The sequence below is a fragment of the Frigoribacterium endophyticum genome (assembly GCF_011759585.1).
Taxonomy (GTDB): Bacteria; Actinomycetota; Actinomycetes; order Actinomycetales; family Microbacteriaceae; genus Frigoribacterium; species Frigoribacterium endophyticum.
The window spans coordinates 797,406-910,628 of the sequence record NZ_JAAOYV010000001.1; the positions used below are offsets into that span (position 1 = coordinate 797,406).

Annotated in this window: 109 protein-coding genes and 1 tRNA gene (2 of these 110 running past the window's edge); 68 read left to right on the forward strand and 42 right to left on the reverse strand. The window is 73.1% G+C overall.

Features of this window, described 5'->3' with window-relative positions:
* Both FHR77_RS03720 and FHR77_RS03725 read left to right on the forward strand, forming a co-directional pair.
* Positions 1-100, forward strand: partial view of a glycosyltransferase family 4 protein gene (locus FHR77_RS03720; RefSeq protein ID WP_167258878.1) — the 3' portion only. 863 nt of this gene lie to the left of the window's left edge; only the last 100 of its 963 coding nucleotides appear in the window; its start codon lies off the left edge, out of view; the stop codon is at positions 98-100.
* Positions 97-1,362: an O-antigen polymerase gene (locus tag FHR77_RS03725; protein ID WP_167258879.1), complete on the forward strand. Its 1,266-nt coding sequence runs from the start codon at positions 97-99 to the stop codon at positions 1,360-1,362. The genes FHR77_RS03720 and FHR77_RS03725 overlap by 4 nt, the downstream gene beginning before the upstream one ends.
* A gap of 90 nt (positions 1,363-1,452) precedes the next feature.
* Here the strand turns inward: FHR77_RS03725 and FHR77_RS16735 are convergent, their stop codons facing one another.
* The gene (locus tag FHR77_RS16735; protein WP_424955526.1) at positions 1,453-2,292 is read right to left on the reverse strand and encodes an acyltransferase; all 840 of its coding nucleotides are present in this window, start codon (positions 2,290-2,292) and stop codon (positions 1,453-1,455) included.
* Between FHR77_RS16735 and FHR77_RS03735 the strand changes: the two genes are divergently transcribed.
* The 4 genes from FHR77_RS03735 (at position 2,228) to FHR77_RS03750 (ending at position 7,511) form a co-directional block, all read left to right on the forward strand.
* Positions 2,228-3,466: a glycosyltransferase family protein gene (locus FHR77_RS03735; RefSeq protein ID WP_167258881.1), complete on the forward strand. Its 1,239-nt coding sequence runs from the start codon at positions 2,228-2,230 to the stop codon at positions 3,464-3,466. The genes FHR77_RS16735 and FHR77_RS03735 overlap by 65 nt on opposite strands.
* A 344-nt stretch (positions 3,467-3,810) precedes the next feature.
* A complete protein-coding gene (locus tag FHR77_RS03740) occupies positions 3,811-4,749 on the forward strand; it encodes a polysaccharide biosynthesis protein (RefSeq protein ID WP_167258882.1) in 939 nt (312 codons plus the stop codon).
* Between the two features lie 367 nt (positions 4,750-5,116).
* Entirely contained in the window at positions 5,117-6,919 is a 1,803-nt protein-coding gene (locus tag FHR77_RS03745; RefSeq protein ID WP_167258883.1) for a DUF4012 domain-containing protein, read from the forward strand.
* Positions 6,920-6,977: 58 nt separating this feature from the next.
* Complete coding sequence (locus FHR77_RS03750; protein ID WP_167258884.1) at positions 6,978-7,511, forward strand: hypothetical protein; 534 nt, start codon at positions 6,978-6,980, stop codon at positions 7,509-7,511.
* A gap of 211 nt (positions 7,512-7,722) precedes the next feature.
* Here the strand turns inward: FHR77_RS03750 and FHR77_RS03755 are convergent, their stop codons facing one another.
* Positions 7,723-8,604 (reverse strand): VanZ family protein, encoded by an 882-nt coding sequence (locus FHR77_RS03755; protein WP_167258885.1) that lies wholly within the window; start codon positions 8,602-8,604, stop codon positions 7,723-7,725.
* A 100-nt stretch (positions 8,605-8,704) separates the two neighbouring features.
* Between FHR77_RS03755 and FHR77_RS03760 the strand changes: the two genes are divergently transcribed.
* Complete coding sequence (locus tag FHR77_RS03760; protein WP_167258886.1) at positions 8,705-10,225, forward strand: MFS transporter; 1,521 nt, start codon at positions 8,705-8,707, stop codon at positions 10,223-10,225.
* An 81-nt stretch (positions 10,226-10,306) separates the two neighbouring features.
* Here FHR77_RS03760 and FHR77_RS03765 read toward each other — a convergent pair whose 3' ends face one another.
* The 4 genes from FHR77_RS03765 to aroA all read right to left on the reverse strand — a co-directional run bounded on the left by FHR77_RS03765 (position 10,307) and on the right by aroA (position 14,339).
* On the reverse strand, positions 10,307-10,459 hold the full coding sequence (locus tag FHR77_RS03765; RefSeq protein ID WP_167258887.1) for a hypothetical protein: 153 nt from the start codon (positions 10,457-10,459) through the stop codon (positions 10,307-10,309).
* A 261-nt stretch (positions 10,460-10,720) separates the two neighbouring features.
* Positions 10,721-11,545 carry an inositol monophosphatase family protein gene (locus FHR77_RS03770; protein WP_167258888.1) on the reverse strand — a complete coding sequence of 275 codons (825 nt, stop codon included), beginning with the start codon at positions 11,543-11,545 and terminating at the stop codon, positions 10,721-10,723.
* Between the two features lie 243 nt (positions 11,546-11,788).
* The gene (rsgA, locus tag FHR77_RS03775) at positions 11,789-12,916 is read right to left on the reverse strand and encodes a ribosome small subunit-dependent GTPase A (RefSeq protein ID WP_167258889.1); all 1,128 of its coding nucleotides are present in this window, start codon (positions 12,914-12,916) and stop codon (positions 11,789-11,791) included.
* 7 nt (positions 12,917-12,923) lie between these two features.
* Positions 12,924-14,339 (reverse strand): 3-phosphoshikimate 1-carboxyvinyltransferase, encoded by a 1,416-nt coding sequence (aroA, locus tag FHR77_RS03780; protein ID WP_167258890.1) that lies wholly within the window; start codon positions 14,337-14,339, stop codon positions 12,924-12,926.
* Positions 14,340-14,447: 108 nt separating this feature from the next.
* Between aroA and FHR77_RS03785 the strand changes: the two genes are divergently transcribed.
* The 3 genes from FHR77_RS03785 to FHR77_RS03795 all read left to right on the forward strand — a co-directional run bounded on the left by FHR77_RS03785 (position 14,448) and on the right by FHR77_RS03795 (position 15,979).
* Positions 14,448-15,206, forward strand: a complete 759-nt coding sequence (locus FHR77_RS03785; protein WP_167258891.1) for a sigma-70 family RNA polymerase sigma factor — start codon at positions 14,448-14,450, stop codon at positions 15,204-15,206.
* A complete protein-coding gene (locus tag FHR77_RS03790; protein WP_056053738.1) occupies positions 15,203-15,445 on the forward strand; it encodes a zf-HC2 domain-containing protein in 243 nt (80 codons plus the stop codon). Before FHR77_RS03785 ends, FHR77_RS03790 begins: the two co-directional genes overlap by 4 nt.
* A gap of 93 nt (positions 15,446-15,538) precedes the next feature.
* Entirely contained in the window at positions 15,539-15,979 is a 441-nt protein-coding gene (locus FHR77_RS03795; protein ID WP_167258892.1) for a GNAT family N-acetyltransferase, read from the forward strand.
* Between the two features lie 139 nt (positions 15,980-16,118).
* Here FHR77_RS03795 and FHR77_RS16565 read toward each other — a convergent pair whose 3' ends face one another.
* From FHR77_RS16565 to FHR77_RS03815, 4 genes are all read right to left on the reverse strand, one after another.
* A complete protein-coding gene (locus FHR77_RS16565; RefSeq protein WP_167258893.1) occupies positions 16,119-17,504 on the reverse strand; it encodes a LamG-like jellyroll fold domain-containing protein in 1,386 nt (461 codons plus the stop codon).
* Positions 17,505-17,609: 105 nt separating this feature from the next.
* On the reverse strand, positions 17,610-18,188 hold the full coding sequence (locus FHR77_RS03805; protein ID WP_167258894.1) for a hypothetical protein: 579 nt from the start codon (positions 18,186-18,188) through the stop codon (positions 17,610-17,612).
* Between the two features lie 97 nt (positions 18,189-18,285).
* The gene (locus tag FHR77_RS03810; RefSeq protein WP_167258895.1) at positions 18,286-19,356 is read right to left on the reverse strand and encodes an acyltransferase family protein; all 1,071 of its coding nucleotides are present in this window, start codon (positions 19,354-19,356) and stop codon (positions 18,286-18,288) included.
* Between the two features lie 125 nt (positions 19,357-19,481).
* Positions 19,482-23,315, reverse strand: a complete 3,834-nt coding sequence (locus FHR77_RS03815; protein WP_341777209.1) for a multifunctional oxoglutarate decarboxylase/oxoglutarate dehydrogenase thiamine pyrophosphate-binding subunit/dihydrolipoyllysine-residue succinyltransferase subunit — start codon at positions 23,313-23,315, stop codon at positions 19,482-19,484.
* A gap of 174 nt (positions 23,316-23,489) precedes the next feature.
* Between FHR77_RS03815 and guaB1 the strand changes: the two genes are divergently transcribed.
* The 3 genes from guaB1 (at position 23,490) to FHR77_RS03830 (ending at position 27,635) form a co-directional block, all read left to right on the forward strand.
* Positions 23,490-24,929: a GMP reductase gene (guaB1, locus tag FHR77_RS03820; protein WP_167258896.1), complete on the forward strand. Its 1,440-nt coding sequence runs from the start codon at positions 23,490-23,492 to the stop codon at positions 24,927-24,929.
* A gap of 139 nt (positions 24,930-25,068) precedes the next feature.
* Positions 25,069-26,601, forward strand: a complete 1,533-nt coding sequence (locus tag FHR77_RS03825; RefSeq protein WP_341777210.1) for a hemolysin family protein — start codon at positions 25,069-25,071, stop codon at positions 26,599-26,601.
* Positions 26,598-27,635 (forward strand): hemolysin family protein, encoded by a 1,038-nt coding sequence (locus tag FHR77_RS03830; RefSeq protein ID WP_167258897.1) that lies wholly within the window; start codon positions 26,598-26,600, stop codon positions 27,633-27,635. Before FHR77_RS03825 ends, FHR77_RS03830 begins: the two co-directional genes overlap by 4 nt.
* A gap of 119 nt (positions 27,636-27,754) precedes the next feature.
* Here FHR77_RS03830 and FHR77_RS03835 read toward each other — a convergent pair whose 3' ends face one another.
* On the reverse strand, positions 27,755-28,828 hold the full coding sequence (locus FHR77_RS03835) for an NADH:flavin oxidoreductase/NADH oxidase (protein ID WP_208380577.1): 1,074 nt from the start codon (positions 28,826-28,828) through the stop codon (positions 27,755-27,757).
* A 201-nt stretch (positions 28,829-29,029) separates the two neighbouring features.
* Here FHR77_RS03835 and FHR77_RS03840 point away from each other — a divergent pair, with 201 nt between their 5' ends.
* A complete protein-coding gene (locus tag FHR77_RS03840) occupies positions 29,030-29,881 on the forward strand; it encodes an NAD(P)H-hydrate dehydratase (RefSeq protein WP_167258898.1) in 852 nt (283 codons plus the stop codon).
* Here the strand turns inward: FHR77_RS03840 and FHR77_RS03845 are convergent.
* The 4 genes from FHR77_RS03845 to FHR77_RS03860 form a co-directional block, all read right to left on the reverse strand.
* Complete coding sequence (locus tag FHR77_RS03845; RefSeq protein WP_167258899.1) at positions 29,878-30,570, reverse strand: YceI family protein; 693 nt, start codon at positions 30,568-30,570, stop codon at positions 29,878-29,880. The two genes, FHR77_RS03840 and FHR77_RS03845, sit on opposite strands and share 4 nt — an antisense overlap.
* Before the next feature lie 98 nt (positions 30,571-30,668).
* On the reverse strand, positions 30,669-31,451 hold the full coding sequence (locus FHR77_RS03850) for an amino acid ABC transporter ATP-binding protein (protein ID WP_341777211.1): 783 nt from the start codon (positions 31,449-31,451) through the stop codon (positions 30,669-30,671).
* The gene (locus tag FHR77_RS03855) at positions 31,448-32,380 is read right to left on the reverse strand and encodes an ABC transporter permease subunit (RefSeq protein ID WP_167258900.1); all 933 of its coding nucleotides are present in this window, start codon (positions 32,378-32,380) and stop codon (positions 31,448-31,450) included. The genes FHR77_RS03850 and FHR77_RS03855 overlap by 4 nt, the downstream gene beginning before the upstream one ends.
* Positions 32,344-33,180, reverse strand: a complete 837-nt coding sequence (locus tag FHR77_RS03860) for an ABC transporter substrate-binding protein (RefSeq protein WP_167258901.1) — start codon at positions 33,178-33,180, stop codon at positions 32,344-32,346. Before FHR77_RS03860 ends, FHR77_RS03855 begins: the two co-directional genes overlap by 37 nt.
* 191 nt (positions 33,181-33,371) lie before the next feature.
* Here FHR77_RS03860 and FHR77_RS03865 point away from each other — a divergent pair, with 191 nt between their 5' ends.
* From FHR77_RS03865 to FHR77_RS03900, 8 genes are all read left to right on the forward strand, one after another.
* Positions 33,372-34,607, forward strand: a complete 1,236-nt coding sequence (locus FHR77_RS03865) for a glycosyltransferase 87 family protein (protein ID WP_167258902.1) — start codon at positions 33,372-33,374, stop codon at positions 34,605-34,607.
* Positions 34,604-34,936, forward strand: a complete 333-nt coding sequence (locus FHR77_RS03870) for a thiamine-binding protein (RefSeq protein WP_167258903.1) — start codon at positions 34,604-34,606, stop codon at positions 34,934-34,936. Before FHR77_RS03865 ends, FHR77_RS03870 begins: the two co-directional genes overlap by 4 nt.
* 5 nt (positions 34,937-34,941) lie before the next feature.
* Positions 34,942-35,256 carry a hypothetical protein gene (locus tag FHR77_RS03875; protein ID WP_167258904.1) on the forward strand — a complete coding sequence of 105 codons (315 nt, stop codon included), beginning with the start codon at positions 34,942-34,944 and terminating at the stop codon, positions 35,254-35,256.
* Between the two features lie 111 nt (positions 35,257-35,367).
* Positions 35,368-35,673, forward strand: coding sequence for a DUF6507 family protein (locus FHR77_RS03880; RefSeq protein ID WP_167258905.1), 306 nt, complete (start codon positions 35,368-35,370; stop codon positions 35,671-35,673).
* Complete coding sequence (locus FHR77_RS03885; RefSeq protein ID WP_167258906.1) at positions 35,670-36,857, forward strand: hypothetical protein; 1,188 nt, start codon at positions 35,670-35,672, stop codon at positions 36,855-36,857. The genes FHR77_RS03880 and FHR77_RS03885 overlap by 4 nt, the downstream gene beginning before the upstream one ends.
* A 100-nt stretch (positions 36,858-36,957) precedes the next feature.
* Positions 36,958-37,410 carry a hypothetical protein gene (locus FHR77_RS03890; protein WP_167258907.1) on the forward strand — a complete coding sequence of 151 codons (453 nt, stop codon included), beginning with the start codon at positions 36,958-36,960 and terminating at the stop codon, positions 37,408-37,410.
* Entirely contained in the window at positions 37,407-38,228 is an 822-nt protein-coding gene (locus FHR77_RS03895; protein WP_167258908.1) for a hypothetical protein, read from the forward strand. Before FHR77_RS03890 ends, FHR77_RS03895 begins: the two co-directional genes overlap by 4 nt.
* A 233-nt stretch (positions 38,229-38,461) precedes the next feature.
* Positions 38,462-39,748 (forward strand): MFS transporter, encoded by a 1,287-nt coding sequence (locus tag FHR77_RS03900; protein ID WP_167258909.1) that lies wholly within the window; start codon positions 38,462-38,464, stop codon positions 39,746-39,748.
* 73 nt (positions 39,749-39,821) lie between these two features.
* Here the strand turns inward: FHR77_RS03900 and FHR77_RS03905 are convergent, their stop codons facing one another.
* The 5 genes from FHR77_RS03905 to FHR77_RS03925 form a co-directional block, all read right to left on the reverse strand.
* Complete coding sequence (locus FHR77_RS03905) at positions 39,822-40,493, reverse strand: response regulator transcription factor (RefSeq protein ID WP_056053789.1); 672 nt, start codon at positions 40,491-40,493, stop codon at positions 39,822-39,824.
* A gap of 58 nt (positions 40,494-40,551) precedes the next feature.
* Positions 40,552-41,811, reverse strand: a complete 1,260-nt coding sequence (locus FHR77_RS03910; RefSeq protein WP_167258910.1) for a hypothetical protein — start codon at positions 41,809-41,811, stop codon at positions 40,552-40,554.
* Positions 41,808-42,971, reverse strand: a complete 1,164-nt coding sequence (locus FHR77_RS03915) for a sensor histidine kinase (RefSeq protein ID WP_167258911.1) — start codon at positions 42,969-42,971, stop codon at positions 41,808-41,810. The genes FHR77_RS03910 and FHR77_RS03915 overlap by 4 nt, the downstream gene beginning before the upstream one ends.
* A gap of 127 nt (positions 42,972-43,098) precedes the next feature.
* Entirely contained in the window at positions 43,099-44,307 is a 1,209-nt protein-coding gene (gene metX / locus FHR77_RS03920; RefSeq protein WP_167258912.1) for a homoserine O-acetyltransferase MetX, read from the reverse strand.
* Between the two features lie 40 nt (positions 44,308-44,347).
* Positions 44,348-45,676, reverse strand: a complete 1,329-nt coding sequence (locus tag FHR77_RS03925; protein ID WP_167258913.1) for a bifunctional o-acetylhomoserine/o-acetylserine sulfhydrylase — start codon at positions 45,674-45,676, stop codon at positions 44,348-44,350.
* Between the two features lie 190 nt (positions 45,677-45,866).
* Here FHR77_RS03925 and FHR77_RS03930 point away from each other — a divergent pair, with 190 nt between their 5' ends.
* The 6 genes from FHR77_RS03930 (at position 45,867) to FHR77_RS03950 (ending at position 53,136) form a co-directional block, all read left to right on the forward strand.
* Complete coding sequence (locus FHR77_RS03930; RefSeq protein ID WP_167258914.1) at positions 45,867-46,643, forward strand: SDR family NAD(P)-dependent oxidoreductase; 777 nt, start codon at positions 45,867-45,869, stop codon at positions 46,641-46,643.
* An 896-nt stretch (positions 46,644-47,539) separates the two neighbouring features.
* Positions 47,540-48,394, forward strand: coding sequence for a glycosyltransferase family 2 protein (locus FHR77_RS15545; RefSeq protein WP_341777212.1), 855 nt, complete (start codon positions 47,540-47,542; stop codon positions 48,392-48,394).
* Positions 48,391-49,404 (forward strand): glycosyltransferase, encoded by a 1,014-nt coding sequence (locus FHR77_RS15550; protein ID WP_208380397.1) that lies wholly within the window; start codon positions 48,391-48,393, stop codon positions 49,402-49,404. Before FHR77_RS15545 ends, FHR77_RS15550 begins: the two co-directional genes overlap by 4 nt.
* Positions 49,401-50,837, forward strand: coding sequence for a glycosyltransferase (locus FHR77_RS03940; RefSeq protein ID WP_208380398.1), 1,437 nt, complete (start codon positions 49,401-49,403; stop codon positions 50,835-50,837). The genes FHR77_RS15550 and FHR77_RS03940 overlap by 4 nt, the downstream gene beginning before the upstream one ends.
* Complete coding sequence (locus FHR77_RS03945) at positions 50,834-52,141, forward strand: hypothetical protein (protein WP_167258915.1); 1,308 nt, start codon at positions 50,834-50,836, stop codon at positions 52,139-52,141. Before FHR77_RS03940 ends, FHR77_RS03945 begins: the two co-directional genes overlap by 4 nt.
* Positions 52,142-52,212: 71 nt before the next feature.
* Positions 52,213-53,136 (forward strand): PhzF family phenazine biosynthesis protein, encoded by a 924-nt coding sequence (locus tag FHR77_RS03950; protein ID WP_341777213.1) that lies wholly within the window; start codon positions 52,213-52,215, stop codon positions 53,134-53,136.
* On the opposite strand, the gene FHR77_RS03955 is transcribed toward FHR77_RS03950, so the two are convergent.
* Positions 53,133-53,765 carry a hypothetical protein gene (locus FHR77_RS03955; RefSeq protein WP_167258916.1) on the reverse strand — a complete coding sequence of 211 codons (633 nt, stop codon included), beginning with the start codon at positions 53,763-53,765 and terminating at the stop codon, positions 53,133-53,135. The genes FHR77_RS03950 and FHR77_RS03955 overlap by 4 nt on opposite strands.
* A gap of 145 nt (positions 53,766-53,910) precedes the next feature.
* On the opposite strand from FHR77_RS03955, the gene FHR77_RS03960 reads away from it, so the two are divergent.
* The 5 genes from FHR77_RS03960 (at position 53,911) to FHR77_RS03980 (ending at position 57,419) form a co-directional block, all read left to right on the forward strand.
* Positions 53,911-54,663, forward strand: coding sequence for a YqjF family protein (locus tag FHR77_RS03960; RefSeq protein ID WP_167258917.1), 753 nt, complete (start codon positions 53,911-53,913; stop codon positions 54,661-54,663).
* Positions 54,664-54,732: 69 nt separating this feature from the next.
* Complete coding sequence (locus FHR77_RS03965) at positions 54,733-55,341, forward strand: phosphoribosyltransferase (RefSeq protein WP_167258918.1); 609 nt, start codon at positions 54,733-54,735, stop codon at positions 55,339-55,341.
* Positions 55,338-56,081, forward strand: coding sequence for a Type 1 glutamine amidotransferase-like domain-containing protein (locus tag FHR77_RS03970; RefSeq protein ID WP_082514310.1), 744 nt, complete (start codon positions 55,338-55,340; stop codon positions 56,079-56,081). Before FHR77_RS03965 ends, FHR77_RS03970 begins: the two co-directional genes overlap by 4 nt.
* Positions 56,078-56,776, forward strand: coding sequence for a uracil-DNA glycosylase (locus FHR77_RS03975; protein WP_167258919.1), 699 nt, complete (start codon positions 56,078-56,080; stop codon positions 56,774-56,776). The genes FHR77_RS03970 and FHR77_RS03975 overlap by 4 nt, the downstream gene beginning before the upstream one ends.
* 46 nt (positions 56,777-56,822) lie before the next feature.
* A complete protein-coding gene (locus FHR77_RS03980; RefSeq protein WP_167258920.1) occupies positions 56,823-57,419 on the forward strand; it encodes a GNAT family N-acetyltransferase in 597 nt (198 codons plus the stop codon).
* A gap of 235 nt (positions 57,420-57,654) precedes the next feature.
* Here the strand turns inward: FHR77_RS03980 and FHR77_RS16570 are convergent, their stop codons facing one another.
* The 4 genes from FHR77_RS16570 to FHR77_RS16340 all read right to left on the reverse strand — a co-directional run bounded on the left by FHR77_RS16570 (position 57,655) and on the right by FHR77_RS16340 (position 62,115).
* Positions 57,655-58,260: a TetR/AcrR family transcriptional regulator gene (locus tag FHR77_RS16570; RefSeq protein ID WP_167258921.1), complete on the reverse strand. Its 606-nt coding sequence runs from the start codon at positions 58,258-58,260 to the stop codon at positions 57,655-57,657.
* Positions 58,257-58,595 carry a DMT family transporter gene (locus FHR77_RS03990; protein WP_167258922.1) on the reverse strand — a complete coding sequence of 113 codons (339 nt, stop codon included), beginning with the start codon at positions 58,593-58,595 and terminating at the stop codon, positions 58,257-58,259. Before FHR77_RS03990 ends, FHR77_RS16570 begins: the two co-directional genes overlap by 4 nt.
* Before the next feature lie 175 nt (positions 58,596-58,770).
* A complete protein-coding gene (locus tag FHR77_RS15890; protein WP_243861363.1) occupies positions 58,771-60,849 on the reverse strand; it encodes a hypothetical protein in 2,079 nt (692 codons plus the stop codon).
* Positions 60,850-61,002: 153 nt separating this feature from the next.
* The gene (locus FHR77_RS16340; protein WP_167258923.1) at positions 61,003-62,115 is read right to left on the reverse strand and encodes a hypothetical protein; all 1,113 of its coding nucleotides are present in this window, start codon (positions 62,113-62,115) and stop codon (positions 61,003-61,005) included.
* Positions 62,116-62,283: 168 nt separating this feature from the next.
* Here FHR77_RS16340 and FHR77_RS04005 point away from each other — a divergent pair, with 168 nt between their 5' ends.
* Positions 62,284-63,720 (forward strand): amidase, encoded by a 1,437-nt coding sequence (locus tag FHR77_RS04005; protein WP_167258924.1) that lies wholly within the window; start codon positions 62,284-62,286, stop codon positions 63,718-63,720.
* A gap of 85 nt (positions 63,721-63,805) precedes the next feature.
* Here the strand turns inward: FHR77_RS04005 and FHR77_RS04010 are convergent, their stop codons facing one another.
* From FHR77_RS04010 to FHR77_RS04030, 5 genes are all read right to left on the reverse strand, one after another.
* Positions 63,806-64,543: an ABC transporter ATP-binding protein gene (locus tag FHR77_RS04010; RefSeq protein ID WP_167259447.1), complete on the reverse strand. Its 738-nt coding sequence runs from the start codon at positions 64,541-64,543 to the stop codon at positions 63,806-63,808.
* Positions 64,544-64,692: 149 nt separating this feature from the next.
* A complete protein-coding gene (locus FHR77_RS04015) occupies positions 64,693-65,472 on the reverse strand; it encodes an ATP-binding cassette domain-containing protein (RefSeq protein ID WP_167258925.1) in 780 nt (259 codons plus the stop codon).
* On the reverse strand, positions 65,469-66,437 hold the full coding sequence (locus tag FHR77_RS04020; RefSeq protein WP_167258926.1) for an ABC transporter permease subunit: 969 nt from the start codon (positions 66,435-66,437) through the stop codon (positions 65,469-65,471). The genes FHR77_RS04015 and FHR77_RS04020 overlap by 4 nt, the downstream gene beginning before the upstream one ends.
* Positions 66,434-67,387, reverse strand: coding sequence for an ABC transporter permease subunit (locus FHR77_RS04025; RefSeq protein WP_167258927.1), 954 nt, complete (start codon positions 67,385-67,387; stop codon positions 66,434-66,436). The genes FHR77_RS04020 and FHR77_RS04025 overlap by 4 nt, the downstream gene beginning before the upstream one ends.
* The gene (locus FHR77_RS04030; protein WP_167258928.1) at positions 67,384-68,907 is read right to left on the reverse strand and encodes an ABC transporter substrate-binding protein; all 1,524 of its coding nucleotides are present in this window, start codon (positions 68,905-68,907) and stop codon (positions 67,384-67,386) included. The genes FHR77_RS04025 and FHR77_RS04030 overlap by 4 nt, the downstream gene beginning before the upstream one ends.
* Before the next feature lie 267 nt (positions 68,908-69,174).
* Between FHR77_RS04030 and FHR77_RS04035 the strand changes: the two genes are divergently transcribed.
* Together FHR77_RS04035 and FHR77_RS04040 are read left to right on the forward strand one after the other, a co-directional pair.
* Positions 69,175-69,609, forward strand: a complete 435-nt coding sequence (locus FHR77_RS04035) for a siderophore-interacting protein (protein WP_056053871.1) — start codon at positions 69,175-69,177, stop codon at positions 69,607-69,609.
* Position 69,610: 1 nt separating this feature from the next.
* Positions 69,611-70,567: an SIP domain-containing protein gene (locus tag FHR77_RS04040; protein WP_167258929.1), complete on the forward strand. Its 957-nt coding sequence runs from the start codon at positions 69,611-69,613 to the stop codon at positions 70,565-70,567.
* Between the two features lie 64 nt (positions 70,568-70,631).
* Here FHR77_RS04040 and FHR77_RS04045 read toward each other — a convergent pair whose 3' ends face one another.
* Genes FHR77_RS04045 through FHR77_RS04055 form a run of 3 tightly spaced genes read right to left on the reverse strand, consistent with a single transcriptional unit; the run spans position 70,632 to position 73,203 of the window.
* The gene (locus tag FHR77_RS04045; protein ID WP_167258930.1) at positions 70,632-71,453 is read right to left on the reverse strand and encodes an SDR family NAD(P)-dependent oxidoreductase; all 822 of its coding nucleotides are present in this window, start codon (positions 71,451-71,453) and stop codon (positions 70,632-70,634) included.
* Positions 71,450-71,806 carry a Fe-S oxidoreductase gene (locus FHR77_RS04050; protein ID WP_341777214.1) on the reverse strand — a complete coding sequence of 119 codons (357 nt, stop codon included), beginning with the start codon at positions 71,804-71,806 and terminating at the stop codon, positions 71,450-71,452. Before FHR77_RS04050 ends, FHR77_RS04045 begins: the two co-directional genes overlap by 4 nt.
* Positions 71,803-73,203 carry a dihydrolipoyl dehydrogenase family protein gene (locus FHR77_RS04055; protein ID WP_167258931.1) on the reverse strand — a complete coding sequence of 467 codons (1,401 nt, stop codon included), beginning with the start codon at positions 73,201-73,203 and terminating at the stop codon, positions 71,803-71,805. The genes FHR77_RS04050 and FHR77_RS04055 overlap by 4 nt, the downstream gene beginning before the upstream one ends.
* 170 nt (positions 73,204-73,373) lie before the next feature.
* Here FHR77_RS04055 and FHR77_RS04060 point away from each other — a divergent pair, with 170 nt between their 5' ends.
* Positions 73,374-73,544, forward strand: coding sequence for a CsbD family protein (locus tag FHR77_RS04060; protein ID WP_167258932.1), 171 nt, complete (start codon positions 73,374-73,376; stop codon positions 73,542-73,544).
* Positions 73,545-73,669: 125 nt separating this feature from the next.
* Here the strand turns inward: FHR77_RS04060 and FHR77_RS04065 are convergent, their stop codons facing one another.
* The 6 genes from FHR77_RS04065 to FHR77_RS04090 form a co-directional block, all read right to left on the reverse strand.
* Entirely contained in the window at positions 73,670-74,467 is a 798-nt protein-coding gene (locus tag FHR77_RS04065) for a crotonase/enoyl-CoA hydratase family protein (RefSeq protein ID WP_167258933.1), read from the reverse strand.
* The gene (locus FHR77_RS04070; protein WP_341777215.1) at positions 74,464-75,288 is read right to left on the reverse strand and encodes an arginase family protein; all 825 of its coding nucleotides are present in this window, start codon (positions 75,286-75,288) and stop codon (positions 74,464-74,466) included. Before FHR77_RS04070 ends, FHR77_RS04065 begins: the two co-directional genes overlap by 4 nt.
* A 5-nt stretch (positions 75,289-75,293) precedes the next feature.
* Positions 75,294-76,427, reverse strand: coding sequence for a DUF418 domain-containing protein (locus FHR77_RS04075; protein ID WP_167258934.1), 1,134 nt, complete (start codon positions 76,425-76,427; stop codon positions 75,294-75,296).
* Positions 76,428-76,437: 10 nt separating this feature from the next.
* Entirely contained in the window at positions 76,438-77,160 is a 723-nt protein-coding gene (locus tag FHR77_RS04080; protein WP_167258935.1) for a PspA/IM30 family protein, read from the reverse strand.
* A gap of 100 nt (positions 77,161-77,260) precedes the next feature.
* The gene (locus FHR77_RS04085; RefSeq protein WP_167258936.1) at positions 77,261-79,204 is read right to left on the reverse strand and encodes a TPM domain-containing protein; all 1,944 of its coding nucleotides are present in this window, start codon (positions 79,202-79,204) and stop codon (positions 77,261-77,263) included.
* A 135-nt stretch (positions 79,205-79,339) separates the two neighbouring features.
* On the reverse strand, positions 79,340-79,747 hold the full coding sequence (locus tag FHR77_RS04090; protein ID WP_167258937.1) for a hypothetical protein: 408 nt from the start codon (positions 79,745-79,747) through the stop codon (positions 79,340-79,342).
* An 89-nt stretch (positions 79,748-79,836) separates the two neighbouring features.
* Between FHR77_RS04090 and FHR77_RS04095 the strand changes: the two genes are divergently transcribed.
* The 4 genes from FHR77_RS04095 (at position 79,837) to FHR77_RS04110 (ending at position 82,250) form a co-directional block, all read left to right on the forward strand.
* The gene (locus FHR77_RS04095; protein ID WP_341777216.1) at positions 79,837-80,724 is read left to right on the forward strand and encodes an EamA family transporter; all 888 of its coding nucleotides are present in this window, start codon (positions 79,837-79,839) and stop codon (positions 80,722-80,724) included.
* A 219-nt stretch (positions 80,725-80,943) separates the two neighbouring features.
* Positions 80,944-81,123: a hypothetical protein gene (locus tag FHR77_RS04100; protein ID WP_056053897.1), complete on the forward strand. Its 180-nt coding sequence runs from the start codon at positions 80,944-80,946 to the stop codon at positions 81,121-81,123.
* A 33-nt stretch (positions 81,124-81,156) separates the two neighbouring features.
* Complete coding sequence (locus FHR77_RS04105) at positions 81,157-81,756, forward strand: recombinase family protein (RefSeq protein WP_167258938.1); 600 nt, start codon at positions 81,157-81,159, stop codon at positions 81,754-81,756.
* Between the two features lie 77 nt (positions 81,757-81,833).
* Positions 81,834-82,250, forward strand: a complete 417-nt coding sequence (locus FHR77_RS04110; RefSeq protein WP_167258939.1) for a VOC family protein — start codon at positions 81,834-81,836, stop codon at positions 82,248-82,250.
* Between the two features lie 100 nt (positions 82,251-82,350).
* Here the strand turns inward: FHR77_RS04110 and FHR77_RS04115 are convergent.
* Positions 82,351-82,422 (reverse strand) — tRNA-Arg (locus FHR77_RS04115).
* 98 nt (positions 82,423-82,520) lie between these two features.
* Between FHR77_RS04115 and FHR77_RS04120 the strand changes: the two genes are divergently transcribed.
* Positions 82,521-83,258, forward strand: coding sequence for a pyridoxal 5'-phosphate synthase (locus tag FHR77_RS04120; RefSeq protein ID WP_167258940.1), 738 nt, complete (start codon positions 82,521-82,523; stop codon positions 83,256-83,258).
* 65 nt (positions 83,259-83,323) lie between these two features.
* Entirely contained in the window at positions 83,324-84,097 is a 774-nt protein-coding gene (locus FHR77_RS04125; protein ID WP_167258941.1) for a gamma-glutamyl-gamma-aminobutyrate hydrolase family protein, read from the forward strand.
* Between the two features lie 10 nt (positions 84,098-84,107).
* On the opposite strand, the gene FHR77_RS04130 is transcribed toward FHR77_RS04125, so the two are convergent.
* Positions 84,108-84,758 carry a hypothetical protein gene (locus FHR77_RS04130; RefSeq protein WP_167258942.1) on the reverse strand — a complete coding sequence of 217 codons (651 nt, stop codon included), beginning with the start codon at positions 84,756-84,758 and terminating at the stop codon, positions 84,108-84,110.
* Positions 84,759-84,862: 104 nt separating this feature from the next.
* On the opposite strand from FHR77_RS04130, the gene argS reads away from it, so the two are divergent.
* From argS to FHR77_RS04235, 21 genes are all read left to right on the forward strand, one after another.
* Positions 84,863-86,527, forward strand: a complete 1,665-nt coding sequence (argS, locus tag FHR77_RS04135) for an arginine--tRNA ligase (protein WP_167258943.1) — start codon at positions 84,863-84,865, stop codon at positions 86,525-86,527.
* A 52-nt stretch (positions 86,528-86,579) separates the two neighbouring features.
* Positions 86,580-87,353 (forward strand): LmeA family phospholipid-binding protein, encoded by a 774-nt coding sequence (locus FHR77_RS04140; protein ID WP_167258944.1) that lies wholly within the window; start codon positions 86,580-86,582, stop codon positions 87,351-87,353.
* Between the two features lie 126 nt (positions 87,354-87,479).
* Positions 87,480-88,970, forward strand: a complete 1,491-nt coding sequence (locus FHR77_RS04145; protein WP_167258945.1) for an alanine racemase — start codon at positions 87,480-87,482, stop codon at positions 88,968-88,970.
* Between the two features lie 68 nt (positions 88,971-89,038).
* The gene (locus tag FHR77_RS04150; RefSeq protein WP_167258946.1) at positions 89,039-90,373 is read left to right on the forward strand and encodes a homoserine dehydrogenase; all 1,335 of its coding nucleotides are present in this window, start codon (positions 89,039-89,041) and stop codon (positions 90,371-90,373) included.
* Positions 90,373-91,455, forward strand: coding sequence for a threonine synthase (thrC, locus tag FHR77_RS04155; RefSeq protein WP_056053927.1), 1,083 nt, complete (start codon positions 90,373-90,375; stop codon positions 91,453-91,455). Before FHR77_RS04150 ends, thrC begins: the two co-directional genes overlap by 1 nt.
* Positions 91,452-92,387 (forward strand): homoserine kinase, encoded by a 936-nt coding sequence (gene thrB / locus FHR77_RS04160; RefSeq protein WP_167258947.1) that lies wholly within the window; start codon positions 91,452-91,454, stop codon positions 92,385-92,387. Before thrC ends, thrB begins: the two co-directional genes overlap by 4 nt.
* Before the next feature lie 291 nt (positions 92,388-92,678).
* Positions 92,679-94,961 (forward strand): transcription termination factor Rho, encoded by a 2,283-nt coding sequence (gene rho / locus FHR77_RS04165; protein WP_167258948.1) that lies wholly within the window; start codon positions 92,679-92,681, stop codon positions 94,959-94,961.
* A gap of 2 nt (positions 94,962-94,963) precedes the next feature.
* Complete coding sequence (gene prfA / locus FHR77_RS15900) at positions 94,964-96,046, forward strand: peptide chain release factor 1 (RefSeq protein WP_056053933.1); 1,083 nt, start codon at positions 94,964-94,966, stop codon at positions 96,044-96,046.
* Positions 96,047-96,051: 5 nt separating this feature from the next.
* Positions 96,052-96,930 (forward strand): peptide chain release factor N(5)-glutamine methyltransferase, encoded by an 879-nt coding sequence (gene prmC / locus FHR77_RS15905; protein WP_167259451.1) that lies wholly within the window; start codon positions 96,052-96,054, stop codon positions 96,928-96,930.
* 38 nt (positions 96,931-96,968) lie between these two features.
* Positions 96,969-97,646 (forward strand): L-threonylcarbamoyladenylate synthase, encoded by a 678-nt coding sequence (locus tag FHR77_RS04180; protein WP_167258949.1) that lies wholly within the window; start codon positions 96,969-96,971, stop codon positions 97,644-97,646.
* Positions 97,643-98,914, forward strand: a complete 1,272-nt coding sequence (locus FHR77_RS04185; protein ID WP_167258950.1) for an MraY family glycosyltransferase — start codon at positions 97,643-97,645, stop codon at positions 98,912-98,914. The genes FHR77_RS04180 and FHR77_RS04185 overlap by 4 nt, the downstream gene beginning before the upstream one ends.
* Positions 98,914-99,342, forward strand: coding sequence for a Cg1360 family ATP-synthase-associated protein (locus FHR77_RS04190; RefSeq protein WP_056053945.1), 429 nt, complete (start codon positions 98,914-98,916; stop codon positions 99,340-99,342). Before FHR77_RS04185 ends, FHR77_RS04190 begins: the two co-directional genes overlap by 1 nt.
* Before the next feature lie 232 nt (positions 99,343-99,574).
* Positions 99,575-100,381, forward strand: coding sequence for a F0F1 ATP synthase subunit A (atpB, locus tag FHR77_RS04195; RefSeq protein WP_167258951.1), 807 nt, complete (start codon positions 99,575-99,577; stop codon positions 100,379-100,381).
* Between the two features lie 54 nt (positions 100,382-100,435).
* Entirely contained in the window at positions 100,436-100,669 is a 234-nt protein-coding gene (gene atpE, locus FHR77_RS04200; protein WP_043594505.1) for an ATP synthase F0 subunit C, read from the forward strand.
* Positions 100,670-100,689: 20 nt separating this feature from the next.
* Positions 100,690-101,247 (forward strand): F0F1 ATP synthase subunit B, encoded by a 558-nt coding sequence (locus tag FHR77_RS04205; protein ID WP_056053950.1) that lies wholly within the window; start codon positions 100,690-100,692, stop codon positions 101,245-101,247.
* Positions 101,248-101,249: 2 nt separating this feature from the next.
* Entirely contained in the window at positions 101,250-102,044 is a 795-nt protein-coding gene (locus FHR77_RS04210) for a F0F1 ATP synthase subunit delta (RefSeq protein WP_167258952.1), read from the forward strand.
* Positions 102,045-102,103: 59 nt separating this feature from the next.
* Positions 102,104-103,741, forward strand: a complete 1,638-nt coding sequence (gene atpA / locus FHR77_RS04215; protein WP_167258953.1) for a F0F1 ATP synthase subunit alpha — start codon at positions 102,104-102,106, stop codon at positions 103,739-103,741.
* 44 nt (positions 103,742-103,785) lie between these two features.
* Positions 103,786-104,685 (forward strand): F0F1 ATP synthase subunit gamma, encoded by a 900-nt coding sequence (locus FHR77_RS04220; RefSeq protein WP_167258954.1) that lies wholly within the window; start codon positions 103,786-103,788, stop codon positions 104,683-104,685.
* A gap of 39 nt (positions 104,686-104,724) precedes the next feature.
* The gene (gene atpD / locus FHR77_RS04225) at positions 104,725-106,185 is read left to right on the forward strand and encodes a F0F1 ATP synthase subunit beta (RefSeq protein ID WP_167258955.1); all 1,461 of its coding nucleotides are present in this window, start codon (positions 104,725-104,727) and stop codon (positions 106,183-106,185) included.
* A 2-nt stretch (positions 106,186-106,187) separates the two neighbouring features.
* Positions 106,188-106,448 (forward strand): F0F1 ATP synthase subunit epsilon, encoded by a 261-nt coding sequence (locus tag FHR77_RS04230; RefSeq protein ID WP_167258956.1) that lies wholly within the window; start codon positions 106,188-106,190, stop codon positions 106,446-106,448.
* A 25-nt stretch (positions 106,449-106,473) separates the two neighbouring features.
* The gene (locus FHR77_RS04235; RefSeq protein ID WP_167258957.1) at positions 106,474-107,235 is read left to right on the forward strand and encodes a peroxide stress protein YaaA; all 762 of its coding nucleotides are present in this window, start codon (positions 106,474-106,476) and stop codon (positions 107,233-107,235) included.
* Positions 107,236-107,302: 67 nt separating this feature from the next.
* Here the strand turns inward: FHR77_RS04235 and FHR77_RS04240 are convergent, their stop codons facing one another.
* Positions 107,303-107,869 carry a methylated-DNA--[protein]-cysteine S-methyltransferase gene (locus FHR77_RS04240; RefSeq protein WP_167258958.1) on the reverse strand — a complete coding sequence of 189 codons (567 nt, stop codon included), beginning with the start codon at positions 107,867-107,869 and terminating at the stop codon, positions 107,303-107,305.
* 275 nt (positions 107,870-108,144) lie between these two features.
* Between FHR77_RS04240 and FHR77_RS04245 the strand changes: the two genes are divergently transcribed.
* The 4 genes from FHR77_RS04245 to FHR77_RS04260 all read left to right on the forward strand — a co-directional run.
* Positions 108,145-108,642: an FHA domain-containing protein gene (locus FHR77_RS04245; RefSeq protein ID WP_341777217.1), complete on the forward strand. Its 498-nt coding sequence runs from the start codon at positions 108,145-108,147 to the stop codon at positions 108,640-108,642.
* Entirely contained in the window at positions 108,639-109,457 is an 819-nt protein-coding gene (locus FHR77_RS04250; RefSeq protein WP_167258960.1) for a protein phosphatase 2C domain-containing protein, read from the forward strand. The genes FHR77_RS04245 and FHR77_RS04250 overlap by 4 nt, the downstream gene beginning before the upstream one ends.
* Before the next feature lie 166 nt (positions 109,458-109,623).
* Complete coding sequence (locus FHR77_RS04255) at positions 109,624-111,087, forward strand: protein kinase domain-containing protein (RefSeq protein ID WP_167258961.1); 1,464 nt, start codon at positions 109,624-109,626, stop codon at positions 111,085-111,087.
* Positions 111,084-113,223, forward strand: partial view of an Ig-like domain-containing protein gene (locus tag FHR77_RS04260; RefSeq protein WP_167258962.1) — the 5' portion only. 3,692 nt of this gene lie beyond the right edge of the window; the window shows 2,140 of its 5,832 coding nt (coding positions 1-2,140); the start codon lies at positions 111,084-111,086; its stop codon lies off the right edge, out of view. Before FHR77_RS04255 ends, FHR77_RS04260 begins: the two co-directional genes overlap by 4 nt.

The window sequence follows — 113,223 nt, forward strand, 5'->3', positions numbered from 1 at the left end:
GAGCGATCAATTCCACGTCCGTCAGCCCTCTGATGCTCACCGGTGGCCCGACGTTGCGTTGAAGGTTCAGGACGTACTCACATCTAGGGGAATTGCGTGAAGTTAGTACGATTGTTTACGCCGGCTAAGCTTCTGGCGATTCCAGTACTGGCAAGCTTCGTCATCTGGCTAATCCCGGGCACTGGAATGTACCTCCGGGGATTCGACGAGCGCAGCCCGCTTGAAGCCGGAGGTGTCCTTCTTCTCGGGGGTTGGTACGTTATTTGTCTGCTTGTCGTCATTTTTGCGGGTGCAGCAGGCCGGGCAGTGCCTCCTACTGCTGGCATGAAAGCTGCTGAAACGGATCCTCGATTTGAGGTTCGTTTCTATATGGTCCTGACAGTGATCGCAGCTGCGGGGGTCCTGGGGGCCTATTACACGATCAGTCGAGTTGTTGCGATCATCCCAGCCATTCAGACGGGCCAGGCTAACAACCTTTCTGCTGTTCTCCTAGAAGGTTCCAGTATAGGAACACTCCGTTATGCGGTTATTGTTGCAGCACCTTTGGGTGCATTTCTGGCAATGCAGAAGAAATCATCTTGGATTATGGCGGGTCTAAACATCGTCCTGCTGATGGCCGTTGTGCTTCTGAGCTCACGACTGTCACTGATCATGGCTACGGCAATTTTTATCTATCTATATGTCCACAATAAGCCCGAGACGCGTCTTCGCCTCGTTCCCACGATAACGGTCGCAGGGGTTATGTTTGTCCTGCTCGGGATAGCTAACTACACGCGGAATGCCGGGTTCTATCGCCTATTTGGGGTTGAAAACCCCGCAATGATGAATGTATATCAGATAGCTGCTTACGTGGGGTCACCTACCCAGGTTGCAGTGGGCGTCGCAAGGGCCATATTTAACGGAAGACTAGATGTACCGGTTGACCTTGGAGCAGGTGCGCAGGCTATTGTCCCGACATTCCTGCAGACTACAAAAGGAAATCGGGCCGCCGTCACCGACAAGGGGCTCTACGGGCAACAGGTCGACATCGCGCCGAACCTGAACTCCAACTCGTCCTTTGCGGACACGTACGCTCGCTATGGATGGTGGGGGATGATCCTCACCCTGCTTGTTCTGGCCCTGGCCGCTTTCCTCTTCAGCCACTTTGCGCAGTACACCTCAGTCTTAGTAGTCGGAGCTGGGGCATTGGGATATGGATTCCTTGAATATTGGCGAGCGTTCCTGTTCAATACAGGAAACCTCGTCTTCATTATGATTGCCATACTGGTAGCTGCGGCAATAGCCAGAGCTACGACGACGCCGTCGATGCATCGTCAACTCAGTAGCCGTGGCTCGCAAGCTATGAAGAAGCGGCTGTCCTAGGAACAGGTTGAGAGTGCCATTGCGTTGTTGCTGTTGATGATTTCCACATAAAGTGCCGGTTTCAGTTTGAGCGGCTGTGAACTGTGCTCGTTAGAAGGGGCCGGCCACCCAACCCGTTGCGGCGGTGTGCCTCTTCACTACCTTGGCCGGACTGCCGGCAGCAATGCTTCTCGGCGGAATACTCTTGTTAACAACTGAATTTGCGGCTACGACGACACCATCCCCTATCTCCACGCCGCCGAGGATTACGACGTTGTCACCAATCCAACAGTTCGCCCCGACCTTAATGCCACCCTTGGCTACAAGGGGACGTGTAGCGGGGCTCGATGACGGCAGCGAACCTCTGGGGCCGTAGTCTCCGTGAGCATTGTCACTGATCAGCACGTTCGAGCCCAGGAGGCAATCGTCGCCGATAGTGACGTTCGAGATTGCTGAGATATGCAAATTCGGAGAGCTACGGACGTTCTTGCCTAGGCTGATCCTCGGAGAGAATCGTTGTCCCTCATAGTTCGTGACTGCTTCTACCCAGATCCGGCCCGAAGCAAAAAACCCGCTCTCTACATGAATAAAGCGTGTTCCGACAATCTTGCTGCCCCACGGGACGCTCGACTCCGACCATCGAAGTAAGCGACCGTTGAGTCGTGCGAACGTGCGACTTAGTACCGTGTTTACGAGGCGTACTAGCGCATGTGCAGCATTCTCTTCACGGAAAATCGAGGAGATGGTTCCCATAGGTTCCTGCTTCCTTTTTGATCCCACCTGGCAGTGCGTGGGAGCGGCGCGTATGGCTGGCTCTGAACTACCGGCATACTGAACGCAGATCAGTTCACCCTCAACGGGTTGTACTGCGGCCAGTAAGCAAGAAGTGAGGGGCATCGTGGGCGAGCTTGAAAACGCAGTGATTGATTCGGGTCGAGGGCTCAAGGGCATCTACTGCACGATCGTTGCACAAAACTACTTGGGTCAGGCCTTGGCGCTCTACTCGAGTGTGCGAGAACAAGAGCCTGATCGAGACCTTGTAATCCTCGTTGTCGATGCTGATCGCGGCGAGCTGGCACACTCGCGCTCCCATCTCCGCATCCTGGGTCTTGAAGACTTGGGTCTCGACGCCCAAGAGATAGACCGCTTGGCGATGATTTATGACGTGGTCGAGTTGTCGACGGCGGTCAAGCCTTTGCTGCTCAAGTTGCTCCTGGACACTTATGAGCAGGCTGTCTACCTTGACCCCGACATGTTCGTCATCGGAGCTCTCACTGAGCTCGAGGGCGCGATCGATGAGTACGGCGTCGTGCTCACCCCACACTTCCTCTCTCCGATCCCCGCTGAAGTCACCCACATCACGGAAGTGCACAGCCTGACGGTGGGTGTTCACAACCTGGGCTTCTGCGCTGTCGGACGTGCGGGTATTCCGTTCCTCGATTGGTGGTGGGGACACCTGAAGCGCGAATGTCTGATCTACCCTCTCCTTGGCCTTTTCGTGGACCAGAAATGGACCGATGTGGGGGCCAATCTTTTCGGGGCACATTCACTTCGCCACCATGGGTACAACGTCGGACCTTGGAACCTGCACGAGCGCCTCTTCGAGATGCGGGGCTCGGATCTGGTGATTCCCGCGTCGGGTGAGCCCCTGCGGCTCATGCACTTCAGCGGTTTTGACCCTCGTGACCCCGGAGCCATTAGTGAACGCCTAAATATGGACATGCGGAACCTCGCGCTGGACACCCCAGCCTTGAGGGACATCAGTGAGATCTACGCCCAGCGTGTGCTCGACGCCGAGAAGATTCTTGGCCCTAAGCCTCAGTACGGTTACGTCAAGGACAGCTCTGGAAGAGTCATCAGCAAGAGGATGCGTCGGGCGTATCGAAAGGCCCTGATTGACGGTGATACGAATCTTCCATCTCCCTTCCGCGCTGCAGATGCCTCGGAGTTCCGCAGCTGGAAACTGAGCGCATCGAAGAAGATGATCGGCATTAGTGCGGGCGACAGCGCCCTTGCGTTTAAATACGCACTTCCGGACGAGTTTGGAAGGTTGAAGTCGACGCTTCCGAAGCAGTTCCGGTGGCTGCGAACGCGTCTTCTTTCTGCCACGAAGGTTCGGCGCTAGTGGCCGCGCAGGCCATCGCCCCTACGAACCTGAGATAGCGTCCGGTGAACATGCGCCATGGGACGTCTGTTGCCGTCTACGGGCTGTCGATCGGGCTTTCGGCTATCGTCACTTTGTCCGTAATACCCGTGGTTATTGATCACTCAGGCCCGCGAGCTTGGGCAAGTTTGGCCGTCGGGCAAGCGGTGGGGACCGGGGCTGCGATCCTCACAGGATTTGGCTGGGGAACGACGGGCCCTACGGACGTTGCGAGAGCAGATGCGTCGGGTCGGCCTCAGATCTACGTAGAATCCCTCCGAGCTCGGGCGCTCCTTTATGCCCCCCTGCTCGCAGTCGCGGTCCTAGTGACTTTCGCCGTTGTCGATCAGGACCGGGCTGCTGCGGCACTCAACGCAGGAGCTTTTGCCAGCACTGGACTTCTTGCAGGCTGGTTCTTTTCCGGTGCCGCCCGTCCGGTTTCTTTTCTTCTTTTTGACGCATGTCCGCGTGTTGTCGGGAACGTTGTAGGCGCAGTTGCTCTTTCATTCGGCCTTCCCTTGGAAGCGTTCCCGGCGGCGATCTTGATCGGTGTTCTGCTAGGTGTGGCGGCTACGTCAAGGGCGGCGGCGCCAGGTGTCTCCGTGCTGCGTGGCGCAGATCTGCGTGAATCGATCCAGCGACTGCGAGCTCAAACGGCGGGCCTGTCCATCTCAGTCGTAGCCGCTGCATACGCGTCAATACCGCTCGTCATCGTCTCGACCGTTGCCCCAGCTGCGTTGTCCTTCTACGCATTGGCCGACAAGCTCCTCCGCTTCGCCACGACTGCGTACGCGCCTCTCATCCAATTCCTGCAGGGCTGGGTGCCGGCGGGCGAACTTGCTGGCACTACGCGAAAAGTGCGAATTGCGTGGCCAGCTGGGGCAGTTCTAGCTCTTCTGGGCGGAGTCTGCTTCGTGCTGTTGGCTCCGTGGCTGGCCGATCTTCTCAGCCATGGGCAGGTGCAGATAGGGGCTGCTCTTCTGGTCCCGTTCGCCCTTGCGCTCACTGCCATGGTGTTGGCACAAGTGACGGGCCTCGTCTGCCTCCTCGCACTTGGCGGAGCCCAGATGCTGGCAAGAGTGTCGTTGATGAGCGCCGTACTGGGCCTGCCAGGCATTTTCATAGGTGCCTTAGTGGCAGGAGTGTCGGGAGCAGCGTGGATGCTCGCTGCTGCGGAATGCCTCTCGATGCTTCTGCAGGTAGGGCTACTAGTAAGTGCGATGCGTAAGAGGCCGGAAAATCCTTCTCGGACCGAACTCTCGTAGTTGCGGGTGGCGATTGCCAAGCCCTGGCATTACGAGTCGAGGACAGAGCATCGCTGTAGTGCTGTGTGCGAAAATCGTGGTTCAAGGTCGGGTGGTAAGCGGCGAAAGACAAAACCAGGTACGTCGGTTATGGCGTAATGCGGCAGAATGCTTTGGGAGTCGCCCAGCACTTTTCCCGCCTCTTTTGCTCACGTGTGCTCGGGTGCGTTCATGCCCTTCTTGGTCTTTCCGTCAGGGCCCACGTGGCCGCCGTTCGTGCCAGGTACTTGACGCAAAATCTAGGGTTCAGTTGCCTACTGCCTTTTTCGACCAGGGTCTGAAGTAGTCCCAAAGCTGGGACGCTGTGGTGTCGTGTTTGAATGTGGTCATGTCAGCAGCTCACGTCGAGGAGTCATCGCCGAGATCGACGTGGCGAGTGGCGAGGTGGGTCGTAGTCACAGGTCTCGTCGTCGTACTCGGGGCCGTGGCGTGGGTGGGCGTCAGGGGTGTTCTGGCTTCACAGCACCTCAGAGCGGCAGTGACGTCGGCTGATCGCGTTCAGTCGGACCTTGCCGGCAGCGACCCTGCCGCTGCGCTCGTATCGGCTCGGGAACTTGAGGTCGACGTAGACGCTGCGCGTGACCTCACGAGCGACTTAGTGTGGCGGGCGGCGGAACGGCTCCCGCTCGTGGGGGACGATCTGCGCGCGGTCAGGGAAGTCTCAGAGGTCCTCTCGAATGTAGCGAGTGACGCGATCGTTCCTGTGGCAGGCATAGCCGACGATGTCGGCGTCGACGCCTTCAAACCCCAGAACGGTGCGATCGATCTACAGCCGTTGATCAAGGTCGCACCCGCGGTGGGTGGAGCCGATGAGACCCTCAAGGCCGAGCTTGGCAACGCAAGGAACATCGACGCCTCCGCCACGGTCGAGCCGATAAAAGACGCGGTGGCCCAACTCGTTGATGTCCTGAGCAAGGCCACCACTCAGATCGACGTCGTGGCGCGAGCCGTGGATCTCGCGCCGGCCATGATGGGGGCGAACGGCCCGCGGGATTACCTGATTCTCTTCCAGAACAACGCCGAGGTCCGGGCTACCGGGGGCATACCTGGCGCTGTCGCTCTCTTGCACGTCGAGGATGGGAGACTCAGCCTCGTTCAGCAGGCGTCATCGAGCGATTTCCCTCGAGCTGACGCTCCTGTACTGCCGTTGCCTCCAGAGACGGAGGGACTGTACGGCGCCATCACCGGTCAGTACATCCAGGACGTAAACCTCACTCCTCAGTTCCCCCTGAGCGCGCAACTCGCGAGCGAGATGTGGAAGCGGCAGTTCGGCACGACCGTAGACGGGGTCCTCTCCATGGATCCCGTCGCCCTCAGCTACCTCATGGCCGCGACCGGGCCCATCACCTTGCCGACCGGCGACGTCCTCACCTCGGACAACGTCGTCCCGCTGCTGCTCAGCGAGGCGTACTCCCGCTACGAGGAACCGGCCCAGCAGGACCTCTTCTTCGCCGGAACCGCGTCGGGCGTGTTCTCCGCCGTGGCGTCGGGCTCACTCGACCCCAAAACGCTTGTGTCGGCGCTCACCCGGGCTGGCGACGAACGCCGCATCTACCTATGGAGCGCGGACCCTGACGAGCAGGCCCGCATCGCGGAGACCACGCTCGCGGGCCAGCTTCCGACGAGCACGCCGTCGCAGCCCCGCTTTGGCATGTACCTCAACGACGGCACCGGGGCGAAGATGGACTATTACCTCGGCGCGGACTTCGGAGTCGGGCAGGAGGTCTGCCGGCAGGACGGGCGCTCCACCTACGTCGTTGAGGTCACCCTCCGGAACGACGCACCTGCCGACGCCGCGGCGTCGCTGCCGCCGTACGTCACGGGAGACGGGAACTTTGGCATTCCCCCGGGCCAGATCAGCACCAACCTCGCCGTCTATGCCCCCAGTGAGGGGGTGTTCATGGAGGCGGCAGTCGATGGTCAACCTGCCGGTGTACAGACCGCGACAGACTCCGGCCATGCGGTCGTCCAGCTGCAGACCACCCTCTCACCAGGACAAAGCACGACGATCAAGATGTCGTTCCTCGGCGGGCCGACTACGACTGGCGCGGCGCAGCTCGAGACGACCCCGATCGTTAACCTTCCGGAAACACAACAGGTAAGCGTTACCTGTGAATCTCCGCTAACCTGAGCCTGCGTCTCATTCCGCAGGGGAAGTCACTGGGGCGCCTATCCACTTAGGGGAACCCATGAAGAAGATCATCGCCGCAGCTCTGCTCGTGGTCGCCGGCGTTTTCGCTGGTCCGGCCGCTGCCCAGGCTTACGTCCCGTCGACCAACGTCACGGTGCAGGGCACCGTCGCCGCTGGTGGCACCATCAACGTCACCATCGTCAACGGTTCGTTCATTGCCGGTGAGAACGTCAGCTTCGCCGTCACCGGTGAGGGTCGCGTCACGCTGGCCGCCATCGAGACCACGACGCTCGTCAAGACCGCCGACGCCAACGGTGCCGCTCGCGTCGCCGTCACGCTGCCCACCTCGGCGCGTGGCACCTACTCGCTGACCGCGACCGGCCTCACCTCCGGCAACGTGGCGCCCGCCGCGCTGACCGTGGTCGCCGCTGACGGCACCCCCGCCGCTGGCTCCAACAACGCCGGTGGCCTCGCCTTCACGGGTTCGACCGTCCCGACGCTCGTCATCTGGGCCGCCGCCGGCGCCCTTATGCTCGGCATCGCGCTGATGGTCGTCGTCACGCTGCAGCGCCGCGCGCGCAACAACGCGTAACTCCAGATCACCCCGAAGGGCCCCGGCTTCTGCCGGGGCCCTTCGTCGTTCCCGAGACAGAGGCGGTCACTTGCGTCAGCGCGGCCGAGTGCCCCTCGGGTGGCACTGGGGGAGTCGTGTGGCCAGGCAGCAGACCGTCCTTTTCGCCCTGAACAGTGTTGGCGTCAGCTGTTCGTCTGCCCTCTGCCGTTCTCTCGGCGGACGGACCCCGTCACGATCGCCGAGCGAGCCGCCCTAGCAACACGACCCCCACGAGGGCTCCGAGCAGTGCCCCCGTCGAGTTCGCGAGCAGGTCGTCGAGCGAGGCGAACCGGTCGGGGAGGAAGAGCAGCTGGCCGAGCTCGACGCTGCCGCTGATCACGAACCCTGCCACGGCGCCCCACCACCAGCGGCGCAGGCCGACCAGCAGCACCACGATCAGCCCGACCGGCACGAAGAAGACGGTGTTCGCCGTGAACTCCACGGCGCTGTAGCTCATCCACGCGGGGAATCCGACGGTGTGCAGCCGGTCGAGCGCCCGCACGAGCAGGGGAGTCACCCCGCTGTCGACCGGCCTCGACGTGAAGGCGACGAGCGCCACGAACGCGCCGTAGCCGAGCGCTGATCGGACCGCGAGGCGCCGCGTCGCGGGGCCGGGCGTTCCGGCAGGGTGAGCGCCCAGCAGGGGGCGGAGCGCCGCGCTGATCAGGGCACCGAGCGCGAGCCCGACCGCGACGGCCACCGTCAGGGAGGTGAGGCGGGCGCGGACCGGCACCGCGCCTCCCGCTGTCGCCGCCGTCAGCACCACGATCGCCACGACGCCCAGCACGGCGGCGAGGCGCAGCAGCGCCCGTCGCCGACGGAGGCTCGTGGCGACGTCGGCCAGGGGGAGGAGCGGTGCGAGCGCCAGCGCGATCGCGGCCACCTGCGTGTAGCCGTCCGACATGGTGAGCAGGCCGATCGGCCGCGTCGAGGCGAGCACGTCGGCCCAGGTCGACCGCGCCACCTCGGCGACGGCCGGGACGAGGGCGACGGACGACCCGACGAGGGCGAGCACGACGAGCCAGGCCGCGAGCAGACGGGCCGCGGTCGTCCGCAGCCGTCGCGTCGTCATCCGGCCCACGGTAGCGGTGTCCGCCTGCGACCGCGCCGGGGAGCGCCGCGCCTCGACGGCGGGGCAGCGGCGACCGACAGGTGTAAGACAGGAGCATCCCATGACGAACGCATCCGACTCCTCCTCTGCCCGCGACTCCGACGGAGCGCCCGCGGCCTCCGACCCCACGGGGCAGATCACCGACCGCCAGAAGTGGCAGGCGTTCGGCGTCTGCGTCGGCGTCGCCGCCCTCACCATCCTCGACCTGTCGAAGGTCAACGTCGGCCTGCCGAGCATCGAGGCCTCGCTCGGCGCCGGGCCGACCGCCCTGCAGCTGATCGTCGCGGGCTACGCCCTCGCCTTCGGCCTCTCGCTCGTGCCCTCCGGCCGCCTCGGCGACCTCAAGTCGCGCCGCCTCATGTTCGTCATCGGGCTGAGCGCGTTCACGATCGCGAGCATCCTCTGCGCCCTCGCCCCGAGCATCGAGCTGCTCGTCGTCGCGCGCATCCTCCAGGGGGTCGCGGCCGGCATCCAGATGCCCCAGGTGCTGGGGCTCGTACAGCAGCTCTTCCAGGGCAAGGAGCGCGGTCGCGCCTTCGGGCTCTTCGGCGCCGTCATCGGCATCTCGACCGCCTTCGGCCCGACCCTCGGCGGCCTGCTCATAGCGATCGGCGGCGACCAGGACGGCTGGCGCCTTCTTTTCTGGATGAACGTGCCCCTCGGCATCGTCGCCATCGTCTTCGCCCTCAAGTTGCTGCCCCGGGCGACGACCGCCCCGAGCGGCCACAACGAGCTCGACCTCGTCGGCATCGTGCTGCTCGGCCTCACCATCCTCACGCTGATGCTGCCGTTCGTGCTGACCACCGGCCAGGGCGACGAGCCCCTCCGCTGGCTCTTCCTCATCGGGTTCGTCGGCTTCGGCGCCGCCTTCGTCGCCTGGGAGCAGCGCTACAAGGCCCGCGGCAAGTCACCCGTCGTGCACTTCTCGCTGTTCTCGCTCGCGTCGTACCGCAACGGCACCCTCATCGCGACGGTGTACTTCTGCGCGCTGCCCGCGACCTTCCTCCTCACCACGCTCTACCTGCAGCAGGGGCTCGGGCTCGAGCCCGTCTACGCCGGCATGGTGACGATCCCGTTCGCCCTCACCTCGGCCGTCGCCGCGTTCTACGGCGGCCGCATCGTCGACAAGTACGGCCGCAGCCTCGTGGTGCTCGGCCTCGCCCTCGTCGCCAGCGGCTTCGTGCTGCTGCTGCTCGCCGCGGTGCTCACCCCGCAGGAGATCACGCCCTACGCCATGGGCGTCGGCATGCTCGTCGCGGGAGCGGGCGGAGGCTTCGTCATCTCGCCCAACCAGACCCTGACCCTGGCGGAGGTGCCGGTCGAGATGGGCGGCGTCGCCGGCTCCATGGGCCAGGTCGGCCAGCGTGCCGGCACCGCCATCGGCACGGCGGCCGCGGTCTCGACCTTCTACTCGGTCATCGCCGGCGCTGGCTCTGACGCGTCGCTCGACGTCTACCACGCGGCCTACCGCAGCGGGTTCTTCGTCACCATCGCCCTCGTGGCGGTCGCGCTCGTGCTGGCGCTGCTCGACCTTCGTGCCCGCAAGCAGGGGCGCGTGGGGGAGGCAGCCAGCGCCTCCTGAGGTCAGCTGCGCCGGGTGCGGTGGGTGGGCCCGTGATCACGCCTCGGTGTCAGGCGTCGAGGGGCGCTGCTGGACCAGGCGTCAGGCGGTCGCAGGCGAGGACGCCGCCGCGGCCACGAGCCACGCGGTGATGTCGACGTCGAGCGTGGCCGGAAGGTCGACGGCGGCCGGGTCGACGGCGCTGATCGTGCTGGTCGAGGCGGAGACGACGGAGGCGGCGGTGACGACGGGCATGGGGGCTCCTTCACGAGGCGGTGACGTCGCCGTGGGCGGCGCCCCCGGCGTTGACGGAGCCCCCGCGGCCCGCCCTCAGGGCAGGCGAGCCGCGGGGCCCCTGGTGCGCCGGCCCGTCCGTGGACAGGACCCCTCCGGGGTGCGGCGTCGACCTGCGGCCAGTCAAGCGGTCGCCTCGACGCACGGCATCACCCCGGGGGATGGGACTGCCGAGGCGCGAGCTAGTCCGGAGGGATGAGGCCGGGCGCCGGGTGGCGACCGTCAGCCCGCGACGACTCCGAGCACCCCGTCGTGCAGCAGGCCGTTGGTCGCGAGGGCGCTGCCGTGCCACGGGCCCGGCCTGCCGTCGGCGCTCGAGAACCGGCCCCCCGCCTCCTCGACGATCGGGATGACCGCCGCCATGTCGTACGGCTCGAGCCCGAACTCGCCCGCCACGTCGACGCTGCCCTCGGCGACGAGCATGTACGACCAGAACTCTCCGTACGCCCGCGTTCGCCAGACCCGGCCGGTGAGGTCGAGCAGCTGGTCGAGCCGGCCGGCGTCACGCCAGTACTCGAGGCCGTTGTAGCTCAGCGACGCATCGGCGAGGTCGCTCACCCCTGACACCCGCAGGGGAGCGGCACCGTGCTCGGACGAGAACGCCCCGCCGCCCCGCGTCGCCCACCAGCGCCGCCCGAGGATCGGCGCGCTCACGACCCCGAGCACCGGCACCCCGTCGACGACGAGCGAGATCAGCGTGGCCCACACCGGCACCCCGCGCAGGAAGTTCGCCGTGCCGTCGATCGGGTCGACGATCCACTGGCGGTGCGAGGCGCCGTCGTCGCCGTACTCCTCGCCGAAGAAGGTGTCGTCGGGGCGCTCGGCCTCGATGCCGGCCCGGATCGCCCGCTCGACGGCCTGGTCGGCGTCGGTCACGGGCGTGCGGTCGGGCTTCAGCGACACGTGCAGGTCGGCCGAGCGGTAGCGCTCGGTGCTGATCGCGTCGGCCGCGTCGGCGAGCTGCAGCGCCAGCCGCAGGTCGTCGGCCCACTCGGCCGAGCCGCTCGGGTCGGCAGCGGACGAGGAGTCGCGGGTCGGGTCGGTCACCTCGCCAGCGTACCGAGCGCGGCCGGCCTGCACCGCGCCTCCGACTGGCCCGTCCCGCCCGGCCCGCACCGCGCCTCCTCGACCCCCTCTTCGCAGCAAATGCCGACAGAACGAGAACGATGAGCCTCAAAACAGGTGCTTTTCCGGGTCTCAGACCCGCATCGGTCGGCATTTGCAGCCAGCAGCCCCCGGACGGGTCGGTCCGCACGTGCTCGGTGGGCCGCACCCCAGGGCGCGGACGGGCTACGGCTGCTCGTCGCCGCGGGCGTCGTCGTCGCGCGCGGCCTGGTCGCGGCCGCTGACTCCGCCCTTCGAGGCGAGCAGCGTCTGCAGCGACCGCAGCCGCTCGCGCCCGGTCTCGCCGAGCTCGCCGGCCTCGACGCGGTCGACGATCTCCCAGTCGTGGGCCTCGGCGAGGGGGATCCCGTCGGGCGCGGGCCCGTCGGCGGGCAGCGCGTGCGCCGCGAACGCCTTGAGGATGTTCTCGGGGTCGACGTGGCCGAGGCCGAACGACCGCACACCGGGGGTGTCGACGATCCAGCCGCCGCTCGGCACCTTGAACGACACGGTCGACGACGACGTGTGCCGCCCGCGGCCGGTCACCGCGTTCACCACGCCGACCTCGCGCTGCGAACCGGTCAGCGCATTGACGAGCGTCGACTTGCCGACGCCCGAGTGCCCCACTGTCACCGTCACGTGGCCGTCGAGCAGCTCTCGCAGCTCGTCGAGCACGGGCGACGGCGAGCCGTCGGGCAGCGGGTCGAACGACGTGGAGGTGGTCGTCACGATCCGCAGGTCGAGGCACGCGAAGTGCGCGGCGAACGGCGCCGGGTCGGCGAGGTCGGTCTTCGTGATGCAGAGGATGGGCTCGACGCCCGCGTCGAACGCCGCGACCATGTAGCGGTCGACGAGGCGGGGGCGCGGCTCGGGGTCGGCCGCGGCCACGACGATCAGCATCTGGTCGGCGTTCGCCACGATCACGCGCTCGACGGCGTCGCTGTCGTCGGCGCTCCGGCGCAGCAGCGTCGTGCGCTCCTGCACCTTGACGATGCGGGCGAGCGAGCCCTCGGCCCCGCTCGTGTCGCCGACGACGCCGACGCGGTCGCCCGTCACGACGCTCTTCTTGCCGAGCTCGCGGGCCCTGGCGGTCGTGATCTCGCGCTCGTCGGGGGTGCCGGCGTCCATCAGCACGCCGTAGCGGCCGCGGTCGACGGTCCAGACGACGCCCTCCTCGGCCTGGTCGTACGCCGGCCGCTGCTTCGTGCGCGGTCGGTTGGCCTTCGGGTTCGGGCGCACGCGCACCGAGCTCTCGTCGTACTCGCCGTAGGCCTCGTCGTCCGCGTCGCCCTCGACGTCGCTCCACCAGCTCATGCCGGGCCTACAGGAAGCCGAGCAGGTCGATGTCGGCGGGTCGCTCGCTGACCCGGCGACCGAGCAGCTCGCTCCACAGCTCCGTGAACTGCGGCAGCGTCTTCGCCGTCACGCGCACGTCGTCGACCTCGACGCCGTCGACCGCGAGGCCGATGATCGCGGCGGCCGTCGCCATGCGGTGGTCCTCGAACGAGCGCCACTGGCCGGCGTGCAGGGGGGAGGGCTCGAGGTGCAGCCCGTCGTCGAGCTCGGTCACCCGGCCGCCGAGGGCGTTGATCTCGCTCGCGAGGGCCGCGAGACGGTCGGTCTCGTGGCCGCGGAGGTGGCCGATGCCCGTGATCGTGCTCGGCCCGGAGGCCAGGGCCGCGAGGGCGACCAGCGCCGGGGCGAGCTCGCCGCCGCGCGACAGGTCGACGTCGACCCCGGGCAGCGAGCCGCCGCCGATCAGGCCGTCGCCGCCGTCGACCGTGAGCACGTCGCCCTCGAGCGTGACGGTCGCGCCCCAGAGGGGCAGCAGCTCGATCAGGTCGGCGCCGACCTGCGTCGTCTCGGCGGGCCAGTGGGCGATCGAGACCGTGCCTCCCGCGACGAGCGCCGCGACCAGGAAGGGCGCCGCGTTCGAGAGGTCGGGCTCGATGACGAGGTCGCGACCCGCGATCGGGCCGGCGGGCACCTCCCAGACGCCCGCCGACGGCGAGGCGACCTCGACGCCGCGCTGCGCGAGGGCGTCGATCGTCATCTCGATGTGGGGCATGCTCGGCAGGCTCTCGCCGGTGTGGGTGAGGGTCAGGCCCTGCGAGAAGCTCGGGGCCGAGAGCAGCAGCCCCGACACGAACTGGCTGGAGGCGGACGCGTCGATCTCGACCGCGCCTCCCTCGACCTCGCCGGTGCCGTGGACGCTGAAGGGCAGCGAGCCGCGGCCGTCGTCGGCCACCTCGACGCCGAGCGCCCGCAGCGACGCGACCGTGGTCGCCATCGGGCGGCGGCGGGCCGACTCGTCGCCGTCGAACGTGACGGGGCCGAGGGCCAGCGCGGCGACCGGGGGCAGGAACCGCATGACGGTGCCGGCCAGGCCGCAGTCGACGGTGACGCCGCCCTGCAGCTCGCCGGGGGTGATCTCGAGGTCGGGGCCGAACGGCTCGCCCGACTCGACCTCGTCGATCGTCGTGTCGAGCGACCGCAGGGCCTGGATCATCAGCGCGGTGTCGCGCGAGTGCAGCGGCGCCCGCAGGCGGGAGGGGCCGGCGGCGAGCGCAGACAGCACGAGTTCGCGGTTCGTCAGCGACTTCGACCCGGGCAGCGAGAGGGAGGCGCGGAGCGGCCCGGCCGCCCGCGGCGCGACCCAGCGCCCCGGGTCCGCCTCGGGCACGCGGCCGTCGTCGTAGGGGGAGAACTCGGGCGCGGAATACCTGTACACCTGCATCGGTTCACCAGGGTAATGCAGCGACGACCTGGAGGACGTGTGCCCACAGCACTTGCACCGATGACGCTTCCGGGGCGCATCACCGTGGCCGAACTAGAATCGGCCCTGATGATCACCCCCGAGGGCGACGAGCCCACCCCCGCGACCAGCGCGACCGCCGCTGCGCCCGTTCCCGAGCGAGCCGTCGTCGCCCCCGCGACCGACGGGGCCACGGGCGAGGCCGGCGCCGACGAGGCCGGCCCCGCCGAGGCCGAGGCGACGCCTCCGGGCGAGGCCGAGCTCCGCTCCCTCTTCGAGGAGCAGGCGCTGCCGTTCATGGACCAGCTCTACGCCGCCGCGATGCGCATGACGCGCAACCCGGCCGACGCCTCCGACCTCGTGCAGGAGACGTTCGTCAAGGCGTTCGCCGCCTTCCGGCAGTTCCAGCAGGGCACCAACCTGAAGGCCTGGCTGTACCGCATCCAGACCAACACGTTCATCAACACGTACCGCAAGAAGCAGCGCGACCCCTACCAGGGCACCATCGACGAGCTCGAGGACTGGCAGATGGGCGGCGCCGAGTCGGCGACGCGCACCTCCGGCTCCACGCGCTCGGCCGAGGCCGAGGCGATCGACCACCTCCCCGACAGCGCCGTGAAGGACGCCCTGCAGAAGGTCCCGGAGGACTTCCGCATGGCCGTCTACTTCGCCGACGTCGAGGGCTTCTCCTACCAGGAGATCGCCGACATCATGAAGACCCCCGTGGGCACGGTCATGAGCCGCCTCCACCGTGGTCGCCGCCTCCTCCGAGGCCTCCTCGCCGACTACGCACGCGACCGCGGCATCGCGGTGCCGGCCGGCACGACGACGAAGGGCAGCAAGCGATGACCGACTGCGGGTGCGACAAGACCAAGGCCGAGCTCGAGGAGTACCTCCACGGCGAGCTGTGCCGTGAAGACGCGGCCGACATCCGCGAGCACATCGCGAACTGCGCCGACTGCGCGGGCGAGCGCAAGGTGGGCGAGGTGCTCACCGAGGCCGTGCAGCGCGCGTGCCGCGAGACGGCCCCGGAAGACCTCCGCTCGACGGTGCTCGCGCGGCTGCGGGCCCTCCAGGCCCAGCACTGACCGACCTCGGGGAGTCGCGGGCCGGCTCCCCGGCACCGCAGCCCCCCGGCGCACCGTCGTCACGCACCGCGGCACTGCGCTAGCGTCGGCGTCATGACCGCCACGGTGGAGGTGCTCGGCACCCCGACGCCCGACGACCTCGACGACCTCGTCTCGCTGATCAGCTCGCTGGGCTACGCCCTCGACGCCGACGTGCTGTCGGCCCGCCTGGCCCGCCTCACGGCGGAGGCCGGCCACGAGACGTGGGTCGTCCGTGACGCGGCCGGGCGCGTCTCGGCGGTGGCCGGCGCGCACGTCACGTGGGCGTACAACGCCGACGCCCCGACCGCCCAGCTGCTGCTGCTCGTGGTCGCCGACGCCGCCCGCGGCGACGGCCTCGGGTCGTATTTGCTCGGCCACTTCGAGGGGTGGGCCCGCGGGCACGGCGCCCGGACGCTCGACGCGGTGTCGGCCGCGGCCACCGACTCGGCGCACCGGTTCTACCGCAAGCGCGGGTACCACGAGGCGGGCGTGCGGTACTCGAAGCTCGTCTGAGGGCTGGGCACCGTCCTCGCGGGCGCGGCGCCGAGAGGGTGCGGCGCCGAGAGGGTGCGGCGGGTCCTGGTCCTCCCCGGCGGGTCGGCGCTGACCCGCCGCGGAGGACGGGGACCCGCCCACCCTGCCAGCGCCGCGCTCAGCGCCCCGCGGCGTGGTGGGCGGCCACCGCGGCCGCGTCGAGCGCGGTGTCGTACACCCGCACCGTGTCGACGTCGCCCCGGAGGGTGTAGTCGGCCGGCTCGCCGGCCCACGAGGCGAGCGACTCGCGGCCGACCCGCCACGACCCGTCGTAGACCTTGAGGGCGCGGGCGTCTGCTCGGCTGCCCTGCAGCTCGCCGTCGAGCCAGAGCTCCGTGCTGCCGGGCCGGGACGTGCCGACGGCGTGGTGCCACTCGCCGTCGGTCACCACGCTCCGCCCGCCGAGCGCGAAGCGGAAGTCGTTCGACCCCTGCACGCCGAAGTGCAGGGTGCCGTCGGCCCCGATGTAGAGGTGGCGGTCCTTGTAGGGCGACGCGGCGGAGGTGCTCGAGCTGTAGCCGACGATCCTCCCGCCGGCGCTCTCGGTGCGGAACCACGCCTCGACCGAGAAGGTCGAGGGCGCGGGGCCGACCACGGTGCTCTGCACGCGGGCGTCCGGGGCGTCGAGGCTCATCGACGGGTCGCCGTCGCAGGGAGCGTCGTTCCGCACCGGGCCGGAGGCCGACCGGCCGAGGTGCCCGTGACCGCTCTCGTCGCGGACGTCGCCGCCCCGCGGCTCCGAGAAGCCCCAGGCCAGCACGGGGTCGTCGAGCAGCGGGCCGCCGAAGCACGGGAAGGTCTCGGTCGAGGCCGTGACCGCCGACCCTGTGGTCGCCGAGAAGGCGGCGTCGCTCGTCGTGCCTGCGGCGGCGACCGCCACGACGACCAGCGCACCCGCGGCGAGGCGCACCGGGCCGGAGGCGCGGGCCGGCTCCCCGACGGAGGGCGCGTCGGTCTCCCACCGCGGAGCGCCGCAGCGGCGGCAGGGCAGCCCCTGCCGGACGTCGCGGTCGGCGCGCGCGAGCACCGAGATCACCGACGCCGCCGCGACGAGCAGCAGGAGCGGCGCGACGGCGCCCTGTCGCAGCCAGACGCCGGGCAGGCCCACGGCCGGCACGCGCAGCACGCCCGCGCCGTGGACGGCGGCCGGGGAGACCGGGCTGCTGTCGTCGGCGGCGTTCGCGTCGCCCCGGAGGCGCAGCCCCTCGTCGCCGGTGCGGACGAGCCGGTGCAGTCGCAGGCGGTCGGCGTGGTCGGGGTCGTCGACGAGGAGCACCTGTCCCGGCACCGCGTCGGCGCCGTCGATCGGCACGGCCGCGACGACGTCGCCGGTGCGGAGGCGCGGTGCCATCGAGTCGCTCGCGACCGTCGTCACCGCCCACCCGGCGGCGGGGAGCACGCGCCACAGGGCGAGCAGGGCGACCGTCCAGAGCGCGGTGCGGGCCGCCGTCGCGAGGGCGACCACGGGCAGGTCTCCCGGGCAGGAGCGGACGGGGTGGGGCACGGGGATCCCTCGGGTGTCGGGCGGGCGCGGGTCGGGAGGACGGCGGTCGGGGCGGCGGCGGGCGCGTGCCGGCGGGGCACTCGGCCGCCGCCGGCGCGCCGTGGCTCAGTCGTTCTGCGCCTCCCAGACGAAGGTCGTCGTCGCCTCCGCCTCCTGCGCGGCGTTCGTCGCGCCGTCGGCGAGGTGGTACGTGACCCGCCACAGGGAGTCGGTCGTGCCCGCGGGCACGCTCCAGTCGCCCACGCCGTCGGCGAAGGAGGTGGAGGCGGCAAGTTCGGCCAGGGTGCCGCCGAAGAGGGGCTCGGAATCCGAGATGAACCCCTCGCAGGTCGCTCCCTCGTCACCGCGCTCGACGACGACGACGAGCGACGACCCGAGCTCGTCGAGGTCGGTGGTGTCGGCCGTGTAGAGCTGCACCGTGCTCGGAGCGCTCGTGTCGGCCGTGACGGTGAGGCAGTTCGACCCGGTGTCGCCGGGCAGCAGGCCGGCGACCTCGAAGAGCGCCTGGCCCTCGTCGTCGTCGCTGATCGCGACCTTGCCGGTCGCCCAGCTGTTGCCGGCGTTCTCGGTGGTGTCGGAGAAAGCGGCGTACGAGCTGGTGCCGACGACGACGCCGCTGATGACGACGGCGAGGGGGAGGGCGGCGAACGCCGCGAGGCGGGTGGAGCGGGCGGAGAGGTGCATGGGAGTCCTTCGTCAGCGGCGGGGGCCGGTCGTGGTGAGGGGATGTCGCATCTGACATGCTACGTGACATTCCATATCCTGACAACCGCTCAGCGCATCACCGCCCGGGAGCCGTCCGGCGCGGCCACCGGAAGAGCACGTCCGCCCGCGGCCACCGCGTGACCACGAGGTGGAGGACGGCGCCGATCGAGAGGGCGCCGAGCAGGCAGAGGGCGACCTCCACGAGCGGAGGCGCTCCGAGCGCCACGCTGAGGTCGTGCCCCGCCTTGACCCCGATGGTGTGCGGCAGGTACCAGGTGATGCTCCGTCCGCCCACGAGCGCGGGGAAGCGGCCGACCCGTCGACGACCGAGCCAGGTCGCACCCGCGACGAGCGCGACGAACGACCCGGCGACCGGCAGCGCTGCCCACGGCTGGAAGGCGGGCGAGTCGCCCCCCAGCGCGACCGCCACGGCCGCCGTCGCGGCGACCAGGACCGCGCTCACCAGCACGGCGCCCCGTGATCCGCAGGCCCGACGGAGGGCGTCGGGTCGACGGCCCGACCAGACGCCCAGGAAGAAGAAGACGGCCATGGCCCAGAACCGGCCGGGCAGGTCGCCGGGGAGCTCGGGCACGGTCAGCGACGCGAGCGCCGCGCCCGCGGCCAGGAGACCGGGGTGGAGTCGTCGGGCCAGGAGGGCCACCACCCCGAAGATGAGCAGGTAGGCCAGGAACCAGGTGCCCCACGGCAGGTGCGACGTGGTGTCCGCGACGGCCTCGTCCAGCCGGCCCAGGGCGATGCCCCGGGCGACGTCGACGGCGACGATGACCGCGCCCCACACGACGAGGGGCCACAGGACGCTCCGGGCGCGAGCGACCAGGAACGACCGGGCCCCACGACCGACGGTCGCGGGCACCAGGGCCCCCGAGAGGAACATCAGGAGCGGCATCCGGAACGGCGCGAGGGCGATAGTCACGTCGCGCAGCCACTCCGGCACGTCGGCCGGGTAGAGGATCGCGTGGTGCAGCGCGACGAGCAGCACGCAGAGGCCCCGGGCGACGTCCACGCCGACCTGCCGGGGCGGCCGGCTCGCTCCGGAGCGTGGCGCCGAGGGTCGGGGAGCGGCAGGAGGTGCGTCGTCGAGCGGGGCGAGGCGGGTGGGGGAGGCGGGGTCTCGGGGAGCGGGCATGCGCATCAGGGTCGCCCCGCGCCTCCTCGGCACCCGGCGCCCGGCACGACGGAGGGCGACGTCGGCTCGGCCGACGTCACCCTCCGTCTCGTCCGCCGTGGTCGGCGGGCTTCACCCCGACGGCGCTACAGCGTGAGCGCCGCCGCGATCAGCTCGGCCTGCTGCGCCGCGCTGGCCTTCGTCGAGCCGGCCGCCGGCGACGCCGAGGCGGGGCGCGACGCGACCCGGATCGGGCGGTCGAGGTGCTTCTGCAGCTCGAGCACGACGAACGGCCAGGCGCCCTGGTTCTCGGGCTCCTCCTGGGCCCAGACCAGCTCGGCCTGCGGGTAGCGCGACAGCACCTCGCGGATCCGCTCCAGCGGCAGCGGGTAGAGCTGCTCGAGGCGCACGAGGGCGACGTCGTCGCCGACGCCGCGCTTGTCGAGCTCGGCCGTAAGGTCGTAGTGGATCTTGCCCGAGTGCAGCACGATGCGCTTCGTCGCCGACGGGTCGGAGACCCGCGTGCAGTCGAGCACCGGCTCGAAGCGGCCCGAGGTGAACGCGTCGACGCCGCTCGTCGCGCCGCGCAGCCGCAGCATCGCCTTCGGGGTGAAGACGACGAGCGGGCGCCGCGGCCGGGCGTAGGCCTGGCGGCGCAGCAGGTGGAAGTAGGAGGCGGGGGTCGAGGGGCGCGCGACGGTCATGTTGTCCTCCGCGCAGAGCTGCAGGAAGCGCTCCATGCGCGCCGACGAGTGGTCGGGGCCCTGGCCCTCGTAGCCGTGCGGCAGCAGCAGCACGACGCTGGAGCGCTGGCCCCACTTCTGCTCGGCGCTCGAGATGAACTCGTCGATGACGGTCTGCGCGCCGTTGCTGAAGTCGCCGAACTGCGCCTCCCACATCACCAGCGCGTCGGCCCGCTCGACCGAGTAGCCGTACTCGAAGGCCATCGCCGCGTACTCGCTGAGCAGCGAGTCGTAGATCCAGAGCTTCGCCTGGTCGTCGGTGATGTTCTGCAGCGGCAGCCACTCCTGGCCGTTCTCGCGGTCGTGCAGCACGGAGTGGCGCTGCACGAAGGTGCCGCGACGGCTGTCCTGGCCGGCGAGCCGGACGGGCGTGCCCTCGGTGAGCACCGAGCCCATCGCGAGCAGCTCGGCGAAGGCCCAGTCGATGCCGCCGGCGCGGCTCATGTCGACGCGCTTGCGCAGCAGCTGCGACAGCTTCGGGTGCACGGAGAAGCCCTCGGGCGGGTTGTCGTGCGCGTCGCCGATCGCGTGGATGAGGTCGAGCGACACCCCGGTCGTCTCGGGCTCGCCGGTGCAGTCGTCGCGCTGCGACACCGGTCGCTCGAGGTCGTCGACGTCGCCCGCGTCGTCGGTGACCACCGGCATCGACCCGGTCTGGGCCGCGTGCGTCTCGGCGAAGGCCCGCTCGAGGCGGTCCTGGAAGTCGCGGTGGGCGCCGTCGTACTCCTCTTGTGTGATGTCGCCGCGGCCGACGAGCGCCTCGGTGTACAGGGTGCGGACGCTGCGCTTGGCCTCGATCAGGTTGTACATCAGCGGCTGCGTCATCGACGGGTCGTCGCCCTCGTTGTGGCCGCGGCGGCGGTAGCAGACCAGGTCGACGACGACGTCGCGCTTGAACTGCTGGCGGTACGAGAACGCGAGCTCGGCGACGCGCGCCACGGCCTCGGGGTCGTCGCCGTTGACGTGGAAGACCGGCGCCTGGATCGTCTTCGCGACGTCGGTCGAGTAGACCGAGGTGCGCGACTCCGACGGCGGGGTGGTGAAGCCGACCTGGTTGTTGATCACGACGTGGATGGTGCCGCCCACGCGGTAGCCGCGCAGCTGCGACATCTGCAGCGTTTCGACCACGACGCCCTGGCCGGCCATGGCCGCGTCGCCGTGCACCAGCACGGGCAGCGTGGCGAAGACGCCCTTCGGCCCTCTGTCTTGCTTCGCGCGGACGATGCCCTCGAGCACGCCGTCGCCGGCCTCGAGGTGCGAGGGGTTAGCCGCGAGGTAGACGGGGATGGTCTCGCCGGTCGCGCTCGTGAACTCGCCCTCGGTGCCGAGGTGGTACTTCACGTCGCCGGAACCCTGGACCGTCTTCGGGTCCTGCGTGCCCTCGAACTCGCGGAAGATCTGGCCGTACGTCTTGCCGGCGATGTTCGTCAGCACGTTGAGGCGGCCGCGGTGGGCCATGCCGATCGCGACCTCCTCGAGGCCCTCCCGGGCGGCCTGCTGGATGACCGTGTCGAGCAGGGCGATCGCCGACTCGCCGCCCTCGAGGCTGAAGCGCTTCTGGCCGACGTACTTCGTCTGCAGGAAGGTCTCGAAGGCCTCGGCCTCGTTGAGCTTGGCGAGGATGCGCATCTGCTCGTCGTGCGACGGCTTCACGTAGGGCACCTCGACGTGCTGCTGCACCCAGGCCCGCTGCGCAGGGTCCTGGATGTGCATGTACTCGACGCCGATCGTGCGGCAGTAGGAGTCGCGGAGGATGCCGAGGATGTCGCGCAGCAGGGCGGAGGTGCGGCCCCCGAGGCCCCCCGTGACGAACTCGCGGTCGAGGTCCCAGAAGGTCAGCCCGTGGCTCTCGATGGCGAGGTCGGGGTGGGTCCGCTGGCGGTACTCGAGCGGGTCGATGTCGGCCATCAGGTGGCCGCGCACGCGGTAGCTGTTGATGAGCTCCTGCACGCGCGCCGTCTTGCCCACGCGCTCGGCGAGGTTGACGTTGATGTCCGCGTTCCAGTGGATGGGCTCGTACGGGATGCGGAGGGCCGCGAAGATCTCCTCGTAGAAGCCGCGCTGCCCGATCAGCAGCTCGTTGACCTTCTTGAGGAACTCGCCGGAGCCCGCGCCCTGGATGACGCGGTGGTCGTAGGTGCTCGTCAGCGTCACGGTCTTGCCGATGCCGAGCTCGACGAGGGTCTTCGACGACGTGCCCTGGAACTCGGCCGGGTAGTCGAGAGCGCCGGCGCCGATGATCGAGCCGGCCCCCTTCATGAGGCGCGGGACGCTGTGGACGGTGCCGATGCCTCCCGGGTTGGTCAGCGAGATCGTGTTGCCCTGGAAGTCCGCCGCCGTGAGCTTGTTGTCGCGGGCCCGGCGGACGACGTCCTCGTAGGCCGACAGGAAGTCGGCGAAGGTCATCTCGTCGGCCTTCTTGATGCCGGGCACCAGGAGGGCACGGGTGCCGTCCGGCTTCGGGATGTCGATCGCGAGGCCGAGGTTGATGTGCGGGGGAGTGACGACCGAGGGCTTGCCGTCGACCTCGTCGTAGAAGACGTTCTGGCTCGGGAACTCCTTGAGCGCCTGCACCAGGGCCCAGCCGATGAGGTGCGTGAACGACACCTTGCCGCCGCGGGCGCGCTTCAGGTGGTTGTTGATGACGATGCGGTTGTCGATCATCAGCTTGGCCGCGACGGTGCGGACGCTGGTCGCGGTGGGCACCGTGAGGCTGGCGTCCATGTTGGTCGCGAGCGACTTCGCCATGCCGCGGAGGGGGGTGACCACGGCCTCGGGCTCCGGCGTGGGCTCGGCGGCCGGGCGCTTCGGCTCCGGCGCCTTGGCGGGCGAGTCGGCGGGGATGGGCTTCGCGGAGGGCTCCACCGACGTGGTCTTCGCCGCCTTCTTGCCGGCGGGCGCGGCCGGGGCGGGGGCCGGGGCCGCGGGCTCGTCCTGGCCGGGGGCGCCGGCGACCTCGTCGGGGACCTGGGCCTGGCCGCCCTCGGTCGAGGCGGGCTCCGGCGCGGCGGGCGTGCTGGTCGCTGCGCCGGCGGACTGCGGGGCGGAGGCGGCGTCGGCGGCGCCTCCGGCCGGGGTGCCTCCGCCGTCGGCGGGGGTGTACGCCTCGAGGACGGGCCACCACGACTCGTCGACCGCGTTCTTGTCGACCAGCCACTGCTCGTAGAGCTCGTCGACCAACCACTCGTTGGCGCCGAAGGCACCCTCGTCGGTCGTTCCCGTCACGTGGCTCGTCACAGCCGATCGCCCACTCTCCGTTGATTGTTGATCAGTGCGTGGGCAGCGCCGCCCACGGTGCCCCAGCTTAAGCGCATCCGACCGAGCGCGGGCAGGGCGACCCGCAGGAGGCGCCCCACCGGCGGGCCCGGATCCCACGGAGTCAGCGCGGTCGAGGAGAGCTACCGTGGAGCCATGAGGTTCTACGAGACGACGCCGACCCACGACCTGACGTACTCCGACGTGTTCCTCGTGCCCAGCAGGTCGTCGGTCACGAGCCGCCTCGACGTGAGCCTCGCCCCGGGCGACGGCACCGGCGCCACGCTGCCGATCGTCTCGGCGAACATGAACTCGGTCACCGGGCCCCGCCTCGCGGCGACCCTCGCCCGACGCGGCGGGCTCGGCGTCCTGCCGCAGGACATGCCGCTGCAGCAGCTCGACGCGGCCATCCGGTGGGTGAAGGCCCAGCCGGTCGACTACGACACCCCCTACTCGCTCGACGCGGGCGAGACCGTCGAGACGGCCCTCCGCAGCGTCCCGGCCGTCGAGGGCCACGGCATCGTGCTGCACGACGGCACCGGCGCGTACCTCGGCTGCATCGCCGCCTCCCGCCTCGGCACCGCGCCCCGCGACGCCGTGCTCGGCGACCTGCTGCACGGCGCCCTCACCTCCCTCGACGCCGACGACGTCGACGGGCCGCGCGCCGCCTTCGACCGCATGGTCGCGGCCGAGATTGACTTCGCGCCGGTGCTCCGCCACGGCCGCGTCATCGGCACGGTCAGCCGCAAGAGCGCGCTCCGCAGCACGCTGTACCGGCCGGCCCTCGACGCCGGGGGTCGCCTCCGCGTGGCCGCCGCCGTCGGCATCACGGGCGACGTCGCCGAGAAGGCGCGGGCGCTCGCCGCCGCCGGCGTCGACGTGCTCGTGATCGACACCGCGCACGGCGACCAGGACGGCATGATCCGGGCCATCAAGTCGGTCGCGGGCCTCGGGCTCGGCCTGCCGATCGCCGCCGGCAACGTCGTCACCGAGGAGGCGGTGCGCCACCTCGTCGCCGCCGGGGCCTCCATCGTGAAGGTCGGCGTCGGCCCGGGCGCCATGTGCACCACCCGCATGATGACCGCGGTCGGCCGCCCCCAGTTCTCGGCCGTGCTCGAGACGGCCGCGGCGGCCCGCGCGCTGGGCGCCCACGTCTGGGCCGACGGCGGGGTGCGGTACCCCCGCGACGTGGCCCTCGCGCTCGCCGCGGGCGCCGCCTCCGTCATGATCGGCTCGTGGTTCGCGGGCACGATCGAGGCCCCCGGCGAGCTCGCGGCCGACGATGAGGGCCGGCTCTACAAGGACAGCTGGGGCATGGCCTCGACGAAGGCCGTGCAGGGCCGCTTCGAGCGGCTCGACCCCTACGAGCTCGCCCGCAAGACGCTCTTCGCCGAGGGCATCTCGTCGTCGCGCATCTACCTCGACCCGCTCCGCCCCAGCGTCGAGGACCTGCTCGACATGATCACCTCCGGCGTCCGCAGCTCGTTCACCTACGCCGGCGCGACGACCCTGCCCGAGTTCGCCGAGCGGGCCCTCGTCGGCGTCCAGTCGGCGGCGGGGTACGAGGAGGGCAAGGCGCTGCCGGTCAGCTGGTAGCGGACGCGGCCCGCGTCCGCTCGACAGGTGGGGGCGCGAGCGCCCGCGCGCGGTAGGATCGCACGCCTATGGATGACCCTCCGTCCCAGACGACCGCACCCTCCCACCATCTCCCCGCCGAGCGGGGTGACCGCTCCTCGTGAACGAGTGGATCCTCCTCGGCATCGGCCTGCTGCTCACCGTCGGCACCGGCCTGTTCGTGGCCAGCGAGTTCAGCCTCGTCAACCTCGACCGGTCCGACCTCGAGGCCCGTGAGCAGAAGGGCGAGAAGGGCCTGGGCCCGACCATCGGCGCCCTCCGCATCACCTCGACCCACCTCTCCAGCGCCCAGCTCGGCATCACGCTGACGACGCTGCTGACCGGCTACACGATGGAGCCCGCGATCTCGCGGCTGCTCGAGCCGCCGCTCAACGCGGTGGGCGTGCCCGAGCCGGTCGTCGACGTCGGCGCGCCGATCGTCTCGATCGTCGTCGCGACCCTCCTGTCGATGATCATCGGCGAGCTCGTGCCCAAGAACTTCGCCCTCGCCCTGCCGCTGCGCACGGCGAAGCTGGTCATCCCCTTCCAGGTCGGCTTCACCACGGTGTTCAAGCCCGCCGTGCGGCTGCTCAACGAGACGGCCAACGCCATCCTCCGGTCGATCGGCATCGAGCCGAAGGAGGAGCTCTCGGGCGCCCGCACCGCCGAGGAGCTCTCGTCGCTCGTCCGCCGCTCGGCGTTCGAGGGCAGCCTCGACACCGACACCGCGACCCTGCTGGCGCGCACCCTGGCCTTCAGTGACCACACCGCCTCCGACGTGATGACGCCCCGCCCCCGCCTGTCGACGGTCACGCGGACGGACTCCGCCGAGACGGTGCTCGAGCTCGCACGCCGCACGGGCCTGTCGCGCTTCCCGGTCACCGACGACGGCATCGACGACGTGGTCGGCCTGGTGCACGTCAAGCAGGCCGTCTCCGTGCCGCGCGAGAAGCGGGCCGACGTGCCCGTGTCGGCGCTGCAGACCGACGCCGTCCGCGTGCCCGAGACGATGACCCTCGACAACCTCCTCGCCGAGGTGCGCGGCCGCGGCTACCAGATGGCCGTCGTCGTCGACGAGTACGGCGGCACCGCCGGGGTCGTCACCCTCGAGGACCTCATCGAGGAGCTCGTCGGCGAGGTCTCCGACGAGCACGACCGCAGCCGCGTCGACGTGGTGCGCTCGCGCAACTGGCTGACCTTCCCGGGCCTGCTCCGCCCCGACGAGCTGCTCGAGCGGGCGTCGGTCAAGGTGCCGGAGGAGGGCCCCTACGAGACCGTCGGCGGCTGGCTGATGAGCGAGCTCGGCCGCCTGCCCGTCGTCGGCGACGTCGTGGAGAGCGACTCGGGCACGTTCCGGGTCGAGCGCCTCGACGGTCGCCGGATCGACCGCATCCGCTTCACCCCCACCCCGGACGACGAGGCGGGCGAGGCCGGTGACGCTGACCGCGCCTCCGGGACCGGGGCCGGCTCGTCGCAGATCGCCGACGCGCGCCAGGGAGCGCACGACGACGCCCGCGGGCCGGGCGGGCCCGCCACCCGCACCGATCGGGCGACCCGGGCCGCCACGGCGGCGGCCGCCGCCCGGGCCGCGGGGCGCGGCGCCGGCACCGGCACCGGCACGACCACGACGACGACGAAGGAGGACGCCCGATGAGCGACTGGCTCGGCATCGTCTGGCTCGTGCTGCTGCTGATGGGCAACGCCTTCTTCGTGGCGGCGGAGTTCGCCGTCATCAGCGCCCGTCGCTCCCAGATCGAGCCGAAGGCGGAGGCGGGCAGCCGCGCCGCCAAGACGACGCTCTGGGCGATGGAGCACGCGACGATGATGCTCGCGACGACGCAGCTCGGCATCACGATCTGCTCGCTGCTCATCCTCAACGTGTCGGAGCCCTCGATCCACCACCTGCTCGAGGGCCCGCTCGGCCTCACCGGCCTCAGCGAGGAGCTCGTGAGCGTGGTCGGCTTCGTCATCACGCTGGTGCTCGTGTCGTTCCTGCACGTGGTGCTCGGCGAGATGGTGCCGAAGAACATCTCGTTCTCGCTGCCCGACCGGGCCGCGCTGCTGCTCGCCCCGCCGCTCGTCGCGATCGCCCGCGTCTTCCACGTCGTGGTCGTCGCCCTCAACTGGTCGGCGAACGCCGTGCTGCGGGCCTTCAAGGTGGAGCCGAAGGACGAGGCGGCCAGCGCGTTCACGGTCGACGAGGTCGCGACGATCGTCGCGCAGTCACAGCGCGAGGGCACGCTCACCGACGCGAGCGGCACCGTGCAGGCCGCGTTCGAGTTCACCGAGAAGACCGTCGACGACGTCGCGGTGCGGATGTCGGGCCTCGTCACGCTGCCGGAGGACGCGACGCCGTCCGACGTCGAGCGCGCCGTCGCCCAGAACGGCTTCTCGCGCTACGTGCTCGTCGACGACGGCGGCGACCCGACGGGCTACCTGCACCTCAAGGACGTCATCGACCTCGACGTCGACGAGTTCCACGACCCGGTGCCGCCGAAGCGGATCCGTCAGCTGATCTCGATCTACCGCGGCACCGAGCTGGAGGACGCCCTCGCGACCATGCGCCGCAGCGGCGTGCACGTCGCCCGCTCGTTCGACGAGCACGGGGCGACGCAGGGCGTGCTGTTCCTCGAGGACATCCTCGAGGAGCTCATCGGCGAGGTCCAGGACGCGACCCGGCGTTCGTAGCGGGCGCTCCGGCGGTCGTGCCCCCGCCTCCTGCACGGTGCACGACGACGGCCGCCCCGATCCAGAGATCGAGGCGGCCGTCGTCGTCCGGTGCCGGAGGCGCGGAGCGGCTGCCGGGGTCAGCTCACCCGGAACGGCGCGCGCTGGTACTGCGCCGGCACGTAGTCGAGCTCGACGCCCAGCTCGGCGGCGGCTCGGAGGGGGAAGTGCGGGTCGCGGAGGAACTCGCGGGCCATGAGCACGACGTCGGCCTGGCCCGAGGAGATGACCTCGTCGGCCTGGCGGGCGGAGACGATGAGGCCCACGGCGCCGGTCTCGACGTCGGCCTGGCGACGGACGTGCTCGGCGAAGCGCACCTGGTAGCCGAGGCCCACGGGGATGCTCACGCCGGCGACGAGGCCGCCCGTCGAGATGTCGAAGAAGTCGGCGCCGGCCTCGCGCGACCACGCGGCGACGGTCGCGGTGTCGTCCTCGTCCCAGCCGCCCTCGGCCCAGTCGGTGGCGCTGAAGCGCACGAGCAGCGGGTAGCCGTCGCCGACCTCGGCCCGCACGGCGCGGACCACGTCGAGCAGGAGGCGCGCGCGGTTCTCGAGCGAGCCGCCGAACTCGTCGGTGCGCTGGTTGCTGAGCGGCGAGAGGAACTGGTGCAGCAGGTAGCCGTGCGCCGCGTGCAGCTCGATCAGCTCGAAGCCGGCCTCGACCGAGCGACGGGCGGCGGCGCGGAACGCCTCGACGAGGCCGACGACCTCGTCGTGCGTCAGCTCGCGCGGCTCGTCGTAGCCCTCGAAGGCGACGGCCGAGGGCGCGACCGTCGGCCAGCCGCCCTCGTTCGCGGGCACGGTGCCCTGCACGTCGCTCCAGGGGCGGAAGGTCGACGCCTTGCGGCCCGCGTGGGCGAGCTGGACCCCGGGCACGGAGCCCTGGCCCTTGACGAACGCCGTCACGGGCTTCCAGGCCTCGACCTGCTCGTCGTTCCAGAGGCCGGTGTCCTGGGGCGAGATGCGGCCCTCGGGCACGACCGCGGTGGCCTCGCTGATGACCGCGCCGGCGCCTCCCCGGGCGAGCGCGCCGAGGTGCACGAGGTGCCAGTCGGTGGGCACGCCGTCCTCACGGTCGACGCTGTACTGGCACATCGGCGCCACCCAGAGCCGGTTGCGGAAGGTGGTGCCGCGCAGGGTGATCGGGTCGAACAGGCCGGGGGCGCCGTCGGCCGGGGCCGTGCGGGGGGAGTCGGTGGTCACGCTGGTGTCGGACGTCACGGGGATGTCATCGCCTTTCGAGTCGGAGGGGGACGACCTCGATCGTCCCTCGGTCGCCAACGCGGCGCCGGCGCGCCGTGTTCCCCCGGCCGCCCGCCCGGGCGTGGCGGGGGAGAGCCGGTCTAGCGTCGAGGGGTGACCGACTCCACCGACTCCACCGACTCCCAGGACTTCACCGACTGGACCCCCTCCGACGCCGCGGGCGAGATCGCGGTGCCCCGCCCCGACGACGACAAGTACAGCCGCGGCGTGCTCGGCGTCGTGACCGGGTCGTCGTCGTACCCGGGGGCCGCCGTGCTCGGCGTCGAGGCCGCGCTGCACACGGGGGTGGGGATGCTCCGCTACGTGGGGCCCCGCCGCGCCGCCGACTTCGTGCTGCACCGGCGGCCCGAGGCCGTGACGGGCATCGGCCGCGTGCAGGCGTGGCTGCTCGGGTCGGGGGTGGACGGCGACCACCTCGACGACGAGACGGCGGAGGGCTTCCGCACCGCCGCCTCCTCGGGGCTGCCGCTCGTGCTCGACGCGGGCGCGCTGTCGCTGCGGGAGCGGGCCACGGGGCCCGTCGTCCTCACCCCGCACTTCCGTGAGCTGGCGGCGGCGTCGGGGCAGGAGCTCGACGACGTAGAGGCCGACCCCGCCGGCGCCGCCGCGCGGGCGGCGGAGACCTGGGGCTGCACGGTGCTCGTCAAGGGGCACCTCACGTACGTCGCCTCGCCGGGCGGGACGCGCCTGGTCGCGGCCAGCGCCCCGTCGTGGCTCGCGACGGCGGGGGCCGGTGACGCGCTCGGCGGCGTGCTGGGGGCCCTCGTCGCCACCCACGCCGACGAGGTCGCCGACGACGCGGAGGCGCTGGCCCGGCTGGCGGCGACGGCGGCGGTCGTGCACGGCCTCGCCGCGTCGCGGGCGAGTGCGGGCGGGCCGCTCACCGTGCTGGGGCTGGTGCACGCCCTGCCGGCGACCATCGCCGAGCTGGTCGCGGGGCGCTAGCCCGCGGGGGTCGCCGCGACCAGGAACTCCACCGACCCGGCGTCCTCCACCTGGACGAAGCCGAAGCTCGGGGCGTCGACGCCGTAGTCGGAGAAGGTCACGGGGATCGACCCGCTGACCTGGACCCCGTCGCCCGAGAGGGCCGCCTGGAGGTCGACGGTGACGCTCTGCGTCACGCCGTGCATCGTCAGGTCGCCGGTGGCCTCGACGCTGGCGACCTCGCCGTCGGCGGGCACCGCGGCGTCGATCGGCTGCGTGAGGGTGAAGGTGGCCGTCGGGTACGTGCCGGCCTCCATCGCGTCGTCGCGGAAGTACCCGTCGCGGTTCGCGCTGTCGGTGGCGATGCTCGCGACGTCGACCGTGACCGTCGCCGCCGTGATCGTCGTGCCGTCGACCGTCACGGTGCCGGTCACCTCGTCGGTGGAGCCGACGACTGTCACGTCGGTGCCGTTGAGCACCTCGTCGACGCGGTAGCCCGCGCTGCTGCCGTCGCCGATCGACCAGTCGCCGGAGGCCTGGCTCACGTCGACGGTGGTGGCGCCGGGGGTCACGCTGACGGTGGGCGCGGCGTCCGGGTCGCCGACGACGACGTCGCGGTAGAACGCGGGGCCGGCCACGGCGGCGGTGACGCCGAGTCCCACCACGACGACGGCGGTGACGGCGAGGGCGATCTTCGTGGTCTTCTTCACGGCGGGGTCTCCTGGGGTCGGCTCGGTGCGGGTCGGCTCGCGGGGGCTCACGGGGCTCCGACGATGATGTCGGGCCGCCCTCGGGGGCACCTGGGAGGTCAGGCCGTGAAGCGGGCGAGGAAGTCGCGGGCGCGCTCGGTGCGGGGCGCCGTGAAGAGCTGGGCGGGCGGCCCCTGCTCGGCGACGCGGCCCGCGTCGAGGAAGACGACGCGGTCGGCGACGTCGCGGGCGAACGCCATCTCGTGGGTCGCCATCAGGATGGTCGTGCCGACCTCCTTCAGCGTGCGGACGAGGTCGAGCACCTCGCCCACCAGCTCGGGGTCGAGGGCGCTCGTGATCTCGTCGAGCAGCAGCACGGCGGGGCGCGGGGCCAGGGCCCGGGCGATCGCGACGCGCTGCTGCTGCCCGCCGGAGAGCCGGTCGGGGTACGACCGCGCCTTGTCGCCGAGGCCGACGCGCTCGAGCAGCTCGAGGGCGCGCTGCTCGGCCTCGCGGCGGGGCTGGTGCAGCACGTGCCGGCTCGCCAGCGAGACGTTCTCGAGCACGGTCATGTGCGGGAAGAGGTTGAAGTGCTGGAAGACGACGCCGATGCGGGCCCGGACGGCGTCGACGCGCACGCGCGGGTCGCTGATGTCGGTGCCGTCGAGGGTGATGCGGCCGTCGTCGATCGTCTCGAGCAGGTTGACCGTGCGCAGCAGCGTCGACTTGCCCGAGCCGCTGGCGCCGATCAGGGCCACGACCTCGTCACGGGCCACGTCGAGGTCGATGCCGTCGAGCACCGTCGTGTCGCCGAACGCCTTGCGGACCCCCTCGAGGCGCAGGACGGGGGCGGCCTCGGCAGCCGGCACCGCGCCTCCGGCGGGCGTGACGGGGGCGCTCACACGACGCTCCCGGCCTGCTCGCGGCGGCGGAGGCGCGCCGACAGCCAGTCGGTGAGCCAGAGGGTCGGCAGCGCCAGCGCGACGAACAGCAGGCCGGCCAGCACGTAGGGCGTGAAGTTGGCGGCGGTCGCCGTCTCGATCTGCGCGGCGCGGACGGCGTCGACGGCGCCGAGCACGGAGATGAGCCCGACGTCTTTCTGCATCGAGACGAGGTCGTTCATCAGGGCCGGGGTGACCTTGCGGAGCGCCTGGGGGAAGACGACGAGGCGCAGGGTCTTCGCGTGGCTGAGGCCGAGCGACCGGGCGGCGAGCCGCTGCGACGGGTGGACGGCGTCGATGCCGGCCCGCACGACCTCGGAGACGTAGGCCGAGTAGGTGAGGACCAACGCGATGGTGCCCCAGAACTCGGCGGGGAGGCGGGGGATGCCGAGACCGAGGCCGGGCACGCCGAAGCCGACGAGGTAGAGCACGATGATGAGCGGCAGCCCGCGGAACAGGTCGGTGTAGCCGCGCACGAGCGCCCGGACGGGGAAGAAGACGGGGCCGCGCAGGGTGCGGAGGGCCGACAGCACGGTGCTCAGCACCGCGACGCCTAGGGCCGCCACGACCAGCACCCGGACGTTGAGCCAGAGGCCCTCGAGCACCCGGGGCCAGGCGGCGACGAGCGACTCGCCGTCGAAGAAGCTGAAGCGCACGCGCTCCCAGCCGGGCGTGCTCGTCACCGCCCACCAGGCGAGGGCCGCGAAGACCACGGTGCTGATGGCCGCGACCACGACCGAGCGGGTCGACTGCCGGCGGCGGTACTCGCGCCGCCCGAGCTCGAGGTCGCTGACCGGGGCGGGGGCCGGGCCGCCGGCCGCGGGGCCCGTGCCGGCGGCGACCGGTGCCGGCGCTACGAGAGCTCCGGCACGTCGTAGTCGGCGAGCCACTGCTGCTGCAGCTCGTCGAGGGTGCCGTCGGCCCGCAGCGCGTCGACGGCCGCGGTGACGTCGGAGGTCAGGTCGCTGCCGAGCGGCAGGACGATGCCGAGCTCGTCGCTCGCGCCCTCGGCGGCGGGCAGCTGGCCGAGGACGACGCCGCCCTCGACGAAGTACGTGGCGGTGGGCACGTCGAGCACGATGGCGTCGACCTGGCCCGACTCGAGCGCCGCCTTGGCGTCGTCGTTGGAGTTGTACGCCTGCACGCCGCCGTCGGGGTGGATGGCGGTCTCGGCGGCCGTGAAGCTCGTGGTCGCGCTCTGGGCGCCGATCGCGAGGCCCTTCAGGTCGGCGACGTTCGTCGCGTCGGCCGCGACCGGGCCGGGCAGCGTGACGACGGCCTGGCGGGTCTCGTAGTAGGGCGACGAGAAGTCGACGGCCTTCTTCCGCTGGTCGGTGATCGAGAACTGCTGCAGGTTGAGGTCGTACGTCTTCGGGCCGGGCGCGATGGCCTCGTCGAAGGTGGTGCGCACCCACACCACGTCGGAGTCGTCGTAGCCGAGCTGCTCGGCGACGGCGTAGGCCACGGCCGACTCGTAGCCCTCGCCCGTCGTCGGGTCGTCGCCCTCGACCCAGGGGCTGTACGCGGGCTCGCCGGTCGCGACCGTGAGCTTGCCCTCGGTCACGAGGCCGACGCCCCCGCCGGAGGCGTCGCCCGACCCGTCGGAGGCGCCCGAGCAGGCGGTGAGGAGGCCGACGGCCACGAGGGCGGTCGCGACGGCGGAGGCTCGACGGAGTCGGGTGAGGCGCATGGGACGAGAGTACCGGCGGCGACCGACGGGCGACGCCTCGGAGACGCCCCGTGACGGGCGGCTAGCCTGTGCGCATGACCCGCGCCGCGCCTCCCTCGTCCGGACGCGCCGACACGGGGAGCGTGCCCCTCCCGACCGGGTCGGCGGTGTCCGCGGCCCCGACTGCCCTCGCGGCCTCAGACCGGGGTGCCATGAGCACCGCGCGCCGGGTCACCGCCTCGCCCGTGCTGCTCGGCGTCGCCGTCGTGCTCGTGCACCTCTGGCTCGGGCACGCGGCGCTGACCGGCCCGAACCAGCCGATGGGCGACGTGCTCAGCGTCTACTCGACGTGGATGCAGCGCGGCGTCGGCGCGGGGGACTGGGTCGGCATCGACCGGCCGTGGGTGTACCCGCTGCTGGCCGCCGTGCCCATGCTGCTGGCCCGCGTGGCCGGCCCTGAGCACTACGGAACGGCATGGCTCACGATCGTCCTGCTGCTCGACGCGGCCGCGCTCGCCGTCCTGACCCGCGGCGGCCGCCGCGAGCTCGCCGCGGCGTGGTGGTGGCTGGCCTTCCTCGTCGTGCTGGGGCCCATCGCCGTGGGGCGCATCGACGCCGTCACGGTCGCCCTCGCCCTGGTCGGCCTCCTGCTGCTCACCGCGCGCCCCACGCTGGCCGCCGCCCTGCTCACGGTCGCCGCCTGGGTCAAGGTCTGGCCGGCGGCCCTCGTCGTCGCCGCGCTGATCGCGGTGCGTCGGCGCCGCGACGTGCTCACCGCGGCGGTGACGACGAGCGTCGTCGTCGTCGCGATCTCGCTCGTGCTCGGCAGCGGCGCGACCGTGCTCGGCTTCGTCGGGCAGCAGGCGGGCAGGGGCCTCCAGGTCGAGTCGCTCACCGCGGTGCCGTGGCTCTGGCGGGCGGCCTCCGGAGCCGCCGACACGAGCGTCTACTACGACCGCGAGATCCTGACCTTCCAGGTCTCCGGCCCCGGCGTCGCGCTCGCCGCCCAGGCGACGACCGTCGTCATGGCGCTGGTCGTGCTCGCCGTGGTGCTGCTGGGGCTGCGGGCCGTGCGCTCCGGGGCGTCGGCCGTGCGCCTCCTCGCGCCCCTCTCGCTCGGGCTGGTCACGGCCCTGATCGTCACCAACAAGGTGGGCTCGCCGCAGTTCGTCTCGTGGCTGGCCGTGCCCGTCGTGGTCGGCCTCGTGCTGCAGCGCCGGGGCGGGCCCTCGTTCGTCGTGCCCGCGGCGCTGAGCCTCGTCGTCGCGGGCCTGACCCAGGTCATCTACCCGTGGTGCTACGACTCCCTCCTCGCCGCCGAGCCCTGGATGGTGCTCCTGGCCACGGTGCGCGGGCTCGGCGAGGTGGCCCTGCTCGCGCTCGCCGGGGCCCAGCTGTGGCGGCTCGGCAGGACGGCGACGGCAGGGCGGGGCAGGATGGGCGCATGATCGTCGCCTTCTCCGTCTCGCCCAGCGGCGGTGCCCCCGCCGGCCACCTCGACCCGGAGGCGCACGGCGACTCCGTCCACGACGCCGTCGCCGCGGCCGTGGCGGTCGTCCGGGCGTCGGGCCTGCCGAACCGCACCTCCTCGATGTTCACCGAGATCGAGGGCGACTGGGACGAGGTCATGGCCGTCGTCAAGGAGGCCACGGAGGCGGTGGGCCGCTTCGGCACCCGCGTCTCGCTCGTGCTCAAGGCCGACATCCGCCCCGGCCGCACCGGCGAGCTGACCGGCAAGGTCGAGCGCCTCGAGGCCGCCCTCGGCGAGCAGGGCTGACCGTCGTGCTGTTGACCGTCGTCGGGGCCCTGTTGCTCGTGCCCGGCCTCTTGGCCTACACCGGGGCCTGGCGGCGATGGTCGGACCCCACCGTGCTGCACTGGCCGTTCGGGCTGGCGTGGGCCGGGGTCGGCCTCGCGCTGGTGGACGCAGGCGCCCTCCTCTGGTCGACGTCGGCGCCCGTCGCCGACGTCGTGCAGCAGGTCGGCCTGGCCGTCTGCGTGCTCGGCATCGTCTTCGCCTTCTGGCTGCCGCAGTTCCTCCTGCCGCGCTGGTACCGCGACGCGAAGTCCGGCGGCGGCCGCCGCGCCACGCGCTAGGCGACCCGGGCTCGCGGCGACGGCGCCGTCGGCTATCGTGGGGCAGACAGGACGTTCCTGCCCCGGCCCCGGTGGGGGCGCCGGGGCGTGACGACGACGAGGGGGCTCGACGTGGACGGATGGAAGATCGACATGCCCGCGGCGCGCGACGCCGTGTCGCAGGCCGGGGCGCAGCTCGACGGCTTCGACGACGTGGCCAGCGCGATCTCGACGGCGATCGACGACGCCCAGGGGGCGACGCTGGGCAAGACCGCCGCCGCCGTCGCCGACATGGCGCACAACCCCTTCCTCATGCAGCTCACGCTGGCCCGCTCGATGGCTGCGTCGAGCATCCAGAAGACCGGCGCGGCACTCGACGCGTACGAGGCGGGCGACCAGGAGATGGCGCTCGAGAACTCGCGGGGAGCAGGACGATGAGCGGCGAGGAGCTCGCGGTGCTGCCGAACGCCGCCGCGGTCGAGGCCGCGGCGGGGGCCTTCGCCGACATCGGCCCGGCCGCCGACTCCGCGATGGCCGGCCTCACGTCCGCCTGGTCGCGCCTCGCCGCGCCCGGCGTCTACCAGTCGCCCGAGTCGGCCCCGGTGCTCGCGGCCATGGACGAGCCGAGCACCGTCGCGGGCACGCTCGGCGACGACGCCGCCGCGGCGAAGACGGCTCTCGAGACCTACGCGACGACGCTCGCCGGCCTCGAGGCGCGCCGTCGGCAGCTCGTCGACGACCTGGCCGACCGCGACGCGGCCCTGGCCGCGCAGGCCGCCGACCCCACCTCGCCCCCCGACCCCTCCACGAGCGGCCAGGCGGCCCTGGGGCTCGCCACGCGCATCACCCAGTTCAACCGCGACGCCGAGCAGGCCGACCAGGACTGCGCCGACGCCCTCGTGCGGCTCGTGCGGTACTCGTCGAAGCAGGTCGCCGACTTCGTCGACGCCGCGAACGACGTCGTGGGCCATCCGGTGCTCGGGCTCGGCGTGAGCATCGCCGACCAGTGGGACGAGGTCAAGGACGTCTTCCAGGGAGAGGCGCAGCGCTGGGGGTTCTTCACCACCGACGGCGACCATCGCGGTCCCTTCGCCGCGACGAACGAGCACGGCCAGGTCGTCCGGCCCGTTCCCCCCGTCGACGACGCGCGGCCACCGGGTGCGAGGGCGACCGGCGGCGGCGCCGGGGCCGGTGCCGCCGCGACCGGGGCGACGGACGACGTGGGCCGAGGCCGCGTCGCCGGCCCCTCCGCGGTGTCCGAGGCGGGCCGGCTGGGCGGGCGGGCGCTCGGCGTGGCCGGGGCCGCGCTGACGATCGGCACGTCGTTCACCGACCAGTACCGTCGCGACCAGGCGGCCCACCCCGAGTGGGACGAAGGGCAGCGTCGCAAGAGCGCCGCGACGACCGCGGCGTTCCAGGGCGGCGGCTCGGCCGCCGGGGCCTGGGCCGGCGCGGCCGTCGGCGCCCAGTGGGGCGCGACGATCGGCACGATGATCTTCCCCGGCGCGGGCACCATCATCGGCGGCCTGGCGGGCGGCATCATCGGAGGCGTGATCGGCGGCGGCATCGGGCAGAAGATGGGCGAGGGCCTGCAGGACCTCGTCGGCGACCTGTTCGGATGACCGGCCCCCAGACCACGGGCCTGCGAGGCGGAGGTTCGCCGCCGCCGCCGTCCGCCCCGAGACGACGACCAGGGCCACCACGACACGAGACGAGAGCACTGTGAGCAACGGCTGGCGCACGAGACGGGACGGCCCCGTGCAGATCCAGGTGCCCGAGGAGTGGGCGGACCTCGACGAGGGCACCGGGCCCCTGGTCATGGCCGAGCCCGAGCGGCTCGACGGCGGGTTCCGCGCCAACGTCGTGGTGCTGCACCGGGCGAGCGAGCAGCCCGTCCACGAGGCGGGCGCCCTCGCCGTCGCGGAGGTCTTCGCGTTGCCCGCCCCGAGCCACGTCCTCTCGAACGACGTCTGGGACCTGCCGGACGGCCCGGGTCGCATGCTCGACTTCCTCTGGTGGCAGGGCGACGTGTGCGTGTCGGTGATGCGCTGGACGATCGCGACCGGTCGTCGCGTGGTCGAGGTGACCGCCAGCGTCGGCGTGCTCGACCGCACGGGGTACGAAGAACTCCTGGTCGCGATCGCGGCCCGGCTGGCTGTGGAGGACGACCGATGACCGAGATCCGACTCGACGAGGACGCCACCGAGAAGGGCGGCGCCCCCGCCGAGCTGCTGACCCGCATCGCGAGCCGCCAGCCGTACCCCGCCGGGGACGCGCTGGTCTCCGTCGCCGCGTTCGACTTCCTCTTCGCGTCCCGGGGGCGGGGCCTGCAGTCCCGTCGCCGACGGGGCACCCCGGAGGCGGGCGAGCTCGTCGAGCTCGGCTGGCTCGACGCCTTCGGAGGCCCGTCGCCGGTCGGCCAGGAGATCGTCGACCTCCGGTCCCGGGCGCCGATGTCGTTCCGCGCGACCGCGAGGGGGGCAGGCGTGACCACCACGTGGACGGCGTGGGTCGACGGTGCCCGCGCGCTCGTGCTCGCCGAGCCCCAGAACCTCGACCGGTCGGCTCCGCGCGTCGAGGAGCGGGCCACGCTGCACGTCACGTCGAACGGCTCGGCGCTGGGGCTCCTGCTCTCGTGGATGGGCGTCGGCCCGGCCTGGACGTTCCAGCACGAGCCGGGCAAGGACCAGATCTCCCGTCGGGCCCTCGACGCGCGCGTCGACGCCCCCGTCGGGCAGGTGCCCCCGGTCGAGCCCGACCCGAGCTGGACGACGGCCCGGGCGTGGTCGGCCGGCCAGTGGACCTGGTTCGAGGTGGGCTCCGGGGTGAGCCGGTTCGGCACGACGGCCGTCCGCACGGGCGACGTGGGGTGGCTCGTGCCGCGCGACGTCGACCGGTCGACGGTGCGGCTCGACCCGACCCTCCCCGGTGACGTCTTCCGCGAGGTCGCGACCATGTGGGTCGACTCGCTGGAGGGCCGCCGACGCCGCTGACCGCCTCGACGGGTCAGCCGTCCTCGCGACCATCGTGCTCGTCGTGTCGGGGCCCCAGGGGCTGCGCCCGCGCCTCCCCAGGGCGTACCATCGAGGGTCGGGTCGAATCGATTCGAACCGACACGGTCAGGCCGGAGGCGCGACGTCGCCTCCGCCCACGCCCCCAGCTCGCTCGACGGAGAGCCCTGGGCCCCCTCAGCCCGACACCTCCGACCCAGCGAAGGCAGCCGCCCGTGACCACCCTCTCCACCCGTCGCAAGACGTTCGCCCTGATCGCCCTCGCGCTCGGCGGCTTCGGGATCGGCTCGACCGAGTTCGTCGCCATGGGCCTGCTGCCGAACATCGCGCAGGACCTGCTGCCCGACCTCTGGGCGCAGTCGTCCGACGCGGGCATCGCCCGCGCCGGCTGGCTCGTCAGCGCCTACGCCCTGGGCGTCGTCGTGGGGGCGCCGACCATCGCCGCGATGTCGTCGCACCTGCCGAAGAAGAAGTTGCTGATGGGCCTCCTCGCGCTCTTCGTCGTCGGCACCGTGCTGTCGGCCGTGCTGCCGTCGTTCGGCTGGGTGCTCGCCGCGCGCTTCTTCGCCGGGCTGCCGCACGGCGCCTACTTCGGCATCGCCTCCATCGTGGCCGCGACGATCATGGGGCCGGGCAACCGGGGCAAGGGCGTGGCCCTCGTGCTCAGCGGCCTGACGATCGCCAACGTCGTGGGCGTGCCGACGATCACGGCCCTCGGCCAGGCGCAGGGCTGGCGCACGGCCTACCTCGCCGTCGCCGCGATCTTCGCGCTGACCTTCGTGGCGGTGGCCTTCGCCGTGCCGCGCATGGAGGGCGACTCGTCCGCGTCGATGCGCCGTGAGCTCAGCGCGTTCCGCAAGCCGCAGGTCTGGCTCGTGATGGGCGTGGGCGCGATCGGCTTCGGCGGCTTCTTCGCCGTCTACAGCTACATCGCCAACGCGGTCACCGAGGGGGTCGGGGTCGACGAGGGCGTCGTGCCGTGGGTGCTCGTCGGCGTCGGCGTCGGCATGACGATCGGCAACGTCATCGGCGGCTGGGCCGCCGACAAGAACCTCAAGGCGGCACTCACGGTCGGCTTCGTCGGCCTCATCGCCGCCCTCGTGGCCTACGCCCTGCTCGTCGACAGCCTCGTCGGCATCTTCGCCACGACGTTCCTGCTCGGGCTGGTCAGCTCGATGATCGGCCCGTCGGTGCAGTCGCGCCTGATGGAGGTCGCCGGTGAGAGCCAGGTGATCGGGGCCGCCCTCAACCACTCGTCGATGAACCTCGGCAACAGCGCCGGGGCCTACCTCGGCGGCGCCGTCATCGCGGCCGGGTTCGGGTTCGCCGCACCGGGCTGGGTGGGAGTCGCGCTGGCCCTGGCCGGGGTCGTCCTGACGGTCGTCAGCTTCCGACTCCAGAAGACGGGCGACGCCCGCCAGGCGGCGCTCTGCGCCGCCGCCCGCGAGGCGGACCACAAGGAGGACACCGACACGGGCTCCGTGTTCATCGGGCAGCGCTAGCGGCGGGAGCCCTCGCGACGACGAACGGCCCGGCTCCCCTCGAGGGGAGCCGGGCCGTTCGCGGTGCTCGGGGCTAGAAGCTCGTCTGCGCCGGGGTGTCGATGAGGATGCCGTCCTGGAGGGCGCGCTTCCGCAGCGCGACCTTCGTGCCGACGTCGTAGCCCGCGACGCGGTACTTCTCGCGGATGCGCTTGAGGTAGCTCTTCGCGGTCTCTTCGCTGATGCCGAGCTGGTACGCCACGGCCTTGACGGGCTCGCCGCCGCCGTAGAGCGCCATGACGCGGCGCTCCTGCGCACTGAGCTTGGGCACGCCGCCGATCTCGGCGGCGTTGAGGGCGAGGTCGAGCTCGGCCGAGATGTACGACTCGCCCTTCGCCGCGGCGCGGATGGCCTCGACGATCATGTCGGCGTCCTCGCTCTTGACGAGGTAGCCGAGCGCGCCGGCCGCGAGGGCCTCGCGCACGACGTTGGGCTCGGAGTACGTGCTCATCAGCACGGTCTTGACGCCCGTGGTCTTGAGCGTGTTGATCTTCAGCGAGATCGGGATGTTGTCCTTCAGGTCGAGGTCGAGGAGCACGACGTCGACCGGGAACTCGGGGTGCGTCAGGAGCTCGGGCCAGGAGGCCACGGCCGCGACCATCGAGATGTCGCTGGCGGCACCTCGGATCCACTCGCTCAGGGCTCCGAGCAGCATCTTGTGGTCGTCGACCAGGGCCAGACGGATGCGGTCGTCGGGGTTCGTCACGGGTGCCTTCTTTCTCAGGACGTGGTGTTCAGACTAGACGGAGGGACGGAACGGGCTGTCACGACTCGGCGGGGTTGTCGACGATGCAGTGCAGCTTGATCATGACGCTCTGCTCGTGGGTCGAGGCGGTGTACTCGCCGACCCGCTCGAGGGCGTTCCAGGTCGCGGGGGTCACGCGGTTGCGCCGGATGCCGGTCGTCGTCAGCACGACGGGCACGTCGACGCTGCGCCCGGCGAGCGACGCGATGGACTTGGTCGACGCCGTGACCGGGCCGAGGGTCAGGGTGATGGTCGTGCCCGGGGTGCGGCTCTTCGAGTCGCCGAGCAGGAGCCAGACGGCCTGCAGGAGGCCGTCGCGCTGCGGGGGAGCGAGGAGGCCGGCGAGCGACGACGGGTCGACCAGCGTGACCGACCGACCCAGGTACTCGGACTCGGTGACCGCGTGGTGCAGCCAGGTCTCGCGCCGCCCCTCGATGAGGTGGAGGCGGAGCTCGGTCGCGAGCGAGGCGGCCTGCGAGGCCACCTTGGGCGCGAGGGGGAGGGGCACGTCGCCGCCGGCGACCCCGTCGAGCAGCTTCTCGGCGGCGAGGTCGAGCCGCGCGAGCTCGTCGCTCGCCAGCATGCCGACGGCGAACCGGGGCTGCGTGACGTTGCTCTGCACGAGCACGCGGTCGAGCTCGACCTGCACCATCCGCCGGAACCGCTGGACGATCGACGTCGCCACGGCGGAGGGCAGCACGGCGAGGGCGATGACGGAGAGCTGCTGCGGCACGGTGTCGGCCGTCAGCGGCGTGGTCACGAGCACCATGACGACGAACGCCACGAGCAGGACCCCGGTGGCGACGACGATCTCGCGGGCCGGCCGGAGCGTCACGATCGGGAGCAGCCCGAAGCCCACGGCCACGGAGGCCGTCGCGAAGGCGCCGACGTCGTGCAGCGGGGCGATGGCGATGAAGTCGAGCGCCACGACGACGACGAGCACGCCGCCGATGACCGCGAAGACGGAGCCCGTGAGGCGCTCGCCCCGGATGGTCACCAGGGCCGCCGTGCCGACGAACGTGGCGATGTAGAGCAGCCACGCCACGAGGGCCGGGGCCACCGAGGGGTAGTCGGCGAGGTGGCTGAGGAAGAAGACGAGGCCGTAGACGGCCTGGAGGCCGGCGATCACCGCGGCGCCGAGCCCGAGGTAGCCGGTGCCGAGGGTGGCGCCGGCCGCCCGGGCCTGGCGGAGGGAGCGTGCGCCGGTCGAGCTGATCGGCAGGCCGCGTGCCGCACGACGGCCCCGCACGACGCCGAGGGTGTTCTCGTCGATGCTCATCGCGGTGCCTCCAGGACGACGGTGGTGCCCGAGCCGGGCGAGGAGAAGAGCCGGGCGCTGCCGCCGACCTCGCGCAGGCGGCCGACCACCGACTCCTTGAAGCCCAGCCGCTCCTCCGAGATGCCCTCGAGGTCGAAGCCGACGCCGGCGTCGGTGACCATGGCCCTCACCATGTCGTCGTCGTGGATGATCGTGACGTGCGCCTCGGTGACGCCCGCGTGTCGCCGGACGTTCTCGAGGCACTCGGCGAGGGCGAGCAGGAAGGCGTCGAGCACGTGGGTCGGCAGGAGGACCTGGCCGGTGCCGTGCCAGCTGACCTCGAGGCCCATGCGGCCGAAGCGCTGCTTGACCGACTCGAGGGTCTGCCCGAGCGGCGCCTCCTCGACGGTCTCGAGCGAGTACTCGCCGGAGGCCTGCGGCTGGGGCGTGCCGCCGAGCCGCAGGTGGCGGAGCAGCCGGGCGTCCTCCGCGGCCTGCGCCTGGAGCGCCTGGGCCGTGACGCCGACGCCCGAGTGCGCCAGGAGCGTGAGGGTCGCGAGCACGGTGTCGTGCAGGAGGCGCGCGCCCTGCCGGCGCTGCGCCTCGGTCTCGCTGGCCTGGCGCTCCGCCCGGTGCGCGTTGCCGATGCTGTAGATGCGTCGCGCGGCGAGGGGCACGCTGCGGCCGAGCCAGATGCCGGCGACGAAGACCAGCGCCCAGCCGAGCACGACGGCCGCGACGGGGAAGGTGAAGAGCGAGCCCGTGGCCAGCGCGACGAGGGTGACGGCGACGACGAACGCGACCGACGCCGTGACGACCCGCAGACGGCTCGACGACAGGACGATGGTGAACGAGGCGGTCGCGCCCCCGGCCAGCGGCACGACGGCGGTGGCGATGCCCGGGCTCGGCTCGCCGGTGGCGGGGAGGAGGGCCACGACCGTCGCCGCGATGCCCGCCGTGAGGCCCACCACGACCCACGCCCGCGCGTGGCCGCCCGAGCGGCCGACGATCGCGAGCGCCACGATGAGCACGAGCACGAGGGGCACGACGGCCGCCAGGTGGAGGGGGTCGGCCACCCCGGGGTACGCCAGCGCGAGGAGGCTGACGGCCGCGCAGGCGATGCCGAGGGTGCGCGCCGTGCTGCTCAGCAGCCGGTCGCGCTCCTGGGCGAAGATGTCCATGGTGTCCCTGAGTCGGACTGCTGGTGTCGTGGAGGCCTGCCGGGTGACAGCGACCTCACCATGTTTTCACACCAGGACCACCCGTGGGGGTGGTAGCGCGCGCGACGCGCCGGGGAGCGAGCCGGATTCAGGTCTCGAGCAGGCGTCGCAGGTGCCCGCCGACCGCCTCGTTCTCGATGAGGAACCCGTCGTGGCCGAACTCGCTCGAGATCACGGCGGCGTCGCCCCCGTCGAGACCGTGGGGCAGGAGGCGCGCGATGGTCCGCTGGTCCGCCACCGGGAAGAGGCGGTCGCTGTCGATGCCGAGCACGAGCGCCCGCGCCGAGACCCGGCCCAGGGCGGTCTCGACGCCGCCCCGCCCCCGGCCCACGTCGTGCGAGTTCATCGCGCCGAGCAGCGTCACGTAGCTGCCGGCGTCGAAGCGCCGCGTGAACTTGTTGCCGTGGAAGTCGAGGTAGCTCTCGACCTGGAACCGGCCCGGCCCGCCGAGCGGGCTGACGTCGCTCTGCCACGCACGGCCGAAGCGGGCGTTGAGCTCGTCGGGCGAGCGGTAGTTGAGCAGGGCCATGCGCCGGGCGAGCGCGAGGCCGCGGTACGGGCCCTCGCCGTCGGCGGCGTCGTGGTAGTCGCCGTCGCGCCAGCCCGGGTCCATCCGGACGGCCTCGCCCTGCACCGTGTTGAGCGCGATCTGGTCGGCGCTGGCCAGCGGCGGCGCCGCGAGCACGGCCAGGCGCTCGAGGCGGTCGGGGTGGCCGACCCCCCACTCCAGGGCGTGCATGCCGCCCATCGAGCCGCCGACGACCGCGGCCCAGCGCTCGACGCCCAGCGCGTCGGAGAACGCGACCTGCGCCTCCACCTGGTCCCGGATCGTCAGGTGCGGGAACCGCGACCCCCACTCGACGGCGTCGGGCGCGAACGACGACGGGCCCGTGCTGCCCTGGCAGCCGCCGAGCATGTTCGGGGCGACGACGAACCAGCGGTCGGTGTCGATCGCGAGGCCGGGGCCGACCACGCCGTTCCACCAGCCGGCCGTCGGGTGGCCGGTCGTGGCCGGCCCCACGACGTGGCTGTCGCCGGTGAGCGCGTGCAGGAGCAGCACCGCGTTGCCGCGGTCGGCGTCGAGCTCGCCCCAGGTCTCGTAGGCGATGCGCGTCCGGGCGAGCGAGCCTCCGCTCTCGAGCGGGAGGTCGCCGAGCGTGACGAAGGAGCGGTGCCCGGGGTCGTCGCCGTCGCGCCACGCGCCGGTGGCCGGCGGCTTGCCGAGCATCGCCAGGCGGTGACGCTCGGAGACGATGCTCGACGGGACGGTGTCCTCTGATGTGCTCTGCCAGTCCATGTCGTCTCCATCATGGGGGTGGTCGGGGGCCGCCGGCCGGTCAGGACGACCGCAGGGCCTCCTGCGTCGTCCGGCGGGCCGATGCGAAGCCGGCCTCGAGGTCGGCCTTGAGGTCGTCGACCGACTCGATGCCGACGGAGAGCCGGACGAGGCCCGGCGTGACGCCGGTGGTCAGCTGCTGCTCGGGGGTCAGCTGCGAGTGCGTCGTCGAGGCCGGGTGGATGACGAGGCTCCGCACGTCGCCGATGTTGGCGAGGTGGCTGAACAGCTGCAGCGAGTCGACCAGCGCACGGCCGGCGTCGACCCCGCCCTTGAGCTCGAACGAGAGGACGGCGCCGACGCCCCGGGGTGCGTACTTGTTCGCCGCCGCGTACCAGGGGCTCGTCGGCAGGCCCGCGTACCAGACGGCCGCGACGTCGTCGCGGGAGTCGAGCCACTCGGCGATCTCCTGGGCGTTCTGCACGTGGCGCTCGATGCGGAGGCTGAGCGTCTCGATGCCCTGGATGAGGGCGAAGGCGCTGTCGGCGGCGTTCGACGACCCGAGGTCGCGGAGCAGCTGCACGCGCGCCTTCACCACGTAGGCCAGCTCGTCGCCCACCGCCTGGGTGTAGACGGCGCCGTGGTACGAGGGGTCGGGCTCGGTGAGGCCGGGGAAGCGCTCGGCGTGCTCGCTCCAGCGGAAGGTGCCGCCGTCGACGATGAAGCCGCCGATGACGGTGCCGTGCCCGCCGAGGAACTTCGTGGCCGAGTGCACGACGACGTCGGCGCCGTGCTCGAAGGGGCGGATCAGGTAGGGGGTGGCGATCGTGTTGTCGACGATCAGCGGCACGCCCTCGGCGTGGGCCACCTCGGCGACGAGCTCGATGTCGAGGATGTTGATCTTCGGGTTGCCGATCGTCTCGGCGAAGAAGAGCTTCGTGTTCGGGCGGACGGCCCGGCGCCACTCGTCCGCGTCGTCCTGGTCCTCGACGAACGTGGTCTCGATGCCGAGCTTCGCGAGCGTGTACTTGAAGAGGTTGTAGGTGCCGCCGTAGATCGACGACGACGACACGATGTGGTCGCCCGCCTGGGCGATGTTGAGCACGGCGAACGTCGACGCCGCCTGGCCCGACGCCACGAGGAGGGCGCCGCTGCCGCCCTCGAGGGTCGCGATGCGCTGCTCCACCACGTCGTGGGTCGGGTTCATGATTCGCGAGTAGATGTTGCCGCTCTCGGCCAGGGCGAAGAGGTCCTGGGCGTGCTGCGAGTCGCGGAAGACGTACGAGGTCGTCTTGTAGATGGGCGTCGCCCGGGCGTTCGTGGTCGGGTCGGGTCGCGCCCCGGCGTGGATCTGCCGGGTCTCGAACTTCCAGTCGCTCTGGTCGGTCACGGTGGTCTCCTGCGTCGGTCGGTGCTGCTCGGGTCGCGGTGGGGCCACGGTACGACACGGGCCGCGGCGACCGGCACCGCGCGGACACGGGGCGTAACGGGTGTCGGGGCGCGGCCCGACGGGCGGCGGTAGCGTCGGAGGGCGCCGCCCCCGACCGTGGGGCGCGGGCACCGCAGAGAAGGAGACGCACATGGCGGGACGAGTCGTGGTGACCGGAGCGAGCTCGGGCATCGGGGAGGCCACGGTGCGCCTGCTGCGCGGCCGGGGCTGGGACGTGCTGGCGGTCGCCCGTCGCGAGGACCGCCTCCGCGCGCTCGCCGTCGAGACGGGGGCGACCTGGTTGCGCGCCGACGTCACGAGCGACGACGACGTCGCGGCGCTCCGCGCCCACGTCGAGTCGACCGGGCCGCTGCACGCCCTCGTGAACAACGCCGGCGGAGCGTTCGGCCTCGACAGCGTCGAGGCGGGCTCGGTCGACGACTGGCAGCGCATGTTCGACGTCAACGTGCTCGGCACCAAGCGCGTCACGGCGGCGCTGCTGCCCGCGCTGCGCGACGGAGCCGAGGAGGCGGGGGTCGCCGACGTCGTGACCGTCACCTCGATCGCGGGCCACGTCGCGTACGAGGGCGGCGGCGGCTACAACGCGTCGAAGTTCGCCGAGCACGCGCTCGTGGCCGTGCTGCGGCTCGAGCTCGCGGGGGAGCCCATCCGCGTCGTGGAGATCGCGCCGGGCATGGTGCAGACGGAGGAGTTCTCGCTCGTGCGCTTCGGCGGCGACCAGGCGCGGGCCGACGCCGTCTACGCCGACGTGCCGGGGCCGCTCACGGCCGACGACGTCGCCGAGTCGATCGTGCACGCGATGGAGCTGCCGAGCCACGTCAACCTCGACCTCGTCACCGTCAAGCCGGTGGCGCAGGCCGCCCCGCACCGCGTCGCCCGAGGCGCTCTGGCCGTCCGTCGCCCCTGACGGCTCGTCCTCGCCGACCGCGAGCGGTCGCTGGGACGGTCGTTCGTACTGCCCCTCGCTCGGTCCGTCGGGCGCCCCAGACCCTCGTGCGGGGGGTGAGTCGGGCGAGGAGCGGGTGAGCCGACCCGCCGCCGTCAGTCTCGGGCATCCCCCAGAACGGGGGGCAGGGTGGCCCCCGTCCGCGGGGCCGACGGCCCCCCGGGGGTGCTCGATGACCCCCGTCCGAGGGGCGTCGGCGCCATCCGTGTCCCCCTAGATGCGGACTCACGGCCGTGATGAGATGAGAGGCCCTCGGATCAGAACGGGGGACGCGGGCGACCCTCCGTCAGCGTCGGGCGGGTCGCCAGCGGCGGCAGGCGCCGGCCGGGCAGAGCGAACAGTCCGTCCCGGCCCGGTAGTGCTCGTGGGCCTCCAGGGCGTGCCCGCAGACGCAGAGGGCCGCAGGCTCGGGGCGATCAGCGGTCACGGTGGTCTCTCCGGGGGGCTCGGGCGGGCGCTCGGGGCGCCCGTCTGGTGTCCGGCGATCCTATTCGTGGACCGCTCGGGAGGCCCGGGGGCTGCGACGTCGGACCTGGGAGTCGGCTGGTGGGGGGACAGTTCGGGGGACACGCGGTGTCCGCCATCGGTACCGGCCAGTATCGGCCGACAGGCCGCGGAGGTGTCGGCCGCGACGCCCCGACGGCGACGGATCACCCCTCGACACGACCGGGTGGGGGTGCTTGCGCGCCGCCGCCAGGCGCGTATGTTGGTGCTCACCCGACAGCGGCGCCGATCGAACCCGAAACTCGATCGGCCCGCCCAGCCCGGCTCGACGGACCCGAAAACCCCGAGTCGCCGGCTCTCCACCGCAGGCCACCCCACCTGCTGGTTCGCTCACCCACGCAAGGACCCCCCTCGTGAACCCGGTCTCACCCCTGCCCTCGATCGCCCAGCCCCGGATCTCCATCGTCGTCCCGGCCCGCAACGAGGCCCGCAACCTCGAGATCGTCCTCCCGATGCTGCCCAGCGTGCACGAGGTGATCCTCGTCGACGGCCACTCGGTCGACGACACCGTCGCGACGGCCGTGCGCGTCATGCCCGACATCAAGGTCGTCCACCAGACCCGCAAGGGCAAGGGCAACGCCCTGGCCTGCGGCTTCGAGGCCGCCACGGGCGACGTCATCGTGATGTTCGACGCGGACGGCTCGGCCGACCCCGCCGAGATCCCGCGCTTCGTCGAGGCGCTCGTCGCCGGTGCCGACGTCGCCAAGGGCAGCCGGTTCGTGCAGGGGGGCGGCAGCGAGGACATCACGCACTTCCGTGCGCTCGGCAACTGGGGCCTCAACGCCCTCACCAACATCCTGCTCGGCACCCGCTACACGGACCTCTGCTATGGCTACAACGCCTTCTGGGCCCGCATCGTCCCGAGCCTCGAGCTGCTGCCGAGCGGTCTCGCGCCCCGGCCCGACGGCCAGATGCACAACGGCGACGGCTTCGAGATCGAGACGATCCTGAACTGTCGCACCGCCGCCCTCGGCTACGACATCGTCGAGGTGCCGAGCATCGAGAAGCTCCGCATCCACGGCTCGAGCAACCTCAACGCCGTCTCCGACGGGTTCCGCGTGCTCCGCGTCATCCTGGAGGAGCGTCGTCGTCGCCCGTCCGCGGCGGCCCGTCGCGCCTCGATGCGCGCCGCGGCGTCCCTGGCCCCCGAGCTCGTCGCGACGAGCACCGGCTCGATCCGGACCGGAGCGGGTCGGGACGTCGCGTGACCGGCGGCCCGGTCACCGTCTCCGTCGTCGTCTGCGCCTACACCGAGGAGCGCTGGGACGACCTGGTCGCCAGCGTCGAGTCGGTGCGCCGCCTGCCCGAGACGACCGAGGTCGTGCTGGTCGTCGACCACAGCGACTCCCTGCTCGCGCGGAGCCTCGCCCGCTGGAGCGACGTCGTCGTCGTGCCGAACCGCCTCCGCCAGGGGCTGTCCGGGGCGCGCAACACCGGCGTCGCCGTCGCCCGCGGTGAGGTCGTCGCCTTCCTCGACGACGACGCCGCCGCCGACCCATGCTGGCTCGAGCACCTCCTCGCGCCGTTCGCCGAGCCCGACGTCGTGGGCGTCGGCGGCCACGCGACCCCGCGCTGGCCCGACGGTGCCCGCGCCTTCTACCCGCCGGAGGCCCTCTGGGTCGTCGGCTGCAGCCACCGCGGCCTGCCGACGACGACCGCCGACGTGCGCAACGTGATCGGCTGCTCGATGGCCTTCCGCCGCGCCTCCGTCGTCGCCGTCGGCGGCTTCAACCTCGACACCGGCCGGGTCGGCACCGTGCCCCTCGGCTGCGAGGAGACGGAGCTCTGCATCCGCATCCGGCAGGCCGACCCCTCGGCCCGCATCGTGCTCGAGCCGCGCGCCGACGTCAGCCACCACGTGACGCCTCCGCGCGTGACGTGGGCCTACGCCCGTCGTCGCGGCTGGGGCGAGGGCCTCTCCAAGGCCGCCCTCAGCCGCCAGGTCGGCGCCGGCGACGCGCTCTCGAGCGAGTCCGACTACCTGCGCCGCGTCGTGCCCGCCGCCCTCGTCCGCGAGCTCGGGCAGACGGGCCGGGGAGGCGCGCGCCGCGCGGGCGTGCTGCTCACGGTGGTCGTCGCCACCGTCCTCGGCTACGCCGCCGGCACGCTCCGTCGCGCCCGTCTCGCGCCCCACGACCCCGCGGTCGGCCGTGCGCTCCTCGAGGAGGCGACCCCCGCCTCCCCGGGGCGGCCCGCCGTCGTCGAGGCCACCTCGTGACCGCCCTCTCGCTCACGCGCCCCATGGCGAGCACCGCGGTGCCTACCTGGGCGGGCGCCCTGTGGGTGGGAGCGGTCGACGTGGCCGACCTGGCACGCCCCGACGTCGACGACCTGCGGCTCGTCGACGCGGAGGGCCACCGCGCCGCGCGCCTGCTGGTGCGCGACGGGCGCGAGGTGCTCGGCGTCGTCGAGGTGCCGGTCGTCGCCGACCACGTCTCGATCGACCTCGTGCGCTCGGAGGCCGCGGACCTCCCCGCGGCGCCGCGCCCCGTCGTCGTGCCCTCCGGCGGGCTCCCCACCGTGACGGTCGTCGTCTGCACGCGTGACCGCGCCGAGCAGCTGCGCGGCTGCCTGACGTCGGTGCTCGCCCTCGACCACCCGGCCTTCGACGTCGTCGTGGTCGACAACGCCCCCTCGACCTCCGCGACCCGCGACCTCGTGGCCGCCGAGTTCGACGACCCGCGCGTGCGGTACGTGGTCGAGCCGGTGGCCGGCCTCTCCCACGCCCGCAACGCCGGCCTCCGCGCGGCGACCGGGGAGGTCGTCGCCTTCACCGACGACGACGTCGTGGTCGACGCCGGGTGGCTGCTCGGCCTCTGCGACGGCTTCGCCCGCGCCGACGACGTGGCCTGCGTGACGGGCCTCGTGGCGAGCGGGGAGCTGCGCACGGCCGTGCAGCGCTCCTTCGACGACCGCGTCTCGTGGTCGCGGAACGTCGCACCGCGCGTCTTCCGCCTCGACGAGCAGCCCGCCGACCTGCCGACCTTCCCGTTCTCGGTCGGTGCGTTCGGCACGGGGGCCGACTTCGCCCTCCGCCGCGACGTCGCGCTCGCGCTCGGCGGCTTCGACACGGCGTTCGGCGTCGGCACCCGCACCGCCGGGGGAGAGGACCTCGACGTCTTCACGCGCGTGCTCTTCGCCGGGCACGCCCTCGCCGTGCAGCCCTCGGCCCTCGTCTGGCACCGACACCGCGCCGACCTGGCCGCGCTCCGCGTCCAGGCGGCGGGCTACGGCACCGGCCTCGGCGCCTGGTTGGCCGGCGTGGCCCTCGACGGGCGCACGCGGCGCGCCGCGCTCCGCCGCGCGCCGCACGCGGTCGCGGCCCTCATCGCGAACGGGAAGGCGGGGTCCGCCACCGCCGCGACCTCCCGGGTGAGCACGGCCCCGGCCGACGCCGAGCTGGATCGTGAGCTCCGTCGCACCGCCCGCGTCGAGCTCGCCGGGGTCGCCCGCGGGCCGCTGCTCTACCTGCGACAGCGCTGGGACGGCGCGTCGACGATGCGCCCGGTGCCCACGCCCGTGGCTGCGGCGGCGCCGACGCCCGTGGCGGCCGCGACACCGGTCGCGGTGCCGATGCCCGCCCCGGTGCCGATGCCCGCGGGGGTGCCGACGCCGGTGACGGTGCCGACCGTCGCGGGGGCCGCCTCGTGACCGCCATGACCGTGCCCGCGCTCCGCGCCGCGACCCCCGCCGAGGGTGGCCGCCGCACCCTGCCCATCTCCGCCGTCGACCGCCTCGCCGCGGGCGCGCACGTGCTCGGCGTGATGGGCCCGCTGGTGCTGCCCCCGCGGGCGGCCCTCGTCGCCGCCCTGCACCGCGTCGTCTCCCTCGGGCCCGGTGCGCGCCTCGGGCTCGTGGCGGCCGACCGCCGCGACTGGGCCTGGACCCCCGAGACCCAGCGTGAGCTCTGCGAGCGGATGGTCCGCGAGATCCCGCCGCTCGGCGACGACCTCGCGCCCGACGAGGTGCTCGAGCACCTCGTCGGCATGATCGACGACGCCCTGCCGCTGCAGGTGATCCTCTCGGGTGAGCGGCTGCTCATGATCTACGACCACCAGGTCGTCGACGCGCGCTTCACCTCGCGGCTGCCCGCCGCCCTCCTCGACCTCGCCGCCGGCGGCGAGATGCCGGCCTGGCTCAGCGCCGAGGGCGTCCGCCACCCGCTGTGGCGTGCCGTCGCCGCCACGTACCTGCGCCACCCGGCCCGGGTGCCGGCGCTGCTGCGCGCCCGGCGCGTGCAGGTGCCCACGGTGCCGACCGGGGTCGTGCAGGAGCGCGAGCAGGTCGCGTGGGCTCCCTCCACCGCCGTGGCCTGGGGCCGGGGCGAGCGACGGACCTTCACCGAGCTGCGGCGCTGGCTCCGCGCCCAGCCGCACCCCGTGGCCTTCTCCAGCGCGGTCATCGTCGCGCTGCGCGCCGCGTTCGTCCGTGAGGGCGTGCGGCTGGCGGCCGAGAGCGAGCTCGTCTGGGACGTCCGCCAGTACCTGCCGGCCGGCGTCGACACCACCGGCAACTTCGTGACGGGCGTGCCCGTGACCGGGGTGGACGACCTCCTCGCCGTCGACGAGAGCATCCACGAGACCGTCACGTCGGGCCGGCCCCTCGCGGCCCTCGTCGCCGGTGCCGTCAAGGAGGCCGTCCGCCCGGGGGACCGCAGGGTGCCCGCCACAGCGCCGGCCCACGCCCGCGGCCACCTCGTCGTCAGCAACCTCGGCGTCGCCCGCACGATGCAGGGCCTGCCCTGGGTCCGCGACGGCCGGCCGGCGGAGCTCGGCTACACCGTCCACCCCGTGCCGGCCGAGAACCTCTCCGTGCAGATCGCCGTCATCGACGGCGCCCTCCAGGTCGCGGTCGCCTACAACGACAACGTCTTCGACCGCGGGGTCGTCGACCGGGCCCTGGCGCGGTTCGTCGCCGACCCGCTCTCGCTTATCGACGGCGCGCCGGGCTCCTGACGGGGGCGACCAGGCCGGGGAGGCGCGGGTGGCGCTCGACGCGCACCGCGCCTCCCCGGCACCATGGGCGGGTGACCCCCGCACCGACCTCGACCTCCGACCGTGCCGTGGCCCGCTGGGCCGCCTTCTCCGCCGACCCCGCGGGCGGCAACCCCGCCGGGGTCGTGCTCGACGCCCGCGGCCTCACCGACGCGGAGATGCAGGCGACGGCGCTCGCCGTCGGCGACGCCGAGACGGCCTTCGTCGTCGGTCCCGACCTCGACGGCGACGGCCGCCGCCACCGGGTGCGCTACTTCTCTCCCGTGGCCGAGGTGCCCTTCTGCGGCCACGCGACCGTCGCGACGGCGATCGCGCTCGCCGAGCGCGACGGCCCGGGCCGCGTCGTGGTCGAGACCGCCGTCGGCCCGGTGCCCCTCGTCACGACGGTCGAGCCCGACGGGGGAGCGCGGGCGTCGTTCACCTCGCCCGAGCCCCACGTCGAGCCGCTGGAGCCGGAGGTGCTCTCGCGGCTGCTCGGGGTGCTCGGGCTCCGGGCGACGGAGCTCGAAGCCTCCCGGCCCGTGCTGGCGGCCTGGGCCGGCAACCTCCACCCCGTGCTGCCCGTCGTCGACCGCGCGGCGTTCGACGGCTTCGTCGTCGACGCGGGCGCGCTCCGGCCGCTGATGGACGAGCAGGGCTGGGCCGGCACGGTCACCGTCGTCCACGAGCTCGGGATCGACGACGACGGCACCCTCGTCCTGGAGGCCCGCAACCCCTTCCCGGTGGGCACGCTCGTCGAGGACCCGGCCACGGGGTCGGCCGCGGCCGCCCTCGGGGGCTGGCTCCGCGCCTCCGGCAGGGTCGTGCCGCCGGCCCGGGTCCGCGTTCACCAGGGCGCCCACGTGGGGCGGCCTGGGGTGCTCGACGTGCTCGTGCCGGTCACGGGCGGCGTCGTGGTGTCGGGCCGCGGCGTGCGGATCGACGCGGGGGCCGCGGGGGCGGGGCCGGCGAGCTAGGCGCCGGTCTCCGTCGGCTCGTCGGTCTCCGTCGGCTCGGCGGGGCCGGTGGCTCGTGCGGGGCCGCCGCGCTCGTCGTGGCGCTCGGCGAGGCCGGCGAGGTCGATGTCGAGCAGGTCGTGGAGCCGCTCGTCGCGGCCCTCGTCGTAGCCCGGGGCCGGCGCGGCCGCCCAGCCGATCCGGTCGACGACGGTGCTGCCCACGTCGTCCCACGCGCGGGCCCGCGCCGCGTCGACCACGGCGGCGACGAACGCGTCGTCGCGGCCCGCCCGGCCGAGCTCCTTCACGAGCGCCTTGTGGGTCGCCTCGCGGAGGCGGAGGGCGTCGACGTCGTCGACGCGGTAGTCGAACTGGTGCTGTGACTGGCCGTACGAGCGGTGGGTGCGGCGGCGCACCCGGCGCAGGCGGCGGGCGCCCTCGAGCTGCTCCTCGGTCAGGCGGTCGATCTCGGAGCGGACGAAGCCGGTGGCCACCTCCTCGTCGAAGGGGAGGCGCTCCTGCAGGGCCCGGCGGATGACCTGGTTGGCGGTCGCGACCACGAGCGACGCGCGGATGATGAGGAAGCCCTCGTCGACGGCCCGCTCGAGCGGGCTCGGGTCGGCGCGGCGCGCGGTCGGTCCGGTCGTCACGGGCGGGCCTCCTCGGGTGGTCGGCGGGCGGGACGGGCGGACGGGCGACCGCGCAGTGGTCGGACGGGTGGTCGGCGCCGCCCGCGCCCCCGGTGCGTCGACCCTACCCACGGGGCCGCCCAGGCGTCGTCCGTATCGTGGCGCCATGACCGCTCGCGAGCCCGCCCCCGTCAGCACCGTGGCCCCCGACCTGCTGCGGGCGCCGGTGATCAGCCAGCACTGGGGCGGCCTCGCCTTCGCCCACTGGCGCGTCGAGCCCGAGCGCGTGGCGCCGCTGCTGCCGCCGGGCACGCGCCCCGACGTCCACGACGGGTCGACCTGGGTCGGCCTCATCCCGTTCGAGCTCTCGCGCAGCGCCTTCGGCCCGCTCCCGCCGGTGCCGTGGCTCGGCACCTTCCTCGAGACGAACGTGCGCCTCTACTCGGTCGACGACCTCGGTCGCCGCGGGGTGGTCTTCCGCACCCTCGAGGCCGCCAAGCTGCTGCCCGTCGTGACCGCGAACGCGGCGCTCGGCCTGCCCTACCGCTGGGCCTCGATGAGCCGGCGCCGCATCGGCGGAACGGTCGAGTACGCCTCCCGCCGTCACGGCCCCGGGCCCCGGCCGTCGACGCGGCTCGCCGTCCGCCCCACCGACGAGGAGGTCGTCGGCGACCCGCTGGCGGAGTTCCTCACCGCACGCTGGGGCATGCACGTCGCCCGCGGCGGGACGACCAGGTACTGGCCGAACACGCACGGGGCCTGGCCGCTCCGACGGGCCGAGCTGATGGACCTCGACGACGAGCTCGTCGCCGACTCCGGGCTGCCCGGGGTCACCGACCGCGCCCCCGACTCCCTGCTCTGGTCGGACGGCGTCGACACCGTCTTCGCGCCTCCCGGAGGCCGGTGGGAGGCGCCCTGAGCGTGCCCCGACGACGAGGGCACGCGACGGGCGTCGCGCGCGGGTGCGCGGCCCACTACGGTTGCTGGCATGGTTTCCTCACCCGACGACCCGACCGACCTCGCCGCACCCCCCGCGGGAGGGGCGCCGGGAGCCGGGGTCGACGAGACCGCGCAGGAGGCGCCCGCCGCGTCGTCGACGGAGGCCCCCGGCCGTGAGGTGCTCGGCTGGCTGGAGTTCGGCGACGCCGCCCGCCACCTGGCCCGCGACGTCGTCGCGGCCGACTTCACGCCCGACGTGATCGTGGCGGTCGCGCGCGGCGGCCTCGTGCTGGCCGGCTCGATCGCGTACGCCCTCGACACGAAGATGTGCGGGTCGATCAACGTCGAGTTCTACACGGGCGTCGACGCCCGCCTGCCGGAGCCCGTGCTGCTGCCCCCGACCCTCGACGCCCCGTCGCTCGCCGGCAAGCGCGTGCTCGTCGTCGACGACGTCTCCGACTCCGGCCGCACCCTCGCGCTCGTGCGCGACCTGCTCGCCGAGGTCGCCGACGAGGTCCGCACCGTCTGCCTCTACAGCAAGCCGCAGACCATCCTCGAGCCGGACTTCGTCTGGAAGCGCACGGCGCAGTGGATCACCTTCCCGTGGAGCGCCCTGCCCCCGGTCACCCGCGACGCGACGGTGAGCCGCGAGGCATGAGCATCCACCTGGTCGGCGGCGGCTGGTCGCCCGACGCCCCCGACATCTACGAGCCCTTCGTCGCCGAGGCCGCCGTGCGCGGCGCCGCCCTGGGCCGCGCAGTGCCCCGCGTCGCCGTGCTGGTCGTCGTGGCCGACGGGTCGCCCGGCGACGAGTTCGTCACCGGCTGGCCGGCCCTCATCGCGCACGGCGGGCGCTGCGAGGCCGTCGTCACGGTCGTGCAGGCCGGCGCGGCCTTCGACACCCGGGTGCTCAGCGACGTCGACGGCCTCGTCGTCGCCGGCGGCCTCACGCCCGCCTACCTCGAGTCGGTCACGCCGCTGATCGACCAGGTGCGGCTGCTCGTCGCCGACGGCCTGCCCTACCTCGGCTTCTCCGCCGGCGCGATGATCGCCGCCGATCGGGCCCTGCTCGGCGGCTGGCTGATCGGCGACGTCGCCGTCTGCCCCGAGGACGCCGCGGAGGGCCTCGGCGAAGTGACCCTGGGCGAGGGGCTCGGGCTCGTCGACCTCGCCATCGACGTGCACGCCGCCCAGTGGGGCACCCTCACGCGCCTCGTCGCGGCGACGGAGGCCGGCCTCGTGCGGGGCGGCGTCGCCATCGACGAGCACACGGCCCTCGTGGTCGGCGAGGGCGCGCTCGCCGTGCTCGGCACGGGCAACGTCTGGCGCGTCGAGCCGCAGACCGACGACGACGGCGAGATCGTCGGCGTCTCGGTCGGCACCCTGGGCGTCGAGTGACGGCTCACCCCCTCCGCGACCTCGTGCACCCGAGCTGGGCGGAGGCGCTCGACCCGGTGGCCGACGAGGTCGCCGACATGGGCGAGTACCTCCGCGCCGAGGTGCGGGCGGGGCGCGGCTACCTGCCCGACGGCGCGCTGGTGCTCCGGGCCTTCACCTACCCGCTCGACGAGGTCCGCGTGCTCGTCGTCGGGCAGGACCCGTACCCGACGCCCGGCCACCCGATCGGCCTGTCGTTCGCGGTCGACCCGCACGTGCGGCCCGTGCCCCGCAGCCTCGCCAACATCTACCGGGAGCTGCACGACGACCTCGGCGTGCCGGTGCCGGAGCACGGCGACCTCACCTCGTGGTCGGAGAACGGCGTCATGCTGCTCAACCGGGTGCTGACCGTCCGGCCCGGCGAGGCGGCGTCGCACCGCGGCAAGGGCTGGGAGCCGGTCACGCAGCGCGCCATCGAGGTGCTCGCGGCCCGCGGCGGCCCGCTCGTCGCCATCCTCTGGGGGCGCGACGCGGCAGGCCTCGTCCCGATGCTCGGCGAGGTGCCCACCGTGCAGTCGCCGCACCCCAGCCCGCTGTCCGCGTCGCGCGGGTTCTTCGGGTCGAGGCCGTTCAGCCGCACGAACGAGCTGCTCGTGCAGCAGGGCGGGCAGCCGGTCGACTGGGCCCTGCCCACGGAGCCGGCCGCCGCCTCCTGACGGCCCGCCCTGTCGGCGGGCGACCGCGACGTGCCAGAGTGGACGGGTGCTCGAAGAGGAATACCAGACCCGGCGGCGGCTGCCGCGTGAGCTGCGGCCCGCCCCGCTGCCCGAGCCGGCGTTCAGCTTCGAGATCCGCCCCGCCGTCGCGGCCGACCTGCCGTACGTGCGCGAGATCTACAACCACTACGTGCAGAACTCGACGGTCACCTTCGACGAGGAGCCGATGACCCTCGCCGACTGGCGTCGCAAGGCGGGGGTGGCCGCGAAGCTCGGCATGCCGTTCCTCGTCGCGGTGAACCCCGCGGGCGAGGCGCTCGGCTACGCGACCGCGATGCCCTGGGGCGGCAAGGCCGCGTACCGGTACACGGTCGAGAGCTCGATCTACCTCCGCGCCGCGTCGACGGGCAAGGGGCTCGGCAGGGCCCTGCTGGAGGCGCTGGTCGAGGCCTGCCGCGAGGCCGGCATCCGCGAGATGGTCGCCGTGATCGCCGACAAGAACGCCGAGGCGTCGATCCGGCTGCACGAGTCGCTCGGCTTCACCGAGGTCGGCCGCATGGGGCGCGTCGGCTTCAAGTTCGGCCGCTGGCTCGGCACGGTGACGATGCAGAAGTCGCTGAAGAAGCGGCGCCGCGGGGAGTAGGGCGGCTGAGGCTGCCGCTGCTGCCGTTGTAGAGCTGCCGCCGCTCGGCTCGGGTCGGGCTCTGGTCGGGCTCGTGCTCGGGCTCGTGCTCGTGCTCGTGCTCGTGCTCGTGCTCTCGAATTTGAGAGTGATCGGCGCGGGTCGGACGCAGACGCGGGGCGTCCTGGTCGCTCGAGGACGGATGTCTCTCGCATCGCGGAGCGGGACGTGCGGTGGGCGCCGAGCGCTGGGCGCGTCAGGCGACGACGCGGCGCAGCAGCTGCTCGGTGGCGGCGGCGTCGCCCGGCTCGCCGCGCCAGAGCATGCGCACGATGAGGCCGTCGACGGCGAGCGAGACGACCGGCAGCCGCTCGGCGGGCACGCCGACCCGGGCGAGCACGTGCTCGAGCGACGAGTACCAGGCCTCGGCGTCGTCGCGCAGGCCCGGGTCGCGGACGGCCTGCAGCAGCATCTCGTACTGCGCGACCGCGGCGGCTCGCTCGACGACGGCGTACCGCACGAGCAGCTCGGCGAGGTCGCCCACCGTGGGGTGCTCGAGGTCGTCGAGCGAGCGGGCCCAGGTCGCGGTCGCGTGGCGGAGCGCGCTCCGCAGCATGTCGTCCCGCGACGAGAAGTAGTAGGTCGCGGCCGCGAGCGGCACGCCCGCCGCCGTGGCGACCGCGCGGTGGGCGACGGCGGACGGGCCGCCGGCCTCGAGGACGGTCAGGACCCCGGCGAGCAGGGCGCGCCTCCTCACCTCGCCCTTCGGCGTCAGGGAGGCGTCTCCGCGAGAGCCGACCCCGGGGGAGTCGCGGGTCGGCTCGACGGGCGTGCCGCTCCGCTGCTCGCCCGTCCGGGTCACGTGGCGGCCTCGTGCCGTCCGCCGAGCTCCAGCATGGTGACGCCGCCGATCACGAGCACGATGCCGCCGAGCTGCAGGAGCGTCAGCGGCTCGTGGAAGACCAGCCAGCTGATCAGGGCGACGAGCACGACGCCGATGCCCGCCCAGACGGCGTAGGCGATGCCGAGCGGCACGCCCCGTCCCAGCGACTGCGAGAGCATCGCGAAGGCGAAGACGTAGCCCACGACGACGACGGCGTACTGCCACCACCGGGCGTCGGGCCCGCTGGTGACCTTGAGGAAGCTGGTGGCGACGACCTCGCCGACGATGGCCAGGGAGAGGAAGAGGTAGCCCATGGTGGTGACTCCGAGCCGTGCGACGATCCCGCCGAGCCGTGTGCGTCAGGCAGGGGAGCACGAGTGAGACGAATGTACCAGAAAGAGTCGTCGCTGGCTCGGCTGTCGCCCCGCGGGCACGGCGGAGCACCGCCGCCCCGGAGGGCGACGGTGCTCCGCCGTCGGCGGGTGCCGGTCAGCGACGGGCCTCCCGGCGACGCGTGACGACCAGCAGGGCGACGCCGGCCAGCAGGGCCAGCAGGGCTCCGGCGAGCGTCTCGGCCGTGTCGTCGCCCGTGTAGGCGAGGGCGGACGTCGCGGCGGCGGCCGTGGCGGTGGAGGCGCCGGTCGCCACGAGGGCCTCACGACCCGTCGCCGAGGTGGTCGCCGCGGCCGTGACACCGCCGGTGGCGGCGGTCACGACGGCCGGGCCGACGGGCTCGTCGGTCGTGGCCGGGCTGGTGGGCAGCACCGGGGTGCCGGGGTCGACCGGGGTGGTCGGGTCCGTCGGCGTGGTGGGGTCGACGGGCGTGGTGGGGTCGACCGGGGTGGTCGGCGTCACCGGGGTGGTGGGCACGACGGGCGTGCCCCCGTCGGTGTCGCTGTCGCCGATGACGGAGACCGCGGCGCCGCCGACGGTGATCGGCAGGCCGATCACGGGCACGACCTGGGTGCCGCCGAGGACGCCGTCGTCACCGCTGGTGACCGGGCCGGTGCCCGTGGTGGGCGTGGTGCCAGTGGTGGTGCCGGTGGTGGTGTAGGTGCTGCTGCTGTCGCCGATGAAGGAGACCGCGGCGCCGCCGACGGTGATCGGCAGGCCGACGACGGGGGCGACCTGGGTGCCGCCGAGGACGCCGTCGTCACCGCTGGTTACCGGGCCGGTGGCGGGGGTGGTGCCGGTGCCCGTGGTGGGCGTGGTGCCGCTGGTGGTGTCGGTGGTGCTGCTGTCGCCGATGACGGAGACGGCCGTGCCGCCGACCGTCACGGGCAGGCCGACGACCGGGATGACCTGGGTGCCGCCAAGGACGCCGTCGTCGCCGCTGGTGGCGGCGCCGGTGGTGGGCGTGGTGCCGATGGTGGTGCCGTCGGCGGTGCCGATGCCGGTGGTGGTGTCGGTGCTGCTGCTGTCGCCGACGACGGAGACGGCCGTGCCGCCGACGGTGACGGGCAGACCCACGACCGGGATCACCTGGGTGCCATCGAGGACGCCGTCGTCGCCGCTGGTCGCGGCGCCGGTGGCGGGGCTGGTGCCGGTGCCCGTGCTGGGCGTGGTGCCGGTGGTGGTCCCGCTGCTGCTGCTGTCGCCGATGACGGAGACCGCGGTCCCGCCGACCGTCACGGGCAGCCCGACGACCGGGATGACCTGGGTGCCGCCGAGGACGCTCTCGTCGCCGCTCGTCGTGCTTCCTCCCGAGCCCGAGCCCGAGGCCGTGCCTGAGGCGGGCGCGGTGCCCGTCGCCGGCGTCGTGCCGGTGCCGCTGCCCGTGCCTGCGCCGGTGCTCGAGCTGTCGCCCAGCACCGAGACGGCGGTGCCGCCGACGGTCACGGGCACGTCGAGGTCGACCAGCGCCTGGGTGCCGCCGAGGACGCCGTCGTCACCGCTGGTCTCGGGGGCCGGCGACGCCGACCCCGTCGGGCCCGAGGCGGGCGCCGTGGTCGTGCCGCTGGTGCTGCTGCTGTCGCCGAGCACCGAGACAGCGGTGCCGCCCACGGTGACCGGCAGGTCGAGGTCGACGAGCGCCTGGCTGCCGCCGCCGATCGAGTCGTCTCCACTGGTCTGTGCGGGTGCGGCTGCGGGTGCGGAGGCGGGTGCCGGGGCAGGTGCCGCCGGCACCGTCGGGGCGGTGGCCGGTGCCGCCGCGCTCGTCGCGTCGCCGACCACGGTGACGGCCGTGTCGGTCACGGTGACCGGGACGTCGACCGACACGATGCCCTGCGTGCCCGACAGCAGCCCGGCGTCGCCGCTGGTCGTCGTGACCGGCGCGGCAGCGGGTGCGGCGGGAGCGGCCGGAGCCGGAGCCGGGGCCGCGGCAGCAGGCGCCGCAGCGGCAGGCGCGGCCGGGGCTGGGGCCGACGACGTCGCGTCGCCGACCACGCTGACGGCGGTGCCGAGGGCCGAGACCGGGGCCTCGACCACCGCGGCGACCTGGGTGCCCGAGAGCAGCCCGTCGTCTCCGCCGGTGAGGGTGTCCGCCTGGGCGGCGGTGGTTCCGAGGGCGCACAGGCCCCCGACGAAGAGCGCTCCGAGGAGCCCTCTCGAGACGTGCTTGTTCATGGTCTTCTCCGTACGAGTGAGGTGTGGGCGCCGCGCGGGGCGGCGAGGGGCGCGTGTGTCGCTCGGCAGGCGGTGCCTGCGGCGGCGGGTCGGCTCCTGCTCAGCAGGAGCGCCCGCGGCGTGGGCGGGAGCCCACGAGCGACGCGACCGACCTCAGTCGGGGGAGCTGTCGGTGTCGTGCACGGGCGACGACGGGAGGTCGTCGTCGCCGTCGGAGGAGCCCGCCGTGATTGTCAGGGCGGGGAGCTGGGAGGCGCGGGTGGCGTCGGCCACGACGGCGCCGCCCGCGGCGCCGCCCGCGCCGGCGCCCTGCGAGCCCTGGCCCGAGCCGGAGGGCAGGGCGGGCTGGCCGTCGTCCGACGGGCCGGGGAGGGGCGCGGGAGCGGGGGAGAGGGGCAGGTCGGAGGCGCGGGTCGGGTCACCGGCGGAGGCGCGGTCGCCTGCCTGCGCCGCCACGATCGCGGCCCGGAGCGCGGTGCCCGCGTCGACCGCGACGACGTCGGCGGCCCCGGGCGACAGCGACGCCGTCGCGGCCGGGTCGCCCGCAGCGAGGCCAGCGGCCGGGGAGGCGGCGACGGGGGAACCGGTGCCGAGCAGGTCGCCCACGGTGGCGATCGCCGTCGGGCCCGCGTCGGGCGCGTCGCCGGTGCCGGCTGCGCCCGGCGTGGCGGGCAGGGCGGGCGCGGTCGGCAGGGCGGGCACGAGCGGCGCGAGCACGTCGGCGGGAGCCGGGGCGGCCGCGGCGTCGGCGACCGTGCCGACGGCCGCGTCGGCGACGGCGGCGACCGGAGCGACGACGGTCGCGACCGGGGCGGGGCCCGTGACGGCCTGCGCGACCGGGACGGCCGAAACGACGCGGTCGACGGTCTGCGCCACCGGGGCGACGACGCTGCTGACGGGGGCGGCGGCCGCGACCTGCTGCACGACCTGGGGCGCCACGGGGGCGACGGCCTGCACGACGCGCTGCACCGGCGGCGCGACCGCGGTGACCTGGGTGGCGACCTGCGTCGCCGACGCCACCGCGCCTCCCGCCGTCTGCGCGACCGCGGCGACGGGGGCGTCGAGCGAGCCCGTCACGCTGCCGAGGGCCTGCGTCGTCCCGCCGAGCAGCGAGGGCGACGACGCGGTGTCGGCGGAGGCCGAGCGCGGCGCGAGGGCGAGCGCGAGGACGACGAAGGCCAGCGCGAGGAGGCCGGAGAGGACCAGGAGGCGCACGAGCGAGAGCGCGGCGGGTCGCCGCGTCGTCGTCTCGGCCGTCTGATCCACGGCGCACCGCCTTCGGTCGCTTCGTCGAGTCGCCGGCTGGTGAGGGCCGGCCGCGGGGTGGTTGATCCCGCGTGCCGACATTCCTACGCCGTCGTCCCCCGCTCGTCAACGAAGGATGCTCAGATGTACCCCGCATTCCCGCCGCGGCATGGTCGTAGGCTCGGGACGATGTTCGAACTCCACCACCTCAGCGCCCACGAGCAGTGGGACTGGCTGCGCCGCGGCGAGGTCACCCCCCGCGAGCTCGCCGACCACTACCTGGCCCGGATCGAGCGGCTCGACCCGGAGGTGCGGGCCTTCGTCACGGTGACGCCGGAGGCCGCCCGGCGCCGTGCCGACGAGCTCGCCGCGGCGGGTCGGAGCGCCGCGCCGCTCTGGGGCCTGCCGCTCGCCGACAAGGACCTCTACGACCGGGCCGGGGTGCCCACCCGCTCCGGCTCGCGGCTCACAGCGGCGACCCCCGCGGCCCGCGACAGCGAGATCGCCGCCGTGCTGTCGGAGGCCGGGGCCGTGAGCCTGGGCAAGACGAGCACGCCCGAGTACGGCCTCACGGGCTACACCGAGCCGCTCGCGGGCCCGGTCACGCGCAACCCGTGGGGGCTCGGCACGGGTGCGGAGCTCGGGGCGGGCGGGTCGAGCGGCGGCGCCGCGGCCGCGGTCGCCGCCGGGCTGCTGCCGTTCGCGCCCGGCAGCGACGGCGGCGGGTCGATCCGCATCCCCGCCGCGGCGAACGGGCTCGTCGGCCTCAAGCCGTCCCGAGGCCGCGTGCCGGCGCAGTCCGGCCTCTCGAGCCTCGGCGGCCTCTCGGTGGGCGGCCCGATCGCCCGCACCGTGGCCGACGCGGCCCTGCTGCTCGACGCGATGGTGTCGCCCGACGGCCGCCCGCCCCGGGTCGACACGGCGCTGCGCGCGCCCGACTCTCCCGACGGCGCCTGGCTGGGGTCGGCGGTGCGCGGCGAGGGCCGTCACCAGCTCGGGGTGCTGACGGCCAGCCCGTGGGACGACGCCTACGACGTCCGGGTCGACCCGCGCCTCCTCGCGGTCCTCTCCGACGCCGTCGACCTCCTGGCGACGATGGGCCACGGGGTCGAGGAGGCCTCGCTGCCGGCCTCGCGGTACCCCCAGCTCTTCCGCACCCTCTGGCAGGCGGGCGCCGCGGGCATCCCGGCCGAGACCGACGACGACTTCGCCCGGCTCGAGCCGATGACGGCCTGGCTCGTGCGTCGCGGCCGCGAGATCGGAGCCCGCGAGCTCGGGGCGACCCTCGCCGGGCTCGCCGAGTTCGAGCGCAGCGTCGTGCGGGCGTTCGACCGGTTCGACGCGGTCGTCACCCCCTCGCTCGCCCTCCTGCCGCAGCCGCTCGGCTGGTACGACGCCGACGACCCGGAGCGCGCGTTCGAGCAGCAGTGCCTCGTCTCGCCCTTCACCTCCTTCGTCAACGTGGCGGGACTGCCCGCGATCACGCTGCCGGTGGGCGAGGTCGACGGCCTGCCCGCGGGCGTGCAGCTGATCGGGCGCCCCGGCCGGGAGGACGTGCTGCTGAGCATCGGCGCACAGCTCGAGCGGCGGCTGCGCTGGCAGCGGAGGCACCCCTCCGTCTGGTGACCGACGCACGAGGTGACCCGTCCCGGGCCCTCGAGCACGTCGAGGCCCCCCGTCGGGTCACCTCGACCGCGCTGCGCCGCGCTGCTCAGTCGATCGTCGGCACCGACGCGATCAACGACCGCGTGTACTCGTGCTGCGGCCGCCGCAGCACGTCGTCGGTCGCGCCCTGCTCGACGACCCTCCCGTCGCGCAGCACGGCCACCCGGTCGGCGAGGTGCTGCACGAGGCCGATGTCGTGCGAGACCAGCAGCAGGCTGAGGCCCAGGTCGGTGCGCAGCTCGCGCAGCAGCTCGATGATCTGCGCGCGGACGGTCACGTCGAGGGCGCTCATCGGCTCGTCGCCGACCAGCAGCCGCGGGCGGTGCACGACGGCGCGAGCGAGCGCGACGCGCTGGCGCTGACCGCCGCTGAACTCGTGCGGCCACCGCTCGGCGTCGGCGGCGTCGAGGCCGACGCGCTCGAGCACCTCGGCCACGAGCGCGCGGTGGTCGCCCGCGACGTGCAGGTGCCGCAGCGGCTCGGCCACCGTGTCGCCGACGCGCATGCGGGGGTCGAGCGAGCTGTACGGGTCCTGCAGCACGACGCCGGTCTGCCGCCGGAACCAGCGGAGCTGTGCCGCCCGGCCGGGCTCGACCGGGCGCCCGTCGAAGGCGACCGTGCCGTCCGTCGGGCGGTCGAGGGCCAGCAGGAGGCGCACCAGCGTCGACTTGCCGGAGCCCGACTCGCCGATCAGGGCGACGCTCTCGCCCGGCCCCACGTCGAGGTCGGCGTCGACGAGCGCGTGCCGCACCGGGCCGGGCTGGAAGGGCGACCGACGCGGCAGCCGGAACGTGCGAGTGAGGCCCCGGCCGCTGAGCAGGGGCGACGGGGTCGGCTCGGCCGCGCCGCCAGCGGTGCCCGCGGCACCCGCGCTGCCCGCCGCGCCCGCGGTGTCCGCCGTGCCCGGGCCGCCCGCCTCGCCCGTCGGCCCCGTCACGACGCCCTCCACGTGGTGGCGCGGGTCGCGGCCACGAGCCCGCGCGTCACGGGGTGCTCGGGGGCGTGCAGGAGGCGCGTGACCGGCCCGCTCTCGACCGCGCGCCCCTGCGACAGGACCACCGCCTCCTCGGCCACCTGCGCCAGCACGGCGAGGTCGTGGGTCACGAAGAGCAGCGACGCCCCCCGCTCGTCGACCAGGCGGCGGAAGAGCCGGAGCACCTCGGCCTGGGTCGTGACGTCGAGCGCGGTCGTCGGCTCGTCGGCGAGCAGCACGGCCGGCCGGGTGATCAGCGCCGTGGCGATGACGACCCGCTGCCGCTGGCCACCGGAGAGCTGGTGGGGGTACCTGTCGACGATGCGGTCCGGCTCGGGCAGCCCGACCTCGGCGGCCGCCTCGACGGCGCGGCGGCGGGCCTCGCGGCGGGTCACCGTGCCGTGCAGCCGGAGCGGCTCGGCGATCTGGCGCCCGACGGTCATGACGGGGTCGAGGGCCGTGCGCGGGTCCTGGAAGACGGTGCCGACCACGGCGCCGCGCACGCGGGCCAGCTCGCGCTCGGGCAGACCGAGCAGCTCGCGCCCGTCGAGGCGCACGCTGCCGGCCACGCGCGCGGTGCGGGGCAGCAGGCCCAGCACGGCGAGGGTGGTCAGCGACTTGCCCGACCCGGACTCGCCGATCAGCCCGAGCCGCGCGCCGTCGTCGAGCCGGAGGGAGAGGTCGTCGACGACGGCCCGGTCGCCGATGGTCACGGTCAGGTGGTCGATCTCGAGCGTCACGAGGTCACCTCCGGGGCGGGGGAGCGGGCGGGGTCGGCGGGGTCGGACGGGTAGGACGGGTGACGGCGGCCTGAGCGGCCCGCCCCGGCCGTGCCGCCCGTGCCGCCCGTGCCCTCCGTGCCGGCGGTCCGGTCGCGGAGGCGCGGGTCGGCCGCGTCGCGGACGGCGTCGCCGAGCAGGTTGAGGGCTAGCACGGTGAGCGTGATCGCGAGCCCCGGCCAGACGACCGTCCAGGGGTGCACGCCGAGGAACTTCTGGAGGTCGGCGAGGAGTCGCCCCCACGACGCGGTCTCGGCCGAGGCGCCGTAGCCGAGGAAGGAGAGCCCCGCCTCCGCGAGCACGCTGGTCGCCATGGCGAGCGACAGCTGCACGACGAACACCGGGGCGATGTTCGGCAGCACGTGGCGGCGGAGGACGGCCGCGGTGCCGGCGCCGGAGGCCCGCGCCGCCGTGACGTAGTCCTCGCGGACCACGCGCCGGATGTCCGCGCGCGACACGCGCGCGATCGTGACCCCGTAGCCCACGCCGGTCGCCACGACGACGACCGCGAGCGACCCGCCGAACGCCGCCGCGAGGGCCATCGCCACGAGGATCGTGGGGAAGGCGACGAGCACGTCGATCAGCACGGCGGTCGCCTCGCGGACGGGCCGGGCGGTGAGCGAGCCGAGCGCCGCCAGGGCCAGCCCGACGAGCACCGCGACCACGCCGGCCGAGACCGCGACGACGACGGTCGTGCCGGTCGCGGCGAGGACGTAGCTCGCGATGTCGCGGCCGACGCCGTCGGTGCCGAAGAGGTGGGCGCCCGACGGCGGCAGCCAGGCGGAGTACGGGTCGGTCGTGAAGGGGTCGAGCGGCGTCCAGACCCGGCTCACCAGCGCGCCGACGAGCAGCAGGGCGAGCCAGTAGGCCGCGGCGGCGCCGGCGGGGCGGCGGAGGAGGGCGCCGAGCGCGCTGCGCCGCCTCACGCGTCCTGCTCCCGGAGGCGCGGGTCGAGCCGGCGGTGCACGACGTCGACGACGAGCCCGACGAGCAGCACGAGGGCCGTCAGGGTCATCAGCTCGCCCTGCACCTTGGTGAGGTCTCGACGGCCCACGTCGCTCACCAGCATGCGGCCGAGGCCGGGCAGGGAGAAGAGCTGCTCGACGACGACCGCGCCGACGACCAGGCCCGCGACCTGGAGGCCGAGCACGCTGACGACGCTGAGCAGCACGTTCGGCAGCCCGTGGCGGAGCAGGGCCCGCGTGGTGGTCATGCCCTTGGCGGCCGCCGCGCGCACGTAGTCCTCGTCGAGGGCGCCGACGACGGCGGAGCGGGTGAAGCGGAACAGCACGGCGCCCTCGACGAGGCCGATCGTGACGGCCGGCAGCACGAGCGAGCGCAGGGCCCGGCCGGGCTCCTCCCAGCCGTCGACCGGGAACCCCTGGGTCGGCAGCACCTTCAGGGTCACCCCGAAGAGCGCGATGAGGAGCATGCCCGCCCAGACCACCGGCACCGCGGCGAGCAGCTGCGCGACGACCGCGAGCACGGCGCCCGACGCGCGGTGGTGGCGGATCGCGGCCACGACCCCGAGGGGCACGCCGACGGCCAGCCCGACGACGAGCGACATCCCCGCGAGGGGCAGGGTCACGCCCAGCTTCTCCGCGACCTCGTCGGCGACCGGGGTGCCCGTCACGAGCGACTCCCCGAGGTCGAGGCGCAGCAGGCCGCCGGCCCAGTCGAGGTACTGGACGACGACGGGCTGGTCGAGGCCGAGGGAGGCGCGGATCGCGGCCACCTGCGCGGGGCTGCCGGTCGTGCCCGCGATCGACTGCGCCACGTCGCCCGGCAGGAGGCGCAGGGTGACGAAGATCAGCACGCTGGCGACGGCGAGGCCCAGCGCGAAGAGCGCGACCCGGCCGAGCAGGAACCTCGTCACTCGGTCGTGGCCAGCTCGGAGAGGTCGAGGCGGGTGCTGGTCGACGTGGTCGGGAAGCCGGTGACCCCGTCGCGGATCGCCGTCAGCGTCGTGGAGGTGTAGAGCCACTCGGCCGGGGCGTCCTCCGAGACGATCGCCGCGGCGTCGCTCAGGGCCTGCGCGGCGACGGCCGGGTCGGTGGCGGCCAGCGACTGCTCCCAGAGCGCCTGCACCGGGGCGCTGTCGTAGCCCCAGTAGTAGTCGGGGTCGGCCCAGTTGCCGAAGTCGTGCGTCTCGGCGTGGTCGACCATGCTCAGCTGGAAGTCGCGCGGGCCGCCGTCGGCGGGCGCCGTGTAGACGTCGTCGAGCCAGGTGGTGAAGTCGACCTGCTCGACCGTCAGGGTGATGCCGACGGCGGCCAGCTGCGTGGTCAGCACGTCGCCGATCGCGGCCGGGTAGAAGTTCGCGTACTCGAGCGTCAGGTCGAGACCGTCGGCGTGGCCGGCCTCGGCGAGGAGCGCCTCCGCCGCGTCGGGGTCGTAGGCGTCGACCGACGTCAGGTCGGCGTAGCCCGGGTCGAGCTCGGGGATCGGCCCGCCCTGGTCGACGGCCGAGCCGCCGACCGCGGTGATGATCGCGTCGTTGTCGATCGCCATGCGGATCGCCTTGCGCACCCGCACGTCGGTGAACGGCTCGACGGCGTTGTTGAAGGCGAGGGTGTACTTGTCGGTCGTCTTCCCCTGCTCGAGGCTGACGCCGTCGACGCCCTCGAGCTGCGACGAGAGGGTGGCGTCGACGGCGGTCTGCACGTCGAGGTCGCCCGAGAGCGTGGCGTTGATCGCGGCCGACGGGTCGGTCACGTAGCGGAACACCACGGCCTCGACGCCCGCCGGGGTGCCCCAGTAGCCGTCGGCGCGCTCGAGGCGGAGGTTGTCGCCCTGCGTCCAGCTGGCGACCGTGTAGGGGCCCGTGCCGTTCGCGGTGGTCGACGGGTCGTTCGTGGCGGCCTGCTCGAGCACGAGGCCCGCGCGGCCGGTCAGGGCGAAGAGCAGCGCCGAGTCGGGGCGCGCCAGGGTGAGCACGACGGTGTCGTCGGCGGGGGCCGAGACCGACGACACGGCGGCCAGGTCGGCGTGCCCGGCCAGCGTCTCGTCGGTGCGCACCTGCTCGAGCGACCAGACCACGTCGGACGCGGTCATGGCCGCGCCGTCGTGGAAGGCCACGCCGTCGTGCAGGGTGAACGTGTACGTGAGGCCGTCGTCGCTGATCGTGTGCTCCGAGGCGAGCACGTCGACGACGTCGTTCTCCTCGGTGCGGCCGACGAGGCCCTGGTAGACGTTGTCGATCAGGACCTGGTCGAGCGCGACGCCGTCGGTGTGGCGGATGTCGAGGTCGCTCGGCTCGAGCACGAGGCCGACCGTCACGGTGGCGTCGGCGTCGGGCGAGCCGGAGCCGTCGGAGCCTCCCGAGGTGCAGCCGGCCACGAGGGCGACGACGAGGGCGGAGGAGGCGGCGGCGGCGAGGAGGCGGCGTGAGCGCATGGGGGAGGAGTGGCCTTTCGGAGCGGTGCGGATCGGCGCGCCGTCGCTCGTCGCGACCTGCGCACCCCGGGTGCAGGACGTCCTCCGTCGCTGCCGGACGATGGATCTCGGCTGGCGCTCCGTCGCTGCTGGACGGGCGCCGCCCCTCTGCCCCCGGGTCGCTGCTGGACCGAGGGCTCCCGCGAATCTACTACACCCCTGGGAACCCGCCGCGGGTGTCCGCGGGGAGTGGCGGCTTAGGTGAGCCTCACCTATATTGAAGGGGACATGTTCTTCGACGACCCGAACCCGCCGCTGCCGCACGACGCGATCCGCGTCCTCTTCGCCGGCGACGCCTCCTCGCTCCCCGCCCTCCGCGAGATGCTCGCCAGCCTGCCGATCTGCGCCCGTGGCCAGGTGTTCGTCGAGGTCGGCTCCGCCGCCGAGGTCGAGGAGCTGGCGTCGCCCGGCCGCGTCACCGTGACCTGGCTGGCCCGTGACCGCCGCTCCGGCGCCCCCGGCTCGGGTCGCTCCTGCGCCCCCGGCGAGGCGCTCGACCGGGCCGTCCGTGCCTGGCTCGCCGAGATGTACGTCGACGCCGCCGACCTCGCGGCCGGCGAGCACCTCATCTGGATCGGGGGCCCCGCCTCCTTCGCCTACGACCTCCGCCACGACCTGCGTGCCGTGCACGCGGCCGACCACGGCGCCGCCGCGACGCTCTGACGTGAGCCTCGCCGCCACGGCCCCGTCGGCCGCCCCCGTCGCGCGCCCCGCGCACCGTCCCTACCGGGTCCGCGTCGCGGCGGTCACGAGCCTCAGCCCGTCGTTCACGCGCCTCACCTTCACGGCGCCCGACCTGGCCGACTTCGGCACGGACGGCCTCGACCAGCGCATCAAGGTCGTGCTGCCCCTGCCGGGCACCGGCTTCGACGACTTCCCGGTCGACGACTGGTGGGGCGCCTGGCGTGCCCTGCCGGCCCACCGGCAGAACCCCTTCCGCACCTACACGGCCCGGGCCGTCCGCCCCGAGGCCCGCGAGGTCGACGTCGACTTCGTCGTGCACGACGACGGCGGCCCGGCGGGCACCTGGCTCAGCACCGTGGCCGTCGGCGACGAGGCGATGCTGGTCGGCCCCGACGCGACGAGCGGCGTGCACGGCAGCGGCGTCGAGTGGTCGCCGGGGGAGGCCCGCACCGTCATGATCGCGGGCGACGAGACCGCGGCCCCCGCCATCTGCTCCATCGTCGAGCAGCTGCCGGCGGACGCCCGCGGCTGCGTGTTCGTCGAGGTGCCGACGGCCGCCGACGCGCTGCCCCTCGTCGCGCCGGCCGGCGTCGACGTGCACTGGCTGCCCCGCGAGGGCCACGCCGGCACGGCGGCCCACGAGGGCCACGGCGGTCGCCTGGTGGAGGCGGTGCGCGGCTGGACGGCCCGGTACGTCACGGCCCGCCACCACGGCGTTCCCGTCGAGGAGGTCGACATCGAGCACGACGTGCTCTGGGACGTCCCGCAGGGCCACGCGCCGCACGGCGCATCGCTCGACGGCGACCTCTACGCGTGGCTCGCCGGGGAGGCCGGGGCGATCAAGGCCCTCCGACGCTTCCTCGTCAGCGAGGTCGGCGTGGACCGCCGGCAGGTCGCGTTCATGGGCTACTGGCGATTGGGCAAGGCCGAGGGCTAGCAGCCCCCGGCCCCGCCGTCACCGTGAGGCCGCCCCGGGCGGGCGGGCCTGGCGGGGCGACCGGTCAGACCTCGGAGGGCAGCCCGACGATCGACGACGTGCGGTCCCACAGGGCCTCGGCCAGCAGGTCGTCCTTAGCCTGGCGCGTGTGCAGGCCGTTCGGCTTGAGCTGGTCGAAGTAGGTGCCGCTCGGCACGCCGATCGTGCTCGGCCCGGCGAGCTGGATGAGCGGCAGGGCCCCGGCCTTGGCCGAGATGCCGTAGTTGCCGTTGCTCAGCACGTTGGCCATGCGCCACATCGGCGACGTCTGGCCGAAGCCGGTCTTGACGATCCCCGGGTGGAACGAGAACGCCTCGAGGCCGGTGCGACGGGCGAGCTCCCGCACGAAGAGGATGGTCTCGATCTTGCTCGTGCCGTACTGGCGCCAGCCGCCGAGCCAGGGGCGTTTCGTCCAGTTCAGGTCGTCGAGGCGCACGTGGCCGAACATGTTCGCGACGCTGGCGGTCGACACGACCCGGCCGCCGCTCTCCTGCAGCCGAGGCAGCAGGAGGCGCGTCAGCAGGAAGGGCGCGAGGTGGTTCGACTGCAGGATGCGTTCGTGGCCGTCGCTCGTCAGCTCGTGGTCGCTCACCAGGCCGCCCGCGTTGTTCGCGAGGACGTCGATCGTCGGGTAGCGGTCGAGGAGGCGGTCGGCCAGCGAGCGGACGTCGTCCAGCCGGTCGAAGTCCGCGAAGAAGGCCGTGCCGCCGACCTGGTCGGCGACGGCCTGGGTGCGCTCGGCGTTGCGGCCCACCACGGCCACGTCCGCCCCTCCGCTCGCCAGGGCGATCGCCGCCTCCTTGCCGATCCCGGAGCTGGCTCCGGTGATGATCACGGTGCGGGTCATCGGTAACTGCCTTCCTCGAGGCCGGCCTCGATCTCGAACCTGTTCGTCAGCGGGTCGCTGCCGGCCAGGGCGTACAGGAACGGCATCAGCATGCCGTACTTCTTCCACTGCGCGACGTGCCGCGCCTCGTGCCGCAGCACGGCGGGCCCGTCGTTGTCGCGGGTCAGGTACACGCGGCCGACGCAGGTGCCGCCGCGCTTGAACGCCCAGCGGGGCAGGCCGCGGCAGACGATGAGGTCGCCCACCACCCGGACCCTGCCGACGCTGAGCGGCACGCCGACGGCGAGGCCGACCGCTGTCGCCCAGGCGCAGCCCGCCCGCGAGATCGGCGAGTCGACGAGGGGGTTGATCACGGACGACCGTAGGCGTCGAGCAGGCGCAGCCAGATCTCGCTGACCGTCGGGTACGACGGCACGGCGTGCCAGAGGCGGTCGATCGGCACCTCGCCGACGACGGCGACCGTGGCGGCGTGCAGCAGGTCGCTCACGTCGGGGCCGACGAAGGTCGCCCCGACGATGACCTTCCGGGCCTCGTCGACGACGATGCGGGCCTGGCCCTCGTACGAGTCGGAGTGGATCGCCGAGCCCGCGACGGCGGCGAGGTCGTAGTCGACGACGCGCACGTCGAGGCCGCGCTTCTGCGCAGCGTCGGCGGTGAGGCCGACGCTCGCGACCTCGGGGTCGGTGAACGTGACCTGGGGCACGGCGGCGTCGTCGGCGGTGGCCACGTGCGCGCCCCAGGGCTCGGTCGCCAGCTCCTTCCCGAGGGCACGGGCGGCGATGACCTCGCCGGCGGCGCGGGCCTGGTACTTGCCCTGGTGGGTGAGCAGCGCCCGGCCGTTGACGTCGCCGACGCCGTAGAGCCAGTCGGTGCCCTTGACGAGCAGGGTGTCGTCGACGTCGAGCCAGGTGCCGGCCTCGACCCCGACGGACTCGAGGCCCAGGTCGGAGGTGCGGGGAACGCGCCCGGTCGCCACGAGGATCTCGTCGGCGATGACGACGGTGCCGTCGTCGAGCGTGACCTCGACGGTGTCGTGCTCGGTGCGGCTGACCTGCACGGGCGAGGTGCCCTCGCGCACGTCGACGCCCATCGCCCGGAGGCTCTTCCCGACGAGCTCGCCGGCGAACGGCTCCTGCCCGCCGAGCAGGCCGCTGCGCGCGACGAGGGTGACCGTGGAGCCGAGCTGCTGGTAGGCCGTGGCCATCTCGGCCGCGACGACGCCGCCGCCGACGACGACGAGGCTCTGCGGGATGCTCTTCGCGCTCGTCGCCTCGCGGCTCGTCCACGGACGGGCCTCGGCCAGCCCCGGCACGTCCGGGAGGAGCGCGGAGGAGCCGGTGACGGCGGCGACCGCGTGGCGAGCCGTGTAGACGGTGTCGCCGACGGTGACCTCCTTGACCCCCGTGATGGTCGCGTGGCCGCGGATCAGGTCGATGCCGGCGCCCTCGACCCACTCGGCCTGGCTGGAGTCGTCCCAGTTCGAGGTGAAGGAGTCGCGGCGGCGCAGCACCGCGGCCACGTCGACCTCTCCCGTGACGGCCTGGGCGGCCCCGTCGACGGCCCGCGCGGCCCGGAGGACGGCGGTGGAGCGCAGCAGCGCCTTCGAGGGCATGCAGGCCCAGTAGGAGCACTCGCCGCCGACGAGCTCCGCCTCGACGAGGGCGACCTTCAAGCCGCTCCGGGTCGCGTAGTCCGCCACGTTCTCGCCGACAGCGCCGGCGCCGATCACGATGAGGTCATAAGTCGTCATGGGGAGAACCTAGTCCCGGGCCCCCGGGTGGTCACCCAGCCGACGCGCGTCGCGGACATGTCCGTTCCGTGAGTGGTTCCTGAGCAGCAGGTGGGAGGCGCGGGTACAGCCGTCCCGGGACGCGTACCTTCTGACCCATCGCGCAGACAGCGCTCATTGAGGAGGTCACCATGGGACTCGACGACAAGATCAAGAACGCCGCTCAGGACATCGCCGGCAAGGCCAAGGAAGCTCTCGGAGACCACAAGGGCGACGAGAGCCTCAAGGCCGAGGGTCAGAAGGACCAGACCAGCGCCTCCGCCAAGAAGGTCGGCGAGGACGTCAAGGACGTCTTCAAGTAGGCCGATCCGCCTCGTTCTCGGGCCCGCCTCCCCCTCGGGGAGGCGGGCCCTCGACGTTCCCGGGTTCCCGGCCGCGTCGGGGCTGACGCGGCCGTCGCGCCCGCGAGAGGGCTCCCGAGGGGGAGTCAGCGGCCGGTGAACTCCGCGTCGGTGCGGGCCAGGAACGCCTCGTGACCGATCCGGGCGTCGTCCGTGCGCATCAGGCGCACGAGCTCGGGCTGCAGCTGCGCCTCGGCCGCGCGGTCGCCCTCGCGGAGGGCAAGCCGGGCGTTCGCGAGCGTCGCCTGCACGGCGAGCGGGGCCTGGGCGGCGACGCGCCGGGCGAGCTCGAGCCCCCGGTCGAGCGCCTCCGCGCGGGGGCGGACCTCCTGCACGAGGCCGATGCGGAGCGCCTCGGCGGCGTCGAGGAGGTCGCCGGTGAGCATCCAGCGCATGGCGTCGCCCCAGCCCACGCGGCGGGGCAGCCGGACGGTGGCGCCGCCGAAGGGCAGGATCGCCCGGCTCACCTCGATCTGCCCGAAGCGCACGTCGTCGGCGGCGACGACGACGTCGCTCGCGAGGGCGAGCTCGACGCCGAGCGTCAGGCACGTGCCCTGCACGACGGCGACGACGGGCTTCGACAGCTGGCGGCCCTCCACCTGCCAGGGGTGCAGGCCGCCTACGGGCACGACGTCGAGGCCGTCGGGGCCGACGGCGGGGGCGACGTCGGCGAGGTCGAGCCCCGCGGTGAAGTGGTCGCCGTGGGCGTGCAGCAGGCCGACCCTGAGCTCCGGGTCACGGTCGAGCAGGCCGTAGGCCAGGCTGAGCTCTCGGAGCAGGCGCAGGTCGGCGGCGTTGCGCTTCTCGGGGCGGTCGAGGCCGATCAGCAGCACGTGGCCGTCGCGGACGACGCTGACCCGCGGCCGCTCGCCCCCGTCGCTCATCGCGACAGCGCCCCGACGACGCGGAGGATGGTGCCCATGTCGTCGGACGCGTGGGTGGCGTCGACGGGCGCGAAGCCGCACAGGCCCGCGCCGACGAGGGTGAAGCGCTGCTTCAGGGCGGTCAGCGTCTCGATCAGCACGCTCGGCTCGAGGCCGAACGGCTGGGGGTCGAGCAGCCCGGTGAGGGCCGAGGGGTCGAGCACGTCGAGGTCGACGTGGAGGTAGACCTCGGTGGCGCCCGTCTCGGCGACGGCGTCCACGACGTCCTGCGGGGAGAGGTCGAGCGACGACACGGAACGGATGTGGCGGCTCTCGAGGTGGACGTCCTCGGCGTCGTCGATCGAGCGGACGCCGGCGAGGACGACGCGCGACGCGTCGAGGGACTCGGGCGCCGGCCCGGAGGAGAAGGCGGGGAGGTCGTCGCCGCCGTCGATCAGCGTGCGGAGCACCATGCCGCTGAAGGCCCCGCTCTCGCTGCTGCGCGGGCTGTGCAGGTCGGGGTGGGCGTCGAACCACACGACGGCCGTCTGCAGGGTGACGGCGTGCCGGACGGCCGCCAGCTCGACGCCGCAGTCGCCGCCGACCACCAGGGCGGGGGAGTCGTCGCTCCGCAGCTCGTCGGCGACGGCCTCGGCGGCGGCGAGCACGGACGACAGCCGGTGCACACCCGTGCCCAGTGAGTCGCCGGCGCCCACGGGCACCTCGACGAGGGCGGTGGCGCTCGGGGGGAGGTCGGCCAGCACGGCGTAGGCGCCGTCGGCGAGCCTCATGGCCCGCGACGACGGCGAGCCCTGCCACTGGGGGACCACGACGAACCTCACGGGCGTCAGTCTGTCACAGCGCGCGGCCCGCGCGACCAGGGCGAGCTGAGTCGGCCGACGGCCCGTTCGAGCGGCCCCCGGCCGACGAAGCGCTGCCAGAGCACGGCGTACGTCAGCGTGGCCACGACCGCCACCGCGAGCTGCCAGAGGGGCAGCCCGTACGACCCGCCCTCGGCGCGGTAGGCGAAGAAGAGCGGCGCCGTGAGCAGCAGGTGCGCGGAGTAGACCGTGAGCGGCTGGGCCCCCGTGGCCGACAGGGGACGGAGCGCCGTGGCCACGCCACGGCCCCAGGCCCGGTCGGGGCTGGTGACCAGCAGCAGCAGCCCGATGACCGCGATCGCGACGCCGCCGCTGCCGACGATCTCCGCCGGCATGCCCTCGTGGTCGGCGGGGTCGAACGCCGGCACCGCGGCCGCACCGGGCAGGAACCGCACGGTGTAGCCGACGAGCGCCGCGACCGTGCCGGTGCCGAGCATGGCGAGCTGCGTGCCGCGGCTCCGGAGGTCGCTCCGGGCGGCGACGAGGCCCACGAGCAGGAAGGGCAGCCAGACGAGGGCGGGGTAGGCCCCGACGAGCAGGGCGTCGGTGGCCACGCCCGCGGCACCGGGGAGGCTGGAGTCGCCGTAGGCGTCCTGGGGCACGAGCGTCGCGAGGGCGGGCGCGCCGACCGCCACGACCGCGGCGATCACGAGCAGCACCCCGGGCGGGGCGAAGAGCACGACGAGCAGGAGGAGGAACATCACGCCGTAGTAGGGGAGGATCACCAGCACGTAGCCGTTCCAGGCCTGCAGCAGCAGCCCCAGGGCGATGAGGATCCCGGCCCGGATCGCGATCGACCCGACGACGCGGGCGCGCCGGCCCCGCGGCGTGGGCGCGGCACCGCCCGACATCAGCCCGAGCGAGACGCCCGCCAGGGTGGCGAAGAGGATGGCCGAGCGGCCGTCGAAGACCCGCTCGTCGAGGTCGACGCGCGGCCACATGTGGGCCGCGAACATGCCGAGCACGGCGAGCCCGCGGGCGACGTCGACGCCGACCACGCGGGAGCGCCCGGCTCCCCGGGCGGCACGGTGCCCCGTGCCGTCCGAGCGGGGCTCGACGACGGGCGGAGCGGGCCAGGGGGAGCCGGGCGCGGTGGTCACTGGGCCGTGCTCACTCGTCGAGGGCGCCGAGCTTGAGGGCGGCGAGGCGCGCCTCGACCTCGGTCTGCTGGTCGAGGTCGTCGAGGCTCTCGAACTGGGCGTCCAGGCTCGAGGCGGCGAGCTCCTGCTGGCCCAGCACCCGCGCCTCCTCGCGACGGATCTTGTCCTCGAAGCGGCTGATCTCGCTGGTGGGGTCGAGCACGTCGATGCTGCCGATCGCGTCGGCGACCTTCGACTGGGCGGCGGCGGTGCGCGACCGTGCGACGAGCTCGTTGCGCTTCGAGTTCAGCTGCTCGAGCTTCGCCCGCATCGAGGTGAGGCCGGCCTTGAGCTTGTCGACGACCTCGGTCTGCGAGGCGATCGTGGGCTCGGCGTCGCGCGCCTCCTTCTCGGAGGCGATCTGACGGCCGAGGGCGACCTTGGCCAGGGCGTCGAACTTGTCGGCGTCGGCCGTCGAGCCCGAGCTGCGCAGCTGGTCGGCCTTGGTGCTGGCGGCGACCGCCTTGCGCTCCCAGTCGGCGGCCGCGGCGACGTCCTCGGCGTGGTCCTGCTCGAGCAGGCGCAGGTCGCCGATGGTCTGCGCGACGGCGGCCTCGGCCTCGCGGATGCTCTCGGTGAAGTCGCGCACCATCTGGTCGAGCATCTTCTGCGGGTCCTCGGCCTGGTCGAGGAGGGCGTTGATGTTGGCGCGGGTCAGCTGGGCGATGCGCCCGAAGATCGACTGCTTCGTCATGGGGTGGTCCTTCCGGTGGTGGTCGTGGGGGTGGGTGGGTCTGGTGCCGGCCGGGGCCGGGGGGAGTCGCGGGTCGGCGGGTGCGGGAGGCGCGCGCCGGTCAGAACCGGCCGCCCCCGGAGCTGCGGCCTCCGCCGCCTCCGCCGCCTCCGCCGCCGCCGAAGCCACCGCCTCCGCCGAAGCCGCCTCCGCCGCCGAAGCCGCCGCCCCCGCCGTTGAGGAGGCCGCCGATGACGAGGCCCGTGACGATGCCGCCGAGGTCGGCGCCGCCCCGGCCCCGACCGCCGTAGCCGCCGCCGAAGCCGACCTGCTGGTACTGCTGCACCTCGGCCGCGGCCTCGCTGGCGGCCGCCGCGGCGAGCTGCGCCGCGTCGTGCGCCTCCACCAGGGCCGCGTCGCGGTCGCGGACGGCGAGGGAGACCGCGGCGGCGAGGTGCCGCTCGGCCTCGGAGAGCCGGGTGCGTGGGCGGGTGCCGATGCCGCCGCGCCGGGTCTGGATGAAGTCACGGGCGGAGCTGATCTGGTCGCGGGCCGTGCGCAGCGCCTGGTCGAGGGCCGCCTGAGCCCGGCGGTCCTTCTCGCCCTGCTCGCGGACCGCCGCGAGGACGGCGTCGATGCGGGCGTTCGCGGCCCCCAGGTCGGCGAGCACCGCCAGGGGGTCGTCGGTGGTCGTGCCGGCGAGGGCGACGGCGGCGCGCGCGGCGGCCACCGAACCGGCGACGTCCACGCCGTCCGGGGCGCTCCCCGGGGGCAGCGCCTCGGCCGTCGCGACGTCCGTCCGCAGGTCGGCGGCGAGGGCGGCGATGGTGGTGGCGGCGGTGCGCAGCTGTTCGCCCGCGTGGTCGACGGAGGAGAGCAGCTGGTCGACCTGCCCGAACGCCTGGCGGACGGCACGGACCCCGGCGACGGCCTCGCCGTGACGGGAGGCCGCGAGGTCGTCGCGGGCCGCGTCGGTCGTCTCGCGCGCGAACTCGACGAGCCGGTCGGCCTGGTCGGCGTTCTCGGCGACGCCGGCGACCGCCCGGGGCGAGTACGCGGTCGCGAGCCGGGCGAGCACCTCGCGGGCCTTGGCGACCCGGGCGACGCGCGACTCCAGCTCGGCGGGCAGGGCGGCCACGTCGGCGGGCACCCGCTCCTCGGCGGCACGGCGCTCGTCGAAGGCCCGCGACTGCTCCTCCAGGGCGGCGTCCGCTGCTCGGCAGAGCTCGACGATGCGCTCGGTCCACTCGCGGCGCTGCTCGGCGGAGTCGGGCACGGCGTCGTCGAGCCTCTGCTGCAGCTCGAAGGCCTCGCGGGCCTGGTCTCGGGCCTGACGGAGGGCCTCGACGAAGGGCCTGGCGGCGTCGTCGCCGAACTGGGCCGCGGCGAACCCGACCTCCTGCTGGCCGGCGGTGATCTCGTCGTCGAGGGTCACGAGCATGCCGGCGGCCTCCCGCTCGAGCTCGGCCTGGCGGGCCGCCACGGCGTCCTCCGCCTTCCGGCGACGGCGGGTGCGCAGCACGACGACCGCGACGCCCACGACGATCGCGAGCACGACGACCACGAGCACGACGCCGAGCAGCCACGACATGTCGGGGCCCGCCTGGACGTCACGGATGCCGTCCGCGAGGGCGACCGCGGCGCCCGCCCAGTCGTCGTCGCGGAGGCGGGGCTCGACGACGTCGGACTGCAGCCGCTCGCGCTCGGCGTCGGAGACCGGGCCGGTGGAGTCGGTGGAGAGGTCGTAGACCCGGTCGCCCACCGCGACCGAGAGCAGGACGTCGTCGGGGCCGAGCTGGTTGAGCGAGGCCGTGGCGCTGCCCCACGCGGCGCGGTCGGCAGGAGAGGAGAAGGAGTCGACGTAGACGACGAAGAGGTCGACGCCGGAGTCGGCGGAGAGGGCGTCGAGGCTCTCCTCGACCCGCTGCTCGTCGGCGGCCGACAGCACGTCGGCCTGGTCGAGCACGTACGCCCCCGACAGCGAGACGGGCGGCTCGGCGTGGGCCCGGTCGGCGCCGACGCCGGCCACGGCCGACCCCAGCACCACGGCGGCCGCGGCCAGCACGGCCCCGACACCTGCCCCCCGACGGCTTCGTTCACTGACGCGCACACTGCTCCCCTCGGTCGTTCCGCGGAGTCTATCGACGCCGGGTCGGCGGGGGCCCGGCCGCCCCCGGGTCGAGCGGTCGGCGGCGACGGGCTACTCGACGAAGAGGAGCGCGACGGAGGCGACGGCGCAGGCGGCGCCGACGCCGGCCAGCACGCGCCCCACCGCACGCAGGGCCCGGCCGTCGTCGTGGGGCGCGTCGGTGCGCGGCCGGGACGGCCGGTCGGGGTCGTAGTGGACGGTGATCTCGGTCTCGACCGGGGTCTCGAGGGGGTGGTCGCCGAACTGGGTCTCGTGCAGCTCGCCGGAGGCGTCCATCCACCGGGCCACGGCGGCGCGGGCCCAGGCCGGCGGCGGGATGACGACGGCGACCGTCTCCTCGTAGCGGGCGGCGCGGTGCCGGGCGTGCGCGCCCAGGAGGAGGAAGGGCACGCCGACGACGAAGCCGAACCAGCCGAAGAGCTCCACGACGGGGGAGATCACGGTGAGGGCGTCGGACACCCTGCGATGCTACCGGCGGCCGGCCGGGCCGAGGCGCAGCCGGTCGCGGCACGCCCGGGCCGGTGCGGCCGCGCCCCTAGACTCGCCGCGTGAGCCGCCCCCTCGACCGCGTCCCGTCACCGCTCCTGGCCGTCGCGGCCATCGTCTCCGTCCAGTTCGGTGCGGCCCTCGCCCGCACGCACTTCGAGGCGCTCGGCCCCACGGGCGCCGCCGCCCTCCGCCTCGCCCTCGGCGCGCTCATCCTCGTCGTCGTCTTCCGCCCCCGCGTGCGTCGCTGGTCGCGGCGCACCTGGCTCGGCGTCGTGCTGCTCGGGCTCGCCCTCGCCGGCATGAACTCGCTCATCTACCTCGCCATCGACGTCGTGCCCCTCGGCGTCGCCGTCACCCTGGAGTTCCTCGGGCCGCTCGCAGTCGCGCTCGCCCAGACCCGGCGTTGGCTCGACGCCGCCTGGGCGCTGCTCGCCCTCGTCGGCGTGGTCGTGCTCGGGCTCGACTCGTCAGGCGCGACGCCCCTGGTCGGCGTGCTGCTCGCCCTCGGCGCCGGGGCCTTCTGGGCCGGCTACATCGTGGCCAACGCGAACCTCGGCCGCTCCGACGACGCGATGGGCGGGCTGGCCGTCTCGATGGTCGTCGCGGCCGCGGTGGTGGTGCCCGTGGGCGCTGTCGACGCGACGCGGGCCGTGGTGGCCGACCCGCGACTCCTCGCGGTCTTCCTGCTCGTGGCGCTGCTGACCTCGGCGCTGCCGTACTCGCTCGAGGTGGTCGCGCTGCGACGCCTGCCCACGCGGGTCTTCGGGGTGCTGTCGAGCCTCGGCCCGGCCGTCGCCGCCCTCGCCGGGCTCGTGGTGCTGCGCCAGGCCCTCGGCGCCCGCGAGCTCGTGGCGCTGGCCCTCGTCACGGCGGCCAGCGTCGGGGTGACGGCCACCGCGGGGCGGGGGAGGCCCTCCCGCGACGTGGTGGAGGCGCCGCCGGTCTGAGACATGCGCCGTTCGGGTGCGCTCGTGTCCCCCGCGGAGCGGACCCGGCGTCGTCACCGACCCGGCACTCACAGGTAAGCGGCAGGTGGACGGCAGCCGTCTCGCCGGTGTTGTACCCCGAGCGCGGGGTACGCTCGGCAGGCGAACCCCCGTCGGCGGGGTTCCTGAGGCCGGGAGGACATCATGGGAGCTGTTCTGGAACGCACGTCACGGGCCGAGGTGATCGACCTCGGAGACGGTTTCCACCGCGTCTCCACGCCCACCGCGGGCGTCATCGGGTTCGTCCACGAGTCCTCTGGCCGCTTCGAGGTCCTGCGGGGCCGGAGCCGCCAGGCGACCCGTCAGGAGGGCGCGTACCGCACCCTCGACGTGGCCGTCATCGCGTTGACGTACAGCTGATCGGCTGGTGAGCTCCGCGGGGGAGGCCCTGACGTGGCCGTGATCGGGTACCGGCGCGACTCCGACGACGAGGTCGGCAGCCACCAGTGCGATGCGCTGGCCGGTGCGGCGTGCGAACGCGTCTACGTCGACGAGGCCACCGGCCCCCGGGCTCGTCGCCCCGAACTGCAGAAGGCGTTGTCCTCCCTCCGGGAGGGCGACGTCTTGGTCGTCTCACGCCTCGACCGGCTCGGCGGCACCCTGGCCGAGGTGGTCGCGCTGATCGCCTCGCTCGACGACCGGGGCGTGGCCTTCCGCTCGATCGACGACGACATCGACGAGCTCGGCGCCTGGGGCCGGTTCTTCTTCCGCGCCGCGGGGGCGCTCGCGTCGTACGAGTCGACGATCGCCGACGAGCCGGCCCGGGCCGCCGAGCGGAGACGTCAGGAGGCGCACTACAAGCGCCGGGGCGCGCCCGCCCTCAGCCGACGGCGGCTCCAGATCGCCCGCGACATGCTCCGCGACGAGGCGAGCCTCGTCGACGTGGCCCGTCACCTCGACGTGCCGCTGCGCACGCTCCGGGAGGGCCTCGCGGAGGCGGACAGGTCTCAGGACGACCCCCGGGCGCCGGCCCGCCGGGACCCGAGCCGCTGACCCGGAGCACCGTCCGGTCTGCCTCCGACTCGACCGTCCCTTGACACGAAGGGGCATCCGGGTCCAGCCTCCCCGGCATGAGCCTCTTCATCACCTGCCCGGTCGAGAGCGTCGAGCGCGCGACGGCCTTCTACTCCGCCCTCGGCTGGGCCCTGCGGCGGGAGATGTCCGGCCCCGGCGGATCGTGCTTCGTGGTCACCGGCGACCAGCACGTCATGCTCGTCAGCCGCGAGCAGTACACGGCAGTCGGTGCGACGGAGGAGCTGGTCGGGGCACCCGGGACGCCCTCGCCGGTGACGGTGTCGTTCGACCTCGGGAGCCGCGAGGCGGTCGACGACCTCGTCGCGCGCGCCGCGGCCGCGGGCGGACGCGTCGGCGACACCGACGAGTACCCGTTCATGTACCAGCGGCAGTTCGACGACCCCGACGGCTACCACTGGTCGCCGTTCTGGATGACGACGGACGCGGACGGAGACGTCCCCACGTCGTCGTGACGCGGTGTGGACCGGGCGGACGGCCCGTCGTCACGATCGACCGATCGAGAACGCGGTGCTCGGTGTCTCCGCGAGGACTCGCTGCACCAGAGGGATTCGGTGCCCCCAGAAGGATTCGAACCTTCGCCCCTGCCTCCGGAGGGCAGTGCTCTATCCCCTGAGCTATGGGGGCCAGGGTCGACGACAAGGCTAGCAGCCCGCAGGGTCGCCGACGGACACGCGCCGGCCCCGCCTGGGCCGCGGCGCAGCGGGCGGGTGCACTCTGGGGCGGTGACCCACGACGACGACGCGGCCCGCGCCTCCCACGTTCCCTCTTCTCCCGACTCCGGCGGCGGCGACGACGCCGGGCAGGGCGGCCGACGCTCGCTCCGCGACCGGGTGCGCGGCGCTCGCCGGCCCGAGATCGACGTGTCGCCCCTCGACCCTGAGCAAGCACCCCCGGAGCCGATCGCGCTCTTCCTCACCTGGCTCGACGACGCGGTGGAGGCCGGGGTCGCGCAGCCGCACGCGATGACCCTGTCGACCGCCTCGACCGCCTCGGGGCCGACGGCGCGCACCCTCCTGCTCAAGGAGGTCGACGACGCCTTCTGGTTCACCACCTCGTCGCTCAGCCCCAAGGGCCGCCAGATCGCCGACGACCCCCGCGTCGCGCTGACCCTCTCCTGGAGCGACCTCGGGCGACAGGTCCGCGTGCTCGGCGACGCCCTCTCGGGGCCGCGCGACGTCAGCGAGGACGACTTCCGGGCGCGGCACCCCGACTCGCGCGCCGTCGCGATCGCGATGCCGCAGAGCACCGAGATCCCCGGCGCCGAGCAGGCCGACGCGGCCCTCGACGAGGCCCGTCGTCGACTCGACGACGAGCCGGACCTCGTGCCCGACGACTGGACGGCGTACCGCGTGGCGCCCGTCTCGGTCGAGTTCTGGCAGGGCACGACGGGCCGTGACCAGGTGCGCCTGCGGTACGACCGCGTCGGCGACGGCTGGCGCCGCGCCTCCCTCTGGCCCTGAGCCCCGGGTCGTAACGCCGCGACACACGGGTGGCGCGAGGCGGCGACGGTGACGACCATGGGTGCATGCCGATCGAGACGCGAGCCCCCGGAGCCCGCCCCGGCGCGCGCCTGGCCGTCGTCGAGGTCACCCGCCGTCGGCCGCACGCGCCGGAGTACCACGCCTACGTGCAGACCCTGAACGAGCGCGTCGTCGCCGAGGCGCGTCGGGCGGGCTGGTCGGCCGAGCGCCTGGCCGCCGACGACCTCGGCGTCGACGCCCTCCTGGCCGCCACGCGCGACGCCGACGCGGTGGTCGTCGTCGGGGGAGAGGACCTCGCCCCGCACCACTACGGCGCCCCGGCCGGCTACCCCGGCGAGGGGCGTCACCTCGAGGTCGCCGACGCCGCACAGCTCGCCGTCGTCCGCCGCGCGGTGCGGCTCGGCACGCCCCTGCTCGGCATCTGCCGCGGCCACCAGGTGATCAACGTCGCGCTCGGCGGCACCCTCGTGCAGCACCTCGACGACGAGGCCGGCCTGCACCGCGGCACGGGCTCCGTCGAGCAGCTCATGACCGACCACGAGGTCGACCTCGTCGCCGGCACGCGCCTGCGGGAGGCGCTGGTCCGGTCGAGCGCGCTGGTCCGGAGCGCCCACCACCAGGCCGTCGGCCTCCTCGGCGAGGGCCTGCGCGTCGCCGCGTGGTCGCGCGACGGCGAGGTGGAGGCGGTCGAGCACGTCACCGCGCCGGTCACCGGGGTGCAGTGGCACCCGGAGGACCGCGGCGCCGAGGCGTGGCAGCTGCCGCTCCTGCTCGGGCAGCTCGCCGCCCGCGCGGCGTCAGCGCGCCGCGCCGCCTAGCGCGCGCCGCCTAGCCCGCCCCGCCCTCGCCGACGGCGGCGAGGACCTGGCTCATCACCGGCTCGGCCGACCCGGGCTCGGCGAAGGTCGTCGACTCGGCCACGACGAGGCGACCGGTGGGCAGGGCGCGGGCGACGCCCGTGCCGCCGTGCAGGCTGAAGTAGCCCTCCACCCCGTAGCTCGGCACGGAGTTGCTCGAGGCGACGAGGTCGTTCGCGATCGCGGTGAGGCTGGCCTCGTCGTACGCGGCGACGCCCACCGTCACGTGGTCGCCGGCGGCGTCGACCCAGTCGCAGACCGTCCCGTCGGCCTCCGCCACCTGGGCGAGGGCGTCGTCGAGAGCGTCGGCGTCGGGGGCGTCGGCCGCGGCGAGGCCGGGCCACAGCGTGGGCAGCACGCCCGCGGCCGGGTCGAGCAGGGCGGCGCAGTCGAGGGCGAGCGGGCTGCTCACGAGCGGCGGCGGCGTGTAGCCGGGATCGGCGGTGGCCGTGGCGCCGGACGCCGTCGGCGACGGGGCGGCCGCGGCGGACGACGAGGACGGCCCGCCGCCCGGGGCCGACGTCGTGCACCCGGTCAGGGCGGCGGCGCCGAGGGCCAGGGCGGAGGCCGCGACGAACAGGGGAGGGACGCGGGCCGAGGTTCGGGGGCGGCGGGACGACATGCCCCCATCCTCCCCGACGTCGCCCGTGCTCGGCTCGGAGGGGGCCCCGCGACGGCCCGCGGCCCGGGTCGGCGGGCGCCCGGCAGCCGGTACGATCGTCTCTCGTGACCCCCGCCGAACTCTCCTCCTCCCTGCTCGCCGTCGTCCAGGGCGTCCTCGAGCGCCGAGGGGTCGGCGACGACGTCACCGTGACCCCCGCCGACGTCGTCCTCGAGCGCCCGAAGAACCGCGACCACGGCGACTGGACCTCCAACGTCGCCATGAAGTTCGCGAAGCGGGTCGGCGTCCCGCCCCGGGAGCTCGCCACCGAGCTGGCGGGCGAGCTCGCCGAGGTCGACGGCGTCGCCGACGTCGACGTCGCGGGCCCGGGCTTCATCAACGTGCGGCTCGACGCGGCCGCGGCCGGCCAGCTGGCCCGCACGATCGTCGAGCAGGGCGAGGCGTTCGGCCGCGGCGACTACTACGCCGGGGTCACCATCGACCTCGAGTTCGTGTCGGCCAACCCCACCGGCCCCATCCACCTGGGCGGCGTCCGCTGGGCCGCCGTGGGCGACAGCCTCGCCCGCGTCTTCCAGGCGCAGGGCGCCCTCGTCACCCGCGAGTACTACTTCAACGACCACGGCGGGCAGATCGACCGCTTCGCCCGCAGCCTCGTCGCCCGCTCGTTCGGCGAGCCCACCCCGGAGGACGGCTACGGCGGCGAGTACATCACCGACATCGCCGACCGGGTGGTCGCGGCGCACGACGGCGACCTCCGGGCACTGCCGCGCGACGAGGCGCAGGAGGTGTTCCGCGCCGCGGGCGTCGACTTCATGTTCCGCGACATCAAGTCGTCGCTCCACGACTTCGGCGTCGACTTCGACGTCTTCTTCCACGAGAACTCGCTGCACGAGTCGAAGGCCGTCGAGCGTGCCGTCGCGCGCCTCACCGAGCTCGGGCACATCTACGAGGCCGAGGGCGCGACCTGGCTGCGCACGACGGAGTTCGGCGACGACCGCGACCGCGTCGTCGTCAAGAGCGACGGCGAGGCGGCCTACATCGCCGGCGACCTCGCCTACTACCTCGACAAGCGCGAGCGGGGCTTCGAGCGCAACCTGATCATGCTGGGCGCCGACCACCACGGCTACGTCGGCCGCATGATGGCGATGTGCGCGGCCTTCGGCGACGAGCCGGGCGTCAACCTCGAGATCCTCATCGGCCAGATGGTCAACCTGCTCAAGGACGGCGAGCCCTTCCGCATGTCGAAGCGGAACGGCACCGTCGTCACGATGGAGGACCTCGTCGACGCGGTCGGCGTCGACGCGGGGCGCTACTCGCTCGTCCGCAGCCCGGTGAACAGCTCGATCGACATCGACCTCGACCTGCTGACCCGACGCACGAACGACAACCCGGTCTTCTACGTGCAGTACGCCCACGCCCGCACCCGTTCCGTGGCGCGCAACGCCGAGGCCGCGGGGGTCACCCGCGACGCCTTCGACGCGTCGCTGCTGTCGCACCCCACCGAGAGCGCCCTCCTCGGCGTGCTCGCCGAGCTGCCCCGTGTCGTCACGCAGGCGGCCGAGCTGCGCGAGCCGCACCGGGTGGCGCGCTACATCGAGGAGCTGGCCGGCACCTACCACCGCTGGTACGACAGCTGCCGTGTCACGCCCCTGGGCGACGAAGAGGTCACCGACCTGCACCGCACGCGACTGTGGCTGAACGACGCCGCGGGCCAGGTCGTCCGCAACGGGTTGGGCCTCCTGGGCGTCTCCGCGCCCGACCGCATGTGACCTGACCGGCGCGGGGCGCGACTCCGGACGGCAGCCCTGAGAAGATGTCGGGATGAGCGACGAGAGCGACAGCGACTTCTTCGAGGCCCGTCCGGTCGAGCGTCGGCGGCTCCGCAGCGCGGGAGCCGGGCTCTTCATCCTCGTCGGCGTGCTCGTGGGCCTGGCCGTCCTCGCCGTGATCGCCGACGTCGTCGTCCGCTCGGTCGTCGAGAGCCGTGCCGCGGCCGAGGTCCAGACGTCCACGGGCCTCGACGACGTCGAGGTGGAGGTGCACGGCACCTCGGTGCTCTGGCAGATCGCGCACGGCTCGCTCGACGACGTCACGCTGACCTCCGGGGTGGAGGGCGACCCCGTCGTGGTCCACGTCGACGTCGCCGACGTGCCCACCTCGCTCGAGGGCGACTCCGGTCCCGTCACGGGCACGATCACGGCCGACCAGGCCACGGTCGACGGCCTCGAGGCTCTCCGCCAGCAGGGCGCGTCGCTGGCGCTGGGCGACGACGCGGTCACCTACTCTCGGTCGTTCTCGGTGCCGATCATCGGCGACGTGCCCGTCGCCGTCACCGCGGTGCCCAGCCTCAGCGACGACGGCCGCTCCGTCTCGTTCGCCCCGACCACCGCCTCCCTGCCCGACACGTCGCTGCAGATCGACCTGACCCCCTTCCTCGGCGACTTCGCGACCTCGGTCTGCCTCGCCGAGCAGCTGCCGGCGTCGGTCACCGCCACGGCCCTCGACGTGCGCTCGGGCGAGGTCACGGTCGACCTCAGCTCGCCCGGGCTGCCCCTGACGAGCTCGGCCCTGGCCGAGAAGGGCACCTGCTCGTAGCGGGGGGCCGCGGCCGACGTCACGTGGCCCGGCTCGTCGCCGCCTGTCGGTAGGCTCTCTGACGTCACGGGCGCGACCACGTCGCGCGCGCGGCGACCCCCGTCCCGCCGACCCTGGAGAGGCCCCGTGTCGAACCCCCTCGCCCCCGCCTGGCTCCGCGAGCCCGACGACCTCGCCGAGCTCGACGCGCGCGTGTGGTCGCGCACGGCCCAGCGCTCCGACGACGGCGAGATCGTGCTCGGCGGCGTGGGCGTGACCGAGCTCGCCGAGACGTACGGCACCCCGCTCTACGTGCTCGACGAGGCCGACGTCCGCAGCCGGGCCGCCCAGACCGTCGAGGCCTTCCGCCGCGAGTTCGCCCGGGTCGGGACGACCGTGAAGGTCTACTACGCCGCCAAGGCCTTCCTCTCGGCCGAGGTGGCCCGCTGGGTCTCCGAGGCCGGCATGGCCGTCGACATCTGCACGGCGGGGGAGTTCGCCGTCGCCCGGGCCGCCGGCGTGGAGCCCGCCCGCATGGGCTTCCACGGCAACAACAAGTCCGACGCCGAGCTCGACCGCACGGTCGCGGCGGGCATCGGCGCGGTCGTCATCGACAGCGCGGAGGAGGTCGACCGGGTCGCCGAGGTCGCCGCGCGCCACGGCGTGGTCCAGGCCGTGCGCCTCCGGGTCAACTCCGGCGTGCACGCGAGCACCCACGAGTACCTCGCCACGGCGCGGGAGGACCAGAAGTTCGGGGTGCCGCTGAGCGAGACCGCCGCCGTCGTGGCCGCCGTGCGCGCCCGCCCGTCGCTGCGCTTCCTCGGGCTGCACTCCCACATCGGCTCGCAGATCTTCGGCTCCGACGGCTTCGCGGAGGCCGCACGGCGCCTGCTCGCCGTCCACGCGGGCCTCCTCGCCGACGGCGACGTCCCCGAGCTCAACCTCGGCGGCGGCTTCGGCATCGCCTACACGAGCGCCGACGACGCCCGCTCGATCGACGAGCTCGCGGCGGCCCTCGCCGACATCGTCCGGGCCGAGTGCACCGAGCGGGGCATCCCCGTCCCGGTCGTGGCCGTGGAGCCGGGCCGGACGATCGTCGGCCCCGGCGGCACCACCCTCTACACGACGGGCACGATCAAGGACGTCACGGTGGCCGTCGACGAGGTCGACGTCGACGCCGTGGCGACCGAGTCCGACCTCGCGGCGGCCGCCGACGAGGCCGTGGCGCTCGGCCGGCCCGCGGCCAGCGCGGTCCGCCGGTACGTCAGCGTCGACGGGGGCATGAGCGACAACGCGCGGACGGCCCTCTACGCGGCTGACTACTCCGTCGCCCTCGCGGGGCGCGCCTCCTCGGCTCCTCCCGTGCTCGTGCGCGTCGCCGGCAAGCACTGCGAGAGCGGCGACGTCGTCGTGCTGGCCGACTGGCTGCCCGCCGACGTCGCTCGGGGCGACCTCCTGGCGGTGCCCGCCACGGGCGCCTACTGCCACAGCCTCTCGAGCAACTACAACCACGTCGGCCGGCCGGCCGTCGTGGCGGTGCTCGACGGCGCCTCCCGCGTCATCGTGCGCGGCGAGTCGGAGGCCGACCTGCTGTCGCGCGACGCGGGACTCGACCAGCCGGCCCGCGCCTCCTCGTGACGAACGCCCCTCCCTCGTCGGCCCCGCCCGCCCCCGGTCGCCGCAGCACCCCCACAGAACGGAACACCATGATCGAATACCGCAACGTGCGGGTCGCCCTGATCGGCGCCGGCTCGGTCGGCTCGCAGGTGGCCCGGCTGCTGCTCGAGCAGGCCGACGAGCTGGCCGGGCGTGCCGGCGCGGGCATCGAGCTCGTCGGCATCGGCGTGCGTGACGTCGACGCGCCCCGCGACGTCGACCTGCCCCGCGAGCTGCTCACCACCGACGTCGAGTCGCTCATCCTCGGGGCCGACATCGTCGTCGAGCTCATGGGGGGGCTCGAGCCGGCCCGTCAGTACGTCCTGGCGGCGCTGAACTCCGGTGCCGACGTGGTGACCGGCAACAAGGCGCTGCTGGCGAGCCACGGCCCCGAGCTGTTCGAGGCGGCCGAGCAGGTGGGCGCCCAGCTCTACTACGAGGCGGCGGTGGCCGGCGCCATCCCGATCATCCGTCCGCTGCGCGACAGCCTGGCCGGTGACCGCATCGTGCGCATCATGGGGATCGTCAACGGCACGACCAACTTCATCCTCGACCGGATGGACACCGACGGCGACACCCTCGAGGCCGCCCTCGCCACGGCGACCGAGCTGGGCTACGCGGAGGCCGACCCGACCGCCGACATCGGCGGCTACGACGCCGCGCAGAAGGCCGCCATCCTCGCGAGCCTCGCGTTCCACACGACCGTGCCGCTCAACGCCGTGCACCGCGAGGGCATCACCGAGGTGACCCACGAGCAGGTGGTCGCGGCCCGCAAGGCCGGCTACGTCGTCAAGATCCTCGCGATCTGCGAGCGGCTGCTCGACGCCGACGGCGTCGAGGGCGTCAGCGCCCGGGTGTACCCGGCCCTGGTGCCGCTCGAGCACCCCCTCGCCACGGTCCACGGCGCGAAGAACGCCGTGTTCGTCGAGGCCGAGGCCGCGGGCGACCTCATGTTCTACGGCGCGGGCGCCGGGGGAGTGGAGACGGCCTCGGCCGTGCTCGGCGACCTCGTCTCCGCCGCCCGGAGGCACGTGATCGGCGGGCCCGGGCTCGCCGAGTCCACCCACGCCGACCTCCGCGTGCTGCCCATCGGCGACGTGGTCACGCGCTACCAGGTGACGCTCGACGTCGCCGACCAGCCCGGCGTGCTCGCCGAGGTGGCCGGCGTGCTCAGCGACCACGGCGTCAGCGTGCACAGCGTCGAGCAGACGGGCGGCGTCCCGCCCCTCGCGTCACACGGCGACGTCGAGGCCCTGGCGACCGCTACCCTGATCATCGGCACGCACCGTGCCCGCGAGTCCGCCCTCGCCGCCACGGTCGAGGCCCTCCGCACCACCCCGGTCGTGAACTCCGTCACGAGCGTCCTGAGAGTCGAAGGAGCCTGATGGCCCACCAGTGGCAGGGTGTCCTGCGCGAGTACGCCGACCGTCTCGACGTCACCGAGGCGACGCCCGTCGTCACCCTCGGCGAGGGCGGCACGCCCCTCATCCCGGCGCCGGCCCTCTCGGCCCGCACCGGGGCGAAGGTCTACGTCAAGTACGAGGGCATGAACCCCACGGGCTCCTTCAAGGACCGCGGCATGACGATGGCCATCTCGAAGGCCGTCGAGCACGGCGCGAAGGCCGTCATCTGCGCCTCCACCGGCAACACCTCCGCCTCGGCCGCCGCCTACGCGGCGCACGCCGGCATCACCGCCGCCGTGCTCGTGCCCGAGGGCAAGATCGCGATGGGCAAGCTCAGCCAGGCCGTCGCGCACGACGGGCAGCTGCTGCAGATCCAGGGCAACTTCGACGACTGCCTCGACATCGCGCGCGACCTCGCCGCGAACTACCCGGTGCACCTCGTCAACTCGGTCAACAACGACCGCATCGAGGGCCAGAAGACGGCGGCCTTCGAGGTCGTCGACGTGCTGGGCGACGCCCCCGACTTCCACTTCATCCCGGTCGGCAACGCCGGCAACTACACGGCCTACACCCGTGGCTACCGCGAAGACCTCGAGGCCGGCCGTGCCACGCGCCTGCCCCGCATGTTCGGCTTCCAGGCGGCGGGCTCCGCCCCCATCGTCGCCGGCGAGGTCGTGCGCCAGCCCGAGACCATCGCCAGTGCCATCCGCATCGGCAACCCCGCGTCGTGGCAGCTGGCCCTCGAGGCCCGCGACCTCACCGACGGCTGGTTCGGCGCCATCACCGACGAGGCCATCCTCGCCGCGCAGAAGATCCTGTCGGCCGAGGTCGGCGTCTTCGTCGAGCCGGCCTCCGCGATCAGCGTCGCCGGCCTGCTCGAGCGCGCCGACGCGGGCGTCGTGCCCGCCGGCGCGACGGTCGTGCTGACGGTGACGGGCCACGGCCTGAAGGACCCGCAGTGGGCCCTCCGCAAGGCCGACGGCACCGACGTGCAGCCGACGGTGGTCGCGAGCGACACCGCGCGCGTCGCCGAGGTGCTCGGGCTCGTCCCGGCCTCTGCATGACCACCGGCCCGGCCGTGAGGTCGGTCCTCGTCAAGGTCCCGGCCACCTCGGCCAACCTGGGGCCCGGCTTCGACACCCTGGGCCTCGCGCTGTCGCACTACGACAGGCTCGTGGTCTCCGAGACCCGGGGCGACGGAGTCGCGGTGCACGTCGACGGGGTCGGCGCCGGCGAGGTGCCCACCGACGAGAGCAACCTCGTGGTGCGCTCGATCGCGGCCACCTACCGTGCTGCGGGGGTGCCGTTGCCGGGCCTCCGGCTCGACGCGCGCAACGCGATCCCGCACGGGCGGGGCCTCGGCTCCTCCGCCGCGGCCATCGTCTCCGGCGTCATGGCGGCGAAGGGCCTCCTCGAGGGGCGCGTCGACTTCACGCCCGACCAGCTGCTGGCGGTGGCGACGGAGCTCGAGGGGCACCCCGACAACGTCGCGCCGGCCCTGTTCGGCGGCCTGACGATCGCGTGGACCACCTCGGCCGGGCCCTCGCACAAGAGGCTCCTCGTGCACCGGGGCGTCTCGCCGGTCGTCTTCGTGCCCGAGACGACCTTGTCGACCTCGCTGGCGCGCAGCCTCCAGCCGGCGTCCGTGCCCCACGAGGACGCCACGTTCAACGTCTCGCGGTCGGCCCTGCTCGTGGCGGCGCTCATCCAGAGCCCCGAGCTGCTGCTCGCGGCGACGGAGGACCGCCTGCACCAGAGCTACCGCGCGAGCGCGATGCCCGAGACCGACATGCTCATCAGGGTGCTGCGCCAGGCGGGGCTCGCGGCCGTCGTGTCGGGGGCGGGGCCCTCGTTGCTCGTGCTCGGCAGCGACCCGGCGCAGCGCCTCCTGGCGGCTCAGCTCGTGGCCGAGAACGCCCTGTCCGCGTGGCGTCCGTTGATGCTCGCCGTCGACCTGCGAGGTGCTACAGTGAACGCGCACCCGGTAGAAAACTGAGATCTCCTGGGCATCTGGCATCGTCCTCCCGGTCACCGGGCGGCACACGTGTGGGGTCCCACGTCATCCCGGCATTCCCGGTCGCACATCCCGTAGTGCACATCTAGCAGCGCTCGGTCGCTCTCTGGCGATCGCGTGCCGCACCTCCGAGAGCTTCCTGCGCATCCCGCGCAGTGCGTGCCGCGCCCTGAGCGTGCGGCCGCAGGGCCCGCCCGCACGGCAGGCCAGAGGCTGCGAGGTGTGACCAGCTCATCCTCGCGGCTCTCGCGGGGGAGCGGAAGGAACCCACCAGTGTCAGACGCAGACAACAGCGCCACCACCCAGACCACCGCCGAACTGAGCGCCATGCGCCTCCCGCAGCTTCAGGCCCTCGCCTCGTCGCTCGGCATCAGCGGCCTCTCCAAGCTCCGCAAGGGCGACCTGGTCGCGGCCATCGCCGCCGTCCAGGCGACCGGCGACGCCTCCGTGGTCGCCCCGGCCGACGACGTCGTCGTCGAGGCGCCCGTCGCCGTGCAGCCGACCCTCGACGTCACCGACGCCGCCCCGGCCGAGACGGCCCCGGCCGAGAGCGCCCCGGCCGAGACCGCTGCGGCGCCCCGCACGCGTCGCCCCTCGCGCCGCGTCACCGCCGCCGCCGGCGCCCCCGAGCAGCGCACCGCCGTCGAGCACGTCAACGCCGGTGAGACCGGCGTCGCGCCGGTCGCCGACGAGGCGCCCGCCGCCGTGGCTGAGGTCGACGCGCCGGTCGCGTCGCCCGTCGCCGAGGCCGCCGCCCCGTCGTCGGTCGTCGAGGCCCCCGCCGAGGAGGCGCCCGTCGCCGCCGAGCGTCCGTCGCGCAGCCGCCGTGGCTCGCGCCGTGCCTCCGACGCCACGGTCGCCGCCGCGGCCGCCGAGGCCCCCGCCGCGGAGGTGCCGTCCACGCAGGGCGACGCCGTCGCGCCGCAGTCGGCCCCCGAGGCGAGCGACGCCGAGGCCGGCTCCGCCGACCAGGGCTCGAACGACCAGGGCACCGGCGACCAGGACGGCCAGGACGGCCAGGGCCAGCAGGGCGGCGGTCGTCGGAGCCGCAACCGCAACCGCAAGAACGGCCAGAACGGCCAGAACGGCCAGAACGGCCAGCAGGCGCAGAACGGCCAGCAGGGCCAGAACGGCCAGCAGGGCCAGAACGGCCAGCAGGCGCAGAACGGCCAGCAGGGCCAGGCCTCCGCGCAGGAGCAGTCCGCGAAGGAGGCCGAGCAGCAGCGCGCCGCCGGCGAGAAGAACGACGCCGCGCGCGGCGAGCAGCAGTCGGGCTCGCAGGCCGGTCAGCAGTCCGACGAGGCCGGCCGTCAGGGCCGCGGCCGTCAGCGCGACCGCAAGCGCGGCCGCAGCGTCCAGAACGACGAGTTCGAGCCCGAGATCTCCGACGACGACGTCCTCATCCCCGTCGCGGGCATCCTCGACGTGCTCGAGAACTACGCCTTCGTCCGCACGACCGGGTACCTCCCCGGGGCGAGCGACGTCTACGTCTCGCTCGGCCAGGTGAAGAAGTACCACCTGCGCAAGGGCGACGCGGTCGTCGGCGCCATCCGTCAGCCCCGTGACGGCGACCAGGGCCAGGGCCGTCAGAAGTACAACGCGATCGTCAAGATCGACTCGGTCAACGGCCAGCCCGTCGAGGAGGCCGCCAAGCGCGTCGAGTTCAGCGCCCTGACGCCCCTCTACCCGCAGGAGCGTCTGCGCCTCGAGACCGAGCCCCAGAAGCTGTCGACGCGCATCATCGACCTCGTCTCGCCGATCGGCAAGGGCCAGCGCGGCCTCATCGTCTCGCCCCCGAAGGCCGGCAAGACGCTCGTGCTCCAGGCCATCGCGAACGCGATCGCGGTGAACAACCCCGAGGCCCACCTCATGGTCGTGCTCGTCGACGAGCGCCCCGAGGAGGTCACCGACATGCAGCGCACGGTCAAGGGCGAGGTCATCGCCTCGACCTTCGACCGCCCCGCGGAGGACCACACCACGGTCGCCGAGCTCGCCATCGAGCGTGCGAAGCGCCTGGTCGAGCTGGGCCACGACGTGGTCGTGCTGCTCGACTCGATCACCCGTCTGGGCCGCGCCTACAACCTGTCGGCCCCCGCCTCGGGCCGCGTGCTCTCCGGCGGCGTCGACTCGTCGGCGCTGTACCCGCCGAAGCGCTTCTTCGGCGCGGCGCGCAACATCGAGAACGGCGGCTCGCTGACCATCCTGGCGACCGCCCTCGTCGAGACCGGCTCGAAGATGGACGAGGTGATCTTCGAGGAGTTCAAGGGCACCGGCAACATGGAGCTCCGTCTGTCGCGCCACCTCGCCGACAAGCGCATCTTCCCGGCCGTCGACGTCAACGCCTCGGGCACCCGTCGCGAAGAGATGCTGCTCAGCCCCGAGGAGGTCAAGATCACGTGGCGCCTCCGTCGCGCCCTGGCCGGCCTCGACCCGCAGAAGGCCCTCGAGATCGTCCTCGGCAACCTCCGCGAGACCAGCTCGAACGTCGAGTTCCTGGTGCAGGTCCAGAAGTCGGTGCCCGCGAACGGCCACGACTCGTCCCACAAGGAGCACTGACGGTGTTCGAGTCGGTGTCGGTGCTGCTGGCGGAGCACGACGACCTGCAGACGCAGCTCAGCGACCCTGCCGTGCACGCCGACGCGGCTCGGGCGAAGAAGATCAACCGCCGCTACGCTGAGCTCAGCCGCATCGTGGCTGCCCACTCGGCGTGGCAGCAGGTGCAGGACGACCTCGAGGCCGCGCGCGAGCTCGCGAAGGAGGACGACGCCTTCGCGGCGGAGGTCCCCGCCCTCGAGCAGGGCCTCGACGAGGCCCAGGAGAAGCTCCGGCGACTCCTCATCCCGCGCGACCCCGACGACGGCCGCGACGTGATCATGGAGATCAAGGGCGGTGAAGGAGGCGCGGAGAGCGCCCTGTTCGCCGCCGACCTCCTGCGCATGTACCTGCACTACGCGGAGTCGAAGGGCTGGAAGAGCGAGATGATCGCCAGCGACGACTCCGACCTCGGCGGCTACAAGAACGTGCAGGTCGCGATCAAGTCGAACGCCAGCGACCCCGCGCAGGGCGTCTGGGCGCACCTCAAGTACGAGGGCGGCGTGCACCGCGTGCAGCGCGTGCCGGCCACCGAGTCGCAGGGGCGCATCCACACGTCGACGACGGGCGTCCTCGTCTTCCCCGAGGTCGACGAGCCGGAGGAGGTCGACATCAACCAGAACGACCTCAAGATCGACGTCTACCGCTCGAGCGGCCCCGGCGGCCAGTCGGTCAACACGACCGACTCCGCCGTGCGCATCACCCACCTGCCCACGGGCATCGTGGTCGCGATGCAGAACGAGAAGAGCCAGCTGCAGAACCGCGAGGCGGGCATGCGCGTGCTCCGTGCCCGCATCCTGGCCCGCCAGCAGGAGGAGCAGGCGGCCATCGCCTCCGACGCCCGCAAGAGCCAGATCCGCGGCATGGACCGCTCGGAGCGCATCCGGACGTACAACTTCCCGGAGAACCGCATCGCCGACCACCGCACCGGCTACAAGGCGTACAACCTAGACGCCGTGATGGACGGCGCCCTCGAGCCCGTCGTCGAGTCGTGCATCCAGGCCGACGAAGAGGCGCGGCTCGCCGAGATCGGCGACACCGCGTCGTGAGCGCCGTGGCCGACGCCTTCTCCGGCGTCGGCACGGTCGACGCCGCCCTCGCGGCGGCGACGGCCGTGCTGTCGTCGGCCGGCGTCCCGACCCCGTCGGTCGACGCCGAGCTCCTCCTCGCGCACGTGACCGGGGTCGAGCGCGGCGTCCTCCTCGCGCGGGCCGTCACCCGGTCGTCCGTGACCCCGGAGCAGGTGGAGTCGCTGGTCGCGCTCGTGTCGCGCCGCGCCTCCCGCGAGCCCCTGCAGCACATCACCGGCACGGCCTGGTTCCGGTCGCTGGCCCTGCAGGTCGGCCCGGGCGTCTTCGTGCCCCGACCCGAGACGGAGGGTGTCGCCCAGCTCGCCGTCGACGCGCTGCGCGCGGCGCCCTCGGCGGAGCCCCTGGCCGTCGACCTCGGCACCGGCAGCGGTGCGCTCGCGTTGGCCCTGGCGACCGAGGTGCCGCACAGCCGCGTCTGGGCGGTCGAGATCTCGCCGGACGCCGCGGCGTGGACGCGGCGCAACATCGAGTCGGTCGGCGCGTCGAACGTCACCCTCGTCGTCGGCGACATGGCCGACGCGCTGCCCGAGCTGGACGGCCGGGTCTCCGTCGTCGTGAGCAACCCGCCGTACATCCCGCTCGGCATGGTCCCGCGCGACCCCGAGGTCCGGCTGCACGACCCGAGCACGGCGCTCTACGGCGGAGAGGACGGTCTCGTCCTGGTCCGGGCGCTCTCGCTGACGGCCCGTCGCCTCCTTCACCCGGGGGGCGCCCTCGTCATCGAGCACGGGGAGCAGCAGGGCGCGGCGATCCGCGGGATCCTCGCTGCCGACGGCTGGCGGAGCCCCGAGACCCAGCCCGACCTCACCGGCCGCGACCGGTCCACGACGGCGGTGCGCTGACCCGGCCACCAGGTCGGCCGCACTATCATCGTCTCGTCATGACCTCCTCCTACGACCTCTCCGTCGCCACCGAGCTGCTCACCGGCATGCGCGCCGCCCGCGGCGCGATCGGCCGCGGCGAGCTCGTGGTCATGCCCACCGACACCGTGTACGGGCTCGCGGCCGACGCCTTCGACGCCTCCGCCGTGCAGGCGCTCCTCGACGCCAAGGGCAGGGGCCGGCAGTCGCCTCCGCCCGTCCTGGTGAAGGGGCTCGACACCCTCGCCGCGCTGACCGAGTCGGTTCCCGACCTGGTGCGGCCCCTGCTCGACGAGTTCTGGCCCGGGCCGTTGACCGTCATCTTCCGGGCCCAGCCCTCGCTGAGCTGGGACCTCGGCGAGACCCGGGGCACCGTCGCCCTGCGCATGCCGAGCCACCCCATGGCCCTCGAGCTGCTGGAGGAGACCGGCCCCCTGGCGGTCTCGAGCGCGAACCTGACCGGCCAGCCCGCCGCCGCGACCGTCGACGAGGCCCGCGCCATGCTGGCCGACCGGGTCGCCGTCTACCTCGACGCCGGGCCGGTGGGGGAGGGCTACGAACGCCGTCCGGGAGCGAACACCGGCTCGACGATCGTCGACGCGACCGGTGCGGCCGACGGCGTCCTGCGCATCGTGCGACACGGCGTCCTGCCCGACTCCGAGATCAGACGCGTCGTGGGCGACGCCGCCGTCGCGTGAGGTACTACCTGCTGGCCTTCGCGATCGCGGCGGGGGTCAGCTTCGTCCTCTCGATCGTCGTCTGGCGGCTCGGCCTGCGCTTCAAGCTCTACCCGGCGATCCGCGACCGTGACGTCCACCGCACCCCGACCCCCCGCCTCGGCGGCATCGCGATGTGGGCGGGCGTCGTCGTGGCGCTCCTCGCCGCGTGGTTCGTCTTCCCCCTGATCTCCGGGGTCGACTACTTCCGTCTCGTCTTCGCCGACCCGGGGCCCCCGCTCGCGATCATCGGGGCAGCCACGATCATCGTGGTCATCGGCGTGGTCGACGATCTCTACGACCTCGACTGGATGACCAAGCTCGCCGGGCAGATCATCGCCGCGGGAGTCCTCGCCTGGCAGGGCGTCCAGCTCCTCTCGCTCCCGATCGGCAGCAGCCTGGCCGTGGGCTCGCCCTTCATGTCGCTCATCCTGACGATCCTCGCGGTCGTCCTCGTGATGAACGCGGTCAACTTCATCGACGGCCTCGACGGTCTGGTCGCGGGCGTGACGATCATCGCCAACGTCGTCTTCTTCGCCTACAGCTTCGCGATCTCGCTGACCATCGGCCAGACCGAGTACTTCAACCTCTCCGCCCTCCTGACGGCGGTCCTGACCGGGGCCTGCCTCGGCTTCCTGCCGTTGAACTGGCACCCCGCGCGACTCTTCATGGGCGACGCCGGCGCTCTGCTGACCGGGCTGCTCATGGCGACGAGCGCCATCTCGGTGACGGGGCAGATCGACCCGGCGACCATCTCCCGCACCGCGCTGCTGCCCGCCTTCATCCCGATCCTGCTGCCGTTCGCGGTGCTCATCGTGCCGCTGCTCGACTTCGGCCTCGCGGTGCTCCGCCGGGTCAGCGCCGGCAAGTCGCCCTTCACCGCCGACCGCAAGCACCTGCACCACCGCCTGCTCGACATGGGCCACTCGCACTTCCACGCCGTCCTGATCTTCTACGCCTGGACGCTGGTCGTCTCGGTCGGCTGCCTGATGTTCCTCTTCGTCAAGCCGACCTCGCTGGTCGTCGGGTTCCTGGTCGTCGGGCTCGTCGTCTGTGCCGCCCTCACCCTCGCCCCGCTGAGCCGCCGCAAGAAGGTCGAGGTGGCCGTCCAGTCCGCCCGCCCGGGCGATCTCGCGACGTCCCGGTCGGACCGCTTCGACCCGCTCGACCAGGCCGCCGGGGGCCTCGACCACCTCGACGCGGCCGACCCGGCCGCCGTCCCGTCGCCACCACCCTCGAAGGACCACTGATGAACGCCCGATCGATCTTCACCAAGATCCTGACGTACACCGGCCTCCTGGCCCTCGCGATCGCCGTCGTCGGCGGAGGGGTCGGCTGGCTCACGGCCGGCTCGGACGGGCTCTGGAGCGCCCTCGTCGGGGTTGCCCTGGCGATCGTCTTCGCGGGCATCACGGCGGGGAGCATGCTCATCGCCATCCGCTTCCGCCTGGCTGCCTTCTTCGGGATCGTCATGGGTGCGTGGCTGCTCAAGATCGTCGTGTTCGTCGTCCTGCTCGTGCTCGTCCGTGACCAGCCGTTCGTCGACGACGTCGTGCTCTTCCTGGCCCTCGTCGTGTCGATCGTCGGCACGCTGGTCATCGACGCCCTCGTCGTCGTCCGGGGGCGGCTGCCCCACGTGAGCGACGTCACCCTGCCCGAGGCGCCCGTCGACCGCTAGTCCGACGCCGCCGTCGGCCGTCCCGGGCCGTCCCGCGCGCCCGAGCCGCACGCGCAAGCGTGCACAGCGCGAAAGAACCCCCGCCGATTCGCTGTCCTGAGGGTTACCTTGATAGGGTGATCTCCGTTCCCCGGCCGCGAATCTCTGCGGGTTCGGATGACAACCCCACCAATCGTCGCGACACTTCAGGGTGCTCGCCCCGACACAGGAGATAGCGCTGATAGCGAACGCTGTGAACCTGCTCTCCGCTGCCGACGCCGGCCACGGAGACGGGGGATTCCACGCCCCGACTCTTGACGAGTTCTTCCCTTCCGCCATCTTCTTCGAAGGCACGCCCTTCGAGCTGAACCGCATCATGTTGGTCCGCCTCTTCGCGATCGCCGTCATGTTGCTGCTGTTCTGGCTGGCCCTGCGCAAGGGCCGGCTCATCCCGTCCCGCGGGCAGAGCATCGCCGAGCTGGGCCTCGACTTCGTCCGCATCCAGATCGTCGAGGAGATCCTCGGCGAGAAGCTGGGTCGGAAGTACCTCCCGCTGCTGGCGGCGATGTTCTTCGGCATCTTCGCCATGAACATCACGGGCATCGTGCCCGGTCTCAACATCGCGGGCACCTCCGTGGTCGCGATGCCGCTCATGCTGGCCGTCGTGGCGTACGTGATGTTCATCTACGCCGGCATCCGTGAGGCCGGCACGGGCACGTTCTTCCGGAACGCGCTCTTCCCGCCCGGGGTCCCGTGGCCGATGTACATCCTCCTGACGCCCATCGAGTTCATCAACATCTTCATCGTCCGGCCCATCTCGCTGGCGCTGCGACTGCTGCTGAACATGATGGTCGGCCACCTCCTGCTCGTGCTCTGCTTCGCGGCGACGCACTTCTTCTTCTTCAGCATGAGCGGCGGGTTCATCGCCTTCGGCGCCCTGACCCTCGTCGGCGGCTTCGTGATGACCATCGTCGAGATGGCCGTCGCCGTGCTGCAGGCCTACGTCTTCACACTCCTCGCCTCGGTCTACATCCAACAGGCCGCGTCGAAAGAACACTAAGTACGACGAGCTCCGTCGCCCGACGGAGCTCGCCCAACCGGAAGGAAACACACAGTGGACACCACCACGATCCTCGCTGAGATCAACGGCAACATCGCGACCGTCGGCTACGGCCTCGCTGCGATCGGCCCCGGCATCGGTATCGGCATCGTCGCGGGCAAGACCGTCGAGGCCATGGCTCGCCAGCCCGAGCTCGCCGGCCGTCTCCAGGTCACCATGTTCCTGGGCATCGCGTTCACCGAGCTGCTGGGCTTCATCGGCCTCGCCGCCGGCTTCATCTTCTCCTGATCAGTTAGGACGACACACCGATGATCGAGACGATCCTCGCGGCAGAAGGGGCACCCGAAGGGGCCGCCGTCTTCTTCCCCGCTGTTTACGACGTCCTGTGGTCTGCCGTCGTCTTCGTGGTCATCGCGGCGTTCTTCGGGATCTTCGCCATCCCGCGGTTCCGCAAGATCCTCGACGAGCGCGCTGAGCGCATCGAGGGCGGCATCAAGCACGCCGAGGCCGCCCAGGCCGAGGCCGCGCAGGCGCTCGGCGAGTACAAGAAGCAGCTCGCTGACGCTCGCGCCGAGGCTGCGCGCATCCGCGAGGCCGCACGCGCCGAGGGAGCCGAGATCCTCGCCGACCTCAAGCAGCAGGCTCAGGCCGAGGCCGACCGCGTCACCGCGAACGCCCACGTCCAGATCGAGGCCGAGCGCGCGGCGGCAGTCGCCTCGCTCCGTGCCGAGGTGGGCTCGCTGGCGATCGACCTCGCGTCGGGCGTCATCGGTGAGTCGCTGAACGACGACGCTCGCGCGTCGGCCGTCGTCGACCGCTTCCTGGCCGACCTCGAGGCCGACCAGAACGCGAAGGCGGGCAACTGACGATGGGTTCCATGACCAGAGAGGCCCTCAGCTCGGCGCGGGCGGTCCTGACCGACCTCGGCGACACGGCCGACCTGGCCACGGGCGAGCAGCTGCTCGACGCCGGTCGGGTCATCGGAGGGTCTGTGCAGCTGCAGGCCTACTTCGCCGACCCGGCCGTCGACGCCGTCGTCAAGAAGCAGCTCGTCGACCGCCTCTTCGGTTCCTTCTCGGAGCCCGCCCGGGCTCTGCTGCTCTCCGTGGTCGCCAGCCGCTGGTCGTCTCCCGACGACCTGCTCGCCGGCGTGGAGGAGCTCGGGTTCCGCGTGATCGCGTCGAGCTCCCCGTCCGACAGCAGCATCGAGAACGAGCTCTTCGCGTTCGACGCCGCGGTGTCGTCCGACGCTCGCCTAGAGCTGGCCATCGGCACGAAGCTGAGCGACCCCGAGGCCAAGGCGGGCCTCGTCCGCCGCCTCCTCGAGGGCAAGGCGAGCGCGCAGACCCTGGCGATCGTGAGCCACCTCGTCCGCCAGCCCCGCGGCCGGCGCATCGGCGAGCTCGTCCGCACGGCCGCCGACATCGTCGCCGACCAGTCCGGTCAGCTCGTCGCCACGGTGACGACGGCGAAGCCGCTCGACGCCGCCCACGCAGAACGGCTCGAACGGGGCCTCTCGCAGCAGTTCGGCCGCGACCTCCGCATCAACCAGGTCATCGACCCCGCCGTCATCGGCGGCCTGCGCGTGCAGATCGGTGACGAGGTCATCGACGGGACCGTCGCCACCAAGCTCAGCCTGCTCCGCCTCCAGCTCGCCGGCTAGGCACGCTCCCACACACAGACTCGAGGCCTCCCGAAGCCTCGCTACGAATAGGAATCACAATGGCAGACATCAAGATCAGCCCCGATGAGATTCGCGACGCGCTGAAGGACTTCGTCTCGTCGTACGACCCGTCGAAGGCCTCGACCACGGAGGTCGGCTACGTCACCGACGCCGCTGACGGCATCGCCCACGTGCAGGGCCTGCCCGGCGTGATGGCCAACGAGCTCATCCGCTTCGCGGACGGCACGCAGGGCCTCGCGCAGAACCTCGACGAGGACGAGATCGGCGCCATCGTGCTCGGCGAGTTCTCGGGCATCGTCGAGGGCATGGAGGTCACCCGCACGGGTGAGGTCCTCTCCGTCCCCGTCGGCGACGGCTACCTGGGTCGCGTCGTCGACCCGCTCGGGGCCCCGATCGACGGCCTCGGCGAGATCGCGACCGAGGGGCGTCGTGCCCTCGAGCTGCAGGCGCCCGGCGTCATGCAGCGCAAGTCGGTGCACGAGCCCATGCAGACCGGCATCAAGGCCATCGACGCCATGATCCCCGTCGGCCGCGGCCAGCGTCAGCTCATCATCGGCGACCGCCAGACCGGCAAGACGGCCATCGCGATCGACACGATCATCAACCAGAAGGCCAACTGGGAGTCCGGCGACACCTCGAAGCAGGTCCGCTGCATCTACGTCGCCATCGGCCAGAAGGGCTCGACGATCGCCTCCGTCAAGGGTGCGCTCGAGGAGGCCGGAGCCATGGAGTACACGACCATCGTCGCCGCTCCCGCCTCCGACCCGGCGGGCTTCAAGTACCTGGCGCCCTACACCGGCTCGGCCATCGGTCAGCACTGGATGTACGGCGGCAAGCACGTCCTCATCATCTTCGACGACCTGTCGAAGCAGGCCGAGGCCTACCGCGCCGTCTCGCTCCTCCTGCGTCGCCCGCCGGGCCGCGAGGCCTACCCCGGTGACGTCTTCTACCTGCACTCGCGTCTGCTCGAGCGCTGTGCGAAGCTGTCCGACGAGCTGGGTGCCGGCTCGATGACGGGTCTCCCGATCATCGAGACGAAGGCCAACGACGTCTCGGCGTACATCCCGACGAACGTGATCTCGATCACCGACGGTCAGATCTTCCTCCAGTCCGACCTGTTCAACGCCAACCAGCGACCTGCGGTCGACGTCGGCATCTCGGTGTCGCGAGTCGGCGGTGACGCTCAGGTCAAGTCGATCAAGAAGGTCTCCGGCACGCTCAAGCTCGAGCTGGCGCAGTACCGCTCACTCGAGGCCTTCGCGATGTTCGCCTCCGACCTGGACGCTGCGAGCCGCCGTCAGCTCGCTCGTGGTGCCCGCCTCACGGAGCTCCTCAAGCAGCCGCAGTACTCGCCGTACCCGGTCGAGGACCAGGTCGTCGCGATCTGGGCCGGCACGAACGGCAAGCTCGACGAGGTGCCCGTGCCCGACATCCTGCGCTTCGAGCGCGAGCTGCTCGACTACCTGGCTCGCAACACGTCGGTGCTGTCCGACCTGCGGGAGAAGAACGTCCTGTCCGACGACATCGTGTCGACGCTCGACTCGTCGATCGACGCGTTCAAGCAGGAGTTCCAGACGGGCGAGGGCAAGCCGCTGGCCTCCGTCGGCCGCGAGGAGTTCACCGCCACCGACGCCGACGACGTCAACCAGGAGAAGATCGTCAAGGCCAAGCGCTGACGCGTTCGACCGACGATCACGACTGACGAGACAACAGGAGAGTCATGGGAGCCCAGCTACGGGTCTACCGCCAGAGGATCCGCTCCGCGCAGACGACCAAGAAGGTCACGCGCGCCATGGAGCTCATCTCCGCCTCGCGCATCCAGAAGGCGCAGGCGCGGATGAAGGCCTCGGGGCCGTACTCGCGTGCCATCACGCGGGCGGTCTCGGCCGTGGCGACGTTCTCGGACGTCGACCACATCCTCACCACCGAGCCGGCGACGATCGAGCGGGCCGCGGTCGTGGTCTTCACGTCCGACCGCGGCCTCAACGGCGCCTTCAGCTCCAACACCCTGAAGGAGGCGGAGCAGCTCTCGCAGCTCCTCCGCAGCCAGGGGAAGGACGTCGTCTACTACCTCGTCGGGCGCAAGGCGCAGAACTACTTCACGTTCCGCAAGCGTGACTCGGAGCAGATCTGGACGGGCAACACCGACCAGCCCGAGTTCGCGACGGCGAAGGAGATCGGCGACGCGGTCGTGTCGAAGTTCCTCACCGAGGCCGCCGAGGGCGGCGTCGACGAGATCCACATCGTCTACAACCGCTTCGTCAACATGGTCAGCCAGGTCCCCGAGGTCGTCCGTCTGCTCCCTCTCGAGGTGGTGGAGGGCATCGAGGAGCCCGCCGAGGGCGAGGTGCTGCCCCTCTACGACTTCGAGCCCGACCCCGTCGAGGTGCTGGACTCGCTCCTCCCGGTGTACATCGAGAGCCGCATCTTCAACGCCATGCTGCAGTCGGCCGCTTCCGAGCACGCCGCCCGACAGAAGGCCATGAAGGCTGCCAGCGACAACGCCGACACCCTCATCCGCGACTTCACCCGCCTCGCGAACAACGCTCGCCAGGCGGAGATCACGCAGCAGATCTCCGAGATCGTCGGCGGCGCCGACGCCCTCAGCTCGGCCAAGTAGATCTGCACCCCAGTTTCACCATCCAAAGAGAGAGAAGCCATGACTGACACCGCAACCGCGCCGGTCGCGACCGAGTCGGCTCCCGGCGTCGGGCGAATCGCCCGGGTCACGGGCCCCGTCGTCGACATCGAGTTCCCGCACGACGCCATCCCTGGCATCTACAACGCCCTGCACACGACGATCACCATCGGCGAGAGCACGAGCGAGCTGACCCTCGAGGTCGCCCAGCACCTCGGTGACGACCTCGTCCGTGCCATCGCCCTCAAGCCCACCGACGGTCTCGTCCGTGGCCAGGAGGTCACCGACACCGGCGGGCCCATCACGGTCCCCGTCGGCGATGTGACCAAGGGCAAGGTGTTCAGCGTCACCGGCGACATCCTGAACCTCGAGGGCGACCAGAAGGTGGAGATCACCGAGCGCTGGCCGATCCACCGCAAGCCCCCGCAGTTCGACCAGCTCGAGTCGAAGACCCAGCTCTTCGAGACGGGCATCAAGTCGATCGACCTCCTGACCCCGTACGTCCAGGGCGGCAAGATCGGCCTGTTCGGCGGTGCCGGCGTCGGCAAGACCGTCCTCATCCAGGAGATGATCCAGCGCGTCGCTCAGGACCACGGTGGAGTCTCCGTCTTCGCCGGTGTCGGTGAGCGCACCCGTGAGGGCAACGACCTCATCGGCGAGATGGACGAGGCCGGGGTGTTCGACAAGACCGCCCTCGTCTTCGGCCAGATGGACGAGCCGCCGGGAACGCGCCTCCGCGTGGCCCTGTCGGCGCTGACGATGGCGGAGTACTTCCGCGACGTGCAGAAGCAGGACGTCCTGCTCTTCATCGACAACATCTTCCGCTTCACGCAGGCCGGTTCCGAGGTGTCGACCCTCCTCGGTCGCATGCCCTCCGCGGTGGGCTACCAGCCCAACCTGGCCGACGAGATGGGCGTCCTCCAGGAGCGCATCACGTCGACCCGCGGCCACTCGATCACGTCGCTGCAGGCCATCTACGTGCCTGCGGACGACTACACCGACCCCGCCCCGGCCACGACGTTCGCGCACCTCGACGCAACGACCGAGCTGTCGCGTGAGATCGCGTCGCAGGGCCTCTACCCGGCGATCGACCCGCTGACCTCGACGAGCCGCATCCTCGACCCCCGCTACCTGGGCGAGGCGCACTACAACACGGCCATCCGCGTCAAGGCCATCCTGCAGAAGAACAAGGAACTCCAGGAGATCATCGCCATCCTCGGTGTCGACGAGCTCTCCGAGGAGGACAAGATCACGGTCGCCCGTGCTCGTCGCATCCAGCAGTTCCTCTCGCAGAACACCTACATGGCGAAGAAGTTCACGGGCGTCGAGGGCTCGACCGTCCCCCTGAAGGACACCATCGAGTCGTTCACCGCCATCGCGGACGGCGAGTTCGACCACGTGGCGACGCAGGCCTTCTTCAACGTCGGCTCCATCTCCGACGTCGAAGAGAAGTGGGCTCAGATCCAGAAGGAGAACGGCTGATCGTGGCTGCTCTCACCGTGAGCGTCGTCTCGGCCGACCAGGAAGTCTGGTCGGGCGAGGCGAGCTCCGTCGTCGCCCGCACCTCCGAGGGTGAGATCGGGATCCTGCCGGGTCACGAGCCTCTCCTCGCCATCCTGGCCACGGGCCGGGTCCGCGTCCGCCAGGCCGACGGCACCACCGTCGAGGCGACCGCGGACGACGGGTTCCTCTCCGTCGAGAACGACACGGTCACCGTGGTCGCGCGCAACGCGCAGCTGGCCTGACCCGTCTCCTCCCTCCCGTTCCACCGTGCTGTTCCTGCTGCCCCCGTCCGAGACGAAAGTCGACGGGGGCAGCGGTGCGTCCGGGGTCGACCTCGACGGGCTCTCCTTCCCGCAGCTGCGTGCTCAGCGCGAGGACGTGCTGTCGCGCCTCGCCGTCCTCTCGCAGGACGTCGAGGCGTCCCTGGCTGCCCTCAAGATCGGGCCACGGCTCCGCTCTGAGGTGGAGCGCAACCGTGCACTGCCCACGGCGCCCGTGCTGCCGGCCTTGTCGAGGTACACGGGAGTCCTGTTCGACCCCGTCCGCGCCTCCGACCTCACCGTCGACGCCTGGGCCTGGGCGGGCCGCCACCTCGTCGTCCACTCGGCTCTCCTCGGTCTCGTCTCGGCGACGGACCTCGTCCCGGCCTACCGTCTGTCGCACGACTCGCGTCTGCCAGGGGCTAGCCTCAAGGCGACCTGGCGAGCGGCCGTCGCCCGGAGCCTCGACGAGGTCGACGACGTCGTCGTCGACCTCCGTTCTGAGGGCTATGTCGGCCTCGGCGTCGCGCCGGCCGACCGGTCGACGTACCTGCGCGTGGTCTCCGGCGCCGACGGGGGGCGCAGGGCGCTGAACCACTTCAACAAGAAGTCCAAGGGGCTCCTCGTGCGGGCGCTCCTGGACGACAGGCCCTCGCTGGAGACCCTCGACGACCTCGTCGAGTGGGCTGGCGGCCGCGGCATCGCGCTGGAGCCGGGCGCGAGGGAGACCGTGCTGGTCTCGGAGTCCGTCCTGACCCCGGTGGGCTGACCCGCGCCTCCGTCGCCTGCTCCTCCCGACGGCGCGCTGCGCCGTCGGGCTCAGGGGCCGCGTGCGCTCAGGGCACGGCGACCGGGCCCTCCCGGTGGACGATGCCCTCGTGCTGGAGGAGCCAGCGCTTCGTGTCGACCCCTGCCCCGACCGTGTAGCCGGTGAGCCCGCCCGTGCGGCCGAGGACCCGGTGGCAGGGGACGAGGATCGGCAGGGGGTTGGCGCGCACGGCGCCTCCCACCGCACGGCCTGCCTGCGGGCTGCCGATCGTCTCGCCGAGGCGGCCGTACGTGGTCGTCCGCCCCCACTCCACCGTCGCTAGCGCGGACCAGACCGAGCGCTGGAAGGTCGACCCCGTGAGGCGGAGCGGCAGGTCGAACCACCGGCGCACGCCGAGGAAGTAGTCGCGGACCTGGGTCCGTGCCGCGACGAGGAGGGCGTCGGGCCGCTCGTCGAGGCCGTCGTGGGGGAGGCGCCCCTCCGACTCCACCGCGACGCGCTCGACCGCGAAGCCACGGCTGAGGATCTCGATGCGCCCGATGGGGGAGTCGAGCCGGACGAAGCCGGACCCCTCCGGGGCGACGTCGGCGCCGCTGCCCGGCGGCGGGGGCGGGACGAGGGCCAGGGTTCTCATGACGAGACCCTAGGAGAACAGGGGGAGCCGGGGTGGCGGCACCGGCGCACCCTGTGGAGAACTCGCCGTCTCCTGCCCGTGGACGGTCGCCGCGGACCCGTTCCTGCTTCCCCGGCCGGGAGGTGGTCCAGCGGGCCGATAGCCTGGAGCGACGGCGTCCCGGGGCACCGGTCCGCGCCTCCCGGCCTGTCGGTCACGACACGCCTGCCCTCGACGACCGGAGCGCCATGGCCCACGACGATCCGTCCCGATGCTCGTCCCGTGACGACGACACCGTGGTGACTCCGCTCGCGCCGCCCCCGGGGCGGGCCGTGCCCCGGGACCTCGACGACACCGTCGTGCGGCCCCGCGGCGCCCGGCCGGGCGGAGGCCAGCCGGGCACCGCGCCTGCGCGGCCCGCCCGTCGGCGTCACGGCGTCCGCGTGGGTGCCGCGGTCCACTGGCTCGACCGCCCGGTGCTCGTGGGGCGGCGACCGGCCGCGCCCCGGGTGGTCAGGGGCGCCGAGCCGCTGCTCGTCGCGGTGCCCTCGGCGGGCGGTGAGGTCTCGGCGTCGCACGTGTCGTTCGACCAGCAGGGCGACGTGGTCGTCGTGACCGACCTGCGCTCGACGAACGGCACGGTCGTGGTGCTGCCGGGCCGTGTTCCCGTCCGACTCCGGCAGGGCGAGTCGGTCGTGGCCCTCGCAGGGACCATAGTGGACATCGGCGACGGCGTCCTCCTCGAGGTCCTCCCGCCTCAGCGCATCCCCCTCCAGGAAGATCCCCTCCCGTGACAGAGCTCGGCAGCCCCGTGACAGACCACCACCTCGCCCTCGAGGGGTCCACCCTGACCCTCGACTGGGCGGGCGTGACCGACGTGGGCCGTCGACGCGCCCACAACGAGGACAGCTACGTCGCCGAGGCTCCCCTCTTCGTCGTCGCGGACGGCATGGGCGGGCACAGCGCCGGCGACGTCGCCAGCGATGCCGTCGTGCGGCGGCTGCACGAGGCGGCGACAGCGCCCTTCCTCACCACCGATGCGGTCGAGGAGGCGCTGCTGCGCGCCACGGAGGAGATCGCGGTCGCGGCGGCCGACACCGAGCTCGGCGTCGGCACGACGGTGACCGGGGCGTTCCTGTCGCTCGACGACGACGAGCCGTCGTTCACGGTCTTCAACGTCGGCGACTCCCGCGTGTACCTCCTCGACGCCGGCGTCCTGCGCCAGGTGACCGTCGACCACTCCGTCGTGCAGGAGATGGTGGACGCCGGGATGCTGCACCCCGACGACGCCGAGTCGCACCCCGACAGCAACGTCATCACGCGTGCCGTGGGCTTCGACGTGGAGCCCCGACCCGACTACTGGCGCGTGCCCCTCAGGCCCGGCCAGCGCCTCCTCGTCTGCTCCGACGGGCTCACGAAGGAGCTCGACGCCCGTGCCATCGCGACGACCCTCGGGGCGGCCGACGACGCCTCCGGGGCGGCCGCGGACCTCGTCGAGCAGGCGGTGGCCGCGGGCGGCCGTGACAACGTGACGGCCGTGGTCGTCGTCGTGCGGGGCACGCCCCCGGAGGGCGACACCGAGGCGGACGAGACCACGGTCCCTCGCTGACGCCCCTCGGGCGACGAGCCCTCCCCCGAAGTGGGGGGACCGGCGTTGTCCCCCGAACGCTCTCGTCGACCCGGTGCCTCGGGGTGCCGACCTAGAATCGATCCGGTCGGCGGCGCGTCGACGTGATCGAGGCAGATCGCGCCGACGGCGCGGGGCGGGAGGCGACGTGGCACGACGACTGCCGTCCACTCCGCCCGTCCTGCCGGGCTTCTCGTCGGTGCACGTGCTCGGCTCCGGCGGCTTCGCCGACGTCTTCCTCTACGAGCAGAACATGCCCCGACGCCAGGTGGCCGTCAAGGTGATGCTGAGCGAGGTCGTCAACGACCAGGTGCGGCAGATGTTCCAGGCCGAGGCCAACCTCATGGCACAGCTCAGCTCGCACCCGTCCATCCTCACCGTCTACCAGGCCAGCGTCTCTGCCGACGGCCGTCCGTACCTCGTGATGGAGCTCTGCTCGTCGTCGCTCAGCGAGCGCTACCGGCGTGACCGGATCCCCGTGGCGGACGTCCTGCGGATCGGCGTGGCGATCGGCTCCGCCGTCGAGACGGCGCACCGGGCCGGGGTGCTGCACCGCGACATCAAGCCGTCGAACATCCTCATGACCGCCTACGGCCACCCGGTGCTGTCCGACTTCGGCATCGCCGCCTCCCTCAGCGAGAGCGAGCCGCAGGAGGTCGTCGGCATGTCGATCCCGTGGTCGGCGCCCGAGGTCCTCCTCGACGAGACGGCGGGCACCGTCGAGTCGGAGGTCTGGTCGCTGGGCGCCACCGTCTACTCCCTGCTGGCGGGTCGCAGCCCCTTCGAGATCCTCGGGAGCGACAAGAACGGGGCGTCCGAGCTCATCGGCCGGATCGACAAGGCCAAGCTCGTCCCGACGGGCCGGACGGACGTGCCGCCGAGCCTCGAGCGCATCCTGGCCCGCTCCATGTCGCGCCGCCCCGAGCAGCGCCAGTCGAGCGTGCTCGAGCTCCTCCGCGAGCTGCAGCAGGTCGAGTCGGAGGTCGGGGTGGGCCAGACGCCGATCGAGGTCGCCGTCGACGACTGGGCCCTCGCCACGGTGACCGACCTCGAGGAGAAGACGCGCATCCGGGGCGTGGCGCCCGTCGTCGCGACGCGGCGCCGGCGACGGCGGCGACGTCAGGTCACGGAGGCGCAGGCTGCCGCCGTCCACGGGCCGCTCGGGGGCGCCGGCGCTCGGGGCCAGGCGGGGCCGGGGCAGAGCCGTGCCCTGCTGCGCAGCACGGGCACGCGGCCGGCGCGTCGTGACCGACGCGTCCTCGCCCTCGTCTGGCTGCTCGTGGCCGCCGGGGTGGTCGTCATCGCGCTGGGGGCCACGGCGACGCTCGTGCTCGTGCGGGCCACCTCCACCGAGATCCCGCGGGTCACGGGCATCTCGACCTCCAGCGACGGCACGTCCGTCGTCTTCTCCTGGAGCGACCCCGGCCTCCGGCCCGGGGACTCGTACGTCATCGCGACCGGTGACGACTCCAGCCAGCAGACCGTCGGTCGCTTCGTGGCCAGCCCCTCCGACCCCGACGCCGAGGTCTGCGTGACCGTGAGCGTCAACCGAGGGGGCCGCAGCGGCGAGCCGAGCGCCGAGACGTGCGCGACGGTGGAGCGCACGCCGTGAGCCGCCTGCTCTCCTGGGCCTCGCGACGGCGCTCCGCCGTGGCCACCGGCCTGAGCTCGGTGGTGATCGCGGCCGTCGTGGCGGGCGTGGCCGTCGTCAGCACCGGGTACGAGGCGCAGCGCCTCGACCTCGACGACGGGACCGTGTGGGTGGCGAACGGCGCCCGGTCGGCCGTGGGCCGCGCGAACGCCGACGTCCGCGAGCTGAACGCGGCGGTCCGCGCCACGGGCACGGACCTCGCCGTCGCCCAGTCGGGCCAGGACGTGCTGCTCGTCGACCGGACGGCCGCGACGGTGGGGGTCGTCGACCCCGCGACGGCCACCCTGGGCGACACGGTGCCGCTCCCTCCCGAGTCGCCCGACGTCGCCATCGCGGGCGACCGGGCACTGATCGTCTCGCAGGGCACGGGCGAGCTCTGGAGCCAGCCCCTCGACTCCCTGGCGTCGTTCAGCAGCGACGTCGACGCCGCCCTGAGCCTCGGCGCCGATGTCGTCACGAGCGTCAGCCCCGGCGGCGTCACCACAGTCTTCTCGGCGGAGACCGGAGCGGTGTCGCGCATCGACTCGCCCGACGACCTCGTCGTCTCGTCGACGGACGCCACCACGCTGACCGGTGACGGCCCCTTCCAGGTCACGAGCGTCGGCGGCCGCTCCGCCGTGCTCGACCTCGCCACGGGCGAGCTCGTCGTCGACGGCGCCCTGGTCGACCTCGGTGCCGACGCTGACGGCGGGCTGGCGCTGCAGCAGGCGACCGACGACGGCGACGGCGTGCTCGTCGCCACGTCGTCGGCGCTCCTCCGGGTCCCCTTCTCCGGCGGGGAGCCGGAGGAGGTCGTGACCGGGCAGGCGGGGGCGCCCGCTCGGCCCGTCGTCGTCGCGGGCTGCACGTACGCGGCCTGGGCCGGCGGGTCTGCCTGGAGCGACTGCTCCGGCGCCCGTGGCGGCCTCCTCGAGCTCGACGGCGTGCCGGCCACCTCCGATCTCGTCCTGGCGGTCCACGGCGAGCACGTCGTGCTCAACGACCCGGCCGGCGGGCGCAGCTGGGCGGTGCAGGGCGACGGCTCCGTCATCGACAACTGGGACGAGCTCCTCGACGAGGAGCAGCAGGAGGAGCAGGAGGAGAACGACTCCACCGACCAGCCGCCGGAGCTCGACCCCGACCAGAAGGCCCCCGTGGCCGTCGACGACGCCCTCGGTGCCAGGCCCGGGCGGGCGAGCACCCTGCCCGTGCTGCTCAACGACTACGACCCCAACGGAGACCCGCTCGTCATCGAGAGCGTCGGGGAGATCGATCCCGCCGTGGGGCGCCTCGACCTCGTCAACGACCGCCAGCAGGTGCTGCTGACCCTCGCCGACGACGCCGCCGGGGCGGTGCTGGTCGACTACACGGTGAGCGACGGGCGCGGCGGCACGGACTCGGCCGTGGCGACGGTCACGATCCGGCGAGAGGGCGAGAACGGCCCGCCCGCCCAGGTCCGTCGCTCCACCGCGACGGTGTCGTCGGCCGGGCGGGTCTCGACCGCCGTCCTCGGCGACTGGGTCGATCCGGACGGCGACGCCTTCTACCTCACGACCGCGTCGGGTGCCGACGGGGTCTCGTACAAGCCGTCCGGCGACGTGGTCTACCAGGATCCCGGGGCGGGCGCCGACACGGTCGACCTCGCCCTCACGGTGAGCGACGGCCAGGCCGAGGGGCGCGGGCTGCTCACGATCACGGTCGGCGGGGCGGCGACCCTCCGGGCCGACTCGTTCACGGTGCAGGCCTACGCGGGGCGCCAGGTGACCGTCCGCCCCCTCGACTACGCCCGTGGAGGCTCCGGCGAGCTCCGGCTGAACAGCGTGCCGGCCAAGGCGGGCTCGACCGTGACGCCCAGCTACGACGCCGGCACCTTCCGGTTCGTCAGCGACGAGGTCCGCACGCACAACCTCGAGTACACCGTCACGGACGGCGACCAGACCGCCACGGGCGTCGTCCGGATCGACGTCCAGTCGCCTCCCGACCCCGCCACGCCTCCGGTGACGACGCCGAAGACGGTCTTCGTCGAGACGCTGAGCTCGCAGACCCTCGACGTCGTCGCGACCGATCTCGACCCCGCGGGCAACGTCCTCATGGTGACCGGCACCTCCGAGGTGCCCC

Excerpts from the sequence above, each read along its gene's own strand:
- FHR77_RS03765 (WP_167258887.1), bottom strand. The coding sequence starts at position 10,459 with ATGCCCGTCGTCACCGCCGCCTCCGTCGTCTCCGCCTCGACCAGCACG.
- FHR77_RS04205 (WP_056053950.1), top strand. The coding sequence starts at position 100,690 with ATGATCGAGACGATCCTCGCGGCAGAAGGGGCACCCGAAGGGGCCGCC.
- FHR77_RS03870 (WP_167258903.1), top strand. The coding sequence starts at position 34,604 with ATGATCGTCGCCTTCTCCGTCTCGCCCAGCGGCGGTGCCCCCGCCGGC.
- thrC (WP_056053927.1), top strand. The coding sequence starts at position 90,373 with ATGGCCCACCAGTGGCAGGGTGTCCTGCGCGAGTACGCCGACCGTCTC.
- FHR77_RS03930 (WP_167258914.1), top strand. The coding sequence starts at position 45,867 with ATGGCGGGACGAGTCGTGGTGACCGGAGCGAGCTCGGGCATCGGGGAG.
- atpA (WP_167258953.1), top strand. The coding sequence starts at position 102,104 with ATGGCAGACATCAAGATCAGCCCCGATGAGATTCGCGACGCGCTGAAG.
- FHR77_RS04045 (WP_167258930.1), bottom strand. The coding sequence starts at position 71,453 with ATGACCCGCACCGTGATCATCACCGGAGCCAGCTCCGGGATCGGCAAG.
- FHR77_RS03745 (WP_167258883.1), top strand. The coding sequence starts at position 5,117 with ATGTCAGCAGCTCACGTCGAGGAGTCATCGCCGAGATCGACGTGGCGA.
- metX (WP_167258912.1), bottom strand. The coding sequence starts at position 44,307 with ATGGACTGGCAGAGCACATCAGAGGACACCGTCCCGTCGAGCATCGTC.
- FHR77_RS04080 (WP_167258935.1), bottom strand. The coding sequence starts at position 77,160 with ATGACGAAGCAGTCGATCTTCGGGCGCATCGCCCAGCTGACCCGCGCC.
- FHR77_RS04055 (WP_167258931.1), bottom strand. The coding sequence starts at position 73,203 with ATGACGACTTATGACCTCATCGTGATCGGCGCCGGCGCTGTCGGCGAG.
- FHR77_RS04030 (WP_167258928.1), bottom strand. The coding sequence starts at position 68,907 with ATGCGCTCACGCCGCCTCCTCGCCGCCGCCGCCTCCTCCGCCCTCGTC.
- FHR77_RS04220 (WP_167258954.1), top strand. The coding sequence starts at position 103,786 with ATGGGAGCCCAGCTACGGGTCTACCGCCAGAGGATCCGCTCCGCGCAG.
- FHR77_RS03915 (WP_167258911.1), bottom strand. The coding sequence starts at position 42,971 with ATGGACATCTTCGCCCAGGAGCGCGACCGGCTGCTGAGCAGCACGGCG.
- FHR77_RS03805 (WP_167258894.1), bottom strand. The coding sequence starts at position 18,188 with ATGCACCTCTCCGCCCGCTCCACCCGCCTCGCGGCGTTCGCCGCCCTC.
- FHR77_RS04005 (WP_167258924.1), top strand. The coding sequence starts at position 62,284 with ATGTTCGAACTCCACCACCTCAGCGCCCACGAGCAGTGGGACTGGCTG.
- FHR77_RS04240 (WP_167258958.1), bottom strand. The coding sequence starts at position 107,869 with ATGAGAACCCTGGCCCTCGTCCCGCCCCCGCCGCCGGGCAGCGGCGCC.
- FHR77_RS03965 (WP_167258918.1), top strand. The coding sequence starts at position 54,733 with ATGGTTTCCTCACCCGACGACCCGACCGACCTCGCCGCACCCCCCGCG.
- FHR77_RS03960 (WP_167258917.1), top strand. The coding sequence starts at position 53,911 with ATGACCGCTCGCGAGCCCGCCCCCGTCAGCACCGTGGCCCCCGACCTG.
- FHR77_RS04125 (WP_167258941.1), top strand. The coding sequence starts at position 83,324 with ATGCCGATCGAGACGCGAGCCCCCGGAGCCCGCCCCGGCGCGCGCCTG.
- guaB1 (WP_167258896.1), top strand. The coding sequence starts at position 23,490 with ATGAGGTTCTACGAGACGACGCCGACCCACGACCTGACGTACTCCGAC.
- FHR77_RS03895 (WP_167258908.1), top strand. The coding sequence starts at position 37,407 with ATGACCGAGATCCGACTCGACGAGGACGCCACCGAGAAGGGCGGCGCC.
- FHR77_RS04065 (WP_167258933.1), bottom strand. The coding sequence starts at position 74,467 with ATGAGCGACGGGGGCGAGCGGCCGCGGGTCAGCGTCGTCCGCGACGGC.
- FHR77_RS03755 (WP_167258885.1), bottom strand. The coding sequence starts at position 8,604 with ATGACGACGCGACGGCTGCGGACGACCGCGGCCCGTCTGCTCGCGGCC.
- FHR77_RS04130 (WP_167258942.1), bottom strand. The coding sequence starts at position 84,758 with ATGTCGTCCCGCCGCCCCCGAACCTCGGCCCGCGTCCCTCCCCTGTTC.
- FHR77_RS04110 (WP_167258939.1), top strand. The coding sequence starts at position 81,834 with ATGAGCCTCTTCATCACCTGCCCGGTCGAGAGCGTCGAGCGCGCGACG.
- FHR77_RS03810 (WP_167258895.1), bottom strand. The coding sequence starts at position 19,356 with ATGCCCGCTCCCCGAGACCCCGCCTCCCCCACCCGCCTCGCCCCGCTC.
- FHR77_RS03990 (WP_167258922.1), bottom strand. The coding sequence starts at position 58,595 with ATGGGCTACCTCTTCCTCTCCCTGGCCATCGTCGGCGAGGTCGTCGCC.
- FHR77_RS03970 (WP_082514310.1), top strand. The coding sequence starts at position 55,338 with ATGAGCATCCACCTGGTCGGCGGCGGCTGGTCGCCCGACGCCCCCGAC.
- thrB (WP_167258947.1), top strand. The coding sequence starts at position 91,452 with ATGACCACCGGCCCGGCCGTGAGGTCGGTCCTCGTCAAGGTCCCGGCC.
- FHR77_RS03790 (WP_056053738.1), top strand. The coding sequence starts at position 15,203 with ATGACCGACTGCGGGTGCGACAAGACCAAGGCCGAGCTCGAGGAGTAC.
- FHR77_RS04035 (WP_056053871.1), top strand. The coding sequence starts at position 69,175 with ATGTTCTTCGACGACCCGAACCCGCCGCTGCCGCACGACGCGATCCGC.
- FHR77_RS04150 (WP_167258946.1), top strand. The coding sequence starts at position 89,039 with ATGATCGAATACCGCAACGTGCGGGTCGCCCTGATCGGCGCCGGCTCG.
- FHR77_RS03860 (WP_167258901.1), bottom strand. The coding sequence starts at position 33,180 with ATGCGCCTCACCCGACTCCGTCGAGCCTCCGCCGTCGCGACCGCCCTC.
- FHR77_RS04190 (WP_056053945.1), top strand. The coding sequence starts at position 98,914 with ATGAACGCCCGATCGATCTTCACCAAGATCCTGACGTACACCGGCCTC.
- FHR77_RS04180 (WP_167258949.1), top strand. The coding sequence starts at position 96,969 with ATGACCTCCTCCTACGACCTCTCCGTCGCCACCGAGCTGCTCACCGGC.
- FHR77_RS04140 (WP_167258944.1), top strand. The coding sequence starts at position 86,580 with ATGAGCGACGAGAGCGACAGCGACTTCTTCGAGGCCCGTCCGGTCGAG.
- FHR77_RS04060 (WP_167258932.1), top strand. The coding sequence starts at position 73,374 with ATGGGACTCGACGACAAGATCAAGAACGCCGCTCAGGACATCGCCGGC.
- FHR77_RS03885 (WP_167258906.1), top strand. The coding sequence starts at position 35,670 with ATGAGCGGCGAGGAGCTCGCGGTGCTGCCGAACGCCGCCGCGGTCGAG.
- FHR77_RS03750 (WP_167258884.1), top strand. The coding sequence starts at position 6,978 with ATGAAGAAGATCATCGCCGCAGCTCTGCTCGTGGTCGCCGGCGTTTTC.
- FHR77_RS03760 (WP_167258886.1), top strand. The coding sequence starts at position 8,705 with ATGACGAACGCATCCGACTCCTCCTCTGCCCGCGACTCCGACGGAGCG.
- FHR77_RS03910 (WP_167258910.1), bottom strand. The coding sequence starts at position 41,811 with ATGAGCATCGACGAGAACACCCTCGGCGTCGTGCGGGGCCGTCGTGCG.
- FHR77_RS03795 (WP_167258892.1), top strand. The coding sequence starts at position 15,539 with ATGACCGCCACGGTGGAGGTGCTCGGCACCCCGACGCCCGACGACCTC.
- FHR77_RS03830 (WP_167258897.1), top strand. The coding sequence starts at position 26,598 with ATGAGCGACTGGCTCGGCATCGTCTGGCTCGTGCTGCTGCTGATGGGC.
- FHR77_RS03785 (WP_167258891.1), top strand. The coding sequence starts at position 14,448 with ATGATCACCCCCGAGGGCGACGAGCCCACCCCCGCGACCAGCGCGACC.
- FHR77_RS15890 (WP_243861363.1), bottom strand. The coding sequence starts at position 60,849 with ATGAACAAGCACGTCTCGAGAGGGCTCCTCGGAGCGCTCTTCGTCGGG.
- atpD (WP_167258955.1), top strand. The coding sequence starts at position 104,725 with ATGACTGACACCGCAACCGCGCCGGTCGCGACCGAGTCGGCTCCCGGC.
- rsgA (WP_167258889.1), bottom strand. The coding sequence starts at position 12,916 with ATGAGCTGGTGGAGCGACGTCGAGGGCGACGCGGACGACGAGGCCTAC.
- FHR77_RS03865 (WP_167258902.1), top strand. The coding sequence starts at position 33,372 with ATGAGCACCGCGCGCCGGGTCACCGCCTCGCCCGTGCTGCTCGGCGTC.
- aroA (WP_167258890.1), bottom strand. The coding sequence starts at position 14,339 with ATGCAGGTGTACAGGTATTCCGCGCCCGAGTTCTCCCCCTACGACGAC.
- FHR77_RS16735 (WP_424955526.1), bottom strand. The coding sequence starts at position 2,292 with ATGCCCTTGAGCCCTCGACCCGAATCAATCACTGCGTTTTCAAGCTCG.
- FHR77_RS04210 (WP_167258952.1), top strand. The coding sequence starts at position 101,250 with ATGGGTTCCATGACCAGAGAGGCCCTCAGCTCGGCGCGGGCGGTCCTG.